Origin of the sequence: Arthrobacter sp. LjRoot78 (assembly GCF_964254335.1) — a bacterium.
Taxonomy (GTDB): Bacteria; Actinomycetota; Actinomycetes; order Actinomycetales; family Micrococcaceae; genus Arthrobacter.
Map to the genome: position 1 here is coordinate 3460185 of NZ_CAXUTG020000001.1, position 112616 is coordinate 3572800.

Annotated in this window: 110 protein-coding genes and 2 pseudogenes (2 of these 112 cut by a window edge); 52 read left to right on the forward strand and 60 right to left on the reverse strand. The window is 63.6% G+C overall.

Features of this window, described 5'->3' with window-relative positions; translation table 11 throughout:
• Positions 1 to 2827: the 5' portion of a peroxidase family protein gene (locus ACSQ1X_RS16065; RefSeq protein ID WP_436058369.1), read on the reverse strand. Its footprint begins 2321 nt before the window's first position; 2827 of the gene's 5148 nt are visible here — the first part of the coding sequence; its start codon is at positions 2825 to 2827; its stop codon lies off the left edge, out of view.
• 424 nt (positions 2828 to 3251) lie between these two features.
• On the opposite strand from ACSQ1X_RS16065, the gene ACSQ1X_RS16070 reads away from it, so the two are divergent.
• Positions 3252 to 4481, forward strand: coding sequence for a BTAD domain-containing putative transcriptional regulator (locus tag ACSQ1X_RS16070; RefSeq protein ID WP_436058370.1), 1230 nt, complete (start codon positions 3252 to 3254; stop codon positions 4479 to 4481).
• Entirely contained in the window at positions 4465 to 5814 is a 1350-nt protein-coding gene (locus ACSQ1X_RS16075; protein ID WP_436058371.1) for a sensor histidine kinase, read from the forward strand. The genes ACSQ1X_RS16070 and ACSQ1X_RS16075 overlap by 17 nt, the downstream gene beginning before the upstream one ends.
• A gap of 46 nt (positions 5815 to 5860) precedes the next feature.
• Here ACSQ1X_RS16075 and ACSQ1X_RS16080 read toward each other — a convergent pair whose 3' ends face one another.
• Positions 5861 to 7201 carry a DUF2079 domain-containing protein gene (locus ACSQ1X_RS16080; protein ID WP_436058372.1) on the reverse strand — a complete coding sequence of 447 codons (1341 nt, stop codon included), beginning with the start codon at positions 7199 to 7201 and terminating at the stop codon, positions 5861 to 5863.
• Positions 7202 to 7412: 211 nt separating this feature from the next.
• Between ACSQ1X_RS16080 and ACSQ1X_RS16085 the strand changes: the two genes are divergently transcribed.
• Both ACSQ1X_RS16085 and ACSQ1X_RS16090 read left to right on the forward strand, forming a co-directional pair.
• Entirely contained in the window at positions 7413 to 8153 is a 741-nt protein-coding gene (locus ACSQ1X_RS16085; protein WP_436058373.1) for a GAF and ANTAR domain-containing protein, read from the forward strand.
• A 30-nt stretch (positions 8154 to 8183) separates the two neighbouring features.
• On the forward strand, positions 8184 to 8939 hold the full coding sequence (locus ACSQ1X_RS16090) for an SDR family oxidoreductase (protein WP_436058374.1): 756 nt from the start codon (positions 8184 to 8186) through the stop codon (positions 8937 to 8939).
• Between the two features lie 10 nt (positions 8940 to 8949).
• On the opposite strand, the gene ACSQ1X_RS16095 is transcribed toward ACSQ1X_RS16090, so the two are convergent.
• Complete coding sequence (locus ACSQ1X_RS16095; RefSeq protein ID WP_436058375.1) at positions 8950 to 10314, reverse strand: MinD/ParA family ATP-binding protein; 1365 nt, start codon at positions 10312 to 10314, stop codon at positions 8950 to 8952.
• 169 nt (positions 10315 to 10483) lie between these two features.
• Between ACSQ1X_RS16095 and ACSQ1X_RS16100 the strand changes: the two genes are divergently transcribed.
• Positions 10484 to 11218: a GAF and ANTAR domain-containing protein gene (locus ACSQ1X_RS16100; RefSeq protein ID WP_436058376.1), complete on the forward strand. Its 735-nt coding sequence runs from the start codon at positions 10484 to 10486 to the stop codon at positions 11216 to 11218.
• Between the two features lie 19 nt (positions 11219 to 11237).
• Here the strand turns inward: ACSQ1X_RS16100 and ACSQ1X_RS16105 are convergent, their stop codons facing one another.
• Positions 11238 to 11933, reverse strand: a complete 696-nt coding sequence (locus tag ACSQ1X_RS16105) for a TetR/AcrR family transcriptional regulator C-terminal domain-containing protein (protein WP_436058377.1) — start codon at positions 11931 to 11933, stop codon at positions 11238 to 11240.
• Positions 11934 to 12188: 255 nt separating this feature from the next.
• On the opposite strand from ACSQ1X_RS16105, the gene ACSQ1X_RS16110 reads away from it, so the two are divergent.
• Positions 12189 to 12446 carry a hypothetical protein gene (locus tag ACSQ1X_RS16110; protein ID WP_436058378.1) on the forward strand — a complete coding sequence of 86 codons (258 nt, stop codon included), beginning with the start codon at positions 12189 to 12191 and terminating at the stop codon, positions 12444 to 12446.
• 89 nt (positions 12447 to 12535) lie between these two features.
• Here the strand turns inward: ACSQ1X_RS16110 and ACSQ1X_RS16115 are convergent, their stop codons facing one another.
• Positions 12536 to 12766, reverse strand: coding sequence for a zinc-ribbon domain-containing protein (locus ACSQ1X_RS16115; protein ID WP_436058379.1), 231 nt, complete (start codon positions 12764 to 12766; stop codon positions 12536 to 12538).
• Positions 12767 to 12979: 213 nt separating this feature from the next.
• On the opposite strand from ACSQ1X_RS16115, the gene ACSQ1X_RS16120 reads away from it, so the two are divergent.
• From ACSQ1X_RS16120 to ACSQ1X_RS16135, 4 genes are all read left to right on the forward strand, one after another.
• A complete protein-coding gene (locus ACSQ1X_RS16120) occupies positions 12980 to 13396 on the forward strand; it encodes a MarR family winged helix-turn-helix transcriptional regulator (protein ID WP_436058380.1) in 417 nt (138 codons plus the stop codon).
• Positions 13397 to 13671: 275 nt separating this feature from the next.
• Positions 13672 to 14220 carry a hypothetical protein gene (locus ACSQ1X_RS16125; protein WP_436058381.1) on the forward strand — a complete coding sequence of 183 codons (549 nt, stop codon included), beginning with the start codon at positions 13672 to 13674 and terminating at the stop codon, positions 14218 to 14220.
• Between the two features lie 219 nt (positions 14221 to 14439).
• A complete protein-coding gene (locus ACSQ1X_RS16130) occupies positions 14440 to 14913 on the forward strand; it encodes a hypothetical protein (RefSeq protein WP_436058382.1) in 474 nt (157 codons plus the stop codon).
• 98 nt (positions 14914 to 15011) lie between these two features.
• Entirely contained in the window at positions 15012 to 16430 is a 1419-nt protein-coding gene (locus ACSQ1X_RS16135; RefSeq protein WP_436058383.1) for a hypothetical protein, read from the forward strand.
• Positions 16431 to 16547: 117 nt separating this feature from the next.
• Here ACSQ1X_RS16135 and ACSQ1X_RS16140 read toward each other — a convergent pair whose 3' ends face one another.
• The 4 genes from ACSQ1X_RS16140 to ACSQ1X_RS16155 all read right to left on the reverse strand — a co-directional run bounded on the left by ACSQ1X_RS16140 (position 16548) and on the right by ACSQ1X_RS16155 (position 17986).
• A complete protein-coding gene (locus ACSQ1X_RS16140; RefSeq protein WP_436058384.1) occupies positions 16548 to 16949 on the reverse strand; it encodes a hypothetical protein in 402 nt (133 codons plus the stop codon).
• A 327-nt stretch (positions 16950 to 17276) separates the two neighbouring features.
• Positions 17277 to 17414, reverse strand: coding sequence for a hypothetical protein (locus ACSQ1X_RS16145; protein ID WP_156372455.1), 138 nt, complete (start codon positions 17412 to 17414; stop codon positions 17277 to 17279).
• A 206-nt stretch (positions 17415 to 17620) separates the two neighbouring features.
• The gene (locus ACSQ1X_RS16150) at positions 17621 to 17764 is read right to left on the reverse strand and encodes a hypothetical protein (RefSeq protein WP_156037135.1); all 144 of its coding nucleotides are present in this window, start codon (positions 17762 to 17764) and stop codon (positions 17621 to 17623) included.
• Between the two features lie 63 nt (positions 17765 to 17827).
• Entirely contained in the window at positions 17828 to 17986 is a 159-nt protein-coding gene (locus ACSQ1X_RS16155; protein ID WP_436058385.1) for a hypothetical protein, read from the reverse strand.
• Between the two features lie 380 nt (positions 17987 to 18366).
• Here ACSQ1X_RS16155 and ACSQ1X_RS16160 point away from each other — a divergent pair, with 380 nt between their 5' ends.
• A complete protein-coding gene (locus tag ACSQ1X_RS16160; RefSeq protein WP_436058386.1) occupies positions 18367 to 18909 on the forward strand; it encodes a hypothetical protein in 543 nt (180 codons plus the stop codon).
• A gap of 86 nt (positions 18910 to 18995) precedes the next feature.
• Here the strand turns inward: ACSQ1X_RS16160 and ACSQ1X_RS16165 are convergent, their stop codons facing one another.
• From ACSQ1X_RS16165 to ACSQ1X_RS16175, 3 genes are all read right to left on the reverse strand, one after another.
• Positions 18996 to 19565, reverse strand: coding sequence for a DUF6919 domain-containing protein (locus ACSQ1X_RS16165; RefSeq protein ID WP_436058387.1), 570 nt, complete (start codon positions 19563 to 19565; stop codon positions 18996 to 18998).
• Positions 19566 to 19669: 104 nt separating this feature from the next.
• A complete protein-coding gene (locus ACSQ1X_RS16170; protein ID WP_436058388.1) occupies positions 19670 to 22168 on the reverse strand; it encodes a S8 family serine peptidase in 2499 nt (832 codons plus the stop codon).
• A gap of 112 nt (positions 22169 to 22280) precedes the next feature.
• Positions 22281 to 22937, reverse strand: a complete 657-nt coding sequence (locus ACSQ1X_RS16175) for an SGNH/GDSL hydrolase family protein (RefSeq protein ID WP_436059352.1) — start codon at positions 22935 to 22937, stop codon at positions 22281 to 22283.
• On the opposite strand from ACSQ1X_RS16175, the gene ACSQ1X_RS16180 reads away from it, so the two are divergent.
• Entirely contained in the window at positions 22879 to 23052 is a 174-nt protein-coding gene (locus ACSQ1X_RS16180) for a hypothetical protein (RefSeq protein ID WP_436059385.1), read from the forward strand. The two genes, ACSQ1X_RS16175 and ACSQ1X_RS16180, sit on opposite strands and share 59 nt — an antisense overlap.
• A 109-nt stretch (positions 23053 to 23161) precedes the next feature.
• On the opposite strand, the gene ACSQ1X_RS16185 is transcribed toward ACSQ1X_RS16180, so the two are convergent.
• Positions 23162 to 23977: an MBL fold metallo-hydrolase gene (locus ACSQ1X_RS16185; protein ID WP_436058389.1), complete on the reverse strand. Its 816-nt coding sequence runs from the start codon at positions 23975 to 23977 to the stop codon at positions 23162 to 23164.
• 183 nt (positions 23978 to 24160) lie between these two features.
• On the opposite strand from ACSQ1X_RS16185, the gene ACSQ1X_RS16190 reads away from it, so the two are divergent.
• From ACSQ1X_RS16190 to ACSQ1X_RS16210, 5 genes and pseudogenes are all read left to right on the forward strand, one after another.
• Complete coding sequence (locus tag ACSQ1X_RS16190; protein WP_436058390.1) at positions 24161 to 24307, forward strand: TMEM175 family protein; 147 nt, start codon at positions 24161 to 24163, stop codon at positions 24305 to 24307.
• 164 nt (positions 24308 to 24471) lie between these two features.
• Positions 24472 to 25199: pseudogene (locus tag ACSQ1X_RS16195) on the forward strand (IS110 family transposase); the annotation flags it as partial.
• Positions 25200 to 25641: 442 nt separating this feature from the next.
• Positions 25642 to 25785 carry a hypothetical protein gene (locus ACSQ1X_RS16200; protein WP_436058391.1) on the forward strand — a complete coding sequence of 48 codons (144 nt, stop codon included), beginning with the start codon at positions 25642 to 25644 and terminating at the stop codon, positions 25783 to 25785.
• Positions 25786 to 26113: 328 nt separating this feature from the next.
• The gene (locus ACSQ1X_RS16205; RefSeq protein WP_436058392.1) at positions 26114 to 28144 is read left to right on the forward strand and encodes a glycosyl hydrolase family 28-related protein; all 2031 of its coding nucleotides are present in this window, start codon (positions 26114 to 26116) and stop codon (positions 28142 to 28144) included.
• A 438-nt stretch (positions 28145 to 28582) separates the two neighbouring features.
• Positions 28583 to 28795 (forward strand): tyrosine-type recombinase/integrase, encoded by a 213-nt coding sequence (locus ACSQ1X_RS16210; RefSeq protein ID WP_436059353.1) that lies wholly within the window; start codon positions 28583 to 28585, stop codon positions 28793 to 28795.
• A 261-nt stretch (positions 28796 to 29056) separates the two neighbouring features.
• Here ACSQ1X_RS16210 and ACSQ1X_RS16215 read toward each other — a convergent pair whose 3' ends face one another.
• Together ACSQ1X_RS16215 and ACSQ1X_RS16220 are read right to left on the reverse strand one after the other, a co-directional pair.
• On the reverse strand, positions 29057 to 29749 hold the full coding sequence (locus ACSQ1X_RS16215; protein WP_436058393.1) for an SGNH/GDSL hydrolase family protein: 693 nt from the start codon (positions 29747 to 29749) through the stop codon (positions 29057 to 29059).
• Between the two features lie 386 nt (positions 29750 to 30135).
• Positions 30136 to 30951 (reverse strand): MBL fold metallo-hydrolase, encoded by an 816-nt coding sequence (locus ACSQ1X_RS16220; protein ID WP_436058394.1) that lies wholly within the window; start codon positions 30949 to 30951, stop codon positions 30136 to 30138.
• 183 nt (positions 30952 to 31134) lie between these two features.
• Between ACSQ1X_RS16220 and ACSQ1X_RS16225 the strand changes: the two genes are divergently transcribed.
• Positions 31135 to 31461 carry a TMEM175 family protein gene (locus ACSQ1X_RS16225; RefSeq protein WP_436058395.1) on the forward strand — a complete coding sequence of 109 codons (327 nt, stop codon included), beginning with the start codon at positions 31135 to 31137 and terminating at the stop codon, positions 31459 to 31461.
• Between the two features lie 84 nt (positions 31462 to 31545).
• Complete coding sequence (locus tag ACSQ1X_RS16230) at positions 31546 to 31782, forward strand: hypothetical protein (protein ID WP_436058396.1); 237 nt, start codon at positions 31546 to 31548, stop codon at positions 31780 to 31782.
• Positions 31783 to 31858: 76 nt separating this feature from the next.
• Here ACSQ1X_RS16230 and ACSQ1X_RS16235 read toward each other — a convergent pair whose 3' ends face one another.
• Positions 31859 to 32182 (reverse strand): hypothetical protein, encoded by a 324-nt coding sequence (locus ACSQ1X_RS16235; protein ID WP_436058397.1) that lies wholly within the window; start codon positions 32180 to 32182, stop codon positions 31859 to 31861.
• Positions 32183 to 32350, reverse strand: a complete 168-nt coding sequence (locus ACSQ1X_RS16240; RefSeq protein WP_436058398.1) for a TetR/AcrR family transcriptional regulator — start codon at positions 32348 to 32350, stop codon at positions 32183 to 32185.
• A 23-nt stretch (positions 32351 to 32373) separates the two neighbouring features.
• Between ACSQ1X_RS16240 and ACSQ1X_RS16245 the strand changes: the two genes are divergently transcribed.
• Positions 32374 to 32556, forward strand: coding sequence for a hypothetical protein (locus ACSQ1X_RS16245; RefSeq protein ID WP_436058399.1), 183 nt, complete (start codon positions 32374 to 32376; stop codon positions 32554 to 32556).
• 396 nt (positions 32557 to 32952) lie between these two features.
• Positions 32953 to 33249, forward strand: a complete 297-nt coding sequence (locus tag ACSQ1X_RS16250) for a hypothetical protein (protein WP_436058400.1) — start codon at positions 32953 to 32955, stop codon at positions 33247 to 33249.
• Between the two features lie 303 nt (positions 33250 to 33552).
• On the opposite strand, the gene glmS is transcribed toward ACSQ1X_RS16250, so the two are convergent.
• The 5 genes from glmS to pdhA form a co-directional block, all read right to left on the reverse strand.
• Positions 33553 to 35445, reverse strand: a complete 1893-nt coding sequence (gene glmS, locus ACSQ1X_RS16255) for a glutamine--fructose-6-phosphate transaminase (isomerizing) (RefSeq protein ID WP_436058401.1) — start codon at positions 35443 to 35445, stop codon at positions 33553 to 33555.
• A gap of 93 nt (positions 35446 to 35538) precedes the next feature.
• Entirely contained in the window at positions 35539 to 36921 is a 1383-nt protein-coding gene (glmM, locus tag ACSQ1X_RS16260) for a phosphoglucosamine mutase (RefSeq protein WP_436058402.1), read from the reverse strand.
• 883 nt (positions 36922 to 37804) lie between these two features.
• Positions 37805 to 39304: a dihydrolipoamide acetyltransferase family protein gene (locus tag ACSQ1X_RS16265; RefSeq protein ID WP_436058403.1), complete on the reverse strand. Its 1500-nt coding sequence runs from the start codon at positions 39302 to 39304 to the stop codon at positions 37805 to 37807.
• 4 nt (positions 39305 to 39308) lie between these two features.
• Positions 39309 to 40421, reverse strand: a complete 1113-nt coding sequence (locus tag ACSQ1X_RS16270; protein ID WP_436058404.1) for an alpha-ketoacid dehydrogenase subunit beta — start codon at positions 40419 to 40421, stop codon at positions 39309 to 39311.
• On the reverse strand, positions 40418 to 41641 hold the full coding sequence (gene pdhA, locus ACSQ1X_RS16275; protein ID WP_436058405.1) for a pyruvate dehydrogenase (acetyl-transferring) E1 component subunit alpha: 1224 nt from the start codon (positions 41639 to 41641) through the stop codon (positions 40418 to 40420). The genes ACSQ1X_RS16270 and pdhA overlap by 4 nt, the downstream gene beginning before the upstream one ends.
• Before the next feature lie 159 nt (positions 41642 to 41800).
• Here pdhA and ACSQ1X_RS16280 point away from each other — a divergent pair, with 159 nt between their 5' ends.
• Positions 41801 to 42265 (forward strand): Lrp/AsnC family transcriptional regulator, encoded by a 465-nt coding sequence (locus tag ACSQ1X_RS16280; RefSeq protein WP_028271531.1) that lies wholly within the window; start codon positions 41801 to 41803, stop codon positions 42263 to 42265.
• A gap of 183 nt (positions 42266 to 42448) precedes the next feature.
• On the opposite strand, the gene ACSQ1X_RS16285 is transcribed toward ACSQ1X_RS16280, so the two are convergent.
• From ACSQ1X_RS16285 to ACSQ1X_RS16335, 11 genes and pseudogenes are all read right to left on the reverse strand, one after another.
• Positions 42449 to 43849 (reverse strand): O-antigen ligase family protein, encoded by a 1401-nt coding sequence (locus tag ACSQ1X_RS16285; RefSeq protein WP_436058406.1) that lies wholly within the window; start codon positions 43847 to 43849, stop codon positions 42449 to 42451.
• A 93-nt stretch (positions 43850 to 43942) separates the two neighbouring features.
• On the reverse strand, positions 43943 to 45271 hold the full coding sequence (locus ACSQ1X_RS16290) for an acyltransferase family protein (RefSeq protein WP_436058407.1): 1329 nt from the start codon (positions 45269 to 45271) through the stop codon (positions 43943 to 43945).
• A 286-nt stretch (positions 45272 to 45557) separates the two neighbouring features.
• Positions 45558 to 47081, reverse strand: coding sequence for a polysaccharide biosynthesis tyrosine autokinase (locus tag ACSQ1X_RS16295; protein WP_436058408.1), 1524 nt, complete (start codon positions 47079 to 47081; stop codon positions 45558 to 45560).
• A gap of 313 nt (positions 47082 to 47394) precedes the next feature.
• Positions 47395 to 48864 (reverse strand): oligosaccharide flippase family protein, encoded by a 1470-nt coding sequence (locus ACSQ1X_RS16300; protein WP_436058409.1) that lies wholly within the window; start codon positions 48862 to 48864, stop codon positions 47395 to 47397.
• Positions 48861 to 50054: a glycosyltransferase family 4 protein gene (locus ACSQ1X_RS16305; protein ID WP_436058410.1), complete on the reverse strand. Its 1194-nt coding sequence runs from the start codon at positions 50052 to 50054 to the stop codon at positions 48861 to 48863. Before ACSQ1X_RS16305 ends, ACSQ1X_RS16300 begins: the two co-directional genes overlap by 4 nt.
• Positions 50051 to 50551 (reverse strand): glycosyltransferase, encoded by a 501-nt coding sequence (locus ACSQ1X_RS16310; RefSeq protein WP_436059354.1) that lies wholly within the window; start codon positions 50549 to 50551, stop codon positions 50051 to 50053. Before ACSQ1X_RS16310 ends, ACSQ1X_RS16305 begins: the two co-directional genes overlap by 4 nt.
• 96 nt (positions 50552 to 50647) lie before the next feature.
• Positions 50648 to 51133, reverse strand: a pseudogene (locus ACSQ1X_RS16315) (glycosyltransferase family 4 protein); the annotation flags it as partial.
• Positions 51134 to 51345: 212 nt separating this feature from the next.
• Entirely contained in the window at positions 51346 to 52200 is an 855-nt protein-coding gene (locus tag ACSQ1X_RS16320; protein WP_436058411.1) for a glycosyltransferase family 2 protein, read from the reverse strand.
• Positions 52197 to 53321, reverse strand: a complete 1125-nt coding sequence (locus tag ACSQ1X_RS16325; RefSeq protein ID WP_436058412.1) for a glycosyltransferase family 4 protein — start codon at positions 53319 to 53321, stop codon at positions 52197 to 52199. The genes ACSQ1X_RS16320 and ACSQ1X_RS16325 overlap by 4 nt, the downstream gene beginning before the upstream one ends.
• Positions 53318 to 53767 carry an acyltransferase gene (locus ACSQ1X_RS16330; RefSeq protein ID WP_436058413.1) on the reverse strand — a complete coding sequence of 150 codons (450 nt, stop codon included), beginning with the start codon at positions 53765 to 53767 and terminating at the stop codon, positions 53318 to 53320. The genes ACSQ1X_RS16325 and ACSQ1X_RS16330 overlap by 4 nt, the downstream gene beginning before the upstream one ends.
• A 176-nt stretch (positions 53768 to 53943) precedes the next feature.
• Positions 53944 to 54678: a WecB/TagA/CpsF family glycosyltransferase gene (locus ACSQ1X_RS16335; protein ID WP_436058414.1), complete on the reverse strand. Its 735-nt coding sequence runs from the start codon at positions 54676 to 54678 to the stop codon at positions 53944 to 53946.
• Between the two features lie 306 nt (positions 54679 to 54984).
• Between ACSQ1X_RS16335 and gmd the strand changes: the two genes are divergently transcribed.
• The 7 genes from gmd (at position 54985) to ACSQ1X_RS16370 (ending at position 63252) form a co-directional block, all read left to right on the forward strand.
• Positions 54985 to 56013 carry a GDP-mannose 4,6-dehydratase gene (gene gmd, locus ACSQ1X_RS16340; RefSeq protein ID WP_436058415.1) on the forward strand — a complete coding sequence of 343 codons (1029 nt, stop codon included), beginning with the start codon at positions 54985 to 54987 and terminating at the stop codon, positions 56011 to 56013.
• Positions 56013 to 56987 carry a GDP-L-fucose synthase family protein gene (locus tag ACSQ1X_RS16345; RefSeq protein ID WP_436058416.1) on the forward strand — a complete coding sequence of 325 codons (975 nt, stop codon included), beginning with the start codon at positions 56013 to 56015 and terminating at the stop codon, positions 56985 to 56987. The genes gmd and ACSQ1X_RS16345 overlap by 1 nt, the downstream gene beginning before the upstream one ends.
• A gap of 59 nt (positions 56988 to 57046) precedes the next feature.
• The gene (locus tag ACSQ1X_RS16350) at positions 57047 to 58483 is read left to right on the forward strand and encodes a sugar transferase (RefSeq protein WP_436058417.1); all 1437 of its coding nucleotides are present in this window, start codon (positions 57047 to 57049) and stop codon (positions 58481 to 58483) included.
• A gap of 43 nt (positions 58484 to 58526) precedes the next feature.
• Positions 58527 to 59840, forward strand: coding sequence for a UDP-glucose dehydrogenase family protein (locus tag ACSQ1X_RS16355; RefSeq protein ID WP_436058418.1), 1314 nt, complete (start codon positions 58527 to 58529; stop codon positions 59838 to 59840).
• 11 nt (positions 59841 to 59851) lie between these two features.
• Positions 59852 to 61717 (forward strand): DUF4012 domain-containing protein, encoded by a 1866-nt coding sequence (locus tag ACSQ1X_RS16360; protein WP_436058419.1) that lies wholly within the window; start codon positions 59852 to 59854, stop codon positions 61715 to 61717.
• Between the two features lie 172 nt (positions 61718 to 61889).
• The gene (locus tag ACSQ1X_RS16365) at positions 61890 to 62489 is read left to right on the forward strand and encodes an LPXTG cell wall anchor domain-containing protein (RefSeq protein ID WP_436058420.1); all 600 of its coding nucleotides are present in this window, start codon (positions 61890 to 61892) and stop codon (positions 62487 to 62489) included.
• A 343-nt stretch (positions 62490 to 62832) separates the two neighbouring features.
• Positions 62833 to 63252, forward strand: a complete 420-nt coding sequence (locus ACSQ1X_RS16370) for a VanZ family protein (RefSeq protein ID WP_436058421.1) — start codon at positions 62833 to 62835, stop codon at positions 63250 to 63252.
• A 9-nt stretch (positions 63253 to 63261) separates the two neighbouring features.
• Here the strand turns inward: ACSQ1X_RS16370 and galU are convergent, their stop codons facing one another.
• On the reverse strand, positions 63262 to 64155 hold the full coding sequence (gene galU / locus ACSQ1X_RS16375; protein ID WP_347898788.1) for a UTP--glucose-1-phosphate uridylyltransferase GalU: 894 nt from the start codon (positions 64153 to 64155) through the stop codon (positions 63262 to 63264).
• A 281-nt stretch (positions 64156 to 64436) separates the two neighbouring features.
• On the opposite strand from galU, the gene ACSQ1X_RS16380 reads away from it, so the two are divergent.
• Positions 64437 to 65315 carry a hypothetical protein gene (locus ACSQ1X_RS16380; protein WP_436058422.1) on the forward strand — a complete coding sequence of 293 codons (879 nt, stop codon included), beginning with the start codon at positions 64437 to 64439 and terminating at the stop codon, positions 65313 to 65315.
• A gap of 2 nt (positions 65316 to 65317) precedes the next feature.
• Here ACSQ1X_RS16380 and ACSQ1X_RS16385 read toward each other — a convergent pair whose 3' ends face one another.
• The 6 genes from ACSQ1X_RS16385 to paaA are packed head-to-tail and all read right to left on the reverse strand — an operon-like array spanning position 65318 to position 70161.
• A complete protein-coding gene (locus ACSQ1X_RS16385) occupies positions 65318 to 66100 on the reverse strand; it encodes an enoyl-CoA hydratase/isomerase family protein (protein ID WP_436058423.1) in 783 nt (260 codons plus the stop codon).
• 41 nt (positions 66101 to 66141) lie between these two features.
• On the reverse strand, positions 66142 to 67368 hold the full coding sequence (gene paaE / locus ACSQ1X_RS16390; protein WP_436058424.1) for a 1,2-phenylacetyl-CoA epoxidase subunit PaaE: 1227 nt from the start codon (positions 67366 to 67368) through the stop codon (positions 66142 to 66144).
• Positions 67369 to 67383: 15 nt separating this feature from the next.
• Positions 67384 to 67935: a 1,2-phenylacetyl-CoA epoxidase subunit PaaD gene (gene paaD / locus ACSQ1X_RS16395; RefSeq protein ID WP_055804572.1), complete on the reverse strand. Its 552-nt coding sequence runs from the start codon at positions 67933 to 67935 to the stop codon at positions 67384 to 67386.
• Positions 67936 to 67937: 2 nt separating this feature from the next.
• A complete protein-coding gene (gene paaC, locus ACSQ1X_RS16400) occupies positions 67938 to 68858 on the reverse strand; it encodes a 1,2-phenylacetyl-CoA epoxidase subunit PaaC (protein WP_436058425.1) in 921 nt (306 codons plus the stop codon).
• Positions 68855 to 69157 (reverse strand): 1,2-phenylacetyl-CoA epoxidase subunit PaaB, encoded by a 303-nt coding sequence (gene paaB, locus ACSQ1X_RS16405; protein WP_436058426.1) that lies wholly within the window; start codon positions 69155 to 69157, stop codon positions 68855 to 68857. Before paaB ends, paaC begins: the two co-directional genes overlap by 4 nt.
• Positions 69154 to 70161, reverse strand: a complete 1008-nt coding sequence (gene paaA, locus ACSQ1X_RS16410) for a 1,2-phenylacetyl-CoA epoxidase subunit PaaA (RefSeq protein ID WP_055804578.1) — start codon at positions 70159 to 70161, stop codon at positions 69154 to 69156. The genes paaB and paaA overlap by 4 nt, the downstream gene beginning before the upstream one ends.
• Before the next feature lie 178 nt (positions 70162 to 70339).
• Between paaA and ACSQ1X_RS16415 the strand changes: the two genes are divergently transcribed.
• Positions 70340 to 70741, forward strand: a complete 402-nt coding sequence (locus ACSQ1X_RS16415; RefSeq protein ID WP_436058427.1) for a VOC family protein — start codon at positions 70340 to 70342, stop codon at positions 70739 to 70741.
• A 74-nt stretch (positions 70742 to 70815) separates the two neighbouring features.
• Positions 70816 to 71556: a signal peptidase I gene (gene lepB / locus ACSQ1X_RS16420; RefSeq protein ID WP_436058428.1), complete on the forward strand. Its 741-nt coding sequence runs from the start codon at positions 70816 to 70818 to the stop codon at positions 71554 to 71556.
• Here the strand turns inward: lepB and ACSQ1X_RS16425 are convergent.
• The 5 genes from ACSQ1X_RS16425 to ACSQ1X_RS16445 all read right to left on the reverse strand — a co-directional run bounded on the left by ACSQ1X_RS16425 (position 71498) and on the right by ACSQ1X_RS16445 (position 76119).
• Positions 71498 to 72442: a nucleotidyltransferase family protein gene (locus tag ACSQ1X_RS16425; protein WP_436058429.1), complete on the reverse strand. Its 945-nt coding sequence runs from the start codon at positions 72440 to 72442 to the stop codon at positions 71498 to 71500. The genes lepB and ACSQ1X_RS16425 overlap by 59 nt on opposite strands.
• Positions 72443 to 72465: 23 nt before the next feature.
• Positions 72466 to 74058, reverse strand: a complete 1593-nt coding sequence (locus ACSQ1X_RS16430; protein WP_436058430.1) for a polysaccharide biosynthesis tyrosine autokinase — start codon at positions 74056 to 74058, stop codon at positions 72466 to 72468.
• A 119-nt stretch (positions 74059 to 74177) separates the two neighbouring features.
• Positions 74178 to 75458 carry a hypothetical protein gene (locus tag ACSQ1X_RS16435; protein WP_436058431.1) on the reverse strand — a complete coding sequence of 427 codons (1281 nt, stop codon included), beginning with the start codon at positions 75456 to 75458 and terminating at the stop codon, positions 74178 to 74180.
• A 42-nt stretch (positions 75459 to 75500) separates the two neighbouring features.
• Positions 75501 to 75779, reverse strand: coding sequence for a PqqD family protein (locus ACSQ1X_RS16440; RefSeq protein WP_436058432.1), 279 nt, complete (start codon positions 75777 to 75779; stop codon positions 75501 to 75503).
• A 25-nt stretch (positions 75780 to 75804) separates the two neighbouring features.
• Positions 75805 to 76119 (reverse strand): hypothetical protein, encoded by a 315-nt coding sequence (locus ACSQ1X_RS16445; protein ID WP_436058433.1) that lies wholly within the window; start codon positions 76117 to 76119, stop codon positions 75805 to 75807.
• Positions 76120 to 76620: 501 nt separating this feature from the next.
• On the opposite strand from ACSQ1X_RS16445, the gene ACSQ1X_RS16450 reads away from it, so the two are divergent.
• Complete coding sequence (locus tag ACSQ1X_RS16450) at positions 76621 to 78444, forward strand: DUF222 domain-containing protein (RefSeq protein WP_436058434.1); 1824 nt, start codon at positions 76621 to 76623, stop codon at positions 78442 to 78444.
• 83 nt (positions 78445 to 78527) lie between these two features.
• On the opposite strand, the gene ACSQ1X_RS16455 is transcribed toward ACSQ1X_RS16450, so the two are convergent.
• Positions 78528 to 78797 (reverse strand): hypothetical protein, encoded by a 270-nt coding sequence (locus tag ACSQ1X_RS16455; protein ID WP_436058435.1) that lies wholly within the window; start codon positions 78795 to 78797, stop codon positions 78528 to 78530.
• A gap of 148 nt (positions 78798 to 78945) precedes the next feature.
• Positions 78946 to 79191 (reverse strand): hypothetical protein, encoded by a 246-nt coding sequence (locus ACSQ1X_RS16460; RefSeq protein WP_436058436.1) that lies wholly within the window; start codon positions 79189 to 79191, stop codon positions 78946 to 78948.
• A gap of 305 nt (positions 79192 to 79496) precedes the next feature.
• Between ACSQ1X_RS16460 and ACSQ1X_RS16465 the strand changes: the two genes are divergently transcribed.
• Together ACSQ1X_RS16465 and ACSQ1X_RS16470 are read left to right on the forward strand one after the other, a co-directional pair.
• On the forward strand, positions 79497 to 80123 hold the full coding sequence (locus tag ACSQ1X_RS16465; protein WP_436058437.1) for a low molecular weight phosphatase family protein: 627 nt from the start codon (positions 79497 to 79499) through the stop codon (positions 80121 to 80123).
• A gap of 51 nt (positions 80124 to 80174) precedes the next feature.
• Entirely contained in the window at positions 80175 to 81302 is a 1128-nt protein-coding gene (locus tag ACSQ1X_RS16470) for an LCP family protein (RefSeq protein ID WP_436058438.1), read from the forward strand.
• 193 nt (positions 81303 to 81495) lie between these two features.
• Here ACSQ1X_RS16470 and ACSQ1X_RS16475 read toward each other — a convergent pair whose 3' ends face one another.
• Positions 81496 to 81855 carry a hypothetical protein gene (locus ACSQ1X_RS16475; RefSeq protein ID WP_436058439.1) on the reverse strand — a complete coding sequence of 120 codons (360 nt, stop codon included), beginning with the start codon at positions 81853 to 81855 and terminating at the stop codon, positions 81496 to 81498.
• Between the two features lie 163 nt (positions 81856 to 82018).
• On the opposite strand from ACSQ1X_RS16475, the gene ACSQ1X_RS16480 reads away from it, so the two are divergent.
• Positions 82019 to 83077: an arsenic resistance protein gene (locus tag ACSQ1X_RS16480; protein ID WP_436058440.1), complete on the forward strand. Its 1059-nt coding sequence runs from the start codon at positions 82019 to 82021 to the stop codon at positions 83075 to 83077.
• Between the two features lie 70 nt (positions 83078 to 83147).
• Here ACSQ1X_RS16480 and ACSQ1X_RS16485 read toward each other — a convergent pair whose 3' ends face one another.
• Positions 83148 to 83711 (reverse strand): hypothetical protein, encoded by a 564-nt coding sequence (locus ACSQ1X_RS16485; protein ID WP_436058441.1) that lies wholly within the window; start codon positions 83709 to 83711, stop codon positions 83148 to 83150.
• 683 nt (positions 83712 to 84394) lie between these two features.
• On the opposite strand from ACSQ1X_RS16485, the gene ACSQ1X_RS16490 reads away from it, so the two are divergent.
• Positions 84395 to 86614 (forward strand): S9 family peptidase, encoded by a 2220-nt coding sequence (locus tag ACSQ1X_RS16490; protein ID WP_436058442.1) that lies wholly within the window; start codon positions 84395 to 84397, stop codon positions 86612 to 86614.
• An 88-nt stretch (positions 86615 to 86702) separates the two neighbouring features.
• On the opposite strand, the gene ACSQ1X_RS16495 is transcribed toward ACSQ1X_RS16490, so the two are convergent.
• Together ACSQ1X_RS16495 and ACSQ1X_RS16500 are read right to left on the reverse strand one after the other, a co-directional pair.
• Positions 86703 to 87158, reverse strand: coding sequence for an SRPBCC family protein (locus ACSQ1X_RS16495; RefSeq protein ID WP_436058443.1), 456 nt, complete (start codon positions 87156 to 87158; stop codon positions 86703 to 86705).
• A 219-nt stretch (positions 87159 to 87377) separates the two neighbouring features.
• On the reverse strand, positions 87378 to 88103 hold the full coding sequence (locus tag ACSQ1X_RS16500) for a hypothetical protein (RefSeq protein ID WP_436058444.1): 726 nt from the start codon (positions 88101 to 88103) through the stop codon (positions 87378 to 87380).
• Between the two features lie 331 nt (positions 88104 to 88434).
• On the opposite strand from ACSQ1X_RS16500, the gene ACSQ1X_RS16505 reads away from it, so the two are divergent.
• The gene (locus ACSQ1X_RS16505) at positions 88435 to 89037 is read left to right on the forward strand and encodes a dihydrofolate reductase family protein (protein ID WP_436058445.1); all 603 of its coding nucleotides are present in this window, start codon (positions 88435 to 88437) and stop codon (positions 89035 to 89037) included.
• 18 nt (positions 89038 to 89055) lie between these two features.
• Here ACSQ1X_RS16505 and ACSQ1X_RS16510 read toward each other — a convergent pair whose 3' ends face one another.
• Complete coding sequence (locus tag ACSQ1X_RS16510) at positions 89056 to 89619, reverse strand: GNAT family N-acetyltransferase (protein WP_055804625.1); 564 nt, start codon at positions 89617 to 89619, stop codon at positions 89056 to 89058.
• A gap of 89 nt (positions 89620 to 89708) precedes the next feature.
• Here ACSQ1X_RS16510 and ACSQ1X_RS16515 point away from each other — a divergent pair, with 89 nt between their 5' ends.
• Together ACSQ1X_RS16515 and ACSQ1X_RS16520 are read left to right on the forward strand one after the other, a co-directional pair.
• Positions 89709 to 90647, forward strand: a complete 939-nt coding sequence (locus ACSQ1X_RS16515; protein WP_436058446.1) for a helix-turn-helix transcriptional regulator — start codon at positions 89709 to 89711, stop codon at positions 90645 to 90647.
• A complete protein-coding gene (locus tag ACSQ1X_RS16520) occupies positions 90644 to 91531 on the forward strand; it encodes an SDR family oxidoreductase (RefSeq protein WP_436058447.1) in 888 nt (295 codons plus the stop codon). The genes ACSQ1X_RS16515 and ACSQ1X_RS16520 overlap by 4 nt, the downstream gene beginning before the upstream one ends.
• A 116-nt stretch (positions 91532 to 91647) precedes the next feature.
• On the opposite strand, the gene ACSQ1X_RS16525 is transcribed toward ACSQ1X_RS16520, so the two are convergent.
• On the reverse strand, positions 91648 to 92808 hold the full coding sequence (locus tag ACSQ1X_RS16525; RefSeq protein WP_436058448.1) for an acetate kinase: 1161 nt from the start codon (positions 92806 to 92808) through the stop codon (positions 91648 to 91650).
• Positions 92809 to 92931: 123 nt separating this feature from the next.
• Between ACSQ1X_RS16525 and ACSQ1X_RS16530 the strand changes: the two genes are divergently transcribed.
• Complete coding sequence (locus tag ACSQ1X_RS16530; protein WP_436058449.1) at positions 92932 to 93246, forward strand: hypothetical protein; 315 nt, start codon at positions 92932 to 92934, stop codon at positions 93244 to 93246.
• Positions 93247 to 93261: 15 nt separating this feature from the next.
• On the opposite strand, the gene pta is transcribed toward ACSQ1X_RS16530, so the two are convergent.
• Positions 93262 to 95373, reverse strand: coding sequence for a phosphate acetyltransferase (gene pta / locus ACSQ1X_RS16535; RefSeq protein WP_436058450.1), 2112 nt, complete (start codon positions 95371 to 95373; stop codon positions 93262 to 93264).
• A 54-nt stretch (positions 95374 to 95427) separates the two neighbouring features.
• Positions 95428 to 96378, reverse strand: coding sequence for a helix-turn-helix transcriptional regulator (locus ACSQ1X_RS16540; RefSeq protein WP_436058451.1), 951 nt, complete (start codon positions 96376 to 96378; stop codon positions 95428 to 95430).
• A gap of 133 nt (positions 96379 to 96511) precedes the next feature.
• On the opposite strand from ACSQ1X_RS16540, the gene ACSQ1X_RS16545 reads away from it, so the two are divergent.
• Positions 96512 to 97795, forward strand: a complete 1284-nt coding sequence (locus tag ACSQ1X_RS16545; RefSeq protein WP_436058452.1) for a multidrug effflux MFS transporter — start codon at positions 96512 to 96514, stop codon at positions 97793 to 97795.
• Here the strand turns inward: ACSQ1X_RS16545 and ACSQ1X_RS16550 are convergent.
• Positions 97770 to 98423, reverse strand: a complete 654-nt coding sequence (locus ACSQ1X_RS16550) for a PAS and ANTAR domain-containing protein (RefSeq protein ID WP_436058453.1) — start codon at positions 98421 to 98423, stop codon at positions 97770 to 97772. The genes ACSQ1X_RS16545 and ACSQ1X_RS16550 overlap by 26 nt on opposite strands.
• 317 nt (positions 98424 to 98740) lie before the next feature.
• Here ACSQ1X_RS16550 and ACSQ1X_RS16555 point away from each other — a divergent pair, with 317 nt between their 5' ends.
• The 5 genes from ACSQ1X_RS16555 (at position 98741) to ACSQ1X_RS16575 (ending at position 104092) form a co-directional block, all read left to right on the forward strand.
• Entirely contained in the window at positions 98741 to 99283 is a 543-nt protein-coding gene (locus ACSQ1X_RS16555) for a hotdog fold thioesterase (protein WP_436058454.1), read from the forward strand.
• A gap of 16 nt (positions 99284 to 99299) precedes the next feature.
• Positions 99300 to 100634, forward strand: a complete 1335-nt coding sequence (gene paaK, locus ACSQ1X_RS16560) for a phenylacetate--CoA ligase PaaK (protein WP_436058455.1) — start codon at positions 99300 to 99302, stop codon at positions 100632 to 100634.
• A 227-nt stretch (positions 100635 to 100861) separates the two neighbouring features.
• A complete protein-coding gene (locus tag ACSQ1X_RS16565; RefSeq protein WP_436058456.1) occupies positions 100862 to 102214 on the forward strand; it encodes an MFS transporter in 1353 nt (450 codons plus the stop codon).
• A 339-nt stretch (positions 102215 to 102553) separates the two neighbouring features.
• Positions 102554 to 103159 (forward strand): TetR/AcrR family transcriptional regulator, encoded by a 606-nt coding sequence (locus ACSQ1X_RS16570; RefSeq protein ID WP_436058457.1) that lies wholly within the window; start codon positions 102554 to 102556, stop codon positions 103157 to 103159.
• Positions 103160 to 103240: 81 nt separating this feature from the next.
• Positions 103241 to 104092 (forward strand): DUF427 domain-containing protein, encoded by an 852-nt coding sequence (locus ACSQ1X_RS16575; protein WP_436058458.1) that lies wholly within the window; start codon positions 103241 to 103243, stop codon positions 104090 to 104092.
• Positions 104093 to 104204: 112 nt separating this feature from the next.
• Here ACSQ1X_RS16575 and ACSQ1X_RS16580 read toward each other — a convergent pair whose 3' ends face one another.
• The gene (locus ACSQ1X_RS16580; protein WP_055804662.1) at positions 104205 to 104618 is read right to left on the reverse strand and encodes a VOC family protein; all 414 of its coding nucleotides are present in this window, start codon (positions 104616 to 104618) and stop codon (positions 104205 to 104207) included.
• A gap of 194 nt (positions 104619 to 104812) precedes the next feature.
• Positions 104813 to 106924 (reverse strand): phenylacetic acid degradation bifunctional protein PaaZ, encoded by a 2112-nt coding sequence (paaZ, locus tag ACSQ1X_RS16585; protein WP_436058459.1) that lies wholly within the window; start codon positions 106922 to 106924, stop codon positions 104813 to 104815.
• A 150-nt stretch (positions 106925 to 107074) separates the two neighbouring features.
• On the opposite strand from paaZ, the gene ACSQ1X_RS16590 reads away from it, so the two are divergent.
• The gene (locus tag ACSQ1X_RS16590) at positions 107075 to 107533 is read left to right on the forward strand and encodes a PaaI family thioesterase (RefSeq protein WP_436058460.1); all 459 of its coding nucleotides are present in this window, start codon (positions 107075 to 107077) and stop codon (positions 107531 to 107533) included.
• 88 nt (positions 107534 to 107621) lie between these two features.
• Positions 107622 to 108329, forward strand: coding sequence for a DUF4397 domain-containing protein (locus tag ACSQ1X_RS16595; protein ID WP_436058461.1), 708 nt, complete (start codon positions 107622 to 107624; stop codon positions 108327 to 108329).
• A gap of 78 nt (positions 108330 to 108407) precedes the next feature.
• On the opposite strand, the gene ACSQ1X_RS16600 is transcribed toward ACSQ1X_RS16595, so the two are convergent.
• Entirely contained in the window at positions 108408 to 108989 is a 582-nt protein-coding gene (locus ACSQ1X_RS16600; RefSeq protein ID WP_436058462.1) for a ferritin, read from the reverse strand.
• Positions 108990 to 109223: 234 nt separating this feature from the next.
• Between ACSQ1X_RS16600 and ACSQ1X_RS16605 the strand changes: the two genes are divergently transcribed.
• From ACSQ1X_RS16605 to ACSQ1X_RS16615, 3 genes are all read left to right on the forward strand, one after another.
• Positions 109224 to 109799, forward strand: coding sequence for an RNA polymerase sigma factor (locus ACSQ1X_RS16605; protein WP_436058463.1), 576 nt, complete (start codon positions 109224 to 109226; stop codon positions 109797 to 109799).
• Positions 109786 to 110658 (forward strand): anti-sigma factor, encoded by an 873-nt coding sequence (locus ACSQ1X_RS16610; RefSeq protein WP_436058464.1) that lies wholly within the window; start codon positions 109786 to 109788, stop codon positions 110656 to 110658. Before ACSQ1X_RS16605 ends, ACSQ1X_RS16610 begins: the two co-directional genes overlap by 14 nt.
• 147 nt (positions 110659 to 110805) lie before the next feature.
• A complete protein-coding gene (locus tag ACSQ1X_RS16615; RefSeq protein ID WP_436058465.1) occupies positions 110806 to 112026 on the forward strand; it encodes a globin domain-containing protein in 1221 nt (406 codons plus the stop codon).
• Between the two features lie 13 nt (positions 112027 to 112039).
• Here the strand turns inward: ACSQ1X_RS16615 and ACSQ1X_RS16620 are convergent, their stop codons facing one another.
• Positions 112040 to 112616, reverse strand: the 3' portion of a protein-coding gene (locus tag ACSQ1X_RS16620) for a trypsin-like serine protease (protein ID WP_436058466.1). Its footprint extends 1886 nt past the window's final position; 577 of the gene's 2463 nt are visible here — the last part of the coding sequence; its start codon lies off the right edge, out of view — the gene reads right to left on this strand; the stop codon is at positions 112040 to 112042.

A 112616-nucleotide genomic window follows, 5' to 3' on the forward strand; every position in this document is an offset into this window, starting at 1 on the left:
TGCCGTCGGGCATCCGGATCAGGAGCGCGGTTTCGTTGCATTCCGACGCCGGGTCATCGGCCACCGTGTTGCCGGAGGCCGTGAAGCCGTCGGTGGTGCCCGCCAGGTTCTTCAGCTCGAACTTGCAGTCCGCGGTGGCGAATGCATCGGCCTTCAGGGTGTGCACATTGGTGTTGCGCATCATCAGTTCGGCGAATGAGTTGCCTTCCAGCTGTGCCCGCAGGTTCATGCCCGGGGTGCGCGCGAGGTAGTACAGCCGGTCGCCGTTTTGGAGGTCGGTGAGCTGGCTTTCAAACACGAAGTTGAACGTGCTGCCAAGCAGGCCGCCGAACAGGTTGGTCCGCTCCGCGAGTCCGCCAACCCAGAGGTCCACGGTGTCGAGTCCGGTGATGGACCTCGTCCCGTCGTTCGCCCACGCACCGATGCTGTTCATGAACGCCGCGGCGTCACTCGGGCCGACTTCGCCGGCGAGGGTGTCTGGGCTGACGATCTTGCGGGCAGCCGTACGGCGTGATTCAAGGGTGGCCGGTCCGTCGTCGGCCGTCCCCAGTGTTGCATCGGGGCCGGCATCCGTGAGGATGGTCGGGTGCTGCCCGTAGGCTGCCACGAAGTTGATCAGCGACTCCGGGTGCTTGAGGTTCTCGCCGAAGTCGATCCAGTTGGTGTAAGGCTGCAGCTGGCCGTCGTTGGTCGAGGCGTGGAGCTCACGGCGGAGGTTGTTCAGCGTCGGGATGCCTTCGGACCGGGCCCTGGTCATGTTGATGGTTGGCAGGTCCAGCGGCAGGCCCAGCAGGTTGTTCCGGAGCGTGTCGGTGACGAACTCGTCGAGCTCGTTGCCCACCTGGTCCGACATGCCCATGATGATGCTGCCGGCTGCTTCCTCGGAGGTCAGCGAGCCGGCGGGGCCGCCGTCCGTGTAGGCCGGCGGGTTCAGGAACCCGTCCAGCAGCGAGATGTCGTTGTCGCTTCCTCGGATGTCATCGGAGGTGCCGAACACCGCGTCAGGACCGGCCTGGTCCTCGTTGCGGCGGGAGATCGTCTCCGTCAGCATCGAGTGGCCGAAACGGTACACGGCATGGGCGAATTCCGCCTTGATGGCCGGGTTGAGCTCGGTCTGGGTGAAGGCGAACGGCTGGAAGGGGTTGATCGCGGGCTGCACCTTGCGGGCAAACTCCTCGAAGACCAGGTGCTGGTACTCCATTTCCGTGATGAACCGTGCCGCCTGGAAGAGGCGCTCACCGTTCCAGCCCTCAGCACCCGCGGCCAGCTGCCACTCCTGGAGCGCAGCAGTGCCGCTCGCCGAGGTGTCGCCGGTCAGCACATTCTTGATGTCGCCTACCAGGCGGTCGTGCTCGGAGTGGAAGATCTGGTGGATGGCGGTCAGGCCGATGTTCTCATTCACGCGGCCGTCGCCGGCGATGAAGTGTGCGTTCAGCATTTCATCGTCGTACGTTCCCGCTGGCTGGTTGGCGAAGTCGGCGGAGGCGACGTTGTCGTCGTCCGGGACCGGGGCCACCGGCGGTGTATCCGGGTTGCGGTCGGTGTCCACCGGCGTGGGATCCGCGTTGTGCGCAATGTCCGTCAGGAACGGCGTGTCGAAGTGCAGCGCGTTGGCCGGAACCGGAACCGGGGAGGCGATGTTGCCTTCCACCAGGCCGGTGGCGGTCACGTACTGCGGCAGTCCGTTGGGGCCGGGAATGAACTTGCCGTAGGGGTCTGCGGCGATCATGGGGATGTTGGTCACGTCGGTGTCCACCAGCCGGAGGCCGAGCAATGCTGCTGCCTGCGTCTTGGTGGTGGCCCAGGTGGCCATGCCGCCGGCGGTGGGCCCTGCCGGGCCGCCCAGCAGCTTACCGGTGGACACCGGCTTGCCGTCGCTGTTGTTGACGTATTCGCGGAGGAATACCTGGTGTGACGGGTGCGAGGTGTAGGTCTGGCTCTGGTCAACCCAGGGCGAGTCCGTGTTGGTCGCATCCTGGATGTCGTCATCGGTACCCAGGATGCCGTCCGTCCCCGGCTGGTTCTGGCCGCGGGTCAGCACCATGAAGCGCAGGTTCGGGTCCAGGTCGTCGCCGTTGCCCAGGATGTGGTCGGGACCTGCGATGAGCGGATCGTCCGCCTTCAGCGGCACGAACACCGTGCCTCCGCCCTTGACGGTCTGATCCACCCCATGGTCGAAGAACTGGCCGAACAGCGTGAACATCGAGTTGTACGGTGGCGAAAGGCCCACGTCGGTGGTCACGTTGGGCATGAACAGGGTCTGGTGGGACGGAACGCAGCCGGCAGGTATGCCGGCAGCGTCCGGAGTGGGATCGGTGGTGCACGGCACCACGCCCTCGGCGCCCTGGGTCCTGACCGGGTTCCCTGCTGCGGCCACGGCGGCGGGGTTGGTGGAAGTCTGGTCAACCACGAGGTTGCTAATCACGCGGGGCTGGGAATCGAAAACGACGCCGGACTTCTGCTCGTAGCTGGTCGGCGCGGGCGGTCCGCCCAGCGATCCGGACTCAGCGGGGCGGAATGATTTGGAGCCCAGCCGCGGGAAGATCTCGTCGGCCGCGCCGAAGGTTTCCTGGCCGGGCACGAGGTTGTTGCAGGAACCGTCCACAGTGCGCAGCCCCTTGGAGACGAGGGGGCTGGCGATCTGGTTGGGGCCGGTGCCGATCATGGTGTCACACGGGTGCTCCGGCGACAACGTTGCCGCGTGCGCTTCGGCGATCTTGATCTGCTGCAGGATGAACGCCAGGTCGGCGGGGCTCACCGTGAACCCCTGGCCAATGGGGGCCGTGACGGCATTGGCGGCCACGGGCAGGCCCATGCCAACCGGCATGACTATGGCCGCGATGGCTGCGACCAGCCGGACCCGCGCCGACCTGACTCGTACCGGGTTGACTCGTGCCGAGCGGGGGGCCGCGTGCCGCCCGCGTCTGGCGTGGAAACTGCTGTCTTCAGGGTTTGGGGGCGCCGAGGCCTTACCGTCGGCCGGGCCCAGGGGCATCCAATTGAAGGGTCTCATGACATGCCTGCCGTTAGAGGGATGGAATGACGCCATGGTGAACCGGACACCTCGGAAAAACCTTGTTGAGACAGTCAGCGCACCGCGGCAAAAGGAGTGGCGGGCGGGTGCGAAAGAAGTGACACCGGGCGAATAAGTACATTCGAGGGGCGAAAGACCAGTAGGGGCCACTCGTGTTCCCGGGGCGGTAACTAGCGACGATGGACAAAAGCTTCCCGACTGAATCGCAGGTTTCTTGATGTCTTCAGTGGATATAGCCAAATCAGACCAGGCATTGCCGCCGGCCCTGACAGGGCCGGCAACGTGCCGTCTCGAGGCGAACATCATCGGCCCGCTCAGGATACGGCGCGGGGAAACAGTGCTCGGATGCCGGGAGCTCGGCGGCCCGAAGCCCCGGCAGATTCTCGAACTCCTGCTTCTGAATCTGGGCGCTCCCGTTTCCAAGGACCGCCTGATCGACATCCTCTGGGCCGGGCAGGCCCCGCCGGAGGCACTCCCTACCCTGGAGAGCTATGTGAGTGTGCTGCGTCGCCATCTGCAGCCCGGGATGGGAAAGGACGGTCCGCTGCGGACCGTGACCGGCGGCTACATGCTGGAACGGTCGCTGGTGGACCTGGATCTGGACCGCTTCGACGCCCTCATACGCGGCGCCGAAACCGCCGAGCCAGAGCGCGCGATTGGGCTGCTCCAGGAGGCTCTGGGCCTGGCGTCTGCTCCCTTGATGGGCGATGAACTGATGCCTTCCTGGGCAGAGGCGGAGCGGACACGCCACGCGGGGCGCGTTTTCCGTGCCCGGATACTGGCAGCGGAGTCGGCCCTTGCCCTCGGAAAAACCCAGCTCGCCGCTACCTGGGCCAGGGAAGCGGTGTCGGATGATCCCCTCAGCGAGCAGGCCTGGACGGCCTTGGTCCTTGGGCTCGAGAAAAATGGCCAGCCCACGGAGGCACTACGTGCCTTCAATCAGTGCCGGCGGATCATGGACCGGGAAATGGGCTGCGCTCCGGGTCCTGTGTTGCGGTCCATCCACGCCAGGCTCCTGGAGGCCACGGCCGACGTCACCCCGCCGGGGGTCGGTGGCGCCCCGGCCACGCGAAGAATCCGCGTCATGACCATCAACCGGCACCGGACGTTCACCGAGCTCCTCGCCGGCGCCCTGGACCGCGAACCGGACATGCTCAGCGTGGGTACCGCGGACTCGGCGCAAGCGGGTGTTGACCTGGTCCGCGAACTGGCCCCCGACGTCGTCATTCTTGACTACCGCCTGCGCGGCGAGGACGGCATAGCGGCGGCGGTGCAAATTCTTGCTGCCGCGCCCCACACGCACATTGTCATGCTGGTCGGGGCGCCGACTCCGGAGGCGCAACGGCAGGCAGCCGCAGCGGGAATCTGTGCATTCTTGCCCAAGGACGGTTCACTTTCCACGCTGCTGGATGCCCTCAGGCAGACAAGCAATGTCCAAGTACGCTGACTGGCGCCTCGGCGCACGGCCGCCGGATGACCACGGTTCAGCCGAGCATTCCGAAGTCAGCACGGCGGTGGTGAAGTTCCTCCTGATGGGTGTCCTTGCCCTGGTCCTGGTGGCACTCCCGGTAACGTTCTGGGTCCGCGCCGAGGCGGAAGACCATGCCCTGCAGGAGGCGATCCTTGTCACCCAGCGGCTGGCGGACCATACCGCCGGCCCGCTCGCCACCGAGAAACTCCTGGCCGGTGACCCCGCCGCGATTGCGGAACTGGACCAGAAGGTGGGGCCGTGGCTGGATAAGGAAGGTGTGCTGCGGATCAAGATTTGGACTCCCGACGGCAAGGTGGTGTATTCGGACCAGGGCTCCCTGATCGGCCAGGTTTTTGAACTACGGGCTCCGGAGCGCCAGCTGCTGGCGGGAGGCGACGCCACGGCCTCCCTCAGCCATCATCAGGAATTCGAGAATCAGTTCGAATCGGCCCGCGGGGAACTGGTTGAGGTATATGTCCGCTTCGCGGCCACCAACGGGACGCCGCTGGTCTTCGAGGCTTATTACGACGACGAACCTCTGCGCGAGGTGCAGGAAAAGGTTCTGCTCGGCATGGTTCCCCCGCTCCTGCTCGCCTTGCTCGCACTCCAGCTGGCGCAACTGCCCACCGCTATCCGGCTGGCTCGCAAGATCCAGGCGAACAGAACCGCCGGCCACCGCCTGCTCAAACACGCGGTGGAGGCGTCTGACCTGGAACGCAGGAGAATCGCCAGGGACCTCCACGACGACGTGATCCAGGACTTGTCCGGCCTGTGCTACGCCCTCGAGTCCGAGGAGCTGCATGGCCAGGGCAAGAACCAGTTGCTCACCGAGGCGCGCTCCATCCTGCAGCTCAACGTCAGAAAACTCCGGGAAATTACTACCGAGCTGTACCCGCCCGACCTGGACGAGTTTGGTTTACCGGCAGCGTTGGCGAGGCTTGCCGGTCCGGTGCAGGGCCGCGGCATCACGCTGCAGCTGGATCTCCCCTCGGACATCGACCTGGACCGCGACCAGTCCGCCATGCTGTACCGGGTGGCCCGGGAGTCCCTGGCCAACGTTGCCAAGCATTCGCACGCCACCAACGTCCGGGTCAGCTTGAAGAACGACCCCGGCGGGGCCGAGATTTCCGTCTCCGACGACGGCATCGGCTTTGACCAGGCCCACGGTTCCCCTGAAGGGCACAGCGGCCTGCGGATTCTGCGGGACACGTTCAAGGCGGCGGGCGGAACGCTGGAAGTCCGGACGGCGCCGGGGGCCGGCACCACCGTCAAAGCCCGACTGGAAAGCCCGACCGCTGCCCTCCTTTAGCCGCGGATGTAGCACCGCGTTTACCGGCATGTCTTGTGGGCGGTCGTTAACGGTCGATACGGCAGGCGAGTTCATAGCCGTCGACCTCGTGGGTGATGGTGTAGTCGGTGGATGGGTGCAATCGCTTAGCAATGCTTTTGAGGTTGCCCCATTCCTTGGGAATGCCTCCTGCGATCCGGTCCACGAGGATGCAGTCCGGGGCGGGGTTCGTGTTGCCGATCCAGTACACGTCGTGGTCATCGACCAGATAGTTCATCAGCCCGATGTCTGTCTCAACGCTCGCCCCGGCCGGCACGGGCGCGAGCACGGCCGCTACGGCATCAGCCCGGGCGGGCGTTGTCCAGGCTTTCGGGTCAGTGAGGGTGCGTAGCGGAAGACCGGGTTGAAGCACGACTGCTGCGGTGATCGCGATGGCGACACCATGGGAAGTGTAGGTGCGCAGCCAGGCCCAGCGGCTATCGGGTCCATGATCGATCGCGTCGAGGAGGGCGACGAATGCGATCGGCATGAGGACCGCACTGTAGTGCCAGGTAGGCCCCCAATGGCCGTCATTGGTGGACAGGAACCGCCATGCCAACGTGGGAACCAGCACGAGCGCAATGGGGGACCGCGCTATCAGCCCTCCGGTGACCACGATGAGCAGCAGCAGAGTCTCACCCTTGGACGGATTGAAGAGCGAAGCGGGATCGGACAGGACGGCCACCGGGTTCGCATTGGCTGCATATGCCCATGCCCCGTTCGGGTTCAGCCCAGGCAGGATGACCCGGGTGGCCAGCACGAACCAGCCGAACCCCCACGCGGCCAGCCAGAAGCCGACCGGTTTGCGGGCACGATAGGCGATGAGAAGGCCGACCGCGACCACAGTAAGCCCGAGGTCCTCTTTCACGAACACCAGGGGTGCCGCCCAGATCGCGGCCGCCCGCCACCGGCTCTCAAGAACGGCGACGAGACTGGCGGTGAGGAGGGGAACGGCGAGGGCAATTTCGTGAAACTGAGCTTCAGCGGCGTTTTGCAATCCCCAGCTGAGCCCGAATGCGATCCCAAGGAGGATGCCAGCCGCTGGGCCGAGGCGTCGTTGCGCTGCGCGGGCGAGGATGCCTGCGGCCGCGGCGAAGCACAGCGCCTGGATCACGAGGAGGGTGAAGGCGTGGGGGAAAGCAGCGTAGACCGGAGCGAAGATGGCCAGCAACGGGTGGAAGTGGTCACCCAGGAGGTTGAACCCGTCGCCCTTCACCGTCACAATCGGAACCCGCAGCGTTGCGTACCGGTCGAGGAGTTGGGCGAAAATGCTCAGATCCCACGACTTCACCGTGAACTGCGACCACTGCCACGCCGCGAACAGGACGTACGCCGCGGCGACGATAACTGCCACGACGACTGGTGCCATCCACAGAGCGTGAGCGTGGCGGGCCGGCTCTAGGCGAGAGGCGGGCTGCACAGCGGCCATATGCCCGACAAGATGTTCATCACGGAAACGACTCTAACCCGCAACTGGTCTCCCCGGTCCTCTCTCGTGCCGGCCCTTTGCGGACTACGATCAGAAGTATCGCGAAGTACACCTTCGCAGTCCCCTGGTTTAGGACGAATAAGGACGACACATGACATCGAAGTCCGCCAGCACGCGTGAACCGGTTGAACAGCCGCCTGCCGTCATTGGCGGGCTGGCCGGCCGGCTCAGTGACCTTGCCCGTGACCTGCAGCAGGAACAGGACACCGAAGCGATCCTGGCCACCATCGTCCACGCCGCGCTGGAACTGATCCCGCACGTCACCGATGCATCCATCAGCCTCGTTACCGGCCGCCGCGAGATTCAGTCCCGGGCTGCGTCGGGGGAACTTCCCCTCAAGGTGGACGCGCTGCAAAGCGAAAAAGGCCAGGGCCCCTGCCTCGACGCCGCCTATGACCAACGCGTCGTCCGCGTCCCTGACCTGAGCAAAGGCAAACGATGGCCGGATTTCGCTCAGGCGGCCTACGACATTGGCGCGCGGAGCATGCTCTCCATCCAGCTCTTTGTGGAGGGGGACAAACTCGGCGCCCTGAACCTTTACGGCGACGAGGTGAACGTCTTCGACGAGGAATCAGAACAGATCGCAATGCTCTTGGCCGCCCACGCCGCCATCGCTTTCTCCGACGCCAAGGAAATCGCGCAGCTGACCCAGGCACTGGACACCAGGGACCTGATCGGCCAGGCGAAAGGGATCCTGATGGAAAGATTCAAGATCACGTCCCAACAGGCCTTCCTGGTCCTGACCAAGGCCAGCTCCGAATCGAATATCAAGCTCAGGGACGTCGCCGAGCACCTTACCAGCAGCGGGGAAATCCCCACCCGCCGGAGATGACCCGGAGCTCTGCTCCATAGGAGGCACGTTATGAACATCGCCGTTGCCGGGGGAACCGGAACTGTCGGCCGCCATGTGGTCAGCGCCGCCAGGCGGCGGGGGCACCAGGTGGTGAGCCTGAGCCGCGCAGACGGCGTGGACCTGCTCACCGGCCGCGGCCTCGACGAGGCACTCCGGGGCGTGGATACGGTTATCGACGTTTCCGGCCCCCGGGCCGTGTCCACCAAGAAGGCCGTGGACTATTTCACGAACAGCACCCAGAACCTGCTCGCGGCAGAGAAGGAGGCGGGCGTGCGGCACCACCTTGCCCTCTCGATTGTGGGCATCGACAGGGCGGCGTCGGGGCTCTATGCGGGAAAACTGGTGCAGGAGGACGCCGTCCGCCACGGGGATGTGCCGTGGACCCTCTTGAGGTCCACGCAGTTCCACGAGTTTGTGCCGCTGACCGTCAGCGCCGCTTCACTGGGCCCGCTGGTGTTCGTTCCGCGGATGCGGACCCAGCCCGTGGCGGCGCGTGAAGTGGCCGAGGCCTTGGTGGACGCCGCCGAAGCAGGGCCCCAGGGCCGGGTGGCGGACCTCGGCGGGCCCCGCCCGGAGGACCTCGCCGCCCTGGTCCGCGCCTACCTGAAGAGAACCGGCAGGCGGAAGCGGGCGGTGAAAATCTCTGTCCCCGGCTCCATGGGCAAGGCCATGCGCAACGGCGACCTCATCCCGAAGCCGGGAGCCGCCGTCGGACGCCAGACGTTCCGGGAGTGGCTGGAGACGCAACCGTCCTCCCCCCGCTAGCAGCAGCCGCCTACACGTACCCGTCCACAATCGCCGCCGCGATTTCCTTGTACGCTCGCCGGGTCTCCGGCTTCAGCACGTCCAGGGTGACCAGGTCGCCGTCGGCCACTCCGCGGTCATGCGGGACGGCGATCAGCTGCCGGCAGATGCCGGAGAGGTGTTCCTCGATCGCGTCCTTGTCCACGCGGGAGGAGACCTCGTCCTTGTCCGTGATCACCACGATCGCGTTGCGGGCCAGGTCCTCGTAGCCGTGGCTCGCGAGCCACTGCAGGGTGCTGCGGGCACGCTTGGCGCCGCTCACCGCGTACCCGGCGGCGATCACCAGGTTGTCCGCGGACTGCAGGATGCCGCTCATGGCGTTGTGTGTGACGCCGGTGCCGCAGTCGGTCAGGGCCACGGAGTAGTAGCCGGAGATGAGCTTGCGAATGCGGAGGTATTCCTCGGCCGTGAGCGAGTCGGACACTTCCGGGTCCTGCTCCCCCGCGATCAGGTGCAGGCGGCCGGCGTGGTGCATGTAGCGGGCCAGCGCAGTGAGGGAGTCCACGGAGTCGATGTTCTTGAGCAGGTCCGTGATGGTGCGCGGGCTGGACTGCTGGTAGATGCCTTCGCCCAGGGCGCGCTCCACGAGGTCGCCCGAGTCCGGGTTGGCGTCGATGGCGCAGGGGGCGTCGCCGCGGAATTCGGCCAGGGTCAGGCCCACACCCACGGTGGTGGAGGTCTTGCCGATGCCGCCCTTGAGGCTGAGCACCGCGGTGTTGTAGCTCCCCTGCAGCTGGCGCGAGATCCGCCGGCCCAGTTCGTCCTCTTCGCGCTGGCGGGGACCGGGGCCCAGGTTGATGGCTCCGCCGGTCAGGGCGAACAGGGCGCCGCGGAAGCCGCCGCGGGGGCGCGGCTTCTGTTCGCGGACAAAGGAACCGGGTGAGGTGATGAAGTCGGAAACGGGCGCGTCCGCAGCCGCCAGTTTGGCGGCCTGGCGGGAAACGTTCGACGGCGGCGCGCTGGGTTCCGCGGGCACGCCGCCCCTGCGGGAGGTGGCGGGCTGCGCCTCAGGCTGCGAGGCGGGCTGGGCCGCCGGCTGGGCGGCGGGCTGGGCAGGAACAGCAGGAGCGGAAGCCTGCACCGGGGCCGCCGCGGAAACCTCGGCGCCACCTTCCGCTTCCACCTGCGCGTCCGCGACGGCTGCCGCTTCGGCCCAGGAACTCCGGCGGGTGGGAGCGGTGCGGCTGTTGTTCGGGGTGGCAGCGGCGGGCATGGTTCCTGTCCGGGCGTCCGGAGATGCACCTGCCGGGCGACGGAGGTCGCGGCGGCGGCGCGTCTGGGGCTGCCCTGCATTGTGTGCAGTGGCGCGTGCGTTCTTATCGGCCGATTCGGGCATGTTCGTCCCCCCAGGACATTCGGCAAAGCGTGCAACGGCTCTTTACGGCTTCGGTCAAGGAGCAATTCTAGGCGCAATAGGCCAAAAGTCCCCCATATGCTGGCCAGGTTCCGGCGGAAGAGAGGCACGGCACAGTTGCCCGGGCGGGGCGTGCGCTTTACATTGAGGCATGGCCAACTCTTCCGAGCACGAGCGCGTCCTGGAACTTCAGGACCTCATTGTCGGCACGCAGAATGTCGCCGAGTTCCTGCAGCGCCTGTCCGTCATGGCGGCGGGGGCTCTGAGCCGTGAAACGTCCGGCACCGTCGAGTGCGGTGTCACGCTGAAGCGGAGGCGCCGGACCTTCACCGTGGCCGGGAGCAGTCCGAAGGCGGTCCTCCTGGACGAGATCGAACAGCGCATCGGGGACGGCCCGTGCATCGAGGCGCTCCGGGTGAAGGCGCCGGTGCTGCTGGCCAACGTGGACACGGATCCGCGCTGGCCGGTCTACCGGGAAGCACTGGAGGTTGAGGGATGCCGTGCCACCCTGGGTGTGCCGCTGGAACTCGGTGAGGATGCGGCCGCCGCGCTGAACTTTTTCGCGTTCGAATCAGGTGTATTCACCCCGGCCGTCGTGCAGGAAGCCGTGGAATTCGCGGACCTTGCCGGCGGTGCCGTGCGGCTGGCTGTGAGGCTGGGCACCGCGCAGTCGCTGGCGGACGATCTCGCCGCCGCCATGCAGAGCCGCACGTCCATCGACCTGGCGTGCGGAGTGATCATGGGCCAGAACCGCTGCAGCCAGGCTGAGGCCATGGCCATCCTCACCAAGGTGTCCAGCCACCGCAACCAGAAACTTCGCGTAGTGGCCGAGGAGATGCTCGCCAATCTGGTGGGCGGAGGCGTCCACACGCACTTCGATCCCTAAGGATTGAGGCACCATAACGTCAGCTGGCCGGTGCGTCCTTGCCCGTCGTCAGCCTCTCGGCGAGTCCGGAGAGCAGGATGCTGATTCCTTCATCCAGCTCCGCCTCGCCGTCGTAGTCCGCCAGGACGGGCGCCAGCTCGCGCAGGTTGGGGAAGTCCCTGGCAGGGAGCCGGTGCAGGCCCAGCCGGAGCAGCGCTACGTTTTCTTCCGGATCCACGATGTATTCCTGAAGTTCGTTCAGGATGTGGCCGTAGAGGAAGCCGTAGTAGGCGCGGTAAACGTGGAGGGCGTCGTTCGGCGCAAAGCCCGCTTCGACCAGCAGTCCCAGGATCTGTTCCAGCGGGCGCAGCGTCCCCAGCGGACGGAGGCCCAGCGGTGTTGAGAGCGGGCGCGTCACCAGCAGCGGCACAACGTTCGGATGCCGGAGGGCCAGGAGCCGGAGGTCGTGCGCGATCCTGCGCAGCTGGGCCTGCCAGTCGGGGTCCGTCGGGAAGATCGCCAACTCGTTGAGGACCAGTTCGGTGATGCCGTCCAGCAGGTCAGCCCGGTTGGCGGCGTAACGGTAGAGGCCCATGGGGTCCCGGTCCAGCGCCTGGCCCAGCCGGCGCATGCTCAGCGCCTCGAGCCCCTCGGAGTCCACCAGCTCTAGCGCCGTCCGGAGGACTTCCTCCCGGTTCAGCCTTCTTCTGGAATCTGTTTCCTGCGGCGCTGACATGGCGGTGGGTCCTTACGTCGGTGTGGCCGGTGGGTGGAAAGCATGTGGCTGTCCACTCTTGCTTAACCCGTAGTCTACGCCTAGAGTCTACGGTGTAGATGCATTCGGCGGAGACTAATTCTTAGCCCTACGGATGCGGCTCGTCACTGCTGCTAATACAGGGCGTGGAACTCCTCAGGCCTAGTGCAGGGACCTGGGGTTCAGCTGCTGTAGCCGAATGGCGGCACTTGACGCACAGTACGGAAAGAGCCAACCATGGGCATTTCAAAAATTGATCGTTTTCTCACTGAAGCCACCGTTCCGGACCAGGAAGGCGACGCCTCCCTCAGGAAAGACCAGCTCTACGGGCTTTACACCAGCTGGTGCATGCTCAATCAGTTCATCCCGGCAACCGCCGGGGAATTCTGGTCGGAGATGAAGGCCCGCAGGATCAGGTCGTCGGACAGTCGCCTGCGCATGACCGGGGCAGCCGCCGCGGACTACATCCTGGCCACCCGCCCGGTTCTGGTCTAGCAGACAGCAGGCCCGGCAGAAGCACGACGACGAGAGGCCGGTTCGCGGTCAGCCTTGGGGGCTGACCGGGGAACCGGCCTTTTTCGCGCCTACCGGGCCAGCGCTTTCATCCCCCGCTTCGACAGCGACGAACGCTGCCCGCAGTTGGAGCAGGTGATGCGGTACGTGCGTGACATCGTGAAGATCGGGATGAAGAAGAGCGTGAACTTGTTTGCCCGTTCTTCGAGGTACTGCTCCGCGTACTGGCCGCAGGAGCGGCACAATGAAAGCCTCCCGGGCAGTGCCCGCTGGACGGTCTTGAGGCCAAAGAGTAGAAGCATCTCTGCCTTTCTGGGTTTTCTCGACCCGGGGTGGCGAAACACCCGGATTATCAGGGTGCTTACGGTCCAATAGTAATCATGCTTAGTATTAGGTGAGGTTTATCCAGCAGACCCATCACCGTGCCCCCAGCCGCGGTCTCCCGGAAGGCAGGCAACACGCACATGGCTTTGGCCCAGCAGAACAGACCGGCAGGATGGTCTACCCACCGCTTATTGTCGACGGCGGCGCGGCTGGACGAGCGCAGAATTAACCGCCGGCTGGTCGGGCTGGGGCTCACCAAGTCATCCTTCGACGCGCTGGACTGCGTGGAGGAGCTGGGCCCTGCCACGCAGAACTGCCTGGCCGACGAGCTTGGGATCACCGCCCAGAGCCTGGGCAAGATCCTGGACCGGCTGAGGGACCTGGGCCTCCTGACCAAGGAGCGCGGCGCGGGCGACGGCAGGAGCCGGAGCGTCCGGCTGACGCCCCGCGGGCGGTCCGTGCTGCGGACGGCCGAGGAACTGGTCCGCGGACTCCCCCGGCCCGAGCATGAGGTGGAGGTGGATTTGCGGCGGCATCTGGAACAGCACATCGCGCACCTCGCGGAGCCTCCGCAGGCCCCGTCACGGGATACCGAAGCTGAGGCCTAGGCCGTTTCCCCTAAAACGGCGGTATGGCGGCTGCTTGCAGTACTGCTCCGCCCGGTAGGTGAGTGCGACTTTGTCGTACCGGTGGCAAGGCCATGCCATTGTTTCTAAGTTTTTGAAGTTCCGTTCGACGACGTTGCGGCCTGTAGTCCTCCGACGCGCGCCTTTGCCTACCGAAGAGATTTCCAGGTCTAGTCGTAGGTATGAAGAAGCCCGTCGAAAGCGGCTGCTGGTGGTGCAGTTTCTTCGGGGATATCAGCCCCACCTAAGCTGATCCGATGAAAGCTTTCGGCCTGGCTAATTTCTTGGGCGCAACTTGGTTGTGGTGGATTGTCCTGATCACAGGGGCGGCTCTGGGCGCCTTCGTCACTTGCGCAGTTCGATTGGCAGTTGGAGAAGGTCCCAAAGCCCCCTGGGCCGAGTTGATCACGGCGTTCCTAGCAGGCCTCGCCTTCGTCATCGCTTTGGCCACGTACCGGTTCACTTGGATGAAGAGCCAGAATGACCTGTTCGGGGTGATGCACGACAGGCTTCTCTCGCCTGAGGTGCAGACGGCTCGTAAGTTCCTGAGCAACGCCACCAAGGAACAGGTAGGCGATCTCTTCCTACCCGGAAACCGTCAGCACGAGATCATCAATCACACACTTGCCTTGTATGAGACGTTCTCCATGTATGCGGAAAAGCGACTGGTGAACCCAGCGCTCTATGAGGAGATGTGGGGCCAGAACCTCCGCAGCCGGCGCCAGACGATCCTGTGGTTCCTGGAGTTCAGGAAAGCCAAGGATGGCTTCGAGTCGTGGCCCCACCTACGCAGATTCCTGAAGTGAGCCCATGGCGGACCGGGCGCTCTGCGCGGCCTGGGCATCAAAGCAGTCATCCAGGGGCAGGCTGTTACAGGAGTTACAGGAGTGACAGAAATAAAGTTGAGTTAATCTTGAGCCTTCCTTGGCGGCCACTTGAGTGTGCTCCCTGAGACTTTTTATATCGGAGCCGGACAGGCCTCGAAGGTCCGCGGATACGCCGCACAAGTTCAAGGGGCACTTCAAATGAGCAAAGTAGCTGGACGCAAGAAGCGCATCATCATCACCACTGCTGCCCTGGTGGCAATCGGCGGCGGCGCGGCCTTCGCCTACTGGACCGCCACGGGCACCGGAACCGGCCAGGCTTCCGCCGGCCAGACGGTGGCCTTCAAGGTCGCCAGCACTCCGGCCACCGGCGACGCCCTGACCCCGGGCGGCCCCACCCAGTCCGCGAGCTTCACGGTCAAGAACGAAAACACCGGCACACAGATTCTGGCCAATGTCACCGCCAAGGTGGCCAACGCGGACGGCTCCGCCTGGGTTGCGGTACCGGGTTGCTCCGCGGCCGACTTCGCCGTCGGCACCCCGGACATCACCAAGGGCCAGATTTCCGCCGGCACAACGGTTTCCGGCACGGTCTCCATCCAGATGGTCAACCGCGATGCCAACCAGAACGCATGCCAGAACGTCACGGTCCCGCTGTTCTTCGAAGCAAGCTGAAGGGGTAGCGTACTGACGCTCCTTCTCAACACCGCCACCTTCATTCCCCAATGGTGAATGTGGCACCCACCCCCTGAGCCAATGTCGAGAAGGTGCGAATGTCCGGCAGGCGCAACACCAGCTCCCCCGAAAGCCCCCGCGGCTTTCGGCGGGGGCTGGTGCTGTTTCAGCGCCTGTTCGGCCGCGGCTTCGTTGCAGGCATCGCCATGGTGGTGGTGGCCCTGATCGGCGCCACGGCAGCATCCGCTTACTGGCCGGGCTCCGGAACGGGACGTACGACGGCGGCGGTCGCCACCCTGGCACCGCCCACCAATGTGACGGTGCCCGGGAACAGCACCTCGAGCGTGCCGGTTGCCTGGACCGCTTCGGCCGGACCCACCGCGCCCACCGGCTACTACGTCACCCGCATCACCGGCGCCACATCCATGCCCGCCTGCGGCAGCAGCCCCGCTGCCCTCATCACCGGCACCAGCTGCACGGACTCCTCTGTCCCCGAAGGCACCCACAAGTACGTAGTCACCGCGGTCCACCGTTCCTGGACCGCCGTGAGCGCGGCCAGCGGAAGCGTCCTGGTGTGGAGCATGCAGAGCGCTGCGTTCACGGTTCAGCCGGCGAATGTTGTGGCTGGGCAGGCACTGCCCGGTGTCAAGGTGGCGGTTCGAACCGTGGACCTCCTGCCGGTAGCAGGGGCCGCGGTGACACTGGCCCTCAGCAACAACCCGGGCGGCGGCACGCTCTCCGGCACGCTGACGGCTACTACCAACAGCTTCGGTGAGGCCACGTTCAGCGGCCTGTCCATCAACAAGACCGGTTCCGGCTACACGCTCGCGGCGTCGAGCCCCGGAGTTGCCGGCGCCATCAGCGCCCCGTTCACCGTAACGGCGGCGGCCGCCGCCCAGCTTGTAGTCTCCGGGCCTCCCTCAGGCACGGCGTCCGCAACGGCAACGGTTGGACCGTTCTCCGTCCAGCGCCAGGATGCCTACGGCAATCCCGTGGCAACCGGCAGCACCGAGGTCACCCTCGCGTCCAGCTCCACCGGAACCAAGGTGTTCGCCGCAACGTCTGGCGGCGCAAGTGTCACGAAGGTGACCATTCCGGCAGGGTCCGCGTCGGCGTCGTTCTTCTACGGCGACACGAAGGCGGGATCGCCCTCCGTCACCGCAGCGGCAACGGGCCTGGGCCAGACCACTGCGCAGGTCAGCGTGACGGCGGCAGCTGCCGCCAAGCTGGTCTTCGGGCAGCAGCCCACCAACACTGCGAAGGCGCAGAGGATTACACCCGTGACGGTGCTGGTGATGGACCAGTTCGACAACCTTCAGACCACAAGCGTCGCCACAGTGACCATGGACAAAACGGTCAAGCAGGGAAACCTGGGCGGAACCGTGGTTCAGAATGCGGTGGGCGGCGTGGCCACGTTCAGCGACCTGACCATCAACCCGGCCGGCGTGCACACGCTGATCGCCACGAGCCCGAGCCTTGGAAGCGTCACCAGTGCGGAGTTCACCTCAGGCGGTTAGACCCGGGAGGTGCTGGCAATAGGGCGCGGCCAAACTCATGGGCCCCGATGCTTGTCCTTTGATCAGACAAGCCCACGGTCCCTGACCGTCTGGGCTCAATGCTGGCCCTTATGAAAGTCAGGCTCGGCCGATGCACTCGGTTCTGTCCGTTATGAGAACAGCGTCGCCATTTGCCAAAATTGTGAACTTTATAAAGGCGACAAAGTTCGGCGCTGAACCCTTGCTAATGAAGTGAAATTGATCCTGAACGAGTACGGTGCCATCGGCCTTGACGATGCTTGACGCATTCTCGTTGAGGACGTAGGCATTGCCTTCGTCGTCGCTGGCAGTGGCCTTGATCGTGACGTGGCCGCTCCAGGAGCCGTCGGCATTGGTGTGGATGACTTCCTGATAGGCGCCATCCACCCTGATAGTTCCGGTGGTGCAGTCCACGGTGATTACAGCCCCACCGCCGTAACCAATACGGATAACCGTGGCCGGAGCCGCGTTGGCTGCGGTGGCCGGAACAACGGCGGCCACGGCCAGGACGGCTCCTGCGAGGGATCGGCTAATAGCGCGCATGTAGAAGTCCTAACTAGGCGTATCCCACAAAGTGCGGGGTTCTAGCAAGTTAGTCATAACAGGGGGCCAGTGCGCGGGAGTGCCCGCTACCCGTCTTCAACACGCACGGGGCGAGTAGCCAAGGGGACTTACCCACCAAATGATCAGCGCCTCTCGCAGCCGTACGTCACCCCCGGAACAGCGCCGCTGCCACCACGCCCGCGGTGATCACCAGGAGGACGCCGAGCAGCAGGTAACCGCGCCACTTGGGGCCGGAGCGGTGCGGATTGATATCTACGTAGGGCATTACCGGCGGACCTTTACGGGAACGGGCTTGGCTGCGGCGCCGCGCTTGAGGCGGAGCAGCAGGTATAAAGCGGTGAACGGAATGAACAGGGTTCCCATCAATGCGCACAGCGCAAAGGCATAATCGGTCAGGGCCACTGAATTGCCTCCAGGATGCGTCGTTGCACTCGAGGCAGGCACGCTAGCAGAAAGCTCTTCGCGTCAACGGCCGGCAACGAACTGTGGGATCCCCCATGTCGGATCGTGGATCACTCTACAGGTGAGGCCGGTAATGTCCAAAGCAGTATAGGAGCGCCAAAAATCCTGTCAACCGAATGCCGGTTTTGGGCCGTGTGATTCCGGACTCAGCGCCCCAGCGCCATCCAAACTACGACGGCGGTGGCAGCGGCCAGCGCCGCCAGCCCCACGTTCGCCAGCACGCGGAAACGCCGCTTCCGCACCTCCCGCCGCCAATCCCTGGACGTCAGACCACTCGTATATTTCCCCATGACGGCGATAGTACCTGCACAATGTTTCAGGAAAACCAAGTCAAGCGGTTTAAGACGCAGGAATTAGTGCGAGAACCCGTTCGCATCCCGCAGCGGGAAAGTGTTCCGGGTTTCCGGGGGCATGTTCTGCTGGTCCAGCCAGGATCGGACGGGGTACGGATCATCAGCGACGATGTTCCTCGCCACGAAGCGGCGGAACGCTTCCTTGACGGCTCTAATCATGCACTTACGCTACGGGCAGGTAACTCCTCTAGACAGAGTGGTCTGTACTCGTCTTTTCGGGGCTTCACCACTCGTAAAAGGATGTAAACGGTACTTGTTTTTCCGGGAAAGCGGCAAAAGTGTTAGCGGGCATTTCAGCAATTCAATAACAGCGAAAACCCCTGCTTTTAAACATTCGCACCGCATCTAGCGCCGCTTCCCGGCGGAGGAGCATACTTTTAACGCCGCCCCAATCGATGGATATTCTCCACCCGGACGGCCCAACACCGGCCGTACCCATCGGGTCCGCCGGCATCCTGGCGAAGGCTGGGCATCCGGCCCCGTGCTTCGCGTCCCTTGCCGAACAATGAATCTCGGGTCTCAGAGGGTTGGAAGAAAAAATGAGGAATCGCACCAGAACAGGACTGATGTCCATGGTGGCCGCAGCGGTGCTGGCCGTGGGGCTCGCACCCGCAGCCGCCGTCGCGCATGAAGGGTCCGGGCGCGGCGGCGACTCGGACAAGAGCGACGACTGGAAGAAGAATTCGCAACAGCGCAGGCTGGTAAATACGCTGCGGGATGTCACTGACGATTACCGCTGGCTGGATAACGCAAAGAAGGACGGCTACAAGAAGATCACCGAATGCATCGAGAAGGACGGCGTCGGCGCGATGGGATTCCATTACGCCAAGGAATCTTTGATCGATGACAAGACCCAGGCCCGCAAGCCGGAGATTCTTGTGTACATGCCAAATGATCGCGGACGCATGAAGCTGGTGGCGGTGGAGTTCCTGTCCACGGCAAAGGACCGGCCGGAGATCGCAGGACTGGACTTCGATAACGGGCCGTTCCCGGGTTCTTTTGCCCTGCACGCCTGGGTGTGGAAGGACAATCCGGACGGCATGTTCGCCGCCTACAACCCTGACCACAAGTGCCCGAAGTAGCTGACTCCTAACAAAAGGTCACTCGTGAAGGGTGGCAGCGCCGCGGTCCTACCGGGGTGGCGCCACCCTTCACTGTTGCAGGGGCCTCAGCCCTTGGCGGTGATCAGTGCCTTCTGCAGGAGGGGTACCAGCTTGGAGTTCCGGCCCCAGACGGGGTCGAAGATTTGCAGTTCCCAGCACTCGGCCAGCGACTTGGCCAGGGTCTCGTTGGTCCAGTCCGTGTAGGTCTCGTGGGCGTAGGAGGGGCCGCCGGAGCTGCCCAACCAGGTGAACTCCCTGGCGCCGTCCAGCGTCACGCAGATCTGCCCGTTGCCGGATTCGCCCGGAGGGAACACCAGCACCACCAGGTCCGTTTCCACCAGGACTGCCGAGATGACGGCTGCCGACTGTTCGGTGCAGCGGCCGGTCACAAAGGCGCGCTGCCCGTGGCCGCTGGACATCTCCGCCCCGGGCTGTGAGTCGTCCGTGAGGAAGCCAAGCCGGTTGATCGCGGCCAGGGCTTCGCTCATGGGGCCGTTCTCGCCGGCGTACTGCGGCGCGGCATAACCGGGCACGTAGCTGAGGGAACCCTCAAGCCAGCGGGCGGTCAGTTCGCAAGCGCCTTCAAGCGTGGTGCAGTTGCGCCACGCGTCCTCGTCGGGGACACCTTCAAACATGCAACTATCTCCTTAAAGTTCCCCCAGTAGTCACAAGCAGAATGTATCACTGCTCACAGTGGTTACGCTTGGTCACTTGTGTAACACGACGTGGAGTTCAGTGACTAGCGGCGAGTGGCCACCGCCCCGTAGCGTGCCGTCCACGAAATGCGGCCGCCCTGGAAATCCTGCGCTGTGCCGCCGCCGAAGGCGTACTCGCCGGTTGTGGGGTAGCCCAGCCACCCGTTCTCCCACCCCTGGGACGCGTACAGCGCACGGATGGCACCGCGGTTGACCTGCGCGCCGGTATTCGGGGACCAGTAGATGGTGCCGCCTTGGAAGGACTGGTACGCCCCGCCGTCGCGCAGTCCCCGCACTTCATCTGTGGTGGGATACCCCAGGTTCCCGTTCTCCCATCCCTGAGCCGCGTATGCGGAACGGATGGCACCCGTGTTCACGTGTGCCCCCGTGGACGGGGACCAGTAGATCGTGCCACCTTGGAAGGACTGGTACGCGCCGCCGTCGCGCAGTCCGCGGACCTCATCTGTGGTGGGATACCCCAGGTACCCGTTCTCCCACCCCTGAGCCGCATATGCGGAACGGATAGCACCCGTGTTCACGTGTGCCCCCGTGGACGGGGACCAATAGATCGTGCCGCCCTGGAAGGACTGGTACGCCCCGCCGTCGCGCAGTCCGCGGACCTCATCAGTCGTCGGGTAGCCGAGGAAGCCGTTCTCCCACCCCTGCGCAGCGTAAACAGCCCGGATGCCGCCGGTATTGATGTGCGCCCCCGTGCCCGGGGACCAGTAGATGGTGCCCCGTTCGTAGTCACGGTAGATGCCGTTGTCCCGGCCGTTGCCCACCTCGGGACCCTTGGGCAGCCCGAGGACCGCGGCCCCGCCGGCTGCCTGGTACTTCGTGTCGATGGGGTTCGCTGCGGTGACGGGGGCCGAGGTATAGGAGACGCTGTTGCCGAAGAAGCGGCTGGCGGTCACTGCCACGGTCAGCGCTGCGCCGAGGTCCGCCGACTGCAGCTGGTAGCTCGCGGCCTGCGCTCCCGGGATGGCGGTGCCGTTCCGATGCCACTGGTAGGAAAAGTTGACGTCGCTCGGTGTCCAGTTGCCGGCGACGGCGGTGACGGAGTTTCCCACGACGGCCTCACCGGCAATCGACGGGGTGCTTCCGGTGATTTGCCGGTCGGGCTGGAAGCTGAGCGCGGCTGTTGCGTCCAGCACGCCGCTTCCGCAGGTCTTGGTGACACACGCCCAGGTGTACTTTTTTGACGTCGCCTCCATCCTGGCTTCCACGTTGGCCGGTGTGGCCAGGTTCCCCAGCCGGGACATTAGCAGGGCCGCCAGTCCGGAGGCGTGCGGGGCGGCCATGGAGGTTCCTTCGGAGATGGCATAGGTTTCCGCTCCGGGACCCTGCGTGCCCGAGTTCCCTGCCACCGCGATTCCGTCCGCGCTGGTCTGGGTCATGTCGCCGCCCGGGGCCGCGACGTCCACGGCGGTCCCGTAGTTGGAGTATGGCGCCAGGAGGCCGGTGCGGGCCACAGCGGCAACGGAGATCACGTTCTGGCAGTTGGAAGGGGTGGAGTCCGAGGCCTGCATATTCTGGTTGCCGGCCGCCGCCACCACGGCCGATCCTGAGTTGAAGGCGAAGTCCACTGCGTTCTGCAGCGTTGGCGAGCATGGCTGAATGGCACCGAGGCTCAGGTTGATCACCCGGGCGGGGGTGGGGTTTGAGGGCAGTCCGGCGATGCTTCCGCCGGCCGCCCAGATGACGCTGTCCGCGATGTCGGACAGGTATCCGCCGCACGGGCCCAGGGCGCGGACCGGGAGGATCTTGGCTTCGGGCGCCACTCCCGTGAGGCCTTTGCCGTTGTTGGCGATGCTGGCGATGATGCCCGCAACCCGGGTGCCGTGCCAGGAGGACGGGCTGGCCGGGGCACCGTCCCCGCACAGGCCGGCGGCGGTCCAGTCGCCCTCGTCCCGGGGGTTGGCGTCCCGGCCGTCGGAGTCCCGGGAATAGGAGGGGTCGGACATCATGTCGTAGCCGGGCAGCACGTTGGCGCTCAGGTCCGAGTGGCTGGTTATCCCGGTGTCCACCACGGCCACCACTACTCCGGCGCCTTTGCTGGCTGCCCAGGCCCCCTCCAGCCGCATCGCTCCGGCGGAATTCAGGAGCGACCACTGCTCTGGGTACAGGGGATCGTTCGGGGCTGCCGCAGCGTGCATCCGAGTGTCCGGTTCGGCGTATTCGACGGCGGGATCCGCCTTGAGCGCTGCCAGCGCCTTGTCGGTTTCACCGGCTGTAAGCACGCGTGCGGCGCGCAGGACGCGTGCGCCTGCAGCAGTTCCGTGGACATCGTCCATAGCGATGCCAAGGCTTTCGGACGCCTTGGCCTTCGACTCCGCCCGGAGGGTTGAGCCGGCAGCTGCCGTGTCCTTGTATTTCACGATGAACTGGTCGGTTGCGGTGCCCGGGCTGGCAGCCGGTGCCGTCGGCGTTACAACCACCTGTGCCGCGGCAGCCGGAACTGCGGCTACCGAGCCGCACACCAGTGCCAGAACACCGGTCATGAGGAGATGGGCTGACAGACGTGTGCGCAGCGCAGGAAGCATCGGAAAGTCCTAGGGGCCAGGCGTCGACCCCCCAGGAGCCGGACCGCGGGAAATGGAGACCGCGGAATCCGCGTCAAGCATGAGTGTAATCCCTCGACAACTGGGGCAGCGTCTACTGGGTCAGCTCGCGCCAGTGGGAAATAAACCGCTCGGCAATGAGGTTGTGCCCCGCGGCGTTGACATGGGCGCCGTCGGTGTAGAAGGTGCCGCTGTTTTCCGCGTTAAACCACTGCTCGCCGGAGGCATCAATGAAGGGGACGCCGGTGGCGGTGGCCGCGGCACTCACCGCGGCGTTGGTTTGCTTGAGGGTAGAGGCCAGTGGCTCGGGGGCGGAGGGGCCCATGATCACGATATCAATCCCCGGCCATAGTTCCCGCGCCTCAGAGACGGTGGCCTCCACGGCCGCGGTCACCCGGGCATCATCCCGGAGCAACGCGTCGTTCTGGCCGCCTTGCAGGACAAGAACGTCCGGCGTAAATGTCTGCTCGGCCGCGATCGACCGGAGCCGGACGGAGAACTGCTCCCCCCGCTCATTGCTGGCTCCGCCGCCCCAGGCGAATCCGGTGCCCGGAATGCCGTCAATCATGATGGCCGGACTCATGAGCGATCCCGCGACGTGCGCCCATCCTTCGCTTTCTGTTTCTGCTCCCCAGCCTGCAGTGTAAGAGTCACCCACAATCAGAACCCTTGGATTCTCCGGCAAGTCGAACTTGGGCGTTGCCGGTGCGGTTGACGTCGGGGACGCCGACGGCGACGGCGTCGGGTCCACGGTTAAGGCGGCCGCACCCGACGGCGCGGGGAAGGCGATTTCCGGTGGCCGCGGGGTCAAAGCCAACGCCGCCACCCACACTGCCGCCACAGCCAAAACCGCCAAGCCGGCGTAGGCTGCCCACTCAGGCCTGCCGTTCGGGGCCCGTCCCCCGCGATTCTTCTTCACCGAAGTTCTCCCCTATTTCACCGGACGAACCCTACACATGGGGCTACGGGACACCCTTAGTGGTGCGCCTGGGTTTCCTGCAGTCGCTTGATGAACCAGCGGGACTGCTCCGGTCCGTACGGCAGCACCGGGATCGCCTTGGTGGCATCGCTTGGGGTATCGCGGATGGACTGGATGGCCTGGCGGACGGCGGTGGACATGGTGTTGGCCATGGTTTTCACGAACTGGTCGCTGCAGGGTTCACCGTGGCCCGGGATGAGGAATTCGTAGCGGTGCCGCAGGGCGGAGATGTGCCGCAGGGCGTCGGCCCATTCCTCCGGGAAGGCGTCCTCGAAGGACGGGTGCGAGCCCTGCTCCACGAGGTCACCGGCATACAGGGTGGTGGACGTGCCCACAAGCAGGTCGCCGTCGGTGTGGCCGCGGCCCAGGTAAAAAAGGGTGACGGTCTGGCCGCCGAGGTCCACCAGCACGGGCTGGTCCTTCACGATCGCGTTCGGGACCACGAGCTCGGCGTCGGCTCCTTCGCCTGCTGCCATTTCCGGCTCCAGGCCGGCGACCATGCGGCGCTGCCGGTCACCGTTTTCCTCGATCTCGCGTGCACAGTTCTCGTGGGCATAGAACTCGGTCACGCCCTCGTCCGCGAAGACAGCGTTGCCGAAGAAGTGGTCGTAGTGGGCGTGAGTGTTCACCACCACCAACGGCAGCTGGGTCTTTTCGCGCACAGCAGCCAGGATTTCCCGGCCCTGCCGGGGTCCCCCGCCGGTGTCGATCACCATGGCGCGTTCGGCGCCGACTATGAGTCCGGTATTGAGCTTCGAGCCTTCGGTGGCCAGCACATAGTTGCCTTGGCCGACCTCCATCCATCGCGACATTCTGTTCTCCGTATTCATGCGTTCCGGCGATCTTAGGCCTCGATTCTACCCACGCCTTGCTGGTGGAAGCCTGAGGAAATGCGGGCGGCGGCGGACCAAAACAGCGGTCATCGCCATGTCCGGCGCGGGCGAGAAACCTGTACGGTACTTCAGTTGCCCGGCCCAGGATGCGGAGACGCCGGCATGGAATCCGGAACGTCCCTGGAGCGGATGGTGTTCTTCAGCGACGCCGTCTTTCCCATCGCCCTGACCCTGCTGGCCCTGAACCTGAAACTGCCCGAAGGCACCGCGGCCGCACAGCTGGACGGCGCCCCGTTACCTTTTTCGTAGCCCGTTCCTGTTGCAAGATGAGCGTGTGCTGGCCTGCCGGCCCCGGCATGATTGCCGCCCCCCAGTAGTCAATGATCCGGGGGTGTTGTCACCGGGGTCCGGCAGGTGCCGGAGAGACCGCTAATAGAGGCAGGACAGTTTTGGGATCGTCGTGCGTAACGTGGATGCCGGGCTCGGACACCGAGGACAGTCCAGCACAGGTATCAGCTGCTGCGACTGGGAGTTACAGGTGATCGGAAACCACGAAAGCATTGATGTCTTCATCGGCCTGGACGTCGGCAAGGGCGAGCACCACGCCGCCGTTGCCGCGGACCGGGCCGGAAAGAAGCTCTTCAACAAGGCGTTACCCAACGACGAGCTCAGGCTGCGCGAGATCCTCAACTCCCTAAAAGCGCGGCCGCGTTCTGCTGGTCGTTGACCAGCCAGCCACGATCGGTGCACTCCCCGTCGCGGTCGCCCAGACCGCCGGTGTCACCGTCGGATACCTTCCCGGGCTGGCGATGCGCCGGATCGCGGACCAGCACCCCGGCGAAGCGAAAACCGACGCCCGGGACGCGTTCATCATCGCCGAAGCGGCCCGGACCGTGCCCCACACACTGCGGTCCATCCAGATCGCCGACGAACAACTCGCCGAACTGACCATGCTCTGCGGCTTCGACGACGACCCGGCCAAACATGCCACCGCGACATCGAACCGGATCCCAGGCCTGCCGACCCAGATCCACCCGGCACTGGAGCGTGTCCTCGGCCCGCGCCTGGACCACTCTGCCGTGCTGGATCTGCTGCGGACCTGGCCGACCCCCGAAGCCCTCCGCCATGCCGACCTGCCAGGATCGGGAACCGGCTCAAGAAGCTCGCACCCAGAATGGGTGAACGCCTTGCCGGGGCGCTTTGCGTGCCATTAGTGCCCCGGCCGCAGCTTTGAAGCCAATGGCAGGGAACAGCACAACGGCGGCAACAACCGACAGGACGATCCAGCCAAAATCCTCTGGGCTGAGTCCTGTGGGGCGCTCCGGGCGCGAATTCCGCCACCGCCCGTCATGCATCAGTGTGATCATGGCTCAAGGCTATGTACTGGACGCCCGCCTGCACCTCAGTAGCCAGTACTTGTCTTTAGCCTCACGCGACACTTGCTTGTACTGAGCAGCGATACGCTAACTGATCGCACGGCCACCCAGCGCAGGACGGTTGGCCGCTCATACATGAGCTTCAGGGCCGCCTCTTAGCTCCGCAGCGATTCCTGCGGGGGCCCTCAGGTTTGGGGCGGCCCAATCCGCACTCCAGCCAAGCACCTTCACATTCTTGCCCGCATCTCCTCCACGGCCGGAACCGGCGTGGAGCGGCTCCTCATCGGAAGGATTCTGAACTCGAACTGGCACCCCGTATTCGTCAACGGCACGCCGCGCAGCTACGGGCAGCTCGACGCAAGTGATGGCAGCTACCTCATGGAGGCTACCTCGTCGCCGCGTTCCACTTAGGCCCAGGGCGCGACTGCCTCGGCGATATCCAGGCCGCCGGAGCGTGCCGTCGCTGAACTAGAAGGCATTCCTGTCGTTGTGCGCGGCCAGCACTGACTATTTCACATTCGCCACTCTGGGCACTCTCGACCCTCCACTCTCTCTGAGTAGCCATGTGCCTCACCCAGGTACTTGCTACCCAAAAAGACACGTAACTTGCACGGTGTTTTAAGCCATTTCGAGGAAATAGCTTCTAGCCATGGCTATCGAGATTGGCAAAGAAGATCAGCCGGTGCCCAAAACGGGTACCGGCGTAAGGCGCCGTGGGCTTCTCAGCTTCGGAACCCTAATGGCTGCAGTCACTGGCGCTTCCGCCGTGGCAGCTCTCAGTGCGAGCAGCGCCGAAGCCGGCCCGGGCGATAAGACGCCGTCCACCGCGTACATTCCCACATCCGAGAAGGGCAGCCCTTCGGGGGTGGCAGCTTTGGACGGTGGGGCGAAGATCCTACCTTCGCAGCTTCCTGACCTTTCTGCCACTTATGGCCCTCTGCGCACCTTCGATGTGCAGCGCTACGGAGCTGTCGGAGATGGTACGACCGACGACACGGCAGCAGTGCAGTCAGCTTCCACTGCTGCTGCTGCGATGGCGACCCTCGGGGGCCGCGCACAGGTCAAATTCCCGGCAGGCCACTACAAGATCACGTCACCGATCACTGGCATTGTGTCGGGAATGACCATAGCCGGCGACGGGAAGCTGACCACCCGTGTCAGCTACACCGGCACCGGAGTGCTTTTCGACCTCGGCACATTCACTACGAACCCCGCGAACGTGTGGCAGGGGAAGGTCAGCTGGGTGACCATAGAAAAAATGTGGATCGACGTTCCGGGAACTTCCTTCGCAAACGAAGGCACCCGTGCGGGAGCGGCTATCCGCGACAACGGCGGCGGCTCCCATAAGCTTCACCAGATCAAAGCCTCCGGTTTCGCCGTAGGCTTCAACGCATCCTACGGGTCCGATTTCACCGTCATCGAAGAGTGCGACTTCTGCTACAACGACATTGGCGTTTACATGGGCCCCGGCTCACAGCAGGTGACCATGAGCAAGACCCAGTTCTACGGGAACCGGGAAGGACTTGTGATTGAGCGGTCCATCCAGGGTGCCGTGCGGGACTGCCAGTTCATCGACTCGAAGAGTTCGGATATCACGGCAGTCTTCACCTCCACTGGTACCCGGTTTGGACTCACTGCGCTCTCCGGGTACAGCCACTACGCATGGAATGTTGAGGACTGCTGGTTTGAGTCGGACGCCAATGGAACGGGCGCCCGCATTGTGCCGCAGCACATCCTCACCTCAGGGGACGGTGGGAGCACGTACCCGCAGTACTTCCGGGTAATCCGGCCGTACCTGGTATCCGGCGGAACGCAGTCGGCAACCACCTCGTTCTGGCGTGTAGAAGCGGGCACCAGGTTCGAGATGGATGGGCTCACGGTTAACGGTCAGCAGATCAAGTACGCCGTTGACATAGCCTCCGGACAGTTCCCGAAATTCACTCAGCGCAATACCCGGCAAGTGGATGGCTACACAGGCCTTGTCCTCTGGAACGGCGGCATATCAGCGGACACTACGTATGCGGAGCCAGTAGCGAACGGTCCACGGCAGGGCCGTTCTGCGGGCTACCAGATCGATAAGGTGCGGGTCATTGGGGACACTCAGGACCGCTGGCAAATGTATGGCGACGGCAAGCAGGCGTGGGGTTCCGGCACGGCGTCGTCTGACGTGTTCCTCTATCGGAACGGCGTAGGGGTTCTTCAGACTGACGGCGCATTCAAGGCCGGCGCCATCGTGTCGGCCAACCAGCTGGCAAGTGGCGAAGCCGTTCTTGACCGTTTCGTCGGAGCGCACGACAACACGCCCACGATTGGCTCCGGCTTTATGCTGATGACCTATTTCACGGCTCAGAAGACGGAATCCATCACTCAAGTCAAGGCTGCAACAGGCAATACGGCCTACGCCGCGACCCCAACCTTATGCAGGTATGGCATCTTCAGTGTCGCGGGAGACGGCAGCTTGACACTGCTAGCCTCCACACCCAGCGACACCACGATGTTCGCGGCGGCCAACACCACCTACACCCGGACACTCACCAGCACCTTCAGTAAGGTGGCCGGCGTCCGGTATGCCGTGGGCGTTCTCGTGGTTACAACGGCGGCGACAGGGACGTTCCAGGGGTACAGTGCGCTAAGCAATGCCACGTCAGACTTCGCCCTTGGTCCGCAATTGAGCGCCGCCGTGTCCGGGCAAACGGACCTGCCATCAACAGTTACAGCAGGGAACGCCCAAGTCACAACGCGAGTCCCTCAGTTCTTGCTCCTCCCGTAACGGGTGGATTACGGTGCACTATGACGGGCATCCCGTAGCAGCGGCCTTTCGTGAGTTGGTCGTTCGTGCGGAAGCCGGCGACGGCCTCAAGTAGTTTCCCACGGCCCAAGTGTTGGGCTCCATAGGACCGGTTATGTCCGTGGAAAAGTAAGGACGAAGCCAAGACGTTCGAGCTGGACCGGCTGGAGCTCGGCTCCCTCATACAGACGGCACGGGCACCCTCGCCCACCGACGCGGCCCTCATACCCCTCATGGGCATGCTCGGGCTCCCAGTCTCCAAGGCTAACGCGGTTCGGATCGAGGACTACCAGCAGGTGGAGCGCGGCCACGGTTGTCACCGCCTGATCGGCAAGAGAGGCAAGCCCGCCACAATCCCGATCCCGGTGCCCGTACTGCGAGCCCTCGACGCGGCCGCGGGGAGCGGACGACGGGCCACTGCTGCTCCGACTCAAGAGCGCGGAGCCCATGAACCGCATAGCCGCAGCGCTCGCCGTGGCCCGCCTCTGCAAGGGCGCCGGCATCACCAAGACCTTCACCCCGCACGGGCTCGGTCACAGCTTGGACACGGCCTGCCTCGACGCTGGCGTGCCGCTCCGCGACGTCCCAGATCGCCGCCCGACCCAGCGACCCACGGATCACTGCGCGGTATGATCGCCTGCGACACAATCTGGACCGGCACGCAGCGCACCGCAGCGTTCCTCGCTGGAGGAGGGTAAATGGGCGCCCGTTTTGGTGACCATTTTGGTGGCATATACACCAAACAGACCCGCGCCCATACGCGCCTAGGCCGACCTCGAAACCCGGGAAATAAGCGGAATTTCCCCTTAGTGACCTTGCGATGCCAGTCGACGGCGCGCACCCGACGCCCGCGGGCTCAATCGTTTGGACTGGGACTGTGCAAGCGGTCCTGGTCTAGCGGCCGAGCAACCAAGTGCCGATCCCGTAGATCGGCTGGCGGAAGCGGAACCTCACAAGTTCCAGCCTCCGCCAATTGGCAAAATCCGAACGGGCAGGTGCGTGGCCGAAGGTGTCAACGGCGGGGAGGTTCAGCGCTGCAAGAGCCGCCTGCCCCATCGCCAGATGCCCGGTGCTTGTCGGGTGCACACCGTCAACCCAAATCCGGTCACCGTCAAGGGCAGGCGGCTGGATCAGGGTAGCGCCCGACTCGGCAGCGACACGTGCGGCAATAGCCTGCGCGGCGCGGACGCGGCGGCGAAGGAACGGCCCGTACGGGGCCAGCGTTCCAGCGCGGCCCAAGGTGTCCGGGTACTGCATGACGGCCACCCGGTCGGCGCGATCAGCCATCCGTTTGACGATGTTCCGTAGGTCCGCCTCAAGGTCGTCGCGCCGCCACCATCGCCACGAGATGATGTTATTCACGCCCACGTAAACCAGCCCCAGCCTGTAGCGCTCGGCATTGTCAGGCAGAAGATCATGCACCGCGGCGGAAGCGGCACCGGGGCGGGCGTGGACGGTCAGCGGCTCACCCGCGGCACTGGCAACCCACTCCACCCATGAACGGGCTGGCACACCATCAAGCACCAGATCAGCACTGCAAGCGTTCGTGATGCTGTCGCCAACCGCGACAATTCCCCCAGAAGTCATGACTCGATTCTAAAGGCAAGTAAGACCGGATTTGATTCCCTAAATTAGGCTCTAATCAGAACTTTCGGAGCTAGAGGTGGGGCGAACCCGTCAGACTTCCCTATTCGCGACCGCGGAACTACTTGCCGAACCAACACTTGTTTGGGATTCAGGTCATTGCAAATAGCAAAGTTGTCTGAAGGTTGCCGTCTTGCTCGCAGCGACAACCCGGCAGCACCCGTTTTGCCCCAGGTGTTGGCAGCCTTACCGGTCTTGTCAAAAGACGTCAGACCGGTCTTTCGCGCGCTATAATCCCTCCTCTTGCCCGATGAACTATTGCCCCAAACAGGGCACCCTTCCCGCGTGCCGTGGAAGGGGACGATCGGGAGCACAGCGGCAGCGAAATCCTAGTGGTGCGCGCGCGTCTCCTGCAGTCGCTTGATGAACCAGCGGGACTGCTCCGGTCCGTACGGCAGCACCGGGATCGCCTTGGTGGCATCGCTTGGGGTATCGCGGATGGACTGGATGGCCTGGCGGACGGCGGTGGACATGGTGTTGGCCATGGTTTTCACGAACTGGTCGCTGCAGGGTTCACCGTGGCCCGGGATGAGGAATTCGTAGCGGTGCCGCAGGGCGGAGATGTGCCGCAGGGCGTCGGCCCATTCCTCCGGGAAGGCGTCCTCGAAGGACGGGTGCGAGCCCTGCTCCACGAGGTCACCGGCATACAGGGTGGTGGACGTGCCCACAAGCAGGTCGCCGTCGGTGTGGCCGCGGCCCAGGTAAAAAAGGGTGACGGTCTGGCCGCCGAGGTCCACCAGCACGGGCTGGTCCTTCACGATCGCGTTCGGGACCACGAGCTCGGCGTCGGCTCCTTCGCCTGCTGCCATTTCCGGCTCCAGGCCGGCGACCATGCGGCGCTGCCGGTCACCGTTTTCCTCGATCTCGCGTGCACAGTTCTCGTGGGCATAGAACTCGGTCACGCCCTCGTCCGCGAAGACAGCGTTGCCGAAGAAGTGGTCGTAGTGGGCGTGAGTGTTCACCACCACCAACGGCAGCTGGGTCTTTTCGCGCACAGCAGCCAGGATTTCCCGGCCCTGCCGGGGTCCCCCGCCGGTGTCGATCACCATGGCGCGTTCGGCGCCGACTATGAGTCCGGTATTGAGCTTCGAGCCTTCGGTGGCCAGCACATAGTTGCCTTGGCCGACCTCCATCCATCGCGACATTCTGTTCTCCGTATTCATGCGTTCCGGCGATCTTAGGCCTCGATTCTACCCACGCCTTGCTGGTGGAAGCCTGAGGAAATGCGGGCGGCGGCGGACCAAAACAGCGGTCATCGCCATGTCCGGCGCGGGCGAGAAACCTGTACGGTACTTCAGTTGCCCGGCCCAGGATGCGGAGACGCCGGCATGGAATCCGGAACGTCCCTGGAGCGGATGGTGTTCTTCAGCGACGCCGTCTTTCCCATCGCCCTGACCCTGCTGGCCCTGAACCTGAAACTGCCCGAAGGCACCGCGGCCGCACAGCTGGACGGCGCCCTGTTTGGCGCCCTTCCGGAGCTCTTCGCCTATGCGTTGTCGTTTGTGATCATCGCCAAGGCATGGCTGTCCCACCATTCGGTTTTTGCCCTGGCCCGCCGTTTCAATCCGACGCTGGCCTGGCTGAATCTGCCCTGCTGTTCGTCATCGCCATGCTCCCGGCGCCCACGTCTGTCCTCAGCAAATACGGGGACGTAGCCACCCCATGGCCCAGCATTCTGCACGCCGCCAACATCGCCGCGATCTACCTGCTGATGGCCGTGATCTGGAGCTACGCCCGGCATGCGAACCTCTGGATACGGGATGGCCGCGCACGTGCACCGGCGGGTGCTTAGCGCCCGCTTGACCGTGTCGGTGGTGTTCCTGCTGAGCATTTCAGCGGCATTCATTCTGAACGTGTACGCGCCGCTGCTGTGGCTGCTGCTCCTGCCGGCATCGTGGCTGTCACGCCGGCTGTCCGCCCGGTCCGAGCCCCGGTCGCAGCCCGGCACTCAGCCCCGGCCGCAGGGCGACGGCTAACGCGGGCCGTCGGCGTCGATCCCGGCGAGCAGCTGTTTCAGGGTCCGCTCGTAGCGTTCTTCGCTACCGTAGCGGTTCATGGGACGGCCACCGCCGCGGTGAGCTGAAACTCCGGCGCCGCCGGCGGCAGCTGCACTGCTCCCCCGCCGCTGGCGGCGTCGGCTGCCTCGCGGGCCAGACGAAGGAGGACCAGCCGTAGTTCAGAGCTACTATTCCGCTGAAGGCCGCGACGGTAGCGTCCCCGGTGATGCCTGCACGCTGCAGGATGCGCAGCGCGGCTTTCGCCGATGGGCATGGCGAGCGCTCCCGGATAGGGGTGTCCGATCAGCGGGGTGACAGCCCACGGGTTGTCGCGCAGCATCCGGCGGTGGTTCCGCGCGAACGCCGCCAGGTCCTCCACTCACCTGGAAGTTTCCGGTGGAGCCGTGAACCGCCCCAGGACCTGGTTGAGCAGTGCGTCCACCAGTTCGTCCTTGGTCGCGAAGTAGCGGTAGAGGGACATGGGGGCAACTTCTAGCGCGACCGCGACGGCCCGGACGGTCAGCGACTCGAATCCGGCGTCCGCCACTGGCAGGCCTCATCGCCGGGGCCGTGATCGGTGGAGCACAATGGCTGGCGCTGGGACGTGCCGCCGGCCGGCGCTGGCTCACCGCCACCGCCCTCGACATGGGTGCCGGCAGCGTCCTTGCCGCCGTCGCCACCCGGGCGGGAACCACGATGCCGGCACTCGTCTTGTCAGGGCTGGTCACCCGCGCGGTGGTCGGCACAGCCTAGGGGGTCGCTCTGGGCAGAGGCGTGCGCATCACGGCAGCATGGGCAGCATGGGCAGCATGGGCAGCAACCGTCAGTATGAGCTGGGCCGCCGGCTGGCTGGTCACCACGAATGTGATCGTCGACGCCGAGAACGGGTATGTCGCGTTCGGTTCCAGTGGCGCCTTGATGGCCACGACTGTTACCGGGCTGGTGCTGCGGCGTATCTTCGGCCCTCAATGCTCATGGCAAGCGTCCTGGAAGGCGCCGATCCCCTGCTGCTCAGCCGGGGCTCAACAGTCTGCGTCTTGGCGGCACTCGTCCAGTTCCTCGGCCTGATCCGCTGGCCGTTCCTAGTGCCGTATCTTGTCCGGGTGGCGCGAGAGCCGGACGCCTCCGACGCGCGGAAGGAGGCGGTGGATGTCGTCTTCCAGTCGTTCAACCGGTATCTTGGCGTGGCTGTGGGCGAGCATCTCGGGTACCTCTCGACGGCGCGTGGAGCGTCCTGGTGGGGGCCGCGATCCTGCAGAGCAACGACGTGCGGTTTGGCTGGGGCTGGTGGGCATTGTGGTGGGCGCGGTGCTGGTGCTCTGCTCGCTGGAGTTCGTCGGACCTTTCGAGAGCGACGGCTGGAAAGTGGCCGCCGCCCTGACTCCGGTCACATACATTGCCTGGTCGCTGCGGCTCGTGACGACGGTCGTGGCAATGTTGGTGTGACCTGGGAGCACGCCTTTTGTTCCACAGCGGTAACCCCCGGGAAACTCAAACCTGCTTATTATCTGGCTATGGCTACCAAACAGCACAAGACTTTCTGCGCCCCTTGTGGCGCCACGACGAACCACGTCACGTCCTACGGATCACCCGACGGCGGAAGTGGCATCTCGGTGATTAGCGTCAGGTGTGCCGAGCACTCTGAGCTGCGTTTGTGATCTGCGATGTCCCACACGCCACTCAAGGCACAATCCCTTGCAACGGTAATGCCCATCCCATCGAAAATTCCATTGGCCCGAATCGGTGTGGCTATTCTACGGTCACGCTCTTGGCCAGGTTGCGCGGCTGGTCCACGTCATAACCCTTGGCGGAGGCGAGTGCGAGGGCGAAGATCTGGAACGGCACGGTAGCCAGCAGGGGTGCCAGGAGCGTGGGCGTCTCCGGGATGTAGAAGACGTGCTCGGCGTAGGCCTTGACCGCTTCGTCGCCTTCCTCGGCGATGACGAGGGTCTTTGCGCCGCGGGCCCGGACTTCCTGGATGTTGGAGACCACCTTGGCGTGCAGCGAGTTCCGGCCGCGCGGGGACGGGACCACCACGAAGACCGGCTGGCCTTCCTCGATCAGCGCGATCGGGCCGTGCTTCAGCTCGCCGGCGGCAAAGCCTTCAGCGTGGATGTAGGCCAGTTCCTTGAGCTTGAGCGCGCCTTCCATGGCCACCGGGAAGCCGACGTGGCGGCCCAGGAACAGCACCGACTTGGCGTCGGCCATAGCCTTGCCGAGTTCCTTGATCTGGCCCTCGTTGTCAAGGATCTGCTGGATCTTGGCCGGGATCTTGCCCAGGTCGGCCAGGATGTCCTTGATCTCGCCCTGGAACTTGTTGCCGCGCAGCTGTGACAGATAAAGGCCCAGCAGGTAGGCGGCGGTGATCTGCGCCAGGAAGGCCTTGGTGGAGGCCACCGCGATCTCCGGTCCGGCGTGCGTGTACAGCACGGCATCGGACTCACGCGGAATGGTGGACCCGTTGGTGTTGCAGATCGAGATCGTCTTGGCACCCTGTTCCTTGGCGTACCGGACGGCCATCAGGGTGTCCATGGTCTCGCCGGACTGCGATATGGAAACGATCAGGGTGTTCTCGTCCACGATCGGGTCGCGGTAGCGGAATTCGTGGGAGAGCTCCACCTCGGTGGGGATCCGGCACCAGTGCTCGATCGCGTACTTCGCAACCTGCCCGGCGTAGGCGGACGTGCCGCAGGCCAGCACGATGATCTTGTCGACGCTCTTGAGCAGCGCGAGATCGATCCGGAGCTCATCGAGGGTCAGCTTGCCGTCAAGGTCCGAACGGCCCAGCAGCGTGTTGGCGACGGCCTCGGGCTGGTCGTGGATTTCCTTCTCCATGAAGGACGGATAGCCGCCCTTCTCGGCCGAGGCCGGATCCCAGTCAACGTGGTATTCCTTGCCTTCCGCGGGAGTACCGTAGAAGTCGGTGATCTCCACGGAGTCGGCGGTGATGGTGACGATCTGGTCCTGGCCCAGTTCCACGGCGCGGCGGGTGTAGTCGATGAAGCCGGAGACGTCCGAGCCGAGGAAGTTCTCACTCTCGCCCAGGCCCACCACGAGGGGCGAGTTGCGCCGGGCAGCGACCACGACGTCGGGCTGCTCCGCGTGCACGGCCAGAAGGGTGAAGGCGCCCTCGAGGCGCTGGCAGGCAAGCTGCATGGCCTTGGTCAGGCCACCCTTGGAGATGTCGCCGTTGAGCTGCTTCCGGTAGATGTCGCCCAGCAGGGCGGCTGCTACTTCGGTGTCGGTTGCGGAAAGGAACGTGACGCCTTTACGTACGAGGTCAAGTTTAAGTTCGGCAAAGTTTTCGATGATGCCGTTGTGGATCAGCGCCAGCTTCCCGTCGTCGGCCAGGTGCGGGTGCGCGTTCTGGTCCGTCGGTCCCCCGTGGGTTGCCCATCGGGTGTGGCCAATGCCGGTCAGGGACTCCGGCAGGGGTCTGACCTCCAGGTCGGCAATCAGGTTGCTCAGTTTTCCTGACTTCTTGCGGGACGAAATGGTTCCGTCCGACACAACCGCGATCCCCGCGGAGTCGTAACCCCGGTACTCCAGGCGGCGAAGCCCCTCCAGTACAACGTCCAAAGCGTTGTGCCCACCATTTACCCGGCCCGATGAATGGCCCACATATCCTACGATTCCACACATTCTTGAAACGGTACAGGCTCAAAGGGCATCGGCGAATCTTAGGCAATGTGAAGCCACTCACACTTTCCCCGCTTACATCCTACCGAAATGGCATTACGGCTGGACGCCAGCTGCCATCACAGCCGATTCGTCCGCACTGGCATGGAGTAGCACCGCGTCAGCAATAGTGGACGCAATCCTTTGTGCCACCTCCATTTCGGTGGCTTCAACCATGATCCTCATGACAGGTTCCGTACCTGACGGACGGAGCAGTACACGTCCCTTGCCTTCCAGGTCGTTCGTCGCCTGTTGCACCATGTCCTGAATAATCGGATGCGTTGACGCTATTGTCTTGTCCACACCTTTTACGTTGATTAATACTTGCGGCAAGCGCACCATTACGGCGGCCAACTCTGCCAGCGTCCGCCCGGAGCGAGCTACTTCTGCGGCAAGGTGCAGGCCGGTCAAGATTCCGTCCCCTGTGGTGGCAAAGTCGGCCAAGATGACGTGCCCGGACTGTTCTCCGCCCAGCGTGTAACCGCCCTCTCGCATGCTCTCCAGTACATAGCGGTCACCGACCGCCGTCTCCATGACCGTGATGCCAGCCTGGCCTAGGGCGATCTTCAATCCAAGATTGCTCATGACTGTCGCGACAATTGTTCTGTCCCTGAGTTTTCCTGCGGCGTCCAGTGCCGTCGCCAAGATTGCCATGATCTGGTCCCCGTCTACCACGTGGCCGAGGTTGTCCACTGCCATGCAACGGTCTGCGTCACCATCGTGGGCAATGCCCAGATCAGCTTTGTGGGCGATGACGGCAGCTTGGAGGGTGCCCATATGAGTGGAGCCGTAGCCATCATTGATATTGAGCCCGTCCGGATCAGCGCCGATCACAATTACGCGGGCCCCTGCGTCTTCGAACACCCGCGGAGAACAGGCACTCGCTGCGCCGTGCGCGCAGTCGAGGACAACGGTCAGACCATCCAACCTGTGCTGAAGTGAGGATAGGAGGTGGGCGACGTATCGATCTTCGGCGTCCGCAAATCGATGAATGCGCCCAATGCCGGCCCCTATAGGACGGGGACTGGGCCGCGTGAGCTCCTCCTCGATGGCGTTCTCAAGGTCGTCCGTGAGTTTGAGTCCGCCGAAAGCTAAAAACTTGATTCCGTTGTCATGAGCCGGATTGTGGGAAGCAGAAATCATTACGCCGAAGTCCGCCCCAAGATCAGCCGCAAGATAAGCGGCCGCGGGCGTCGGGATAATAACTGAGTCAAACACGTCAACACCGGCACTAGCCAGACCTGCCGCCATGGCAGCCGCTATATAGTCACCGCTTATTCGTGGATCGCGTGCGATCACAGCAGCAGGACGCAACCCGGTCCGGGGTCCTGTGTTCCCCAAGACCACAGCCGCAGCCTGCGCCAGCTTCATCGAGAGCTCTGCGGTAATCAAGCCGTTGGCCAGACCGCGTACACCATCAGTTCCAAACAATGAGCTCATGGAGACTGATAATAGCGTTGCTTTGTAGACAGGTGATTCACACGGCGCTCGGTAATCCATCGTTCCGCTTGGAAAGAGTTCATCTAATCCGCCTATCGCGGTCCAGGGGTTGTCAACCGCGTCTGCTACGAAGCGCAGGAATTCGCTATCCCGGTTTCGGGGCCCAGTGCCAAAATCGGCTCGGTGACCTTCCGGACAGCGAGATGCAAGTGAACACCCAAGTCTGTTGAATACAGGTATTGTTCCGGAAGAACGCGACGCTGCCCAGGTCCGATTGCGTTACATTGCCGTTACGCACGAGGCGATCAAGAAGCCTTCGTCTTGTGCTGATTTGGTCTCAAAACCACACCGCAGGCAGCGCCAAAGATCGCAAGTTCGTAGTGCGGCACGTCATGCGCCGGTTGCAACCCGGCGGCTGGCCGTACATCCAACCAGCTGGAAAAGACCTCGGCCACCCACCCGGCCTTGGGCGCCACGGCACGTTGAACGCACCTTGGCGTTACGCCTTTAATGAACCCGTATGTAATCCCATGTTTCCCAACAGGCCCGTGAGCAGAATTCGGCCGGGGGTCCTACGCCGGAGCGAAACTCTACAGAACCGGCACTTTGGGCCCAGCCTGACTAATCGGAGCAGCATTGAAAACATGAATCCACGTTACGCATGAGACACACGTCAACGAACGAGTGTCGAGCACCCGTCTTTGAAGCACGATTGCTCGCTGATACTCATCCGCTATGGGGTCCGTTTTTAATTGCTCCACCACCATTAGTCGGCCAGGCCATGGGTGGATGACCGTCGTCCATTGCCAAGGAGCGCGGCCCCGTCAAAAAGACTCGACAGCTGACCGGCTCGTCAGTCGAGCATAAGTCGTTCTGGAGCCGCTCACATGTCGGCCAGAACGGACCCCGGACTCTCAATCGCGTCAGCCACATAGCGCAGGAACCCACCGGCCGTTCCGCCGTCGCATACGCGGTGGTCAAAGGTGAGGGTCAGTTCGGTAACTTTGCGTACGGTCAACTCTCCATTGACGACCCACGGCTTGTCGATGATCCGGCCAACACCGAGAATTCCCACCTCCGGGTGGTTGATAATCGCGGCGGATCCGTCCACTCCGAAGACCCCGTAGTTGTTCAGCGTGAAGGTACCGCTTCCCAACTCCGAGGGTGTCGCCTTGCCTTCTCGCACTACGGCGGTAAGCCGGCGAATTTCGGCATCCAACTGGCGGGCACTCATCTTGTCCGCGTTGCGCACTGATGGCACCATCAGTCCGCGGTCCGTCTGTGCTGCGAAGCCGAGGTTGACGCCGTCGAATGCAACGATCTCCTGGCTCTCCCCGCCCGCGGCGTCCTCCGTGGTGACAATCCTGGTGTTCAGCTCCGGATACTTCTTCAATCCAGCGGTGACAAACCGTGCGATGAAAGCCAGCAAGCCTGGTGTGTTATGCGGGTCCGCCTTCTTCAACGCAGCACGCATTTCCACAAGAGCTGTAGCGTCCACGTCGACCCATACCGTCGCCTCCGGAATCTCGGAGCGGCTGCGGGACATGTTCGCGGCAACGGCCTTGCGAACGCCCCGGACCGGCGTCCGGGCTGTGATGCCGAGGCCGGTGCGGGAGTCGGTTTCACCGCGGCGGGTTTCGTCAGGTGCAATGACGGATCGCCTGGTTTCGACAGGCTCAACCAACGACGGACGTGCCACCGCAGGGGCGGGAGCGATTGCTGCCTCGACATCCTTACGCATGATCAGCCCACTGGCTCCCGACCCCTGCAGCCCTCCCAAATCAACTCCGTGGTCGCGGGCCATCCGGCGGACCAGCGGCGAAATCACCGCACCGAGTTTCCCTGGTACGCGGGTGCGCAGGAGCAGGAGATCGTCGGCGGTTTTCTCCGCACTCGTGATTTCGACAGGCTCAATCACCGGGGTACGAGTTGCGACAGCACCGGTCTCGACAGGCTCGACCACCGGCTGCTTCCGTGCGCGCGTGCGACGGGCTACACCGTGTCCGCCTGGTGTTCCGTAGCCGATGAGGACGTTGCCGGAGCCGGCTTTTTCCTCTTCCCTGTAGGTTTCAGCCGCGGTTTCGAGAGGCTCAACCACCGGCGCGCTGGTATCGACAGGCTCGCCCAACGACTTAGCACCAATGGGTGTGACCGATATAAGAGGCTTGCCGACGTCGAGCGTCTGGCCCGGCTCCCCGTGAAGCACGGCGACGGTGCCGGCGTACGGGGACGGGACCTCTACCATGGACTTCGCTGTCTCAACCTCGGCGATGGGCTGGTCGACCCGAATTTCGTCGCCCACGGCCACGAGCCAGTTCACCAGTTCGGCTTCTGTGAGGCCTTCGCCGAGGTCCGGCAGCAGGAATACTTTCGTTTCGCTCATCTGATCAGTCTTCCCACTGGAGGTCGTCAACGGCGTCGAGGATGCGGTCCACGCCGGGCAGGTAGTAATGCTCAAGTTTCGGCGCCGGGTACGGCACGTCGAAACCGGTGACGCGGCGGATAGGGGCGGCCAGGTAGTGGAAACAGCGCTCCTGCACGCGCGCCACGATCTCCGAGGACACCGACGCGAAACCATGGGCCTCGGCAATGACCACGGCACGGCCGGTCTTGCGGACGGAGGCACAGACAGTCTCGTCGTCGAACGGCACGATGGAGCGGACGTCGATCACTTCCAGCGAGCGCCCTTCATCGGCCGCGGCTGCCGCGGCAGCCAGCGCGGTGGGCACGGACGGGCCGTAGGCGATCAGCGTGGCATCCGTGCCGGGACGTGCAACGGCGGCGCGGCCTTCCGAGGAAGTCCCCCGCTCGGTGTTGGCGGCGTGCTCGGCGCGGAGGCCTTCCAGGTCCACCAGGTCCTTGGACCAGTAGAGCTTCTTGGGCTCCATGAACATCACCGGGTCGTCGGAGTCGATGGCTTCGCGAAGCATGCGGTAGCCGTCGGCCACGGTGGCCGGGGTGAAGACCTTCAGGCCGGCGGTGTGGGCGTAGTAGGACTCGGAGGAATCGCAGTGGTGTTCCACTCCCCCGATGCCGCCGGCATAGGGAACCCGGATGACGATGGGCAGCTTGACCGCGCCCTTGGTCCGGTTGTGCATCTTGGCCACGTGGCTGACGATCTGCTCGAAGGCCGGGTAGGCGAAGGCGTCGAACTGCATTTCTATTACCGGGCGCATGCCGTTCATGGCCATTCCCACGGCCATGCCGACGATGCCGGATTCGGCCAGCGGGGTGTCGAAGCAGCGGGATTCGCCGAAGGTCTTGGTGAGGCCGTCGGTGATCCGGAAGACGCCGCCGAGCAGGCCGACGTCCTCGCCGAAGACCAGCACGGAGGAGTCTGCGTGCATGGCGTCGGCCATGGCGGTGTTCAGTGCCTTGGCCAGGGTGATGGTCTGCGGGCCGGTTGATTCAGCCGAGGCTGCCGCCTTGGCGGCGGCGCGCGCTGTGGCGGCACTGACGTTGCCGTTGACCTCGGAGGAGGTGGTAACGGTGGGGCTCATTTTGTGGCCTCGTCCCGGGAGATTTCGTCAGCGAGCATGGCGGACTGTTCCTTCAGCTGCGGAGTGGGAGTGGAAAAGACGTACCGGAACAGGTCCTGCGGGTCGACAGGGACGTCCTCGCCCAGGCCTTCGCGGAGCTGCGTGGCAACTGCCTCCGCCTTCTCCGCTATCCGGGCGGCGCCCTTGTCGTCGAGCAGTCCGCGGTCCGTCAGGTAGGTCTGCATCCGCTTCAGCGGATCCTTGGCCACCCACTGGGCCACTTCGCTGTCCTGGCGGTATCGCGTGGCGTCATCGGCGTTGGTGTGCGCCTGCATGCGGTACGTGTGGGCCTCCACCAGGAGCGGGCCCGAGCCTTCGCGGGCCAGTTTGACCGCGCGGCCCAGCACGGCAAGGAGGGCGACGACGTCGTTGCCGTCCACGCGTTCGCCGGCCATGCCGTAGCCCACGGCCTTGTGCGCCAGCGACGGCGCCACGGACTGGTGGGCCAGCGGCACCGAGATGGCGTACTGGTTGTTCTGCACAAAGAAGACGACGGGCAGATGGAAGACGGCCGCGAAGTTCAGCGCCTCGTGGAAGTCGCCTTCACTGGTGGCGCCGTCGCCGCACATGGCGAGGACCACGGTGTCTTCGCCTCGGAGTTTGGCGGCATGAGCAACGCCGACCGCGTGGAGCAGCTGGGTGGTCAGCGGCGTGCACTGGATTCCCACCTTGTGTTTGGTGGGGTCGTAGCCGCTGTGCCAGTCGCCGCGGAAGAGGGTCATGGTCTGGACGGGGTCCACGCCGCGTGCCATAACGGCTACGGAGTCGCGGTACGTGGGGAAGATCCAGTCGCCGTCGGCAAGGCAGAGGGCGGCTGCCACCTGGCAGGCCTCCTGGCCGTGGCTGGACGGGTAGACAGCCATGCGGCCCTGACGGACCAGGGCGGAGTTCTGGTCATTGACGCGGCGGCCGACAACGAGCTGCTCGTACGCGGCCAGCAGCTCGGCGTCGCCGGGCAGCGCGTACTCGTGGCCGGGCTGGGCGCCCTGCTCGGTGTGGGGGTTCAGGGTGCCGTTCTGGTCCACCATCTGGATCTGGTGGCGGGCCGGCAGCATGTAGTCCTCCACCGTGATGCCGAATTTGCGCACAGCCTCGGCTGCGGCGCCCTCGCTCACGTGGTTCCCGGCCGGCTGTTCCGGTGCGTCCTGCCCGATGGCGGTGTGGTCCGCGGAGATCGTCATTGGTCCGTCCTTCTGTAGCCACTATTCGCTTCAAGTATCGCCCTGAAAGAACTTTCGTATCCAGTCATAGGCGGGATCGTGGAGAAGTATGAGATTCTGGCCTCATCTGAAAGACGAATCGTAAGTGTGAGCTGCGTTACCGGCGGGAGTTGTGGACAAATGGCTGAGACCGAAGCAGACCAGGTGGCGGTACCACTGGACGACGTGGACCGGAACATCATCGCGGAGCTGACCCGGGACGGGCGGATGTCCGTCACCCAGGTGGCGGAGAATGTGCATATCTCACGGGCGCATGCCTATACGCGGATTGCGAGGCTGACGGGTGAGGGCGTGCTGACCAAGTTCACGGCGCTAGTTGACCCTATTAAGGCGGGGCTCAAATCGTCCGCCTACGTGACCCTCAAGGTGAGGCAGCATTCGTGGCGAGAGCTGCGTGAGCTGCTGCGAGCCATCCCGGAGGTCCATCATATTGCACTGGTGGGCGGGGACTTTGACGTCATACTGCTTGTACGGGCCGTGGACAACGTGGACCTGCGCCGGGTGATCTTCGATCAGCTGCAGTCCATGCCTGGCGTGCTGGATACGCAGACGTTCCTCGTGTTTGAGGATGTTGATACGCGCTAGATCCTCGGCCGCTACGACCCCGTGTCCAAGGCCTACTAAATCCGAAACGAGGGTAGAAACCGGAATGCCGTTGCTCCGACGCCATCCACCTGATGCGCGGAAACCGGACACGCGGCGGGGAAAAGGTTCCCCGGAAGCTTGACTAGAGACCCAGGAACACACACCCACCGCCGGTGCCGGGGATCATGGCGAAGGTGAGTCATGTCGTCGCGCAGATTGCAAGCGCCGCTCCAGTCCCCTAGCCCGCACTTTTGAGAAAGTTGCATGCGGACGTCCTTGGTAGTTCTTGCGCGCTGTTTGCGGATCCGATTCTCCTGCTCCTAACAGAGGGCCTCTGTCCGACGCAGCTAGAGTGCAAAGAGTCACGACAAGCATCAACGTCATTATGTTGAAGCCGGACGGACGCAACGGCGTCTCGGTTACGCAGCGGACTACGAGAAATAGCACCATGGCCATGGAAAGTCCACTCGTAGCGACTCGGGACCGTACTGCGTAAACCAGCATCACAGTAGTCAAAATCATGAGGGAAAATAACCCTACGAGCCCCTCGCCGCCCAGCGTCTGAATCCATTGGTTGTGGGCTTGGGCTGCAGCGTCAAAGTTCGGCAGGTACATGCTTCGATATTCATCGCCCAACAGAGTCGGACCATAGCCCCAGATCGGGCTCTGCTGGAATCCGTATAGTGCAGCGGCCCAGATATCGGTGCGTCCCGTCAGGGTGGAAGCCTTCTCGGGCAGCAATTGAGAAAGGAAGCCATTTCCACCAAATGCGGCCAGAGAAAGGAGCGCGACGCCGGCAATGTAAAGGGAAAACCGCAGGAACTTGCCAAGAACGGTGTGCATGACCAACAACCCGGTCACTATCGCAATGTAAGCCGTCGTCGATTGCGCGAGGACGATAGCCAAAGTGAAAAGGATGCGCCAGGCAATCTTAGATCGGGAATGAAGTTCCAAGAGAAACCCGAATCCAGCTATGGCAGAAAAGCCGTTGGGATGTGCAACAATTCCTTGCATTCGGTGGAAGCCAAAAACAGTACGGGCTTCTTCAATATTGAATGCAGTCTCCGGCGCAACGAACAGCATCGCGAAGCTCAAGATCACTATTACTCGCACTGCGATCCGGGCCATTCTAAGTAGCCACTCCAAGGAGTATCTCTGATTGAAAAGGAACGCAAAAACCACAAGGGGGGTTGTCCAATAGACTTCCGGAAACGCCGGAATTATTCCGCCAATACTCGACATAAACAAAGCGGCGTAGAACAACACAACGGAGACTAAAAGTCCTGTAGCCTTTCGCGAGGGAGTTCTGACGGCGCCCAGAATGGCAGCAACAGACAATGCGATGGCAACATAGGCCAGGGCACGGTTGAATACTGTGAACAGGCTGGAAGCTCCTCCCGTGAGCGGGTACATCGCCACGGCAAGGGTACTGAGTGGGCCGCAGATAAAAATGAGCCCTTCTAGCATCCAGTTCCCTCCGCGCCGTTCTGCGGCCGGAGCCCACTTTCCAAGAACAAAAATGAACCACACGCCCAAGCAAAGCGCAATGGAGCACGGAATAGCATATTGAAGAAGAGTCTCCACGGACTTCAACCCTAATCTCTGCATAAATACTGGGGCGCCTCGCAGCAGTCATATTAGGTTGGACCGCGGGACGTGATGACTAATACAAATAGATCAAGTGATCCGGTTACCCAGATGTTCAGCACTGACGTCCACGGTTGCCTCCGTCAGCGTTACTTCCGCATCGGACGCAGTATCGAGTGGAATGGTGCTTTTCGCACCGTCTCTCGACAGCCTCAACTCCGGCTTCGCTTTCAGGACACCACGCTTGGACACTGTTCCCGCGACTTCGGGCGCGGCGGTTCCTGTACCGCCGACTCGCATCGATGGACGCTCGACGAACTTGTAGACGATGTGAGATACCAGAAGACTCAGGCAAGTGCCCAGAACAATCGTTGCCGCGACTTCCACTACACGAGGCAGGTCAAGCCTTCCAATAACTGACCAAACAACGAGAGCTATTGGAAAATGCACTGCGTACAAGCTGTAGGAGCGGGCTCCGAGCCATTGAAAGCTCGGCCGTGTTGGAAGATTCCAGGAACCTGGCGGAACTCGCACGAGCCCTACAGTGAGGGCAGAGAAACCTACCATCCAGATACCTTCTCCAACAAGCCCCGAGAGTTGGGGCAAACGCAAGAGTCCTACCGCGATGCAGGACGCAGCAATCGAGATAAGAGCGATGTTAGATATTTCCCGCCTTCGCGCGACAAAGGCAAGAATCGCACCAAGAAGAAACCAGTGGGCTAGGGAAAAAACAGGAGAATCTATGAGTTTGTTCATTAACAGAACACCGCTCAGCATGATAATCGCAGAAAAATAGATATTGACTCGTCGTTTCAATGCCAGCAGCAGAGGGAATATCACATAGAGCTGCGCTTCAACAGATATCGACCATAGTGGCGGGTTGATCTGATACATCCATTCCGGGCTCAGATTTTGCAGCAGAAATATGTGCGATGCCAAGCCTGCTGGTGTCACAGGGCCAAAGGTTCGCAGACTCGGCGAAGGGGCCAGGAGCCAATCGGATAAGCCCACTACGACGAGTAATCCGAGCGCTACAGAAACATAGTACGTCGGCAGGATTCTCCACGCCCGCCTTCTGAGATATGTGCGGAGTGTTGTTTGCGTTCGCCCGGTCAGTGTCCGGTTCTCCTCACTCCAAAACAGAGCAAATCCGCTCAGGAGAATAAACAACCAGACCATCTGCTTCCCGAAGAGCCAGGGCCAGAGAACTAAATGCTCTAGATCCGCCGTCCATATCGGACCAACCGGATGATCCGGCCCCAGCATTCCCCAAGTGTGGCCTACTGCCACAATAATTGCGGCCAGCCCTCGCAGTCCGTCGATAAACGGCAAACGTTGCGCCGGAGTAGACCGCTTCCTGCGCCTACCTTTTTCATCGGTTGTCCGAGCTCTCCGGCTCCATATTCTAATCCCCACCACCGAAGAGTAGCAGCGACCGCGCCCCGCCGTTAAATATTGAGGTTCCGCTAATCAACCGCGCACAGAAGGCAAAACACGCCTACCGGCCACACATGGCAGGATTCGGCCCACCCATGAACTCACACCGACAACATCTGCCTCCTAGGGTACCCTCAATCTTGCCCGAAGAGTCGATACAAGACACCTAATGTCCCGTTGAGTCTCAAGATCGTGGGGCTCGTCGCCTCTACAATTTCGAGGTTGGTAACCCTCGCCGCACCAGAGCTATCTCCGACATTCGCGTGCGTTATCGCCATTGACTATCTATTGATCCAGCAGGAAAAACACGAGGAGGTCGCTGATCTGCGTAAATTTGGCCCTCTTCACGCTCGACGGAGTTCCGCAGGCCTGTCTTTGACGCGGAGACAGCATGATCAACTGTGGAGTTGCGCTTCGCCTTTCCCGTCTTTGCTGTTGAATCATCCTGCCGCGTGTAGTACGTGTATGCATACGAATCGGGACCCTTAGTCGGCAGCCGGTTCAGGACTACTCCGAGCAATTCTGCATCTACCAATTCAAGGGCGTTAACAGATTTCTCGAGGTCCTGCCGTTTCACTTTTTCAGAGCCAACTACCAGGACAACGCCGCCGACGTGTTGGGACAAAACAGCCGCGTCTGTAACCGGCAGCAACGGCGGTGCATCAATGATGACTGTGTCAAAAGTCTCCTCCAGCCGTTTGATCAAATGATGCATCGATGTTGAGCCAAGGAGCTCACTCGGGTTGGGCGGGATTTGCCCGGATGCCAAGACGAACAGGTTGTCGTCGCCCCAAGGTTGCAGAAGTTCCGTGACGTCTATGTCGCTTACCAACGCAGTCGTGAGGCCAACATTACGATCCAAACCAAGATATTCGTTAATTGTCGGCCGCCGCAGGTCGGCATCAACGAGGCATACTGACTGTCCAGCCTGAGCCAGGGCTATCGCCAAGTTTGTCGCTGTTGTGCTTTTTCCCTCACCAGGCAACGACGACGTGATTAGAATCGTCCTTGCTCGGCCCGAGACGTTTGCAAATTGCAGGTTCGTCCTAAGTTGCCTAAAAGATTCGGCTCGGGCACTTTGGGGAGCCGTCTGGGTTAGGAGAGGGCTCCGGGCTGCATCTTGATCGAAGGAAATTCCGCCCAGCAGCGGGGCCCCAGTTACATGTCTGACATCAGCCTCGCCCCGAATGCGGCTGTCTAGTGTGGACCGCAGAAATGCCGTTCCTACGCCGAGAGCCAGTCCCGTCAATAAGCCAAGCAATAGATTGAGGCGTGTATTTGGGGTAGTGGGCGCGGACGGCGCTGTCGCCGGTTTAATAATTGAGAGGCTGACTGGTGACGCACCACCCTGAGTCGGCTTCTCCAGAGCATCTACAGCCTTCACAAGGCTGTCGGCCACAGCCTGCGCTATGGCGGCGGCTTGAACCGGCGAGTCATCCACCACGGAAATGTTGATAAGCACTGTGTTCAGGTCAGCACTAGCCTGAACACGGGATGCCAGCTCAGCTGATGAAATGTCCAGGCCCAGCGCGTCAATGGCGGGCTGGAGTACTAGGGGGGAACCCACAGTCTTCACATAGGACTGGACGCGGGCCTGTCCGAAAGTATTACCTTGCTGGAGTTCTTGGACTGATCCAGAACCTTGGATCGCGACAAATAGCTCCGTGTCGGAAGAATAGGTCGGGGTAGTCAGAACGGACGTGGCTCCCCCGATTAGCAAGCCCGCAAGAGCTGTACTGACTATCAAAATCCAATTGCGGCGCACCAGACGCGCGTACTCACGTATATCCAAACCGGGTCCCCTTGTGTCGGTTCCTGGAAGCACCCAGGCGGCTACTCCTAGCACGGCGGAGTTCATAATGTCGTAGCAATCATACCCGGCCACCGCCGGCGACATATGCCGCCCCCGACAGCGTGAGCACCGAACGCCGCTGAATGCACAACCTGGGGCCCGGCACCTCATGCTGATGTGAGCCGGTGATCGATGGCAGGATGTTCTCACCCCTGCCTGTGCCTGTCACTGGCGATAGAGCACCTTGCCGCAAATTCGCTAGAATTACGTCGAGGTGTACAAACGTCTTGCTGGCTTCGGACATGATCAACATTCAGACGTTGACAGAGCGAAATAGCCGAGGCAATCTAAAGCCCCGCCGAACGAGCATGGCACTGGTCGTATGCCATCTAAAAGTGAAAAGCCAAACGACCCCCGAGGTAACCGCAGCAACAGCTAGCTGAATGATTTCTGCGCTAATCGATGCTTGAACATTTCTCGACACAACGGCGCCTACGAGCATTCCGCTCAGCCCAATTACCGCCGCCCACGCGATCTGCTGGACGAATCCTTGTATCAAACGTCTACTTACACGTGGATTTTGCCAGTTGACGACGGCGATCAGGCATATTAGCGCTCCTCCTTGCGAGATGGCTAGTGCCCAACTGGCCCATAGCACGTCTCGAGTAGTGATCATCGCAAGTATGGGGGGCAACATCGCCCCGGCCATGCACCATTGAGCGGTGCGAGCGGGCCCAAAATCGCCCCTCATCTCGAAACTACCAGCCATCAACGTGAATGGGATCGAAAATGCAAACCCTACAGCGAGCATAGAGGTCATGGAACCCGCCAACTCCCACCCAGGTCCCAACCATAAGTTGACCAGTGTCGATCCGTTAACTGACAGTATCGCGAACCCGGGAAACGCCACGCCGGCTGAAAGCAATGCCGCGTCACAAACGGCCTCTTGAAACGACGATCGTCCTCGTATATTCCTCCAGTGAGGTTGTGCGATTCTGCTCTGTATAGCTGTCAGGGCTGTGGCAGGCATTTGCGCCAGCGCCACGCCTTTTGTGAAGTGTCCGAGGGCCGCGGCCCCTAGTGTCGTGCTGACAAGCCATCCGGGGGCCTGTTGAAGGACCATAAAGCCCATGTTCTGCGTTGTAATCTTGCGCCCAAACGTGAATAGAGCTCGCTTGTTCAGCGAAGATCCAGCCAAGTAGACCTCATGCTGAAGGCAACAGGCGGATATGGCCAAGACAATTGGCGTGATCGCCAAGGGAACGCCGAGAACCCACGCCTGCCTCAACCACACGGCGAGCAGGAGTCCTGCCCCGTTGGCGGCCACAAATGTCACGAGGACAGTCACCGCGTCGCGCTTCAAATTTGTCTCTCGTCGCAGTAGCGCTGACTCAACAGCTCCGGTTGGGCCGAAGGCCTGTGCCACGGCCATCGTCAGAATAAATTGGCCGCCTTCGGGGGCTTGGAGCAGAACTAGCCAAAGGGGCGCAATGAGGACGTAGGCGGTGGCTGTCAAGCCACCAGTGAGGATCGCGATTCTACGGATACTACGGATGTGATTAGAAGACAGCCTGTGTTCCTTTAGAAGGAACGACGGTAGGCCAGTAGTGGTCAGCAGCGTCAGTAAGCCCATTAGGCTTAGCGCAGCGGCAAAGCCTCCGAAGTCCGCTGGCAGGAATATTCGAGAAGTGACCCCTGACACGACAAACTGGGCGAGGCTAACAAATATCTGACAACCCACCGCCCATTTCGCTCCAGCAGCTGCCCTCTTGACGCTGCTCACGAATGTGCGATCTGCCGACGCTCGAAGGTGGCAATCGCCTTCTCGTAGGAGCCCAGATATGCGGTAGCGATGGCAGGTGCCGAGTACCTCTCGGCCACCAAGTACTGACCTCGCCGGATTAGAGAAGAACGCACCTCCGGATCATCATGGAGTTGCAGCATTCCCCGAAGAATTTCTTCACTGCTTTTGACATCGACAAGGAGGCCAGCCTTGCCGCCGTCAAGAGTCCAGGCGACACCGCCAGAATCGCGTCCACCAATAATGGGAACGGAGTGGGACATGGCCTCAAGAAAGCACATCCCCTGGCTCTCTTCGAGCGACGCGTGACACAGCATCGTGGACTCACTCAAGTGGTGAGATACCCCCGCGCGTGACTGCCGCCCGAGAAATTGGACCCCACGTGACAACCCAGATAGGCGCGCCCAGCCCGCTAATTCGTCCTCGTTACCCAACCCAGTGCCTATGAGTCTCAGCTCTGCCCCGGGGGTGAGGTCCCTGAACCCTTTGAACGCTTGCAGCAGAGTGCGCACATTCTTGAGTGGAGTAGCGTCGGCGATGTCCAAAACGACTGGCGCCCTCCCCTGCATCAGTGAAGGGCGCTCGATGACGCTAAATTCTGGTGAGATATTAGGGACAACTCGCACCTGTCCGCGGAAGCGCATTTGGCGTTTCCATTTGGCCGCCAAATCTGGGGAAACTGCCGTCACATCCGATGCGTAAAAACGAACTCCAAACGCTAAAGCAGTTCTCAGGGCTCTGTAGGCATCAGGCATCCGCCTCAGAATTGTCAGGGGTGCGTCATGGACAGTAAGTACATTTGGGATACCCGAAGTCACGCCCACCCAGCCGAATTCGTAACTCCAGTGCGCGTGGACAACGTCAACCTGGACCCTCATAAGTTCGTTGGCCATAATCCTTCGTTCCCGTCGGAATAGATCCAACGCACGGTCGCGCGCCCGTTCTCGATATGGTACGACTGAAACGAAGAGGTTTTCCCCCTCGAAACGCTTCACACTGCCTATCTCGGGGGAAGCAGTAATCAGATGCACAGTATGGCCCGAACTCAAGAGCGACCTGACCAGGCTGTTGACTGGCGTCCCACCCAATCCTTGCGGCAAATTCTCAGGCTCGAGGCTCAGGCAGCCCGCAAATTCGCGCGGGCTACATGGGCCAACAACTGCGATTCTCACTTGGTCATACTCACTTCAGATTGGCGGTCTTGGCCGAAATTGCCGGTAAGGCTGCGGTAAAGGTGGGCATATTCTGCGGCTCCTCGCCCCGGAGAAAGATTCGGGGCGGGCCTGGTCCCGCTCACTGGAACATACCCGGATTCTGGCAAGGCAGACGCCCAACCGTCGCGATCCTCTAAGGAAATATGCTGAACGCCATCGATTCCTTTTGCCCAAGATAGCCCTGTGGAATCAGCTACCAAACAGGGTGCTCCGGCTGCGATTGCTTCCGCGAGAGCTACGCTCATCCCTTCGTGCAGTGAAGACAGCACGAAGACACCAGCACTCTTAAGCGACGCGAGTGGAGCGCCCGTGCCACGGTAGCGGAGTTTACCGGACTCGGCTAGCTCATCCAGCATCCGGATTTCCTGCAGCGAAGCTTGCGACTCGTTACCGTGGTGGGCAACAGAATAACCACTGGCAATCAACTGACGGAGAGCCATTTCATGGTTTTTCACATGAGCACAGTTACCTACAAGCGCGGCGAGTCGTGAATCTCTTGTCCGATGGGAACCGGCTTTACCGGCGTCTATGTAATCTGACGAAACCCAGTTATATATCAACTGGGAAGTGCGTCCCCATTTCGACTCGTTTGCAGCGACATCAGGCGAAGGAGAAACGAATCGTGCCACCAACTTGTCCGCCAGATATCCCTGTATTCGTCGGCTAATTAATGCCCTTCCACGTGGCCGAAAAACACTATGGAACGTCCGCACAATGGGAGCTCTACTCGCCAGGCGTGAACTCAGCGCCGCAGGGAGGAAAGCTGATTCCGTGTGAATGTGGACAACGTCTGGGCGCTCCATCCGAAGAACTCGTGCGAGCGCGCGGCAGCCAGACAGCGACCGCAGTGTGGGGATCACATGAACTTCGTACCCCGCCTCGACTAAGACGGAGTGAAAGGGATGTTCCGGCCCTTGGCCAATTATTACACCCCTAATACCCTCATTTGTAAACTCATCAGCAGCGGAAGCCAACATGCGCTCCATCCCGCTAGGGTACAGCGCCCCCAAGAGATGCACGACCTTAAGCGCGCCCATTTGATTTCCTTTCCCACACCGTTATCACCACGGCGTCTATGATTTGGTCCCCGCAAGCGGGATCAATCAACACCGTCTCAAGATCGGTTGCTTAAGATACTTTGCTATTTCCAATAAAGGACGGATATAGACTGACCCCCACAACCAGTAGCTAGTTGCCCCCATTTAGCTCCAGTCAGGAAATGCTGAGATTTATACTAATATATGGTTCTCTACTTAGCTGTGATCTGAGACTTGAATCTTCTCTGAACTTCCCGCATCCACCACAGAACGTAGGTGGCAGAAATGTACAAAATCCAGGAATTTCTATTCCCTTTGCGGAGGATTCGCCGAAGGGAACCAAAGTTTCCACCGCCTTTGGGCCCGGTAAAACGAGCCCACTCGCGAAGAAGAGTCGTGGAACTGGGAGGGGAGTTCCTGGGGCAAGAGCCGTAAGTACCTGGCGCTTGCACAACTCGGATACCGGCTCTAATGCATCTGAGACCGTAATCTATATCAGCCAGGCCGTGTGAGAAGTCTCCGTCAATTCCACCCAAGAGCAGAGCGACAGGGCCTGGTACCAGCACCAGGTTGCCGTTGAAAGTTTCGACGTCCTGAACCGCGTCGGAGGGACCCACTCGATCGAATCGCAGCGGATGCGCTCCGCTGCGTCGCAGTCCGGAATATGAGACTATTCCTGAATCCGGGTCTCTCATAGCCCCAATCACAACAGAGCCAGGATTGCCCAAAGCGCAAGTGGCGAGCCGATTGATGGCATCCATATCAAGTACAACATCGTCGTTCAGCCAAAGCACGTGATCCAAATCGCTCAGGAGCGTGCTGTTCATCAACGCCTCTTCCGCTGTAGCCATGCTACGAGCCCAGAAGGCGGATCCGTCGCCTCGGATCAAACTGACATCAAACGGCAGGTCAGATACGATCGCGGCAGTACCGTCGGTAGATCCGTCATCATAGACGGTGAACGAGATATCGATGCCAGCCGCCTGCGCGGAGCGCCACGCGCCATTCAGGCTTTGAACTGTCAATTGCACGCGATTGTGACAGGCAACAAGTACATGCAAGTTCATTTCCTGAGCATCTCCAATGCGCTGATGACTCCGTTGAGGAAGTTAGAAACCATGGTATCCAAGGTGTACTTTTCCCTCGCTTCTGCACAGCCATCGCGGAGCGAGGCCATTAACTTCTCATTCTGCAGAGTCTCCACAAGTCCACGAGCGTAGGCATCCACAGCGTCCTCCGTGATCACCGCATTTGTGTACGGCTCAAGGTACTCAAATTCCACAGAGTGCCATTTCCACTGCGTTGTAACGATCGGCGTCAGACCGGTGAAGCTATCCACCGCCACCAAACCAACACGACCGGGCATGGCGATGACTTGAGATGCCGCGATTGCCAGAGCCTTGTCAGAGCCAAAAACCGGCCCCAGGTAGCGGACATTCGGATTGGCGGCGGCTGCCAACTCTGCCAACTCTTGATCATCCCCTGAACCGGCCACGAGGAGTCTGAAGTCCGGATCCAATCTGGCTGCCTCAGTCGCTGCCTCAAACAGGAACGGCAGTCGCTTGCTGCGGTCAAGGCCTCCCACAAACAGCGCCGTCTTGCCTCGGAGATCGTGCTTCATCTTGAAAGACGCCAGACTGTCCCTATCGACATTGCTCAGATCTTCGCGGAGGGTCCTCGTATCGATTGAATTCTGCACAACCGTGATTTTCTCCCGCGCCATACCCGAGTTGGCCATGGCTTCCGCCCCTACGGGCGTGTACGCAAAGAACCAGCTCCCACGTCGAGTTAGCCACTGCTTGAACCAATCCTGCAGCCGACTTACCTTCTTTGTGTAAGTCTTGCCATGTCCCCAGAATGCTAGTGGCTCGCGTCTCATGAGGAGTTCGTATGTTTCGAGATTGCGGACCGCCTGCTCAACGATAATCAAATCATTTTGACCAGCTCTCTCGACAGCCGCCAAATCTTTACGGTTGAAAGATCTGCCTCCATTAACCGATATGAAATGGGTTTCAAGTTTTGTAAAGCCGGCGGCCGACATGGTGTCCCGTCGTTCCTGCCACTCGGGCGGCGTCTCACCGTAGAATACGTTGATCTCCACACCCTTATCGCGGCCCTGAGCTATCAGTTGCCGAAAAAAACCGACACGATACTGTGGAAGCCACGGATGAATGATCGCGACTCTCATTTGAGCCAACGATCATTCATCACCAGGCGACGATGACCACTCATTGTAAGCCGCAGCCAGTGCTCTCGAAAATCGCTAGGTGAAAAGCGTTGGCCGATCACAGTTGCGGGATTGCCTGCAACTATCGAGTTTTCAGGAACATCGCGCGTCACGACGGAGCCAGCCGCCACGATAGAACTATCGCCCACGGAAACTCCAGAGAGCACAATTGCCCCATACCCTATCCACACATCCGAACCTATGACAGTATTAGCGCTCAGATCCTGCGGAAAATTTCCGACCCATCGACTTCTGCGAATACTCGTTCCCAAATCATGAATATCGTGATCCTTGCGTCCGACAATTCCGGCGAGATTCGCTATCAGAACTCCGTCCCCTATTTCGCCGTCAACCTCGATCGTGACGTTTTTCCCTACGTAGACCTCGTCGCCGATTTCTAGACTCAATGGAGCCCAGATTACAGATCCAGGACCAGCATGAAAGTCTCTTCCCACGCTGACGTTCTTCCTGACAGCTAGACTCCTGAGCACTGCCGATTTTACTCGTTGGACCAACATCTCATTCTCTCCTGCTATGTCGCCGCTCTGTTGACCCCATCCGAGACCACCATCGTGACAGTTGGTCAGATTACACCTTTACGCGTGGCTGCACGCAGAAAGACTAAATTGCCGACGAGATATCGACGCCATAGCCTCTTGGGCTCAGTAGCGAACCTGAATAGCCATTCGAGCCCGACCTTCGAAAGCCACGCCGGCGCCTCGACTTTAGTGCCGGCGGAGAAATCAAACGCCGCACCGATTGCCACTGCGTTCAGACCGGCAGCCGCGAGCCGCGCCGCTTCAAAATCCTGCTTCGGCGTTCCCAAACCCACCCATACGATCTGAGCACCCGACTCTTTGATCTGTTGATCTTGATCGATCTGCTCGGCCGGCGACATCTGCCGGAACGGAGGGCTGAAGCTTCCCACAATCTCGATACCCGGATAGCGATTCTCGAGATTCGTCTGAAGCTTTTCGAGTGTTTTCGGTGTTGATCCAAGAAGGTAGTGCCGAATTCGGAATTCTCGTCCGAAGTCCATAACACTCTCGAAAAATCCGGGGCCGCGGACTTGGACCAGCCGACCAGAGCGAAGTCTGTTTAGGACCGAAATGGGCTTCCCGTCGGGAAAGTTGTAGGCAGAATCGAGAAGACACTTGCGGTAGTCAGCATCCGACTCTGAGAGCGCAATGCTGTACGCGTTTAAGAAGTGAACATCGAGACCAGCCCCGGCGCGACCCACAACATCAACAATGAATTTGACCGCCTCGACGGGTGTTGAAATACAAAACGGAATTCCTGCAAACTTGCTTTTGTCCATGATGACCCCCTCCTCATATATAGACAAAGTATTCTCCTGGTTGGATGCCGTTGGCACTTGATATCTAAGTTAGCTCCATCGCCCGCGGCATCGACTACGGCACAGACTTGACCAAGGATATCAATCTCGCGACCAATCGCTGTCACTGCGTCAATGAGGCTTCGGCTTCATTTTGCGTCATCATAGTTTCCGAGTCTCGAGGGTGGTCTTCCACTCCCGGCTCGGGGACTATGATTGGGGCGTTACGAGTCTTAACATCGTCGCGCGGCCCCATAGGTTGCGCGATTATTCTTTCACGGGGGCACTATGACCAAGCGCGCGCTAATCACCGGCATTACTGGGCAGGACGGTTCCTACCTCGCAGAACTCCTGCTGAGTAAGGGCTACGAGGTGCACGGACTTATACGTCGGGCATCGACATTCAACACAGCACGAGTCGACCATCTTTACGTCGATCCTCATGACCCGAGCGCAAAGCTCTTTTTGCACTACGGCGACCTCAGCGACGGTGCCCGGCTGGTCACATTGCTGGCTGAGATAAATCCCGACGAGGTCTACAACTTGGCGGCTCAGTCGCATGTGCGCGTATCGTTCGACGAGCCGGAACACACGGCCGACACCACCGGAGTCGGAACCATCCGGCTCCTCGAAGCTGTACGGATGTCCGGCATCAACACCAGGTTCTACCAAGCCTCCTCTTCGGAAATGTTTGGAGCGACTCCGCCTCCACAGAACGAAGACACTCCGTTCTATCCGCGGTCGCCGTATGGGGCAGCAAAGGTCTACAGCTACTGGATTACCAAGAACTACCGCGAGGCGTACGGAATGTTCGCAGTAAACGGTATTCTTTTCAACCACGAATCACCCCGCCGCGGCGAGACGTTTGTAACCCGCAAAATTACCCGCGCCGTGGCCGCCATCAAAGCGGGCAAACAGGAACTGCTTTACATGGGCAACCTCGATGCGGTCCGCGACTGGGGCTACGCCGCAGAATACGTCGAAGGTATGTGGCGAATGCTCCAAGCCGACGAACCTGATGACTTCGTGTTGGCTACAGGCGGAAACTACACTGTTCGTGACTTCCTTCAGATCTCCTTTGAACACGCAGGTCTAAACTGGGAAAACCATGTGAGATTCGACGAACGTTACCTACGCCCGACTGAAGTAGATGCTTTGGTGGGCGATGCATCCAAAGCCCAGGAAAAGCTTGGTTGGAAAGCCTCAGTTCACACGCCAGAACTAGCCCGGATCATGGTCGATGCCGACATCGAGGCTTTGAAGCACGCTGGCAATGCTTGGATTGACACTGTAAATCTCGACAGCTGGAAGAACTAGTGAATTCAGAGCTCGATTTTGTTCCAGGCAAGCTGGACCGATCATTACCTTTTTATGTCGCTGGACACCGTGGACTTGTCGGCTCGGCTATCTGGCGAAAGTTGGAAGGCGAGGGCTTCAATAATCTGATCGGACGTACTTCGGACGCACTGGACTTGAAGGACCGCAATGCGGTCTTCGATTTCTTCGCCGAGACGAGACCGCGTTATGTAGCGCTTGCCGCCGCAAAAGTCGGAGGCATCCTTGCCAATAATACGTACCCAGTGGATTTCCTCAGCGATAACTTGCGCATCCAGGTGAACGTGCTGGACGCTGCCGTCGAACACGGCGTGGATCGGCTGTTGTTCCTCGGCTCGTCTTGCATCTATCCGAAGTTCGCGCAACAGCCGATTCGGGAGGAGGCGCTCCTGACCGGACATTTGGAGCCAACAAACGACGCTTACGCCATTGCCAAGATAGCCGGGATCATGCAAATACAGGCCATAAGAAGGCAGTATGGCCTGCCTTGGATCTCAGCAATGCCTACGAACTTGTATGGGCCGGGTGATAATTTCTCCCCCGAAGGCTCGCACGTCCTGCCGTCGCTTATACGGCGATACGACGAAGCGGCCCTGTCTGGGGCGCAAAGTGTGCGCAACTGGGGAACTGGCTCGCCACGCCGTGAGTTTCTTCATGTCGACGACATGGCCGCCGCGTGCTTGCACTTGATGGAGAACTACGATGGACCCTCCCAAGTAAATGTGGGAACCGGCACCGATGTCACCATTAAGGAACTTGCGGGCCTTGTTGCCGAAGCGGTTGGCTATAAAGGGGACATCCAGTGGGACACATCAATGCCTGATGGCACTCCTCGTAAGCTGCTCGATGTCTCCAAGCTGACTTCAGCTGGCTGGTCAGCTTCAATTGGCCTAAGCGACGGCATTCGGTCAACAGTCGCGTGGTATCGCGAAAATGCTGCATCTATCCGAACCTAGATCACGCCGTCAGTGACGGAACAATGTCATTTGCGTCTAACTAAAGTGGGGGAAATCTGATGCCTGCGGGCACTGACTGGAGGCTCCGATCTTCCCGCCTCTTGCGGGGTGTTGATGCGTTTGTCGTAGTCTGGGCCGTGGTGGGAGCCTTCATTATCCGCTTCGGCATCGAACCAGACTTCGTAATCGTCGGTCAGGAATTCACCTATGCCTGGCTCTCCGTCGCGCTGGCCGTCGTTTGGTGGGTAATGCTCGGAGCCTGGAATAGCAGACAGCCTCGAGTCCTTGGTGCCGGCCCAGACGAATACAAGCGCGTCGCAGCGGCCTCACTTTGGCTATTCGGACTGGTGGCTATTGTGTCCTACGTGTTCCGAGTTGACACCGCACGAGGGTATGTCGGCGTCGCGCTTCCGGCAGGGCTGATTGGCCTGCTCCTCGGCCGGTGGCTCATTAGACAGCACCTGAGCGTCAACCGTCAGCGCGGTCTCAGCATGTCGCGGCTACTGCTTCTCGGGGGCCCCAGCGCCATCGCACATCTGGCGGCCTCCCTCGAGGGAGCCAAACATGCTGGTTATCTACCTGTCGCTGCCTACACACCCGGAACGCACGAGGGGCCCGGTTTCGAGGCGGAGTCGGGCCTTCCTGTACTGGGATTCAAGCCAGATGCGCGTTCAATTGTTGATGCAATAGACGCATGCGGAGCGGACGCCGTGGCTGTATCAGCCGGCGTACAACTACACCCCCAGACGCTGCGTCATCTAGGGTGGGAGCTCGCCTCACGCAATATCGGGCTTATCATGGCTCCCGCTCTCACTGACATAGCGGGTCCGCGCATCCACACACAGCAGGTCGCGGGACTCCCGCTAATCCACGTGACAACACCTACGCTGGAGGGTGGTCAGCGAGTGGCGAAGAGACTATTTGACGTCGTAGTGTCCGGTCTTCTGATAATGATATCGGCGCCCATCATGGTTGTCGTGGCGTTGACCATTGCGGCCGACAGCCGCGGACCCGTGCTGTTCCGACAGGACCGGGTTGGAATCGAAGGTAGCCATTTCCAGATGTTGAAGTTCCGTTCCATGGTGGTCGACGCAGAACAGCGCTTAGCAACGCTGGTCCGCCACAACGAAGGTAGCGGCGTCCTCTTCAAGATGAAGAATGATCCCAGGATCACACGAGTCGGCCGGTTTCTGAGAAAGTTTAGCTTGGACGAACTGCCGCAACTCTTCAACATATTTGCAGGCTCCATGAGTCTGGTTGGACCACGCCCTCCACTCCCATCCGAGGTTGCGGCTTACGAGCACGATGTCCGACGCCGACTGTTGGTCAAACCCGGACTGACTGGGCTCTGGCAGGTCAGTGGGCGCTCCAACCTCTCATGGCAGGACTCTGTCCGGCTCGACCTTTACTACGTGGAGAACTGGTCGCTCGCTGGCGATCTCATTATCCTCTTACGGACATTCCGCGCTGTATTCCGTGGAGCCGGCGCCTACTAACCCATTTCTTTTGATAAACCCTTGCTGGGGAAGGAACAAACCTATGCGAATCTCTGTCATCGGCTGCGGCTATCTTGGGGCCGTCCATGCTGCATGCATGGCAAAGCTTGGACATCAGGTAATTGGAATTGATGTGGACGAGGCTAAAATTGCCGCCCTTTCGAATTCGAAAGCACCTTTTTACGAGCCTGGACTCGACGAGCTCCTAGAGGAAGTCCAGGCTTCTGGACGGCTGTCATTCACCACAGATATGGCAGAAGCGGCCGCCAGTAGCGTCCATTTCATCTGCGTAGGCACCCCTCAAAAAAAGGGAGAAAACGGTGCCGACATGACTTTCGTCGACGCGGCAGCTAGCGATCTTCTGGAACACTTAGGACCGGGCGATCTGGTTGTCGGAAAATCGACAGTCCCGGTTGGGACAGCTTCTCGCCTTTCCGACGTAATACGAGCGCAGGAGCCTGATGCTCACTTGGTTTGGAACCCTGAATTTCTTAGGGAGGGCCACGCTGTTGCGGACACGCTTAGTCCTGATCGATTCGTGTACGGAGTTTCGGACGGCTCTGAAGATCACCCGGCAGTCAGTGTCCTCGACGAGGTGTACTCTGCTCCGCTCGCCGGTGGAACGCCACGTCTCGTCACAGATCACCCAACTGCAGAGTTGGTCAAGACCGCCGCGAACTCATTCCTAGCCACCAAAATCTCTTTTATCAATGCAATGGCTGAGCTCTGCGAAGCTGCCGGGGCGGACGTTACACAGTTGGCTGACGCTATAGGCATGGACGACCGCATCGGACGCAAATTTCTGAACGCAGGTATTGGTTTCGGTGGCGGTTGCTTGCCCAAGGACATCCGGGCATTCATGGCTCGAGCAGGCGAATTGGGTGCGGACCAAGCCCTTACATTCCTGCGGGAAGTCGACTCCATTAACATGCGGCGGCGGACGCGAGTGGTCGAACTAACTCGCGAACTGTGCGGCGGCACCCTGCTGGGCAAGCGTATTACAGTTCTTGGCGCAGCATTCAAGCCGGAAAGTGACGATGTTCGCGACTCCCCTGCGCTCAGTATTGCTGCGCAACTCCAACTGCAAGGTGCCGTTGTGACGGTAACGGATCCCAAGGCTCTAGCAAACGCTGCCAAGCGATTCCCGGAACTACACTACGAACCCGAGACGCACGTTTCAGTCGAAAAGGCTGACGCCCTGCTCCTGCTTACGGAGTGGCAGGAATACCAGAATCTGGACCCATACGAACTTGGCAGACGTGTAGAATCTCCCCGAATTCTTGATGGACGCAATGTCTTGGATTCGGAGAAGTGGCGAGCCGCTGGTTGGACCTATCGCGGGTTAGGACGACCCTAACGATGACTCACATGGACGACGAGCAAAACCATGCCTTCACCAGCCCTAGCCGCCCCCAAGGCAGCACCAAACGCAAGCGGCGCCGTGCCCTTCTCACTTCGGCGGTTGTGCTTGGAGCGGTGGGACTGCTGCTGCTGGCTGCTGGAGCTTGGTTGGCTACAAGAGCGACCATCGTCAAGAACGAGCTGGAGGCGGCTGCCCAGTTAATACCTGTGCTGAAAGCGAATATCTCGGAAAACAAGCCGGAAGATGCCACAACTACAGTTGATCAGATTCAATCCCATACTCGAGCGGCGCGTGATGCTGTTGGAGACCCAATCTGGACTTTAGCCTCGGTCGCCCCAGGGCTGGGTCCCAACTTCAGTGCCGTCGCTGAAGTTGCGCGTTCATCTGACGACGTCTCCACTCTGGGCGTCGCACCGCTGGTCAAGGTCTTCGAATCCTTGAATTGGGACAGCCTGATGCCGAGCAGCGCCGGAACCAATCTGAACCCCCTCCAAAAAGCATCCCCGAACGTCGTGTCTGCAGCCCATGCCGTCCGAGTAACTGCAGATCGTCTCGAGCGAATTGATACCAGCAATCTCTTGCCTCAAGTGGCTGAACCATTAGCGCGAGCACGCGAGCAACTCAAGGCAGTGACCGGAGCGTTGGACGCTTCGGCCGATGCCTCAAAAATTGGCCCTAAGATGTTGGGCGCCCAAGGCCCGCGCAACTACTTGCTCGTCATCCAGAACAATGCGGAAGCCCGCGCCTCCGGCGGCATTCCGGGAGCTCTTGCAGTATTAACACTCGATCAAGGGAAACTCTCGCTCGGCGCGCAGAGCAGCGCCGGAGATGTTGGCATCATGCAACCAACTTTGCCCGTCGATGCCGAACAGCAACAGATCTACTCGGGACGCCTCGGCAAGTACATGCAAGACGTCAACCTCACCCCTGATTTTCCCACCACCGCCAGCACTGCCCAGGCAATGTGGGAGAAAAAAACAGGACAACGAGTCGACGGAGTGATCTCGATGGACCCTGTAGCGCTGGGTTACATTTTGGACGCCACTGGCCCGATCAAAATCAGCAAACCAGAGCTAATAGCTTTGGGCCGTGGGTTGCCAACAGAGTTGACCGGCAAAAATGTTGTGCAGACCTTGCTGTCCGACGTGTATGCCAAGATCGAACAGCCGAAATTGCAGGATGCATACTTTGCTGGTGTGGCACAAGAAATCTTCGCGGCACTGTCCAGCGGCAAAGGTGACGCCAAGGCACTCGTCGACGGAATGACTCGGGGAACCGCAGAGGGACGAGTTTTACTGTGGTCCGGCAATACTGATGAACAGTCCAATATCGCCAAGTATCCCCTGAGCGGCTCAATCGTGGGGCCCAGCGTCTCTCCCGCCCAGTTCGGCGTCTACTTCAACGATGGCACTGGCGCGAAAATGGATTACTACGTTAAGCGGACGGTTCAACTCGTTGCAGAGTGCACAGGTGATGACTATAGGCAAGTGAAAGTCCGGATTACAAGCACTAACACCGCCCCCGCGGACGCCGCAAAGTCCCTACCTGCTTACGTGACTGGCGACGGCGTCTTTGGAATACCTCCAGGGACAGTTCAGACAAATGTTATTGCCTACGGTCCTGCCCAAGCCAACATCGAAACCGCAATGGTTGACGACAAGAAGACAGATTTCGCGGCACACAGACACAGCAACCGGCCCGTCGGATCCGTGACCGTTACTTTGGCGCCCGGACAAAGCAGCACTGTGGAATTGACGTTCGGAAAAATTGTCCAACACACGGAACCCACCTTGGTTGTCACGCCGACCGTCCAGCCTGTCAGAGATGTGGTCCGCCCCACGAAACATGCCGAATGCGCGCCGGAAAAGTAGACATCGCGTTAACAATATGTAAAGCGACTGGATTCACTTTGGTAACACACGTCACGGGATGCTAACGTCTACTTGGGCACAGCAAATGAGATTTCAACCTACGGTCACTCGACGGTCTCGGAAATCTCCACCAATCACGTGACACATCGTATTTACGGTCTCAGGGGGACTCATGAAGAAATCACTTGCAGCAATCGCACTTGCAGGTTCCATCGCACTTATCGGCGCCGTTCCGGCCGTCGCAGCACAGTACCCGGCACCGGCTGCTGTAGTAGCAGTAAGCAACGCCTCACCGGGTCCGGGCGAGACGTTCACCTTCCGTGGCCGCGCAGCGGCCTTCTTCAACAACGAGCCGTTGTCCATCACGGTTACGCCGACGGGCGCCCCCGGCGCTGCCGGTAGCGTCTCCAACGGCAGCCGCACGGTCTCCGGCAAGATCACCCTTCCGTTGGCACCGCAGACGTTCTCCACCACGGCGGCTTCTGACGGCAGCTTCGCTTTCCCGCTGAGCATCAACGAAACTGGCACCTTCACGCTGACCGCGACGGGTCTGACCTCCGGAAAGAGCGAATCAGCAACGGTCACCGTTGAAGGCGCCGGCCTGGCAAACACCGGCGGTGCCCCGCTGGCAAACACCGGAACCGGCCTTGCCAACACCGGTGCAGACGCCAGCCTGGTTCTCTGGTCCCTGGTGGGCGCAGGCGCACTGGCTGCCGGTGCAACCTCGGTTGTCGTCGTTCGCCGCCGCGCCAAGGCTGAGGCCGCAGCGTAAGGCTGAACCAACAAGCACCAAAGAGGGTGGGTGGGCTCCGGGAAGCCGGAGAACCACCCACCCTCTGCTTTTAAGGTTTCGACAAGCTCAACCACCGACGTTGAAATTACTCAACCACCAAGTGTGGTACTTATTAGTGGCATGGGGAGACATTGGCGCAGGCCACGCTGGCAATTCGATATCGCAATACCGCTTCCCCCTCCACAAGCACTCCCCCATATCCTCTTGGGACTCCTAGCCATCGCTTCACTGGTAGTGGCAGCCCTGGCGCTTCTCCGGACGTCCTGAGGCCTGCTTGAAGCGCCTCGAGCAGCCTCAGCTTTGGCGGGGATGCCTCGTAGCCATGATGGTGCCGCTGGCTCTGGTAGCCTTCTGGCCCAGCCCCGTAGACAAACCCGTCCAGGGCGAGCTTGCGGGATTTCTTTTCCTCATCCACGCCCTGGGAATTCCCGGCTGGGTAAATTACTCGTTCATCGAAGCCACGGCCAACGTGGTGCTATTCGTGCCGCTCGGAGCAGTGGCTTCACACGCATTACCGAGAAAACGGCTTTGGCAGCTTGGCGCCTTCGGTCTGATGGTCTCCGGCTGCATGGAGCTGGGGCAGCAGCTCTTTCTTCATGATCGTTCCGCGAGCCCGCTGGACCTTGTCACAAATACGGCCGGCTGTGTCATCGGGGCCTTGGCGGTTCGGGCTGGAATGCGGGCGTTTAAAGACCGACAGGCTCAACGCCAGGTGGCGTTGAGCCTGTCGGGAAGCGATTGATGAACCGACTTACTCGTTCACGAATTCCTTCATCCACGTCTTCAATTCTTCACCGAAGTCCACGCGCTCCGAGGCAATCGAGATAACAGCCTTGATGTAGCTGAGCTTGTCTCCGGTGTCGTAGCGGCGCCCGCGGAAGACCACGCCGTACACGCCGCCGCCCTCGCCCTCGGTGGTGGCCAGAGTCTGCAGGGCATCCGTCAGCTGGATCTCTCCGCCACGGCCCGGCTCAGTTTCTTCGAGGACGTCAAACACAGCGGGGTGCAGCACGTAACGGCCGATAACGGCGAGGTTAGACGGAGCCTCATCCACTGACGGCTTCTCAACCAGCCGGTTCACCTGGAAGTAGTTCTCGCCGTCCACAGGAGTAATGTCCGCGCAGCCGTAGGCACTGATCTGCGACGGGTCCACTTCGATCAGGGCGATCACGGAACCGCCGGTCTTGGCCTGGACATCGATCATGATGCTCAGGAGGTCCTCCTGGGCATCAATGAGGTCGTCGCCCAGCAGGACTGCAAACGGCTCGTTCCCGACGTGCTGGCGGGCGCACAGCACCGCGTGGCCCAGGCCCTTCGGGTCTCCCTGCCGCAGGTAGTGCAGCGGCGCGAGGCTGGACGCGTGCTGAACGGCCTCCAGCCGCTCCAGGTCGCCTTTCAGCTCCAAGGTGCGCTCCAGAGCCGGGGCCCGGTCAAAGTGGTCTTCCAGAGCGCGCTTCGAGCGGCCCGTGATCATCAGGAGATCATCCAAGCCAGCTTTAACGGCTTCTTCCACCACGTACTGGATTGCGGGCTGGTCGACAACCGGCAACATTTCCTTCGGCATCGCCTTGGTTGCGGGCAGGAAGCGAGTTCCCAAACCGGCAGCAGGAATGACGGCTTTTCTTACTGATTTCCCCAAAGTCATAGCTGAACCATACAAATCGATTGTGGAAACTGGCAATTCGCTGCTGAGATTACGACGGTCGGTTTGGACGATTTCGACGAGCTCAATCACCGGCGGTTTCGCTCCCCACCGACTCCCCAACTTCGCAAGCTCAGCCGAGGACCCCCGTCAGCGTGGGCCCGGCTCAACCACCGATGGGTACACCTGCCCATCGCAGGGATTTCCCTTACAAGGACATACTTCTGGTTGCACCATTTACAAATATATTGGGGGACATTTTGAATATCGACCAGCAGCCTGGCATGCCGCAGCAGCCGGTGCACAACGGATGGCAGCAGCCCGGCCAACAGAACCAGCCCGGCTACCCAGACCAGCAGGCCCATGGCCAGCCGCCGTACCCCCCGCGCGCGGACCAGTACAACTTCAACCAGCCTCCCTACGGCCCGCCTCCGCCCAAGGGCGGTTTCCCCGTCTGGGGTTGGGTGGCCAGCGGCGTCGGTGTGGTGGCAGTCCTGGCAGTCGCCGGCGTGATGGCCCTCGGCGGCCTCGGTTCAGCTAAAGAGCGGGAACCGGCCCCTGCACCCACGGAGAGCACCGGCAGTTCTGCATCTGCCGAAGCAACCGAGGAAGCCACTACCGACGAGTCCTCGGCCGCAGCCTCCGGCGACGAAGACCTGTACATCTTCCAGGACGCCGACTTCACCTCGCCGCCCGTCTGGTCTGTCCAGCTGCCCGCCGGGTGGACTATGTCCGACGCCAAGGACGGCACCACCCAGTACCGCAGCAGCGACAACCCCTGCCTCTTCACCACCCACCAGGCGGTCCTGCCGCCCAGCGGTGCCGTCACGGATGAGGAGGCAACGAAAGCCTCCATGCAGGCGGAAATTGAGGGCGTCAAAAAAGCAGCCGCCTCCCCGGTCACCGTAGTGACCGACGCTGAGTCGCTCTACACCAAACTGCGGAATGCGGACGGCCGCGTGATCGAGCTGCAGGAAGCCGAGCTGCGGTTCAAGAACAAGATCGACGTGGACCTGGTGGTCCGGCTCGCCGTGCGCGCCATGCCGTCCGGAACCGGACTGATGGAACTCGACCTCGCCTGCCCTGCCAACATGCCGACAGAATCAGACGTGTGGACGGAACTGACGGGCAGCGTCACCATGGTTGACGATCCGGCGGTTTAGTTTCACCGGTTCTTGAAGACCGGGGTCCGCTTCTCCTGGAACGCCTTGAAGCCCTCTGCGTAGTCCTCGGACTTGCACAGCCGGGCCTGCTCCGCGTTTTCTTCCTCCATGGCCTCCCAGAGGCCAAGGCGCTGGTCGCGGATGTGGGCCACCAGGTCCTTGCTGGCGTTGAAGGCACCCGTGGCTCCCGTGGCAACCTTCGCCACGATGCCGCGGGTGTTTTCCAGCAGCTCCCCCTTGGGCATGGCACGGCTGAACATGCCCTGCGCCACGGCCTCGGCGCCACTCATCAGCTCGGCCGTGTAGATCAGGTCCAGCGTGCGGTGCATGCCCAGCCGCTCGGTGAAGTACCAGTGCCCGCCGGAATCCAGCGTGGCGCCCAGCTTGGCGAACGGCGAACCGAACTTGGCGTCCTCCGCCACGTACACCACGTCCGTGGCCAGCAGCAGGCCCAGCCCCACACCCAGGCAAGCGCCCTGCGCCGCCGCAAACGTGGGAGCCGGGAATGCTGTCATCTTCTGCAGCAGAGGCTGCAGAAGCCCGCCCAGGTAGCCCTGGACGTCGTCCGTCTCCGGCGTCACGCCGGCAATGTCCCGGCCGGCGCAGAAGGCGCGTCCCTCTCCCCTGAGTAGCAGCGCCCGCACCTCACCGCGCGAGGCGGCGGCAGCGGCGTCGTCGTACGCCTGGGTTAAATCCTTCAGCGCCTGCTCGTCCAGTGAGTTCAGCTTGTGCGGGGCGTTCAGCACAACCTCGGCGATGCCGTCGGCGATGGAGAGGGAGATCATGGGGCTCCTGTTCGTGGCCGTGACAGCCGGGTTGGAAAGGCTTAGACGTCGAAGTCGACCGTGACGTCCGGGGTGGTGGGGTGGGACTGGCAGGTGAGCACGTAGCCCTTGTCCAGCTCATCCTGCTCCAGGGCGTAGTTCTCGTCCATCGTGACGGCACCCGTGACCACCTTGGCGCGGCACGTGCCGCACACTCCCCCGGCGCACGCGAACGGCACGTCCGGGCGCACGCGCAGGGCGGCGTTGAGGATGGATTCGCGTGCATGGGTGGGGCTCTCCACCTTGCCCTCGAGGCCGTCCAGCTTGAACGTGATCTTGTACGTCGCCTTGGACTCGTCCGCGATCACCGGGCGGCCGATGTTGCCCTCGGGGCGGTCCGGCTTGCCGGAAGTGAACAGCTCGAAGCGCACATGCTCCGGCTGCACGCCGCGGGCTGCCAGGGTGTCGCGGCACAGCTGCACCAGCTCGAACGGCCCGCACAGGAACCACTCGTCCACGTCGTCCGCGTGGATGGCGGTGCCCAGCAGCGCCTGGAGCTTCTCGGCGTCGATCCTTCCGCTCAGCAGCGGCGCGATGCGCTGCTCGCGGGACAGCACGTGGTGCAGGGCCAGTCGGCTCGGGTATTTGTCCTTCAGGTCCGCCAGTTCCTCCAGGAACATCACGTCCATGGCGGCCTTGTTGGCGTAGATCAGGTCGAAGCGGGTTTCCGGGTTGGCCGCCAGCAGCGTGCGGGCAATGGCGATCACCGGGGTGATGCCGGAACCGGCGGCGATGGCCACGAAGCTGCCGGGCTCCCCCGCCAGGTCCTCCGGGTGGTTCATGGAGTTCATGACGTTCTGCTCAACGGTCTTGCCGTCGCGGCCGTGCTTGGAGACGAACGCGCCCATGGGGCTCATCACGTCCAGCTGGTCGCCGGCCTTCAGTTCAGCGTTCGCCCACGTGGAGAACAGCCCGCCCAGGTCCTTCTTGATGGCCACGCGGATTTCGCTGGTGCCGTCTGCGAAGCTGCGCGGCTCGGCGCAGATGGAGTAGCTGCGGCGCACCTCGTGCGGCTGGCCGTTCTCATCCGGCATGGTGGTGCGCAGGGCCACGTACTGGCCCGGCAGGTAGTCGTACTGGCCGGCAAGCTCCGCCGGAACCCCGAACGTCACTTCGATGGCATCATCTGTGAGCCGGCGGACTTCCGCCACCGTCAGCGTGTGGAAGGACGCACGACGGCGGCCGGTGGCCGTGGCCTGTTCGGCGGCAGTCTGGCGGACAACAGTCATGGGAGCACCTGTTCCTTACAAAACTTTGAAGTAGTCGAACGGTTCCTTGCAGTCCTGGCAGACGTACAGCGCCTTGCAGGAGGTGGAACCGAAGCGGGTGAGTTCCTTGGTGTTCAACGATGAACACTGCGGGCATTTGACGGCCAGGCTCAGGCGGACGGGCCCGGCGTGGCGAACTGCATTGCTGTGGCCGCTGGGCGGCGCGATGCCGTACTCCTGCAGCTTGGCCTTGCCGGACTCGGTCATCCAGTCCGTGGTCCACGCCGGGCTGAGCACCAGCTCCACGTGCACGTTGGGGTAGCCCTCCTTGGCGAACACCGCGTTGAGGTCATCGCGGATGGCGTCCATGGCCGGGCAGCCCGAGTACGTGGGCGTGATGGTGACCTGGACGGCGGGCACCATGCCGCCGTCGTCGAACAGCTTCACATCGCGCAGGATGCCCAGATCCGCAATGGTGAGCACCGGGATCTCGGGATCGCACACCGTGGCGGCGAGGTCCCAGGCCTTCTGCTCCGGAGTCTTCGCTTCCTTGCGGTCGCTCTCCGCGGTGGGGTGGCTGACGTACATGGCTACCAGCTCGCTCCGGGGTGCTGGCGGGCCAGCACCTGCATCTCGGCCAGCATGTAGCCCAGGTGTTCGGAGTGCTTGCCGCGGCGTCCGCCGCCGAGGGCGGCCGGAACCTGCGGGACGTCCAACTCGGCCTCGGCCAGGACCTCGCCGGTGAGCCGGTCAAAGTCAGCGCGGAGGCTGGAAGGCTCGACGGCGGCACCCGCCGCCGCGAGGCGGGCGGTGAGTTCGTCGTCGGCAAACAGTTCGTCAACGTACGGCCAGATGACCTTGAAGCCGTGGATCATCTTGCGGCGCGATTCGTCCGTGCCGAGGGCCAGGCGCAGCACCCACTGGGCGCTGTGGTCCCGGTGGTAGTCCACTTCCTTCACTGCCTTGGCGGCGATGCCGGCCAGGGTGGCGTCCGTGGAGTGCGTCAGCCGGCTGTAGAGCTCGAACTGGTAGTAGCTCACCACGAACTGCCGGGCGATGGTGACGGCGAAGTCCCCGTTGGGCTGCTCGAAGAGTTCCACGGAGCGGAACTCGTCCTCGGAGCGGAAGTAGGCGAGGTCGTCCTCGCTCTTGCCGTTGAGTCCGCCGGCGTAGCTGAGGAAGGAGCGGGCGTGGCCCAGCTGGTCCAGGGCGATGTTGCCCAGGGCGATGTCCTCCTCCAGCTCGGGGGCGCGGGAGATCCAGTGGCCCAGGCGCTGGGCCAGGATCAGTGCGTCGTCGCCCAGGCGTAGCGCGAACTCGGCCACGTCCTCGGTGGGCTTGGCGGTGCCGCGGCTGACGGCGAGCGCGATGTCCTCCGGGCGGAGCGCGTTGCCCGGCGTGATGCGGGTGGCGCTGGCGGTGGCGTCTCCGCTGGTGCCGGCGGTGGCGACGCCCACGGAGATGTCCCCGTGGCCGCCTGTTTCTTCAGTGGTTGCCGGTGAGGTGCTCACAGGTGCTTCACGCCCTCGCTCTTGGTGTAATACGTCGCGTGCCGGTAGTCCTTGCCCTGCGGCGATTCGAAGAAGGCGCCCTTGGCATCCGGATCGCTGGAAGCGATGGCGTCCGCGGGGACAACCCAGATGGACACGCCCTCGTTGCGGCGGGTGTACAGGTCACGGGCGTTGCGCAGCGCCATCGCTGCGTCCGGCGCGTGCAAGGACCCGGCGTGTACGTGGGACAGGCCGCGGCTGGAGCGTACAAAGACTTCCCAGATAGGCCAGACGTTGCCGGCGGGAGTTTGGGGATTCATGCTGCGGATTCCTTCTCTGCTTGCTTGCGGGCGTACGCTGCGGCGGCTTCGCGCACCCAGGTACCGTTCTCGTGTGCTTCGCGGCGACGTTCCAAACGCTGGGCGTTGCAGGGGCCGCGGCCCTTCAGGACCTCGTGGAACTCGTCCCAGTCCAGCGGGCCGTGCTCCCATTTCTTGGTTTCTTCATTGAAACGGATGTCCTTGTCCGGAAGGGTGAGGTCCAGGACCTTGACCTGCTCCATCATCATGCCGACGAAGCGGTTGCGGAGCTCGTCGTTGCTGAAGCGCTTGATGTTCCAGGCCATGGACTGCTTGGAGTTGGGTGAATCGTCATCCGGCGGGCCGAACATCATCAGGGCCGGGGCGTACCAGCGGTTCACGGCCTCCTGGGCCATCTGCTTCTGCTCGGGGGTGCCGTGCGAGAGTTCCAGCAGGATCTCGAAGCCCTGGCGCTGGTGGAAGGATTCTTCCTTGCAGACACGGACCATGGCCCGGCCGTAGGGGCCGAAGGATGCGCGGCACAGCGGAACCTGGTTGGCGATCGCGGCGCCGTCCACCATCCAGCCGATGGCTCCCATGTCCGCCCAGGTGCGTGCGGGGTAGTTGAAGATGGAGGAGTACTTGGCCTTGCCGTCCATCAGGTCCTGCATCATTTGGTCGCGCGGCTGGCCCAGGGTCTCGGCGGCGGAGTACAGGTACAGGCCGTGGCCGGCCTCGTCCTGGACCTTGGCCATGAGGATGGCCTTGCGCTTCAGGCTGGGGGCGCGGGAAATCCAGTTGGCTTCCGGCTGCATGCCGATGATCTCCGAGTGCGCGTGCTGCGAGATCTGCCGGATGAGGGTTTTGCGGTAGGCAGCCGGCATCCAGTCGCGGGGTTCGATGCGCGAATCCTCCGCCATGACGCGGTCAAAGTACGCCTGACCTTCAGCCTCGTGCCGGGCTGCCTCTTCCAGCTGTTCAGGTGTCAGCTCAGCGGGCACTGACTGCAGGGTCTGCGTTGCCATGGTTGCTCCTATGCATATCCGATAAATAATTACCGACCGTTCGTTCAGGATATGCGGAAGCCGTGAGATGCGTCAAGCACCGGGTGCTCTTGGTGGGGTTGATTTTGTGCCTGACGCGGCAGTGCGAATGGTTGCCAGCGGGCACTGATGACTAAATCCGCGTGTGTAGGCTGTGGGCATGACGGCACCGCAGATCTATGTCAGTTTCCCCGGCACGGCGCGCGAAGCACTCACCTTTTACCAAGACGTCTTCGGTGGAGAGCTATCCCTCTACACCAAGGCGGACTTCGGTAGCAGCGACGGCCCGCCGGATCACATCGCCCACGGAGTCCTCAGCGGCACCGTGGCCCTGGCGGGATCGGATGCGCCAGCCGACGGGAAGACGGTCCGGTTCGAAGGCCTCATGCTCTCGTTGCTGGGGACCGCCGAACCCGAGACCCTCCACGAGTGGTTCGACAAGCTCGCCGTTGGCGGCCACGTGGTGGATCCCCTGGCCCCCAAGCCTTGGGGTGCATCCGATGGCCAGGTGATCGACCGCCACGGACTCCACTGGCTCATCGGGTACGAACCCGCCCCCTGAGCAGTGCCGCTGCTCGAACAGTTGCCCACTGACCGCATCAGAGCCCCACGGGCGTTGTGGGGTAGTTTTGGGGCGTGAACGCAGCCGCCCGCAGGAAGCTCCCCCTCTGGGCTTTGCTCGCCCTCAATATGCTGGTTGCCCTCCTCGCCATCGCCTTGGTCCAGGCGTTCCTGGTCAAGGTGTACCGGGTGCCGTCCGGCTCCATGGAACAGACGCTGCAGGGCTCGCAGGGCGGCGGCGACCGGATCCTGGTGAACCGACTGGCTTACGCGGGCAGCTCACCGCAGCGGGGGGACGTGGTGGTGTTCACTCGTCCGGCCTCCTGGCAACATGAAACAGCAGCGCCCGACGGCGGCGGGCTGGTCTCCGTGGCACGCGCCTTCGGCGACCTTACGGGGATCGGCGTTTCCAACGAGCAGTTCATGGTGAAGCGCGTCATCGCCGTGGGCGGCCAGACCGTCAGCTGCTGCGGCACCGATGGCCGGGTAAGCGTGGATGGCCAGCCGCTGGACGAGCCCTACATCTACCAGGACTTCCCTTTTCAGCCCGGGGTTTTAGACTGTGCCTCGGTTCCCAGCTCGGCGCGCTGCTTCCCGTCATTCACTGTTCCCGAGGGCCAGCTGGTGATGCTGGGCGACCACCGCTCCGGCTCGGCGGACTCGGTGGTGGACTGCCGGACGCAAGCCGGGAACCCGGCGTCGGCGTTTTCGAATGGCGCGTCGCCGGGGTGCGTCCGGACGGTGGGGACTTCCGAGGTTATCGGTGAAGTGGCCCTGCGGATTTGGCCGCTGGATCACGCCGGCGGAGTTGGCTGAGGTCCTTGACGATCTTCGGGACCGCGCGCAGGAAGCGGGCCCACCGGGCCTGATGCTGCCGGAGGCGGCCTTTGAAGGTCATGTCGGCGTAGATGTTCCCTGTGAGGAAGACCTCTGTGGGCGGGAAGACCGCGCGGAAGAGCATCTTCGGCTTGTCCCGCAGCGGGGCCTGGGCAATGGCGATGATCCGGGCGCTGCCCGGCTCCTTCGCTAGCAGGCGGTTGCGCCATTCCGTGGACGCCTCCGGCCATTCTTCTGGCTTCGGCTGGGAGACCAGGTCCTCGAGGAAGGGGCGCATGGCAGCAAGCGAACCGGTGGCCGTGGCGATTTCCAGGATTTCCGCCGCGTGCGACTCCCGCTCGGTGAGCTCCGCAAGGAACACGAGCTCCTGGCTGCACGCCGGAAGATGGGGCGAGCGGAGGGCATGCAGGGCAAGGATGAGGATTCCCAACGCCTTTGACGGGACCCGCACCACCTGCCCTGCAAGTTCAAGGTCCTCCGTGTGCGCCCACATCACATCGAAGCACGCGTTGGGGTCGCCTTCCATTCCCGGGAAGCGGAAGTGGACGTCGATGCAGCAGGGCCAGGACGGGTGATCGACGGTCACGGAATGCTTAGGGAACGTCTTGCCGTCCGGGTCCACGGGGCGCTCCCGCCAGCCACGCTGCTGCAGGCCGACCAGCAACGGTTCGAGGTCCGCCGGGGGCACAAAGACGTCCACGTCCACTGACATCTTGGGCAGCCGTAGCCCCTGGACCACGCTGGCCGGACCCTTGATGAAGAACGCCCGGATCCCCAGGCTGTCCGCCACCCGCTGCACCAGGGCATGGCCCAGGAGCACGGCTTCGGGAATGCTCAGCAGCGTTTTGTCGCTTGGGTCCTGCATGGCTGGGTTCGGCACGGCTGGACCTAGCCCCGTGCCCGGCGGCCGGCGGTGGCGGGTTCCAGGACGTCTTCTGCGTCCCACCGGGGTTCGTGCGCCGTGGCGTCAGGGTGCACGAACTCAAGTGCTTCCTGCGTCTCAGGCGCGGAGGTGTACGTGCCGTAGTAGGAGTATGCGTCCGTGCCCTTGGTGGGCACGTAGTTGAGAACGGCGCCCAGGATGCGGCCCTTCACCTTTTCCAGGTTGCCCAGGGACTGCCCCAGCTGTTCCTGGGTGGTCCGGCCAGTGCGGATCACCACGATGGCGCCGTCCGCGACGCGGGACAGGACGGCAGCATCCGTGACCGGCAGCAGCGGCGGGGCATCAATCAGGACGATGGCATTCTCCGCCAGGGCATTGAGCATGTTCTTCATGGCCTTGGACCCGAGCAGCTCGCTGGGGTTCGGCGGAATGCGGCCCGAGCCGAGGACGGACAAGTTGGGCAGCGCACCCCAGGGCTGCAGGACGTCCTCCAGCTCGGCGGTGCCGGTAAGCACATCGGTGACCCCGACTCCCGGAACCAGGTTGAAAACGTCCACCAGCGTGGGGCGGCGGAGGTCGCCGTCGACCACCACAACGTTCTCACCGGCGGCCGCCATGGTGACCGCCAGATTGGCCGTCACGGTCGACTTGCCTTCGGCCTGCATGGAGCTGGTGACCACGATGATCCGCGGCGGCTGGTCCACGTCCAGGAAGCTGATGTTGGTGCGGAGTTCCCGGAGGGCCTCGGCCATCGCCCCGCCGCCGTCGTGGAGCTGCGCGGCGGCCCCGGCGTCCAGGATGGTGCTTTTTTCGTCCAGGCGGTGATCAACGGGGAGGGTGCCGATGACCGGGACGTCGAAGAGCCGCTCGATCTCCGCGGCGTTGCGGATTCTACGGTCCAGGTGCCGGCGGACCAGCGCATAGGCCACGCCCAGGGCCAGGCCGATCAGCGCGCCGAGCGCCAGGGTGAGCTTGACGTTCGGGGACACGGGGCTGGTGGGAAGGACGGCCTTGCCCAGCGGGAGGATCCGGACGGCAGAGGCCGTGGCCGCTGGTGCAGCGGCCGGTGAGGTGCCGGCGTCGGGCGTGGTTGTTTCTGTTGTGGCTGTTTCCGGGGTGGCGGTCTCGATGGCTTCCACCTGGGCGGCGAGGCCGTTCACCCAGGCATCGGCCACCCGCTGGGCGGTTGCCGGATCCGGCGACTGGGCCGTCACCCGGATCTCCGCGGTGTCCAGCGGAACCTTCACGCTGATGGTGCCGAGCAGCGCATCGGCCGTGGTCTTGAGCTCCAGGGAGGCGATGACCCGGTCCGCTACCAGCCGGGACTTGGCCACGGACTCGTAGTTCTTGACCTTCGCCTTGGCCAGGCTGTCCCCGGCGAGGGAAAGGCTCACGTTGTCCGAGCCCGGGGTGACCACAATGCCGCTGGAATCGGACGAGTAGATCTTCGGTTGCAGGACGGTCCAGCCGAAGGCCGTCAACGTGGCCAGCAGGGTGAAGGCGACGATTGCCTTCCAGTACACCCGCACCACGCGCAGGTAGTCGGCCAGGTCCAGGCCGGCGGGAGTTTCGCCCGCGGGCACAGTGTTGACGCTCATGGTGGTTCCTTCCAAGTTTGTATGTTTCCCTGCCCGGTCTTCGTTGCCGGGGTGTTGCGTCGTGCGGTGCCCCGCGCGGCTGGCGGCTAGTCGCCGCCCTGCGCATTCGGTGCCTTGCGTTATTCGCTGCCCTGTTCCAAAACTGATTTGGCGATCAGCTGCCCGGCGGCTGCAGCGACGGCGGCCTTGTAGCCCTCCGGCCTGCCGTGCACTTTTGCGATTTCTTCGGCCAACTCGTCCAGCGTTACTGCGTTTGCGGTGGCTTCCCAGATCGCCGGCCCGATCCCGCTCAGCCGCACGATCTCCGCTTCCAGCATCACCAGCAGGTCGCCGTCGACAGCTACGGCGTCCTTCGGTTCAACCCGGCGGATCCAGCCGTCCGGGACGGGGGTCGTGTCGTCGGGCTCGGCTTCTTCTGCGCGCGCTGGGCGGCTGCGGGCCTCCCAGACGGGCTTCGAACGGCGCTGCTTGCGGAAGAGCGGCTCCAAGGCTGCCGGCAGGTCCTCGGCCTCCGAATAGGTCACCTGCCAGACTCCCCCGACGCGGTCGATCAGCCGGCACAGCGACTGCAGCGGCTCGTCGATTTCGGCCTGCGAGGACGAATCCGGGATGAGGGCCAGCAGCCCGTCAGCCAACGGGAGCTGGCGGAGGGTTGGCTCCTGGTGTGCTTCCTGGTGTGCTTCTTGGTCCGGTTCAATCCGGTTGAGCAGCACAATGGACTGGATGAAGGGCTTGGCCGGTGCCGGCAGGAGCCCGAGCTCGTCGGGACCCACCTGGCGTTTGGGTGCGCCCGGCCCCTGCTTCACGGACAGCGGCTTGGGGTACGGAAGCACCGATCCGTCCGGTCCGATGGCTACCGTTTCGTCCGTGACATACCCGTACGTCCCGGCCAGTACCGAGGCAGCCGTGGTTTTTCCCGTGCCGGACTTGGCCACGAGAGCCACCACGGCGCCGGTCTCCGGAGAGGCAACGCCGCAGGCGTGGAGCATCATTAATTCGCCAGCGTTCTCCAGGATCGCGGCGACCGTGAGCCGGGAGGTGAGGTTCTCAGCCAGCTCCGCAAAGGAGGCGGCCTGCAGGGGGAACGTGCCGCCGTCGTACGTTTGGGACAAGTAGGAGACGGAAGCGGAGAACGGCAGGGATTCCGTGGGTTCCTTGGCGAGCGGCGGGACCATCGGTGCCCCGGCACCGGCACAGCGCGACCAGGCCGAGCGCATGCTGTGCTGCTGCTCGGGGGTGACCGAACGGCCCCAGCGGATGGCGAACTGGGTGCCGAGGACGTCGACGCTCAGCAGTTCCCCGCCGCCGCGCAGATCTTCAAAGAGCCGGGCGTCCCAGCCGCTGGAGAAGTCCCAGTCGAGCTGCGAATCTACGCCATGCTTTTTGTCCTCGCCGCTCATGACTCCCCCTTTCCGTCCAGCCGGTTGCTGCTTTGGTTTCTACTAACCCGGGATGCCAGCAGCTTCGATGAGCCGCTGGGCTTCCAGGCTGGCCAGGAAATCTTCCACTTGGTGCGCCAGCTGGCCGGCCGCGTCCTCGAAGGTGGCTTCCAGTTCGGCGATGACGTCCGCCTGGTCGCGGCGGCCGTCGATCAGGTCCCAGATGGCCGCCGCGGTGCCGTCGAGGACTACGGGCTGGGTTGCGTCCAGGTGAAGCAGGGCAACCCGGCTTGTTGACTCGGTGCGGACTTCTGCGACCAGGGTGCCTCGGCGGTAGATCACAGTCTCTGCCTCTATCGATCTAGGGTCACGGGAAGGTGACCGTGGGGTTGGTGGCCGTCGGCGTGAGCGAGAGCGACCCGCCACCGTTTGCAGTCACGACCACGCTAGTAGTCATGACGTAGGCATACGTGACGTTGCTGGGCTTCGGATTGATGGTCTCGTAATGAAAGCGGATGGGGAAGTCGGTCGTCGCACCGCTCGCGATCGTCGCGGAGTAGGAAAACGATGCCGCGGACTTGTGCTGCGTAAACACACTCGCTGACGACACAGTGGCCGGGAGGAGCGACTCAACGCCGATTCCCACGAGCACAGTCCCCACCGGTGCGAGATCAATCGTCACGGTGATGGTGCCGGTGAAGGACGAGGTGCCTGTGTTTTTGACACTCAGACTTGCGGGCCCAGTCCCATTGAATTTGGTTCCACCCCCGCCGATCTTGAAGTATTGGGGCGTTGCTCCGTAAAGCCAAGTCGCGGTCGCGCTGACCGTACCACCCGATGCCGACGCTGCCGGAGCCGCAATAGCGGCCGCAATAACGGGCACGGACCAAGCCGCCCCCTTAACGATCCTGCGACGGCTGAGACCGCCCTCTTCGCTGCTCGTGACCTCTGCGTTCAGAACCTCAGACAATTTCGCCCCCACATATTTTTCGGCTGGGGCCAGCCCTGATTGGACCGGCCGTGTGCTTTCACCGCGTTTTCGCCGGCTGCGACCACTCTTCCCAACGACGCGAAAGGTTCACGCAACCGTTTTGCAAGATTCGGTCAAGGTTTCCTATCTGTGCAGAATTGAGGATTTCGGGTTGTCCCCTTAAATGTCAGTGCCCGCTGGCAGAGTTATCCCATGGAAGCCGTTGGAGAACTCGCCCCGAACCAGGCCGGGCGCCTGGGCGGGTTTTCCGATGTGCCGTCCCTGGTAGTCGCGCCAACGCGGAGCCTTCGCGCGGTGCCCGCAGGCGCCCTCGCCGGCTCCCACTTTCGCGTGCCGGCGTCCGACGGCGGTGGTTCCGATGATCTGGTCCGGAGCCTTGAGCTGCTCAAACGTGCCGCGTCCACGGCGGTCGAGTATGCCGGGCGGCTCGGTTTCCGGGAGGCTGCTGGCTTCGCAGCCAACGTCGAGGACGTCTCCCGGACCCTCGAATATCTGCAGATCGTCGCGGCCGGAGCTGTCGACCGGACGCGGCGCGAGGCTTCTGCGGCCGCGCGGGCGGGCACCGGCTCGGGCTCAAGTTCGGGCGCAGCGGTTGGCTGGACCACGGGTTGGGGCACCGACGCGGTGGCCGCCCAAGGGCCGGTCGGCTGGGCGCCCCGGGCCGGTGGCTGGGTCACCGGCCCCGGACCAGCGGCAGCGGATCCCGGCTCGCTGGAACCCGAACCGATGAATACCGGATCCATGCCCGCAGGCCCGGTGCCGGATCCGGCCGATGACGGGTGCCGGAACGCCGCCGAGTTCCTCCGCACCAGCTTGCGGATCAGCATTGCCGAAGCCCGGCGGCGCCTCAGCTTGGCTGACGCGGTGCTGCCGAGGACCGGGATTACCGGGCACACCGAGCCTCCGGTACATCGCGAACTCGCGGCCGCCGTCGCCGCCGGAACCGTTGCGTCCCGCTCAGCGACCATCGTCACCCTGGCCCTGGAGCGGGTCCGGCACCACGCCCCCGAAGACACCATGGCCCGGATGGAACTTGACCTGACCCGCCACGCGGCCGGGAGCGACCCGGATTTCGTGTCCCGGATCGCGAAGCGTTGGATCGAGGGGCTCGACCAGGACGGGTCCGAACCGTCCGAAGAAGAGCTCCGCCGCCGGCAGGGCGTGTTCCTCCGCCAGCCCCGCCGCGGGCTGTACCATGTGGAATTTTTCGCCACCGCCGACCAATACGAACCCCTCCTGACCGCCATGAACACGGCCACCAACCCCCGCACCCGCACAGGCGCCGACACCGGCGACGGTAGCGGCGGCGGCAGCGACAGCGACACCACCGGCACCGGCGACGCAGAGCAGGACCTGGAACTGGAACTGGATCAGCGGACCCGTCCGCAGCAGCTCCTCGATGGCCTCGTCGGCGCCTGCAAAGCAGGCTTGGCCGCCGGGGCGCTCCCGGCCGCGGGCGGGCTCCGGCCCCAGGTCATGGTCACCATCGACTACCGCGACCTGCTCGACCAGTTGGAGAACCTCGACCGCACTACCGCGGCATCTGGCACCGGCCAGAGCAACGACACCACACGCAGCACCGGCACCGGCATCCCGGGCACGGGCTCGTTTACGTTCACCGGCCCCGTCACCGCGGCCACCGTCCGGAAGATCGCCTGCGACGCGGACATCATCCCCGTCCTCCTGGGCAGCCAGGGCAGGATCCTGGACATCGGCCGCACCACCCGGGTCTTCCCGCCGCACATCCGCAAAGCCCTCACTGCCCGCGACCAGGGCTGCGCGTTCCCGGGCTGCACCATCCCCGCGCCCTGGTGCGAAGCCCACCACATCACCTACTGGTCACGCGGTGGAACCACCAGCACAGACAACGGCGCCCTGCTCTGCAGCCATCACCACCACCTGATCCACAAGGAACAGTGGCAGATCCACGTCAAAACCGGGATCCCCTGGTTCATCCCGCCACCCCACATCGACCCACGACAAGAACCCCGACGAAACACCTACTTCAGGTGCTGAAAGTTCAGGCACTGAACAGCGGGCTGGGCACTGCCGCCCTGCAAAGCGGCCGGCGCCCCACCTCATGAGTGGATGGCCCCACCTCAGAGGTGGATGACGGAGGTGCACGCCAGAATTGTCGGCGCCTGCTTGCCATGCTCGTGGACGGTGACTTCTGCGGTCACCTCGAAGTCGCAGCGGTCGCTATTCCTGCCACGTCGGCCATAACCGTCCATCGCGAAGTCCAGCTCCGTTGAACCTGCGGCCATATCGTAGATGAAGGCGGCCGTGAACGTGGCACCCTTGAGCGTTAGCGTCGGCAAGACGCATGCCGCACCCACGCTGATGAAGGAAAACGACAGGCTGCCAGGCACCGGCACCTGCCCACCAACGCGCAAAGCCGATGAGACGGGAGCTACCGGATTTATAGTGATTCGAACGCTCACCTTTCCGGAAACGGCGCCAAGACCCCGCAGGGTGAGCTCGACCGGCACCTTGACGGCGGGCCGAAGGTGTCCGGCCTCATTGGGATGCGTGGTCGAAGGAATGGCCCGAATTCCCGAGACGAGCACTGCTGAAGCTGACCCGGTCGAAGCTGGCGCCGCCGCGGCCGGCATAACTGAGGCTGGCGTAGCTGAAGCCGTCGTAGCTGAAGCCGGCGTAACTGAAGCCGCCGTGACCGGTGCCGCCGTGACCAAAGCTGGCGCCGTCGCGGACTGAGAGACGGGGGCAGCGGTCGTTTCCGGAGCTGGCCGCAGGCCGCCCCACACCGCCCTGCGGCGCGTGGCTCCGGCATGGTCCTTGATGCGATAAGCAAGCTCTGACATCTACGTCCCCCGTAGCAATCGGTTGGGCCTCCCGGCCGGGCCGCCCAGCTGCTGTGACCGTGTTCTTCACCGGTTGACCCCACTGTGCCTGTTGTGCCTTCAGGTTCACGCAACCGAACGGCAAGATTCGATCAAGATCTGCCCGTTCCTCCGGGCGGTTTGCCCCCGGACAGGAACTGCCTGCGTGTTAAGTTGAAGATCAGGGATCGCACCGATCTGACAGCCACTCCGGAAAGAGCCCTCACCGTGGAATCGCCAACGCCCGTACGGATCCTCACAGTCTGCACGGGAAACATCTGCCGCTCCCCCGTGGCCGAACGCCTGCTGCAGGCCGGCCTGGACCAGGTCCTGCCCGGCGGCTTCGAGGTGCGGAGCGCCGGCACCCGCGCCATGGTGGGCAGCCCCATCCAGCCGCTCTCCGCCGAGATCGTGAACATGTACGGCGGCACGGACAAGGGCTTCGCGGCCCGGCAGCTGACCCCCAAAATCCTCCGCGACACGGACATCGTGCTGACCATGACTTCCAAGCACCGCGGCGAGGTGCTGCAGCTGGACGCCTCCCTGCTCAAGCGCACCTTCACCATCCGGGAATTCGCGCGGATGCTGGAAGCCCTCGAGGAACGTGACGCCGCCGCGGGTGAAGCCAGCCGCAATGAAGGCAATAACAAAGCGCCCGACGCCGGCACGCTCTGGCGCGGCCTGCCGGCCCGCCTCGCCTCGGTCCGGCACCTTGCCCTGGCCGCGGACAGCACGGACAACGAAGTGATCGACCCCTACAAACGCGGCCCCGAGGTCTACCGGCAGATGGAAGACGAACTGGCTCCCGCCATCCTCACCATCCTTCGCTACGCCCGGCTCAACACGCCCACATAACAGGACTTTCGGCGTCGCCCTTTTCCGCATCAGCGGTGGTAGCGTCCGGTTATGGACAACCAGTCTGATCCGGAAGGAGCGGCTGAAAGCAAGCCGCCGCAAGGAAATTTCGCGTGGCTTCCCGTCTGGCTGCGCGGGCAGCCCACTTGGCTCAAAGCCGTCCTGGCCATGGTCCTGGTGATCGCCCTGGGCAGCACCGCGTACGCGTTCTCGCAGGTGGGCCGCGGCGGTCCGCCCGCTCCCACCGCCAGCGGGGCGGCGACGGCGGAAGGAGCCACCTCGACGCCGTCACCTACCGAACCTGCACCGGCCCCGGCCCCGCCACCGGCACCTGAACCGCCGCCCGTGGCCATGAACATCCTGATCATCGGCAGCGACAGCCGCGGGGACTCTCGGGCAGAAGAAGCCCAGGCAGCTGCCGGAACACCGGCCGATCAACGCGCCGACGTCCTGATGCTGGTCCACGTGCCGGCCGACCGCCAAAAGATCTATGGCATCTCGATCATGCGCGACATGTGGGTGAACATCCCCGGCCGCGGCGAAGCGAAGATCAACGCCGGGCTGGAACTCGGCGGCATTCCGCTCATGGTTCAGACCGTGGAAGGGCTTTTCAACACCCACATCGACCACACCGTCATGACTGACTTTGCCGGTTTCAAAAGGGCCACCGACGCTCTGGGCGGCGTGGAAGTCAACGTCACCGTTCCGTTCACATCCACCCATGACTCCGGCCACACCTTCACCCCGGGCATCAACCGGCTCACCGGCGACCAGGCCTTGGAGTTCGTCCGCGAGCGCTACGCATTCGCCGACGGCGACTTCCAGCGCATCCGCAACCAGCAGACGTTCCTCAAGGCCCTGGTGGCCCAGTTCATGAGTGCCGGCACGCTCACCAACCCTGACAAGGTGGTGGGTGTGGTGCAGGCAGTTCGGCCGCACCTGATCTTGGACCAGGACTTCACCTTGGACAACCTGTGGCGGCTGGGCTACAGCTTGCGTGACGTGGGCCCCGAAGACGCCATCTTCTTCCGGCTACCCGACGGCGGCTTCGGCTTCAGCACCACCGGGCAGTCGATCGTCTTCCAGAACCCCGGCGCGATAGGCGCCGTGTCAGCAGCACTCGCCAACGGCACCCTGGCGGACTACGTGGCGGCCAACGGCTTCGAGGGCGGGAACTGAGGGGTCGGGACTTGAGGGCTCGAGACCACCATGCCAAAGGGCCATCTGCAGGCGATTATGGGCCTACACAGGTGGCTGTTGAAGCATGGTGATGTTTTTCGGTGAGATGAGTTACCGGCGACGGCGGCCGCTTAAGCGAGGCCGCCGTCGTGCGTTCCGGTGAGGCGAGTTGCGGTGAGCTGCGTTCCGCCGCTTAGGCGGCGAGGCTCATGGCCCGGCTCCTTCGTCGGGTTGTCGTCTCCGTACCCCGGTGCGCGGTAACCCGCGGTGCGGGAGCCAGGACGCTGATGTTGCATTCCGACTGGAGCGGATCAATGGACGCCGGCAGGTGGTGCGATTCCGAACATGCCTGCAGATGCTCCATTGCAGCCGGCTCAACATGTGCGTGGCTCACATCCACCACCAGGTGGAGTCCTTCCTTCAGATGATTTGCCCTCTTCACAACCACATACAGGGCCTGGAGGCTTTTCGCCGTCACATGGCCTTGGGCGGCAACTTCAGCCTGTCCGCAATCGAGATCGAGCCGTACTAAAACCTTGAGTTTGTCGTTCAAGTGTTTCCCCTATTCACTGCATGGCCGCGACGCTGCGACCTCCATCAGACTAGGGAGCGAATGTGACGTACGCAACACTGAGCGTCACATGCGGAAAGAGTGGCGTTATGAACGGCGGGGGGTGTTGTGGCCGGCTGCGGCGTGGGGTAATGACTCGCCTACGATGGAGCCCGTGAAGACCCGGACGTTTGTGGCATGGATGGAACGCCGCCAGATCGGCCTGTATCTTGCCGCGATTGTGGCCGGTGCCGCAGCGGGTTTGTTGGCGCCGGACTCGGCCGCCGTGCTGGAGCTGGCCATCAATCCGGTACTGGGGCTGCTGCTCTACGCGACATTCCTGGGGATCCCGTTCGCGGCACTGGGACGGGCCCTACGCGACGTGCCCTTCATGGCGACGGTGCTGGTGCTCAACTTCGCCGTGGTGCCCCTGGTGGTGTTCGGGCTGAGCCGTTTCGTCGCCGGCGATCAGGCGCTCCTGGTGGGCTTACTGCTGGTACTCCTCACGCCGTGCATCGACTACGTGATCGTGTTCACCGGTCTGGCCGGCGGGGCCGCCGACCGGCTGCTCGCCGCGGCACCGGTACTGATGCTCGCCCAGATGCTCCTGCTGCCGGTGTACTTGCTGATGTTCGTGGGGCCGGAGCTGGTGTCGGCGATTGATCCGGCACCGTTTATGCAAGCACTAGTGGGGCTGATCATCGTTCCGCTGGGTTTGGCGGCGCTGACGCAGTGGCTTGCCGGACGGTCCTTGCCGGGCGGGGAAGGTGACCTTCCCGCCGTCGGGCGTTCCGTCGTCGGACTTTCCGTTATCGGTTCCGCACCGGGGCACAAAGTCATGGCGGCCATGCAAGCGCTGATGGTCCCGCTCATGATGGCGACGCTGGCCGTGGTGGTGGGTTCGCAGATCGCGGGCGTGCGCCAGGAACTGGGTTCGCTGCTGGCCGTGGTGCCGCTGTATGCCGCGTTCCTGCTGGTGATGGTGCCGCTGGGCCTGCTCGCGGCCCGGACCGCCCGGCTGGATGCCCCGGCGAGCCTGGCCGTGGTGTTCAGCGGCGCGACCCGCAATTCGCTGGTGGTGCTTCCGCTGGCACTGGCGCTTCCCGAACCGCTGGCCCTCGCCGCGCTGGTGGTCGTGACGCAGACCCTGGTGGAACTCGTCGGCATGGTGGCCTATGTGCGCTTCCTGCCGGGGTTGGTGCCTGCGGGCGCTTCGGCGCATTAACGGAGCCAGGCTCCAGACCTGCCTCTGAGGAGGCCGTGCCTGGAGCCTGGCCGTGAACCGCGGAATCAAATTACGCGGAACAGGCGAGCGATACCGTCCCCTTCAATCCATTGGAGTCGGACTTCGAGCAGCTGAAGATGATCGTTCCCACTGGCTGCTCGATAACGAGGGAAATACTCGTCACCGTGATCACCGGGTTGACGCCGGTCCAGTTGGGATTGGGGCATCCAGCTTCGGCCCCGGTTACTGTGGTCGGCGCCGTCAGGACCGCCGGATTCGTGACGAGCGTGAGGTTACCGTTCTTGATTGCACTGCCGGAAATGTCAGTTGGCGCGACGGCCGGACCAATGACGACCTTGTTCTGTCCAGGTGCAGTGTTTCCGCCGCCGTTCTGGCACTGGTACACCGCAGCTCCGCTAACCGTTACGGTGGCACGGAGATCCTCGCCGCCAAGTCCGGTGATGACCGCCCTACATGTTGTTGTCGCGGTGGACCCGCTAATGCTCACGGTGCAGACCGGCGAGCCGCCCTTCTTGAAATGCGGACTAGCCGCCTGGGCTGCCGACACCCCTGCCGTGAAAACAAACAGGACAACTGCGAAAAGCATGATGAGTCGTTTGACGATTCTGTTCATGGGATTGACCTCTGGGAAGGCGCTGGCTTAGACCAGCACGTAGTGGCACATCCACCCGGACACTGGCTATACCGTTGTCCGAGAACAGTCCGTGGCCCCCCAGTAATACGGGCCAAAATCCGACGCGACATACAGGATGCGCGTCCTCAAGAACCGTTGCAACGGCCCTGGGCCTCGCCAGGAACCGCGTGAAACTGTGCTACGTGTCAGGAGTTCTACTGTGGGAATCCCGACCCACCAAGGGGACACCCTGCGCGCCACCATGACAAGGGCCTTTTGTATCTATTTCTGGAGTTCTTTTGTGGAGCTCTCGCAACGGTGGCGGAAGTAACGCGGGACAATGTCAGCGCGCAGGCTAATTCACGTGAGCTAAGGGCCGGCGGTGCCTGGGGAAGCCTCGGTCTCAGAAGGCTTATCACCGCCGGCCCAGCTCAACGTGATCCGGAACGTTGTCCGGGCCAAGCATCGGACTGGCGGGAGTTCCCAGGGGGACCAGGTCCTCCGCCGACCGACTCCTACAGACTATTTACCGCCAACATCCTGTGCGTGAGTGGCCACTACTTGTCTTTAAGTTGCAGAAGTGACGCGGTGTGCAGGGCGCTACGCACGAAGAAAGCGGACCACTCTATCCCCCGGTAGCGAACGCGGGTGCCCGGAGCGGAATAGCTTTATATATTGAGTCAATGACCCAGACTCCAGTGCAGCACCCTGCCGACCACACTCCTGCGTCCGCCGCCCCCGTTGCCCGGAAGATCCCGAAGGAACGGACCCACCACGGCGACACCTTCGTGGACAACTACGAATGGCTGCGGGCCAAGGACTCCGAGGACGTGGTGGAGCACCTCAAGGCCGAAAACGCCTACCAGGAAAGCGTCACCGCCCATCAGGAACCGCTCCGGGAAGCGATCTTCCAGGAAATCAAGGGACGCACGCAGGAGACAGACTTGTCTGTCCCGAACCGCAAGGACGGCTGGTGGTACTACACCCGCTCCGTGGAGGGCAAGGAGTATGGCATCCAGTGCCGGGTCAAGGCCCGGAACACCGGGGACCCGGTCGCCGACTGGACGCCCCCGGCGGTGGAGGCCGGCGTCGAACTTCCCGGCGAAGAAGTCCTGCTGGACTGCAACGTGGAAGCCGAAGGCAAGCCGTTCTTCGCGGTGGGCGGCACCGCCGTGACTGTGGACGGCAACCTCTACGCCTACGCCGTGGACAACGCCGGCGACGAACGCTTCACGCTGCGCTTCAAGGACCTGCGCACCGGCGAAATGCTTCCGGACGTCATCGAGAACATCTTCTATGGCGTCTCCTTCTCCCCCGACGGCACGCGCCTGTTCTACACCGTGGTGGACGACGCCTGGCGCCCCTACCAGGTGAAGTCCCACGTGCTGGGCACGCCGGTCACCGACTATGAGGTGATTTACCAGGAGGACGACGTCGCCATGTGGCTGGGCTTCGACCTCTCCTCCGACAGGCGTCACCTCGTGCTGAGCATCGGCTGCTCCGAGTACAGCGAGACGCGGCTGCTCCGCTTTGACGATTACGACGCCGGACTCAGCACCGTGATTTCCCGCGACGAACGCGTCCTCTACGAGGCCGAGCCGTTCCTGCTGGATGGTGCCGAACGGATTCTGGTCACGCACAACCGGAACGCCATCAACTCCATGGTGTCGCTGGTGGACCCGGCCGAGCTCGCCAAGCCGCTGGCCGAGCAGGAGTGGACCACCGTCGTCGAACATTCCGACCAGGTGCGCGTCAACGGCGCGGGCGTCACGTCCACGCACGTGATTGTGTCCGTCCGCAAGGACACCATTGAGCGCGTCCAGGTGCTGGCGCAGGCCGGCCTGGGCACGCCCGCGCAGGGCGATCCGGTGGAGCCCGCGTTCGACGAGGAGCTGTACACCGCCGGCGTGGCGGGCTCCGACTATGAGGCGCCAGTGATCCGGATGGGCTACACGTCCTACTTCACGCCGTCGCGCGTGTACGACTTCGTGCTGCCCACCGCTTCCCAGCCCGCGGGCGAGCTGCTGCTGCGCAAGGAGAGCCCGGTGCTGGGCGGCTACTCGCCGTCCGACTACGTGGCCACCCGGGAATGGGCGACGGCGGCCGACGGCACCCGCGTTCCCCTGTCGGTGCTGCGGCACGCCTCGGTTTCCCGCGATTCCTCCGCGGCCGGGCTGGTGTACGGGTACGGCTCCTACGAACTGAGCATGGACCCCGGCTTCGGCATCCCGCGGCTGTCGCTGCTGGACCGCGGGATCGTGTTCGTGATTGCGCACATCCGTGGCGGCGGCGAGCTGGGCCGGCACTGGTACGAGGACGGCAAGAAGCTCCACAAGAAGAACACGTTCACGGACTTCATCGCGGCCACGGACTGGCTGGCTGGTTCCGGATGGGTCGCGCCTGACCGCATTGCCGCGATGGGCGGGTCCGCGGGCGGCCTGCTGATGGGCGCCGTGGCCAACCTGGCACCGGAAAAGTACGCCGCCATTGTGGCCGCCGTGCCGTTCGTGGATGCGCTGACCACCATCCTCGATCCGGAGCTGCCGCTCTCCGCCCTCGAGTGGGAGGAATGGGGCAACCCGATCACGGACCCTGACGTGTACGCGTACATGAAGTCCTACACGCCGTACGAGAACGTTGGTGCCCTGCCCTATCCGAAGATCGCCGCAGTGACCTCGTTCAACGACACGCGCGTCCTGTACGTGGAGCCGGCCAAGTGGGTGCAGGCCCTGCGTGCGGTTTCCACCGGGTCTGAGCCGATCGTCATGAAGATCGAGATGGACGGCGGCCACGGCGGGGCCTCCGGCCGGTATGTCCAGTGGCGCGAGCGGGCCTGGGACTACGCCTTCGTGGCCGACTCCGTGGGCGCCGTGGAGCTGCTGCCGGGGGCCGGGCTGAAGTAGGGTTCAACTCCCCATCGATTGCTCCGTAACGGCCGTTCTGAGCCCCCAAAACGGCAGTTACGGAGCAATCGATGGGGTATGTGGCGGGCTATCCGCCGTCGTGGTGTTCTGCCAATAAGTCCGCGAGGGTCTCGAGGTTCGCGCGGACCGTCCGGGTATGGGCCTTCTGCACGAACGGGTCGGCCAGTTTGCCGAAGACCCCGCCGAGCCCGGTGCCTGCATCGATGCGGTGGGTGAGGCGGGTCCCGTCGCCCTCGGACTCAAGGGTGTCTGTGATGGTGAAGTCGAACTTGCCTTCAACGGAACGGATCACCGTCTTGTTGGGCGGATCGAAATGGGTGTTTTCGCTGACCCAGTCGAAGTGCCGGCCCAATACCTTGCTGCTGCCTTTGGTCCGCGTGCCCACCCCAACGGGACCGTCGCCTACCTGTTCTGCCTGGACAACGGATGAATCCCAGACGGGGATGTTCTCGCTCTTGATCAGGAACTCGAAGACCTCCTGGGGCGGGCGGGCTATGAAGACACTTTCTTCGATCACGGGCATGGCTGGTACTCCTCGGACACTCCTGCTGACGGCACGGCTCGGCCGCCAGGTAGGTTTAGCGCCAGTGTGGTCCGGCCCCGGCTGTGGTGTCAACGCTGCGGCGACCCGGCGGAAGGGCCCTTAGAACCCGACGATAATCCCATGGTTGAGCCTGTCGAGACCCGGGTCCCGACAGGCTCCATCGCTGGTGGTTGGCTCGAACTATGCGGTGACCTCGAACTATGCGGTGACTGGACCCGTCGGTGCCGCGGCGCCGGCGGCCTGTCCGCGGCGGCCGCTGGGCCACATTTGCACAGCCATGATGAACGCCCAGGCGGCCATGAGCACCAGCGCCACCAACCGGGGCGCCGAATCGAACAGGCCAACATAGGAAACCATCAGGCCGTGGATGATCCATGCGATTCCAGAAGCGGCGGCCAGCCATCCCGGCCAGCGGGCGAACGCGTAGCCGTACGCGATAGCCAGCCCATAGAAAATCAGCGCGAGTCCGAGCAGGATGTTGGAATAGCTCTGCAGCGCGTACTCAGTCCATCTCAACCCCATGGCTGCCGAAAGCGCTGACGACTCCTGATCGGCGGGAGCCACCGCCCAGGCATCCACCGCCCATTTGAGCGCCACACCATCCACCGCCTGGAGCATGGTGATGGCCGCCGCGGTCAGCACCACCGCGACCAGGCCGAACCGCGCCAGCGGTTTTGGCCCCTCCTTCTTGGCGGTCATGGCAAAGTACAGGGCCACGAGCCCGCCGAAGAACATCAGGGCGGCGAGCCACTGCGTGAAGTGGATGGCAATCCAGCCATCGGTCTGCGCGTACTCCCTAAAGACTGCAGTGTGGTTCATGGGGTCTTCCCTGGACGGGTGCACCGCCGTCGCGGCCACCAGCAGGATGACGCCGAGGGGAAGCGCAATCGCACCGATCCTCCCCCAGAATGCTCTTGGTTCCACGTCCGTTTCCATCGCCTTCTCCTCTCCAAGCCGGCTGCTTCCCAACGGTGCCCCTGATCCCCTGCGGGAGGCATGGCCAGGCTTTCCATTGCTTCAATGTGGCTGGAGCGGGCGAGATTAACTTCGCCCGTAGCAACAGATTAGGAGCATGAAGCTAGAAGAGGTAGCCCTTCTCGAAGAGCGCATCCTGGCCGCTTCAGAACACTGGGGGCCATAGACACTGCCACCGCATCTGCAGCCTGCGTACCGTGGTGGATGTGGACGAAGTGAGCTACTCCAGAACCGATGCTGAACCCCTACGGAGAGGTAACACACCATGAGACTGACGCTGATGCAGTTCTTAACCTTGGACGGCGTGTCGCAGGGTCCCGGCTCCCCGGATGAGGACACAAGCGACGGCTTCACCCAAGGAGGGTGGTTTGTCCCGCACTTGGATGAGGAGTTCGTGCAACAGGCTGTGGACTGGCTGGGCCAGGCGGACGCTTTGCTATTCGGCCGTCGCACCTACGACAACTTTTCTCGCGACTGGCCCCAGATTACGGACCCCGATGATCCGTTCTCCGAAAAGATGAACGGCCTCCCGAAGTACGTGGCCTCCCAGAGCTTGAAGCAGGCCACGTGGGCACCGACGACCATCCTCTCCGGGGACGTCGCCGCACAGGTCGCCGAATTGAAGCGGCAGCCCGGAAGGGAGCTGCAGATCCACGGGAGTTCCAGGCTGGCGCAGTCCCTGCTGGCCGCCGGGCTGATTGACGATGTGAGGCTGGTGATCGCCCCGGTGGTGGTCGGGAACGGGCGGCGGCTGTTTCCGGTGGGAGGCGCCCCGGCGGGCCTGCGTCTGGTCAGCAGCAGTACGACGCCGGGCGGACTCGCCAATCTTGTCTATGAGTCGGCAGGGCTTCCGGAGTACGGGACGTACGGGGCCGGCGCCTAGTTCCAGGCAGCTGGCGCGTCAGCTGCCCGCTTTCCGTGCTGTCCATTCGTCGCGCAGCATGGCGTAGACAACTTCCGTGGCCCACACGCCCTTGTACCGCCACTTGTCCACGTGCTTGCCCTCCAAGCGCATGCCCAGCCGCTCGCAGATCGAGGCCGACGCCGTGTTCAGCGCGTCCAGTTTGGCGTCGATCCGGTGGAAGTCCAGGCCCTCGAACCCTAGCTTCAGCATCGCCTCCGCAGCTTCGGTGGCGTAGCCCTTGCCGCGCGCTCCCGGGGCCAGGCTCCAGCCCACCTCCGCTTGGCCGAGGCCCGGCAGCCATTTCAGCACCACTTCGCCGATCAAGCCCGGCGAATCCGCGGCCTCAATGGCCAGCGCCACCCAGTCGCCTTCCTTTTTGAAAACAAAGTTGGCGTAGTTGCCCACCCGTTCCATGCACTGCGTGTAGCTCTTGGCTTCGCCCGGCAGGAACCGTGCGGTTGCGGGCAGCGAGTGGTAGGCGTAGAAGGCGTCGAGGTCGGCGGCCTCGAAACGGCGGAGGACCAGGCGGTCGGTGCGGATGGGCAGTCTGATGTCCGGCATGGTTTGAGCGTACCCTCCGCCGCTTCAGCACACTGGGGGTGTCCGATAGACACTGCCACCGGATCTGCGGCCTGCGTACCGTGGTGGATGTGGACAGAAAAGACGAAATCCGTGAGTTCCTGATGTCGCGTCGCGCGAAGATCAGCCCGGAGCAGGCCGGCATCCCGAACTACGGGGAGCTGCGGCGGGTGCCGGGCCTGCGCCGTGAGGAAGTGGCGCAGCTCGCCGGGGTAAGCACGGACTACTACACGCGGCTGGAACGCGGCAGCATCCGCGGCGTCTCTGACTCGGTGCTTGAGGCCGTGGCCTCGGCTCTTCAACTGGATGACGCCGAGCGGACTCATCTGATGGATCTGGCGCGGACGGCCAACTCTCCCTCGCGTGTGGAGTCGCGCAAGGCACCGCGCCGGCCGCCGCAGCAACGGGTCCGTCCCGGTGTGCTGCGCCTGCTGGACGGTATGACCGGAGTGGTGGCCATGGTGCAGAACGGCCGGTCCGACGTGCTGGCAGCCAACCTGCTGGGCCGCGCGCTGTACTCGGAGGTGTTCGACTCCCCCGCATCATCCGGTCCGGACACTCCCGGCCGGCCGCCGAACCAGGCGCGCTACCTCTTCCTCGATCCGCGCGCGGCTGACCTGTACCCAGATTGGCGGGCGATCGCGGCCACCACAGTCGCGATGCTCCGGCTGGAAACGGGGCGGAACCCCCACGACCGGGCGCTGAACGAGCTAGTCGGTGAGCTGACCACCCGCAGCGGACTGTTCGCCGCGTTGTGGGCAGGGCACGACGTGCGGATCCACACCACCGGAACCAAGCGCTTCCACCACCCGGTGGCCGGGGAACTGTCCCTGCAGTTCGAAACGCTGCACCTCCCCGGCGACGAGGGACAGACCCTGTTCACCTTCACCGCGGAGCCGGGCTCCGCTTCCGAAAACGCGCTGGCATTCCTCGCCAGCTGGGCGGCACCGCCCGCCGACACAACCACCAAACCCGAAACATCCACACGGAAAGACAGCACAACACAATGACTGAACAGCACGACACCATCACCGCGAACACCACCGCCGCGAATACCGCCGCCGGGAAAAAGGTCTGGTTCATCACCGGCGCCGGCCGAGGCATGGGCACCGACATCGCAAAGGCGGCCCTCGCCGCAGGCCACGCCGTGGTCGCCACCAGCCGCAACCCCGAAAAGGTCACCCAGGCCGTCGGCGAAAACGAGCACCTCCTCGCCGTCAAGCTCGACGTCACCGACCCCGCCGACGCCGTGGCCGCAATCCAGGCAGCCGTGGACCACTTCGGCCGGATCGACGTCCTTGTGAACAACGCCGGCAATTTCTACGCCGGGTTCTTCGAGGAAATCACCCCGAAGGACTTCCGGGCACAGATCGAAACCACCATGTTCGGGCCCATGAACGTCACCCGCGCGGCCCTGCCGGTGATGCGGGCGCAGCGCTCGGGCCTGGTGGTCACCATCTCGTCGACGGCAGGCATCGCGGGCGGGGAGTTCCTGTCCGCATACGCTGCCTCGAAGTTCGGCGTCGAGGGCTGGGCGGAGTCCCTGGCGCCTGAGGTGGCGCCGTTCGGCATCCGCACCATGATCGTGGAACCCGGGTTCTTCCGCACCGAACTGCTCACCCCGGAATCGACAAGCTACGCCGAATCCACCATTGGGGACTACGCCGAGCGCACCGAACAGACCGTGGCCGCGTGGAAGGGCATGAACGGGCTGCAGGGCGGCGATCCGGCCAAGCTCGCCGACGCCCTGATCGAACTGGCCGAACAGGATGAACCGCCGCTGCGCTTCGCGGCGGGAGCCGACGCCGTCGGCGTGTTCGAGGCCCGGGCCAAAGCTCTCCAGGACCAGGCCGACGCCCACCGCGAACTGTCCAGCAACCTCGCCCACGCGTAGGAAGTGAGAGAGCGTCTGGGGAAAGGCGACCAGAAGTGAGAGAGGGTCCGGGGAAAGGCGACCAGAAGTGAGAGAGCGTCCCGGGAAAGGCGACCAAAAGTGAGAGAGCGTCCCGGTTAGGAAGCGGAATGCACGACGGCGGCGGTCGCCTCCGCGATGGCGCGCTCCTCGTCGGTGGGAACCACCAGGACGGGGATCAGCGACTCTGGCGTGGAAATCACGCGGGGTTCCTTGGACCGCTCACTGTTCAGCCCGGCGTCGAGCTCTATGCCCAGCGCCCCCAGCTTGTCCCCCACCAGCGTGCGGAACTGGTGCGAGTTCTCGCCGATGCCGGCGGTGAACACCAGCGCCTTCGCCCCGCCCACGGCCACGTGGTACCCGCCGATGTATTTGGCAAGCCGGTAGGACGCGACGGCAAGCGCCGTGGTTGCGCGGGCATCGCCGCCTTCGGAGGCTTCCACCACGGAGCGCATGTCGTTGTTTCCCGCGAGGCCCTTCAGCCCGGATTCGCGGTTGAGCAGGGAGTCGATGTCCTCCGTGGACCAGCCGGCCCGGCCCAGGAACACGAGGATGGACGGGTCCAGGTCGCCCGAGCGTGTGCCCATCACCAGGCCCTCCAGCGGGGTGAAGCCCATGGAGGTGTCCACGGACTTGCCGCCGCGGATGGCCGTGACGGAGGCGCCGTTCCCCAGGTGGGCGATCACGCCGTCGAACTCTTCGACTGGAAGGTCCAGCAGCGCCGCCGCCTGGTGCGAGACGTACTCGTGCGAGGTGCCGTGGAAGCCGTAGCGGCGGATTCCGTGGTTGGTGTACAGCGAGTCCGGCACCGCGTAGCGCCACGCGTGCTCGGGCAGGGTGCGGTGGAAGGCGGTGTCGAACACGGCAACCTGCGGCATGTCCGGCCATTTCTTGGCGATGGCGCGGATGCCCAGGACGTTGGCCGGGTTGTGGAGCGGAGCCAGCGGGTTGAGCCGCTCGATGGCGCGGGTGATCTCGTTGTCGATCAGCACCGGCTCGCCGAACCGCTCACCGCCGTGCACCACGCGGTGGCCGACGGCGTCCAGCTTCCGGTCCCCCAGCACCTCGTGGATGGCGGCGTCCACCTGCTCCAGCGCCTCGGCATGGTCCCGCGGGCCCTCGATCTCGCCGTCGCCTTCACCGCCGTTGCCCATCCCGATCTTTTCGATCAGCCCCTCGGTCAGGACGCTGTGGGATGCCACGTCCCGCACCTGGTACTTGAGCGAGGACGAACCGGAGTTGATGACGAGGACGAGCACTGGGCCTCCTAAGCCGTAGCTGCTGCGGTGGTCGGTGGAAGTTCGATCGTAGCGCCATTGCGTCAGCCGCGGCGGGCGCTTAGAGTCGGCGGACCAATGGGACAACGCACGGAGGGCTTTTCCATGACTGACAGCACCACCCAGCCGGACAGCACCGGGGACAGCACCACACCGGAGAGCGCGGGACCTGCGGGCACTGCGCCGGACACCGGGGACAGCACCGCGCCGGACACCGGGTCAAAAAAGAAGGATCCCACGGGCATTGAGGGCGCGAACCCGGCCCTGGACGATACCGGGAACGTCAAGGCCGCCGAGGTGGGCGAGTCCCCCGAGCCGCCCGAGAACGTGGAGGACCTGGACCTCACTCCCGCCGGCTTGGCCGATGAGCCGGCCAAGCAGGAAGACCCGGACAGCCCGGCGGAACCGGAGAACAGCTGACCGGAAAACAGCTAGCTACGCGTGGGCGGCCGCGGCTGCCGGTTCGGCCGCCGGTTCCACCGACTGCGCCTGCACGGCCGTGATGGCCACCGTGTTCACGATGTCCTCCACTGTGCAGCCGCGGGAGAGGTCGTTCACCGGCTTGCGGAGCCCCTGCAGGACGGGCCCGACGGCGACCGCCCCCGAGGACTGCTGAACCGCCTTGTAGGTGTTGTTGCCGGTGTTGAGGTCCGGGAAGATGAACACTGTGGCCTGCCCGGCGACGGATGAGCCCGGCATCTTGGACTGCGCGATCGCGGCGTCCACGGCGGCGTCGTACTGGATGGGGCCTTCGACGGCGAGGTCCGGGCTGCGCGCCTTCACCGCTTCGGTGGCCTGCCGGACTTTGTCCACCGCCTCGCCGGTCCCCGATCCGCCGGTGGAGTAGGACAGCATGGCCACGCGCGGTTCCACGCCGAACTGCGTGGCGGTCTCGGCTGAGGCCAGCGCGATGTCCGCGAGCTGTTCGGCGTTCGGGTCCGGGTTGACGGCACAGTCGCCGTACACCAGCACCCGGTCCGGCATCAGCATCAGGAAAACCGAGGAGACGATCTTCACGCCGTCGCGGGTCTTCACGAACTCGAGCGCCGGGCGGATGGTGTGGGCGGTGGTGTGCGCGGCGCCGGACACCATGCCGTCCACCACGCCCAGCTGGACCATCATGGTGCCGAAGTAGCTGCCGTCCAGCATGACCTCCAGTGCCCGGGCCAGGTCCACGCCCTTGTGCGCACGCAGCTCCGCGTATTTCTCGGCAAACTGCTGGCGCAGCTCGGAGGTGGCGGGATCCACGATCTTCATGCCCGACAGGTCGATGCCCTGCGTGGAAGCCAGTTCGCGGACGTCCGACTCGTTGCCCAGGATGGTGAGGTCGCAGACGTCCCGCCGGTGCAGGATTTCCGCGGCGCGCAGGATCCGCACGTCGTTCCCCTCGGGCAGCACGATGTGCCGGCGCTGCAGCCGTGCCCGTTCGATCAGGTCGTGCAGGAACCGCAGCGGCGTCATCCGCTCCAGCCGCGGCAGGTGCAGGCGCTCCACCAGCTCGGCCTCGTCCACACGCTTCGCCCACAGCCCGACGGCGGAGGCCACCTTGCGGCGGTGCCCCGACCAGATTTCGCTGCGGACCTCGGACACGCGTTTGGCCGTGGTGTAGGTATCGTCCGGGCTGGCGAACACGGGGAACGGCGCCTGAGCCAGCAGTGAGTAAATGTTGGGGTCCGGGGCCAGGCCGCCGGTGAGGATCAGCGCAGACGGCACCGGGAATTCGGGCGAGAACGACGACGCCAGGCACGCGACCATCACGTCCGCACGGTCACCCGGGACGATCACCAGGGCGCCGTCGTCGAGCACGTGCAAAAAGTTGGCCACACTCATGGCCGCCACCTTGATGGAATGGACGTCGCGTTCCATGTCCTGCCGCCCGGCCACCTGGCGGATCCCCAGGGCGGTGGCCACCTCGCCGGTGGTGGGCCGGGCAATGTCCTCCAGCTCCGGGAAAACGTACACGGGCCGGCCGGACGCACCGGGCTTCACGGCGGCAACGATCCCGTCCACGTCCTCCGGGTCGGCACGGTTCACCATGATGGCCAGCAGGCTGCAGCGTTCCGCCGCCAGTTCCTTGCGGGCAACCTCGACGGCGTCGGCCGCCTCCGCGACGGTGCGCCCCTTCGCGCCCACCACGGCCACGATCGAGGCGGCCAGGTTGTTGGCGAGGCGTGCGTTGAGGTCGAATTCGACGGCGGCATCCTGGCCGGTGAGGTCGGTGCCCTCCACGATCACCACGTCGCAGTGGCGGGACATGTCGGCGAAGATCTCCACGCAGCGGGCGTCGATCTCCGCCCGGTTTCCTTCGGCCAGGAGGGCGCGGACCTCGGCGAACGTCAGGCCGCCGCGGCAGCGGTCGTCGTCGAGGTCGAACCGGGCTTTCATCAGGGCCACCATGGGGTCCGAGTCGGCGTCAGCGCCGTGGACCACGGGTTTGAAGAAGCCGATGCGGTCCGCGTGCCGGTGCAGCGTGTCCGCAAGCCCCAGCGCTATCAGCGACTTACCGGATCCCGGTGTGGTCGCGCTGACGTAAATCCCCTTGGCCATGATCCGCCCTTAGGTAGTGACGTGGTGGTGCTCCGTCCCTCCATACTTCCACGGTCAGGACCGCTGGACATCCCTGCTGTGGGGTTGCGGCTCGGAGGCCGTGCGGCCCGGCGCCCCGGGCTGCCCCTGGGCCGGCCCGACGGCGAGCTCCCGGATGTGTTCGGTGGCGGCCCAGCTGGCCAGCAGCCGCAGCCGTTCATCCGACGGCGATCCCGGCACCGCCGGGTAGACGGTCAGCCTGAAACCGGGGTCCTCGGCGAGATCCATGGCTTCGTACGTGAGCTCGAGCTCCCCCACGACCGGGTGGTGGAACATCTTGGTGCCGGCGTAGTGGCGGCGGACGTTGTGGGCTGCCCAGCGGGTGCGGAATTCTTCGCTGCGCGTGGACAGTTCCCCTACGAGGTCCGCCAGGCGTTTGTCGAAGGGGTTCTGGCCGCTGTAGGTCCGCAGAAGGGCCACGTTGGTGTTGGCGGCCAGTTCCCAGTTGGGGTAGAAGTCCCGGGCTTTGGGATCAAGGAAGATGAACCGGGAGTGGTTGGCAGGCCGGGCGGGACTGCGGTACATCTCGGAGTACAGGGCATAGCCGAGCTGGTTGGCCGCCACGATGTCCATGTGCTGGTTGCCGATGAAGGCCGGCGCTGCCGTGATGGCGTCCAGCATGAATTGAAGGGGCGGGCGAACGGTCCCGCTCTGGAGGGGCCGCTGCTTGGTCCTGCCGGACGCGTTGGAAGCCCTGGCAAGGTTGTAAAGGTGGTCACGTTCCGCTTCGTCCAGCTTCAGGGCCCTGGCGATGGCGTCGAGGACACTTTCGGATGTGCCGGACAGGTTTCCGCGCTCGAGCTTCGTGTAATAGTCCACGCTGACCCCGGCGAGCATGGCGACTTCTTCGCGGCGCAAGCCGGGAACCCGGCGTCGTCCGCCAAAAAGCGTGAGTCCGGCCATTTCCGGAGAGATCTTGGCGCGTCTTGAGGCGAGGAACTCCCTCACCGCCATCCTGTTATCCACTCGTTCACGCTACACCGGGGCGGCGGGTCCTAGGGAGGTACTGCCAGAACCCGGATAGGGAGAGCCGTGGCTAGGAAGGGCGGGGCCGGGTTGAATGGGAAACCAAGCCCATCACCACTGGAACGGAGCCAGCATGACCGCCACCGGCGCCCCTGCACACGCCACTGCACCCGGACCTGCTCCCGCACCCAGACAGGCCGTCGGCCGGCCGCTTGCGGTGGTACTCGGGCTGTTGACAATCTTCGGTCCGATTTCCATGGACCTCTACCTGCCGGTCCTCCCGGCCCTCACCGCGGAGCTCCGCAGCACAACGTCCGTGGCGCAGCTGACCATCACCGCGTGCCTGCTCGGCCTGGCCATCGGGCAGGTGGTGGCCGGGCCCATGTCGGACCGCTTCGGCCGCCGGAAGCCACTGATCATCGGAGTGATCGCCTACACGGTCACCTCGGTGGTGTGCGCGCTCAGCCCCACGGTCGAAACCCTCATCCTCGCCCGGTTCGTCCAGGGCCTCGCCGGCGCTGTGGGCATTGTTATCGCGCAGGCCGCCGGCCGGGACGTCTACTCGGGCGGGAAGCTGATCCGCTACTACGGCCGCCTCACCGTCCTCGGCGGGCTGGCCGCCATCATCGGCCCCGTGATCGGCGGCCAGCTCGCGGCCGTCACGGACTGGCGCGGAGTGTTCCTTTTCCTCGCCGCAGTAGGTGTGGCCATCCTCATCGCGTCCCTGCTGATCTTCCGGGAGACCCTCCCGCAGGACCGGCGCATCACCGGCGGCCTTTCCCACACCCTCAATGACTTCCGCCGGCTCCTGGCGGACCGGATGTTCGTCGGCGCCGTCCTGATCACGGGCTTCACCTACTCGGCGATCTTCGCCTACCTGAGCGGGGCAACGTACATCCTCCAGGGCATGTACGGGCTCTCCCCGCAGGGGTACTCGTTCGCCTTCGGACTGAACTCCCTGGGCTTCGTGATCTTCGGGTTCATCTCCGGTCGGCTGGCCGAGCACTGGTCCGAACGGGGAACCCTCGCCGTGGGCCTGGCCATGGCCCTCGCCGGCGCCCTGGGCCTGCTGGCCACGGCGCTCCTGCACCTGCCGCTGATCGCGATCATCCTGTCCCTGTTCACCATGGTCAGCGGAGTGGCCGTGACCAGCCCGCCGGCCACGTCGCTTGCGCTCAAGGAGTACCCCGACATCGCCGGCACGGCGTCCTCGCTCCTGGGCCTGGCCCGGTTTTCCTTCGGCGGCCTGGCGGCACCCCTGGTAGGCATCGGCGGGGCCAACGATCCGGTGCCTTTCGGCATCGTCGCGGCTGCCGCCGCCGCAGCGGCCGCACTCTGCCTGGGACTGGTCCGCCGCCGTCGAACGGTCAGCGGGGCGGGCGTCAGTTCGGTCAGCGGGGCGGGCGGGCTCGGCTGAGCTGCTGGATGAAGCGCCCCAGCGCGGTGACCTCCGCAGGGTTGTCAGCAAGTGCCACGAGGCCGCATGCAACACTGGCGAGTTTGATATTGCTGCTGTTGCTGTAGGCGGTCAGCAGTTGGAAGGCCTCATCCGATCCGATCCCGAGCCGGCCCATGAGGATGCCCTCGGCTTTCGCGATGGTGCTCCGGGTAGCCACTGCGCCGCGGACGGCTTCGCGCGCGGCCAGCTCCGTCTCCCGTTGGATTGTTGACGTCAGGTCCAGCATGACTCCCGAGATCGTCGACACCTTGCCGGCCTCGTCCAGCGCTGCCTCCCCCGCCGTCAGCACTTTGCGCTCGCGGGACGCGGCATCGATCAGGCGATGATAGATGGCAACATGACCGCCATGTGCGAACAGTTCGTTGCTGACCTCCTGGATTCGCGGCAGGTCATCAGGGTGCTTGTGCGCCATCGTCAGCTCCATTGTTGGAACGACGTCACCGCGGCGGTAGCCGTGGATCCTGTAAACCTCGTCCGACCACGTCATGGCCCGGGATTTGGCATCAAAAACAAACGTCCCGGCCAACAAGTTTGACGCCCCCAAAGCACTCGAGTACGTCCGCGCCTGCCCCAAAATTCCGCTCATGGCGTCCCCTGTCATGGGTCGGCTTCCCCCGCCTCCGATCGTACGCCGATCGCGCCTGATTCCTAAGGTTCAGCCCTCACCGGCGGAAAACTGATATTCCCATTCCAGTTCGGGATCAGCGATTCTTCGCCTTTGTCGGCGGGATGTTCGTGTTCACGTCCTTGACCGGTTCCGAGATGTGGGGCAGCTAGCCGGACCGGGAAGCACCCACAAACGCCCTCGCACGACCGCCGGAGAAACCAGCGGCTCTTGACAGCATGCCCCAAAATGGGATTACCTAATGAACATTCGGTAAATAAAGCTGGAGGCAATGACGCATGGCTGAAGCAACGCTCTCCGGGGCCACCCACCCCATCCTTGAAAACGACTATGCCTCTGAATGGATGGGCATCGAAGTCCTCAAAGTGGACGACGGTCACGCCACCATCCGCATGACCCTCCGGCAGGAAATGCTCAACGGCTTCGGCATGGCCCACGGCGGAATGATCTTCGCCTTCGGCGATACCGCATTTGCCCTGGCCTGCAACCCGGCGGGCTCGCCTGCCGGCACGGCGGGAGGCGACGGCGACACAATCACCGTGGCGTCCGGCGTCGACATCAATTTCCTCAAGCCGGCCTTCACCGGCCAGGTGATCACTGCCGTCGCCAACCGACGCGCCCATGCCGGCCGCAGCGGACTCTACGACGTCCAGATTTACGCCGCAGACCCCCACACCGCCGCAGGCACCAACACAGGCACCAACACCGACGCCCCCGCAGGCACGAACGCCGGCACTGCCGCCGGCAGCGCTAATGATGAAACCCCGGGCGAGCTCATCGCCGAGTTCCGCGGCCGCAGCCGCACCATCTCCAAGAAATAGAAACAGGGACCCCCAGATGACCCTCCACGCCACTGAACCAGCAGCTGCCACCGACGCCGTGCTGGACCGCGAAGAAACGATATCCCGCGACGAGCTGGAGGCATTGCAGCTGAGCCGCCTCCAGCACACGGTCGCCTACGCCTATGACCGCGTGCCACTGTACAAGCGCAAGTTCGACGAGGCCGGCGTCCACCCCACCGACCTCCGCGAACTGGCCGACCTGGGCAAGTTCCCCTTCACCACCAAGGAAGACCTCCGCCTGGAGTACCCCTTCGGCATGTTCGCCGTGCCGCAGCACGAGGTGGCCCGCATCCACGCCAGCTCCGGCACCACCGGCCGCGCCACGGTGGTGGGCTACACCAAGAAGGACCTCGCCGACTGGGCCAAGCTGGTGGCACGTTCCCTCCGCGCTTCCGGCGTCCGGCCTGGCATGAAGGTCCACAACGCCTACGGCTACGGCCTGTTCACCGGCGGCATGGGCGCCCACGCCGGCGCCGAGGCCCTGGGCTGCACGGTCATCCCGATCTCAGGCGGCCAGACCGAACGCCAGATCACCCTGATCCAGGACTTCAAGCCCGACGCGATCCTGGCCACCCCCACCTACCTGCTGACCATCGCCGACGCGATGATGAAGCAGGGCATCGACCCGGCCTCCACCTCACTCAAGTACGCCGTATTGGGTGCCGAGCCGTGGACCGAGGAAATGCGCCACGAGCTCGAAACCACCATGAACCTCAAGGCCTGCGACATCTACGGCCTGTCCGAGGTCATGGGCCCCGGCGTGGCCGGTGAAGCCGTGGAAACCCAGGACGGCAGCCACATCTGGGAGGACCACTTCCGCCCCGAGATCATCGACGCATTCGACCCCACGAAGGTCCTGGGCGACGGCGAACACGGCGAACTGGTGTTCACCTCGCTCACCAAGGAAGCGCTGCCCATCATCCGGTACCGCACCAAGGACCTCACCCGCCTGCTCCCCGGCACCGCCCGCCCCGCGCACCGCCGCATGGGCCGCATCACCGGCCGCAGCGACGACATGATCATCCTGCGGGGCGTGAACCTGTTCCCCTCGCAGATCGAGGAAATCGCGCTGCGCATCCCCGAGCTCAGCCCGCACTTCCAGCTGGAACTGACCCGGCCCGAGGGGCAGCGGATGGACCAGCTCACGGTGAAGATCGAACGCCGGGAATCCGTCTCGGTAGAGGGAGTGGCCTCGGCCGCCAAGGTCCTGCAGCAGCAGATCAAGATCCACGTCGGGTCCTCCTGCACCGTGAACGTCGTCGAGCCCGGGTCGCTGGAGCGCTCAAACGGCAAACTCCGCCGGATCTACGACCTGCGCCCGAAGGCATAGCGCGAACGTACACTTGCGGCCCCACCGGGCAGCAGCCACGAAGGGTCCGGGTCCCCCCCGGACCCTTTTGGCGTGCCTGGTATTCCACGCGGGCCGTCCGCAGGTTCGCCATTTTCGGCACATGTTGCCGCAACTTAGGCAATCGGTTGCCAAATGCGGCTTTCAACCCCTAGTCTGGAAAGCGCGCCCACGCAGTGGTGGGTGCTTTCTCCAGAACAGGAACAGCAATGACGCATACTCCCTTGCCTACGGGAACCCCGCCACATGGCGCCCTCCACCCGGTCGCCGTCAATAAGACCGAGCTCCGCCGCGCCGGCTGGGCAGGGTTCATCGGAACCGTTCTGGAAAACTACGACATGGTTGTCTACGGCGTGGGCACCGCCATCATCTTCAACACCCTGTTCTTCCCCAACGTCTCCCCCGCAGTCGGCTTCATCGCCAGCTTCGGCGCGTACGCCGTCGGCTTCATTGCCCGGCCCATGGGCGGACTGTTCTTCTCCCGTTACGGCGACAAAATCGGCCGGAAGTTCGTGCTCGTGGCCACCCTGGCCCTGATGGGCACCGCAACCTTTGCCATGGGCCTGCTGCCCACCTACGAATCCGTGGGCATCCTGGCCCCGATCCTCCTGACCGTGCTGCGGTTCATCCAGGGCTTCGGCGCCGGCGCGGAAATGGCCAGCGCGGTGGTGCTGCTGGCAGAGTTCGCCCCCAAGGGCAGGCGCGGCGCAATGACTTCGCTGGTATGGGCCGGTGCCGCCGTCGGCTCCGTCTTCGGCTCCGGCGCCTGGATCCTGGTGCAGCTGCTGCCGCGCGAAGACCTCGAATCGTGGGGCTGGCGCCTGGTGTTCCTTTCCAGCGCCCTCGTGACCGTGGCCGCATACCTGATCCGCCGCAACATGAAGGAATCACCGGTCTTCGCCGAACTCAAGAAGGAGCACGTCGAGGCAGCCTCGCCGGTCTCGGAGGTGCTCAAGAAGGGCCGCCGCCCGCTCCGCCAGGTCTTCCTCATCAACATGGGCACCCACGCCCATTCCTACATTTACCAGGCGTTCCTGGGCACCTTCCTGATCTCCGTGGTCAACATCGACAAGGCACTCATCCCCCAGATGCTGGCCATGGGCGGCCTCTTCGCCATTCCCGCCGCGCTGATCGCCGGACGCGCCACCGACCGCTGGGGCCGCAAACCGGTGAACGTCTTCATCCTCGCCTTCCTCTTCCTGTTCTCCTTCCCCGCGTTCTGGCTCAGCAGCACCGGCAACGTCTGGCTGATCGCCCTCGTCTACGCAGTCGGCTTCACCTTCGCCGTGGAAGGCGGCATCGCGGCACAGTCGGCCATGTACGCCGAGCTGTTCGGCTCCAAGTACCGGTATGCCGGCGTGGCTATTGCCCGCGAGTTTTCGGCCATCTTCGGCGGCGGCATCGCGCCCATCATCTGCTCGGGGCTGCTCGCCTGGGCCACCGGCTCCTACTGGCCCATCGCCGTGTACATGATGGTCATCGTCGGCATCTCGCTGTTCCAGGCGATCAAGGCCCCGGAGACAAAGGACCGCGACCTCACCCTGGAGGAGAACGCCAGCTAGGGCGGTGCCCACCCTTCATAAAGGGCCGACGTCGGAAGGTCACCGACATGGGGAAGGTCCCCGGCTGCTGCAGCCGGGGACCATCCTTTTACGGGAGGCATTCAGTGCACTACTGCCAATGCGCGACAGCGCTGTGACGTGCCGATGGCTAACCGCCAGCCGGGCAGCCCAACGTGCCTGATCCCGTCCCGATCCTTGAAACTTTTGAGTTAGAACCGGCTCCGTGCCGATAGTTCCTCTACAAGCTTTCTAGCACCGGGGCACGGCGCAGGCAAGGGATTTCTGGTCCATGACACCGATTGCGCCTAATAACCGAACGTTCATGAGAAAATAGCCGGTATGTCCACAACTGATGCACCCACCAAGCGCGGCCGCCCCGGATACGACCAGCAGTCGGTGCTGCAGATCGCCGTCGAGGTCTTCAACCGACACGGCTACGACGCCACATCCATGGGCATCCTCGCCGAAAACCTTGGTATTTCCAAGTCGGCCATCTACCATCACGTCCCGTCCAAGGGCGACCTCCTCAAGCTCGCCCTTGAAGAGGCGCTGGGCGGACTGGAGGCCATCCTCGAGCAGCCGCAGGCCCAGACCGGAACGGCCGAGGCCCGGCTGGAGTTCGTACTCAGGCAGACGATCTCCGTGCTGGTGGAACGGCTTCCGTTCGTCACGCTGCTGCTGCGCCTGCGCGGCAACACGGACATCGAGCGTGACGCCATGGAACGCCGCCGCACCTTCGACCACAAGGTGGCTGCCCTGATCTCCGCCGCCCGCGATGAAGGTTCCCTCCGCGCGGACATCGATCCCCGTACGGTTACGCGCCTCCTGTTCGGCACCATCAACTCGATCGTCGAATGGTACAAGCCCGGCGGCTCGCTCTCCCCCGAAAAGCTGGCCGACGACGTCATCACAATGGCATTCAACGGGCTCCACGCGGCACGCTAAGTCCGTTCTTCCCGCACGTCCGCCGGAGGGCTCTCCGGGGCACTCATTGACGGCGGGATAAGTGGCGCCCACCCTGTAGTCATGGCCACGAAATTATCCGAAGTCCTCTTCGGCACGTTCCCCCATTTGCGGTACCAGCCCACTCCCAAACGGGTCCGGGCCATGGTGGACGGGACCGCCGTCGTCGACACTTTGTATGCGCTCCTGGTGTGGGAGCCCAAGCGCGTTACTCCCATCTATGCCGTGCCCGAGGTGGACCTTCAAGCCGAACTCGCGCCACCGAAGCAGCAGCCGGGCCAGATTGCGGAACACGGTTTCAGGCTCGGCCTGGACGGACCGCATGCATTGGATCCGCGCACGGGTTTCGGCCGGCACACAGCGGACGGCGAGGAGTTCGACGTCGTGACTTCCGGGGCGAGGCTGCCCCGCGCGGCCTTCCGGCCGGCCGACCCCGACCTCGCCGGCCACGTGGTGCTGGATTTCAACGCCTTCGACTGGCTGGAGGACGACGAGGAGATCATCGGCCACCCCCGTGATCCGTTCCACCGCGTAGACATCCGGGCGTCGTCCCTCACCGTTGAAGTGAGGCTCGACGACGTCACGCTGGCCACCACGAACGCCGCCCAATTGCTCTACGAGACCATGCTGCCGGTGCGCTACTACATCCCGCCCGCGGACGTCCTGCTGGACATCATGGAGCCCAGCCCCAAGAAGACGGTGTGTCCGTACAAGGGGACGGCGAGCTACTGGACCTACCCGCACTCCGAAACCGGGCGGAACATCGCGTGGATGTACGACCAGCGGTTCCGCGATGCGGCCCAGATCCACGGGCTGGTGAGTTTCTTCAACGAACGGGTGGACGTGACGGTGGACGGCGTCAGGCAGGAGCGGCCGGTCACACCGTGGTCCGCGACGCCGCCGGAATCGCCGTGAGGCCGAGTGGTCCTTGATCACCCTGAAGCAGGCAAAAAGATAGGGCGTCCCGCTGAGCCGGGACGCCCGTCCTCTTCGCCTGGCCGGCCTGGTCACCGGCAGGGCCACAGGGCTAGAGCTGGTACTCCGCCTGCTGAATGCCGAGGGTTTCGTGAACGCAGAGAATATTGTTCTCGGTGTCCATGAACCATGCGCATTTTTCGGAATCGGTAGTACAAATGTGGTGTTCGCCAGTCTTCAGATCAGGGCGATCGTAATCCTGGAACCGGACGCCGCGGGCTTCCATTTCATCAACGGTCCGCTCGATGTCCCTGACCTCAAAGCTCAGCGTGGTGTGCTCGGAGTGCCTGCCATCCTTCACTGGCATCAGCTGCAGCATGGGGCCGTCGCCGCTGCCAAACAATTCGCTTCCGTCATCTGCCACGCCGCGATGAGGCAGTCCGAGTGTTTCCGCGTAAAAACGACGGGCGCGCTCTTTGTCATCCACGGGCAGGACGGTTGTGGCTGTGTTCAATACTAGGGTCATTTCGCCACCTCCTACGCAAAAAATTCTACGCCGGGGCAGGGCGGAAAGATCTTACGAAACCCTCTCTCACATCCTGCCGCCCAAACCCCGACGCTCTCTCACCGGTGAACTGGTCCACCGGGGTGAGAGAGCGTCGGCGGAAAGGGCGCAAGAAGTGAGAGAGCGTCCGGGGTGGGGGCTACTTTCCGAAGCTGTTACTTTTCGACGAGGGTGAGGACGTCGTAGGTGGCTACGATTTCGTCGTTCTGGTTGGTGAGGACGGCGTCCCAGGCCACCTCGCCGTACTCGTCGGTCTCGCGGGGGGTGATCTTCTTGGCGGTCAGGGTGACGCGGATCGAGTCGCCGGCGGCCACCGGAGTGATGAAGCGCAGGTTCTCCAGGCCGTAGTTTGCCAGCACCGGGCCCGGAGCAGGCTCCACGAACAGCCCGGCGCCCCAGGCCAGCAGCAGGTAGCCGTGCGCCACGATGCCCGGGAAGAACGGGTTGGCCTCCGCAGCCTCCTGGTTGGTGTGGGCGTAGAAAGTGTCGCCGGTGGAGTTGGCGAACTTGGTGATCTCCTCGAGGGTGACCTCCCGCAGCCCGGAGCGGACCGCGTCGCCGATGTGCAGCGTGCTCAGGTGCTTCCGGAACGGGTGCTGGCCTTCGGTCTCCAGCGTGAAGTTGCGGTCCGCGCCGGTGTGCCAGAGGCCCGTGACGGCGGTGAGCATGTTGGGCGAGCCCTGGATGGCGGTGCGCTGCATGTGGTGCATCACCGAACGGATGCCGCCCAGTTCCTCGCCGCCGCCGGCGCGGCCCGGGCCGCCGTGGACCAGGTGCGGCACCGGCGAACCGTGGCCGGTGGAGCTGCGGGCGTCCTCGCGGTTGAGCATCAGGACGCGGCCGTGGTGGGCGGCTATCCCGGTGACCAGTTCGCGGGCAACCTCGGGATCGTTGGTGCACACCGAGGCCACCAGCGAGCCGCCACCGCGGGCGGCGAGGCGCACGGCGTCGGCCAGGTCGGTGTAGCCGATCACCGACGAAACAGGACCGAAGGCCTCCAGCGAGTGGACTTCCTCAGCTTCGGCGTCCGCCCAGCTGAGCAGCACCGGGGACATAAAGGCACCGTCTTCGACGACGGCCACTCCCCCGTCCGCTTTGGTCACCTTGGGCGAATCGAGCGTGCCGTACGCGAGCTCGCCGCCGGCGTCGAGCATTGCCTGGACAGCGGCCCGGACATTGGCCAGCTGCTCAAGGGAGGCGAGCGCACCCATGGTGACGCCCTCGGCGCGGGGATCACCCAGCACCACGCGTTCCTCAATGCGGGCACCCACGGCGGCAACGACGTCGGACACCAGTTCGCGGGGCACGATGGTGCGGCGGATGGACGTGCACTTCTGGCCGGCTTTGACGGTCATTTCGGTAACCACGGACTTGATGAAGGCGTCGAACTCCGGCGTTCCCTTGAACGCGTCCGGTCCCAGGATGGCGGCGTTGAGGGAGTCGGTCTCCGAGGTGAAGCGGACGCCGCCCTTCACCACGTTCGGGTGCGACTTCAGCGAGTTGGCGGTGGAGGCGGACCCGGTGAAGGCGACGAGATCGCGGTAGTCGAGGTGGTCCAGGAGCGTGCGGGCCGATCCGGAGATGAGCTGCAGGGAGCCCTTGGGCAGGATGTTGGACTCCACGATGGCCTTGACCACGGCCGCAGCCACGTAGCCCGTGGGAGTCGCCGGCTTGACGATGGTGGGGACGCCGGCGATGAACGCGGGCGCAAACTTCTCCAGCATGCCCCACACCGGGAAGTTGAAGGCGTTAATCTGGACGGCGACGCCGGGGATGCGGGTGAAGATGTGCTCACCGGCAAAGGAACCGTCCCGGGACAGCACCTCCATGGGACCGTCCACCACCACCTGCGAGTTGGGCAGCTCGCGGCGGCCCTTGGAGCTGAAGGTGAAGAGCACGCCGATGCCGCCGTCGATGTCCACCATGGAGTCGATCTTGGTGGCGCCGGTCTGGGCGGACAGCTCGTAGAAGTGCTCGCGGCGGGCGTTCAGGTACTGGGCCAGTTCCTTGAGCTTCAGGGCGCGCTGGTGGAAGGTCAGCGTGCCGAGTTCCGTCTGGCCGGTGGTGCGTCCGTAGTCCACGACGTCGGCAAGGTCCAGTCCCTCGGTGCTCACCTTGGCGAGGAGCTCGCCGGTGCTGGCGTCCAGGACGGGGACTGCGGAAGCCGCGGCGGCGGCGTCGGGCGTCCACCAGGCGTCCCGGACGAAACTGGGAACGGTCTCCACAGTGTCCAGTGAGGATTTCGGAGCAGTTGCAGTGGTGGTCATCGTTGACGGGTCCTTCCAGCGGGGGCAAGATCATCACGGCCAGTGCATTACTGACCGTCCGTTCGGTAATATGTCTACAGTACATGAATGTGCCGTGCTGCACACTAGCCTGTTGCACACTGGGAAGACCCGACGAAAGAGAAGTGGCCCATGCAGCCCGAAACCGGCAGCGCCGAACTGTGGAAGATCACGCTTGGCGAACTCGACGAGAAGATGGGCGTGAAAATCGTCGAGGAATCCGTGGAGCGCGTTGTTGCCACGATGCCCGTCGAGGGCAACCGACAGTCGTTCGGGCTGCTGCACGGCGGCGCCTCACTGGCCGTGGGCGAGGCCGTGGGGTCCTGGGCCGCCGTGATCCACGCCAGCACCCTGGGCAAGACCGCCGTGGGGGTGGACGTGTCCGCAACGCACCACAAATCAGCGCGCGAAGGCCAGATCACCATCACGGCCACGCCCATCCACCTGGGCGGAACGCTGACCACGCACGAAGTCCTGCTCACCAACGAGGCCGGCCAGCGCCTGTGCACCCTCCGAATCACGAACCTGCTGCTGGACCGTAAGGGCCGCGCAGGGGCGGACCGGAAGGGCCGCGCGGAAAAAACTTCATGACTTTGCATCCAAAGAGGGGCTCCCGCCGGTAGTAAAGGCGTAAGCACAAACACAGCCCGACACCGGGCGTCCCTCTGAGGAGTTTGAAATGCGCAAAACAACCTACGCCGCCGGAGCACTGTCGCTCCTGGCTGCACTGACCTTCGCGACCCCCGCCCAGGCCGGCGGCTGGAACCACGACGATGCCCCCGCGAAGCTCTCGGTCCTGCACGGCGTGCCCGGCCTGACCGTGGACGTGTGGGTGGACGGGAACCTCACCCTGGATGACTTCACTCCAGGAACCCTCGCGGGACCACTGGAGCTCGCGGCCGGCGACTACGAAATCGCGGTCACCGCCTCGGACGCCACCAGCGCCGACAACCCCGTGATCGGGCCGGTGGACGTTGAACTCGACAGCGGCGGCAACTACACCGCGGTGGCCCACCTCGATGCCGACGGCGGCCCCACGGCCACGCTGTTCACCAACGACACCAAGGCTCCCCGCAACGACAACAAGGGCAAACTGACGGTGAGGCACGTAGCCGCGGCGCCCGCCGTCGACGTCCTGGCCGGCGGAACGGCAGTGATCGAGGAACTCAGCAATCCGGACGAGGCAACCCTGAAGCTCGAGGCCGGCACCGTTTCGGCGTTGGTTGCCGCGGCCGGGACCACCGATCCGGTGATCGGGCCGGCTGACGTGACCGTCGAGGCCGGCAAGAACACAATCGTCTACGCCTGGGGAAGCCTGGCCGACGGCACCCTGGACGTGGCCGTCCAGGTCGTTGACTCCGAGGACCGTGGCTGCGGCCGCGGCTGACGCATCCCCGAGTAGCAACGCATCGCTAATATCCATCACCGGCGGGGCCGCCTGAACGGGCGGCCCCGCCCGTGTGCTTCAGAGCGCTCCGCGCGCCGCTTCCGGCGTTCCGGCGTCATGGCCTGCGCCGCCATGGCCGCCGCCGTGCCCGTGGTGGCCGCCGCCCCCGCCGCCGGCGTCCCCTACCCGCTCACGGGCCAGGAACATCTCGACGTCGAACATGTTGTCCGCCCGGCGAGCGACGTTCAGGAGCGTGGACATGGATGCGACCTCTTCCACCTGTTCCTTGAGGAACCAGAGCATGAACTGTTCGCCCAGGGGGTCGTTTTCCGCCCGGGCCGCCGCGAAGAGTTCCTTGATGCGGTCCGTGACTTCAATTTCCTGGGCCAGGGCAAGGACCAGGGGTTCTTCCGCCGAGGTGAAATCGTTCCGGACCGGCTCAACGCCCGGAATCGAGATCCTGATGCCGCGGTCCAGAATGTACCGGACCATCATCATCGCGTGGTTCCGTTCCTCGAGCGACTGCCGGTAGAAGTGCTTCGCAAGCCTGGGCAAGTCCTGCCCGTCAAACCACGCGGCGATCGCGATGTACTGCTGGGATGCCGCGAACTCGTTGCCCACCTGTTTGGCGAGCAGGTCATTGAATGTTGTGGTGCTCATGGGGCTCTCCTGGAATCGGGTTTCAGGGCTGAGGACCTGCGGCACGGAGGCTCTGCTGGGCCCGGGGTTGCCGGAGGGCCTTCTTTGAGCTTGCTCCGCTGCGGCGGCGGCGGTCAAGGCCCCGCTCTCCGGCGGCCTCCCCGGCGGAGCCTCCGGCCGACTCTCTGGCGGACCGTCAGCGGGCACGGCATAATGTGGTTCCACAGGTCTCACTGCCGCTCGAAGGAGCCATCCATGACGCCTGCCGGCCCGCATGATTGGGACGCTGCTCTCGATCATGCGTTCGCGTCCGGCCAGGAAGCGGCCCTCGCCGAGGCTTACCGGCGCCTGAGTCCGCTGGTGTACACCCTGGCGCTGAGGTCGCTGGGGGAACGCTCAGCGGCCGACGACGTCACGCAGGAAGTCTTTATCCGCGCCTGGAAATCACGCGCCAGTTACCGGCCGGAAGCCGCCCGCCTGCCTGCCTGGCTGGTGGGGATCACCCGCAACGCGATTTCCGACGCATTGTCCGCGCGGATGCGCCGGCAGGAGCTGGAACATGCCGCAGTGCAGTTCGTGGGTGACGACCGGGTGGCCGTGCCGCCGGCAGCCGACGTGGAAGCCGTGGCCGACCGCATAACCTTGGAGGAAGAGCTGGACCGGTTGGGCGATCCACAGAAGGCGATCATGAAGCTGGCGTTCTACGAGGACCTCACGCACGACCAGATTTCGTCGCGTCTTCAACTGCCCCTCGGTACGGTCAAGAGCCACATCCGGCGCAGCCTCTCCCGGATGCGGACCCGCCTGGAGGTGGGCCATGAAGCATCTTGACGACGAGCAGCTGAGCCTGATGGCCCTGGGCGAACCCGCCCTGACCCCCGCCGAGGCGGACCACCTCGCGTTCTGCAGTGAATGTTCCGGCACCCTCGCGGCCCTGGAACGCACCGTGCGCGCCGCCACGGTGGATCCCGCCCGGGTGGAACTGGCCACGCCCGGGCCGCGCAACTGGGCAGCCATCCATCAGGCACTGGGCCTCTCCCCCGATCAGGCGGAGGACCCGTTGAGCCGGCAGGGCGCCGCGGGCAGCACGACGACGACGGCGGGCTCCGCGACGCCGGTCACCCCTCCGACGCCGCTCCGTCCGCGGACCGAGGGCACGGCGGCAGGTTCCGCAGGAGAGGCTGGTTCGGCAGGATCCGGGTCCCCTCGGACCGGCGCGGGTGCCCGGCGCTGGGTGGCGATGGCGGCCGCCGCAGGGATCGTAGTGGGCGCGGCCGCAGTGTGGGCCGGCTACAACGTCCTCGGTCAGGGCCCGCAAGCGGGTCCCTCACCCTCGCCCACCGCTCCCCAGCCCGTGGTCATCGCCCAGGCTCCGCTGCAGCCGCTGGCGTCCTACACGTCCACCGGCAAGGCCCTGGTGGAGGAGCTTCCGGACGGCACGCGACAGCTGGTGGTCCAGCTCTCCGACGGCCAGATCAGCGGGTTCCGGGAGGTTTGGGTGATTTCGCCGGATCTGTCCAAGCTCGTCAGCCTTGGCGTGCTGGACGGTGAGCCCGGCGTTTTCGCCCTCCCCGCAGGACTCGACCTTGCGGAATATCCCATCGTAGATGTGTCCAACGAGCCGTTCGACGGCAACCCCGCGCATTCTTCGGACAGCATCGCCCGTGGTGAACTGGCCGCTGAAAACTGAGCCGTACGCCGTCGTGCCTTACACCCGTTTTCCCGTGCAATGAAGGGCCGATCGGCCCGGAAGTGGAACGGCCGGGACTGCTACGTTTGCTGTGCCGAGCGACGAAACACCGCCTTCACTAACCGGCAAGACCGGAAGGGAACAACCATGCTCTCAGACACTGCATCTCCTGTCATCAAGGCAACGCTGCCTGTAGTTGGCGAGCACATCGAGGAGATTGCCAAGCGGTTCTACAAGCACATGTTCGAGGCGCGTCCGGACCTCCAGGACGGCCTTTTCAACCGGGGGAACCAGGCGGACGGCCGGCAGCAGCAGGCGTTGGCGGGGTCCATTGCCGCGTTCGCCGGGTTCCTGGTGGACAAACCCGATCAGCTTCCGGACCATCTGCTGTCCCGGATCGCCCACAAGCACGTCTCGCTGGGCCTGGCCCCGGACCAGTACCAGGTGGTCCACGACCATCTGATGTGGTCCATTGTGGACGTGCTCGGAGATGCCGTGACTCCCGACGTTGCCGCCGCCTGGGATGAGGTCTACTGGCTCATGGCCAACATGCTCATCAACAAGGAACGCGGCCTCTACAACGCCGTGCACCTCTCGCCCGAGACGATCTGGCGGACCTGGCGCGTAGCCCGGCGGATCCAGGAAACCGACGACGTGGTCACGTTCATCGTGGAACGGACCGACGAGCGGGACGTCAAACCCTCCCTGCCGGGGCAGTACGTCACCATCAAGATGCTGATGCACGACGGCGTGCACCAGCCGAGGCAGTACAGCCTCACGAAGGCCGACGACGGCCACCACCGGCAGTTCGCGGTGAAGCGCGTCCATGGATTGCCGACACCCGACGGCGAGATGTCCAACCTGCTCCACAACGAGATCCACGAGGGTGACGAGGTGGTCCTCTCGGCACCGTTCGGTGACGTGGTCCTCGAATACACGGACCGGCCGGTGGTCCTGGCCAGCGCTGGCATCGGCATCACCCCGATGGCCGGCATGTTGTCCCATCTGGTGAAGTCCGGCTCCCAGCGCCAGGTCGTGCTCCTTCACGCGGATGACACGCCGTCGTCGTTCCCGCTGCGGGCCCAGGTCACCGAGGACCTGGCGAAGCTAACGGACGGGTCGTTGAACACCTGGTTCCTCGAGCCCGGTGATTCATCCGCCGCTTCCGGAACCGAAAGTGCGCCGGCGTTCAAGGGGTTCATGGATGTCAACGCGGTGGAACTGCCGGACGACGCCGAGTATTACCTCTGCGGCCCCCTGCCCTTCCTGAAGTCCGTCCGGAGTGCGCTGGTTGCCCGGGGTGTCCCGGCCAAGGACATCCAGTACGAAGTCTTCGGTCCGGACCTCTGGCTGGCCGACTTCCAATAGCCTGGAGGACGGCTCAGCGGCGGGAGCGCCGCCTGGCAAGGACCAGCGCGGCGCCGCCGAGGAGCAGTACGCCCGCCCCGATGCCGGCCGCAGTGAGCAGGCCGTCGGCGCCGGTGGCCGGCAGCTGACCCGAAACGCCCGCCGGGGTGATCGCGGCGGGAACAATCACGGGCGCCGGGTCAACCACGAAGGTGAGGTTCACCGGCGCCGAGGCAACGCCGTCGACCGTCTGGCTGACTGCAAGCGTGTGGGCTCCGGCCCCGAGCCCAGCCGGAACCGGCGAGCTCCATGTGCCATCCGCAGTCTGCACTGCTGCGGCGCCGTCCACTGTGACGGTAACCGCCGCGCCCTTCAGCGCTGAACCGGTGATCCGCTGGGGAACCGCGTCGTGGGCGAAATGCTGGCCGTTCTGGATGTTCGCAACCGCGGGCGACGGCGGTACTACCGTGAACGTCCGGTTTGCCGCCGGGCTGTCGGCGGCGCCGCCGGCGGTCTGCACTGCCGTGACGGTGAACGAGCCGAACCTTGCGGGACCGGTGACGGGTACAGCCCAGGTGCCGTCGGGCCCCACCACCGCCTGCCCGGTGGCG

Bases quoted from the DNA above. Each gene is read 5' to 3' on its own strand.
- ACSQ1X_RS16545 (WP_436058452.1), top strand. From the start codon at position 96,512: ATGACCGCCACCGGCGCCCCTGCACACGCCACTGCACCCGGACCTGCT.
- ACSQ1X_RS16165 (WP_436058387.1), bottom strand. From the start codon at position 19,565: ATGTTTGAAGGTGTCCCCGACGAGGACGCGTGGCGCAACTGCACCACG.
- ACSQ1X_RS16580 (WP_055804662.1), bottom strand. From the start codon at position 104,618: ATGACCCTAGTATTGAACACAGCCACAACCGTCCTGCCCGTGGATGAC.
- ACSQ1X_RS16565 (WP_436058456.1), top strand. From the start codon at position 100,862: ATGACGCATACTCCCTTGCCTACGGGAACCCCGCCACATGGCGCCCTC.
- ACSQ1X_RS16575 (WP_436058458.1), top strand. From the start codon at position 103,241: ATGGCCACGAAATTATCCGAAGTCCTCTTCGGCACGTTCCCCCATTTG.
- ACSQ1X_RS16230 (WP_436058396.1), top strand. From the start codon at position 31,546: ATGCGAACCTCTGGATACGGGATGGCCGCGCACGTGCACCGGCGGGTG.
- ACSQ1X_RS16435 (WP_436058431.1), bottom strand. From the start codon at position 75,458: ATGAGCGGCGAGGACAAAAAGCATGGCGTAGATTCGCAGCTCGACTGG.
- ACSQ1X_RS16220 (WP_436058394.1), bottom strand. From the start codon at position 30,951: ATGTCGCGATGGATGGAGGTCGGCCAAGGCAACTATGTGCTGGCCACC.
- ACSQ1X_RS16155 (WP_436058385.1), bottom strand. From the start codon at position 17,986: ATGATTAGAGCCGTCAAGGAAGCGTTCCGCCGCTTCGTGGCGAGGAAC.
- ACSQ1X_RS16615 (WP_436058465.1), top strand. From the start codon at position 110,806: ATGCTCTCAGACACTGCATCTCCTGTCATCAAGGCAACGCTGCCTGTA.
- ACSQ1X_RS16365 (WP_436058420.1), top strand. From the start codon at position 61,890: ATGAAGAAATCACTTGCAGCAATCGCACTTGCAGGTTCCATCGCACTT.
- gmd (WP_436058415.1), top strand. From the start codon at position 54,985: ATGACCAAGCGCGCGCTAATCACCGGCATTACTGGGCAGGACGGTTCC.
- ACSQ1X_RS16595 (WP_436058461.1), top strand. From the start codon at position 107,622: ATGCGCAAAACAACCTACGCCGCCGGAGCACTGTCGCTCCTGGCTGCA.
- ACSQ1X_RS16150 (WP_156037135.1), bottom strand. From the start codon at position 17,764: ATGGGGAAATATACGAGTGGTCTGACGTCCAGGGATTGGCGGCGGGAG.
- ACSQ1X_RS16095 (WP_436058375.1), bottom strand. From the start codon at position 10,314: ATGCCCGAATCGGCCGATAAGAACGCACGCGCCACTGCACACAATGCA.
- ACSQ1X_RS16605 (WP_436058463.1), top strand. From the start codon at position 109,224: ATGACGCCTGCCGGCCCGCATGATTGGGACGCTGCTCTCGATCATGCG.
- ACSQ1X_RS16130 (WP_436058382.1), top strand. From the start codon at position 14,440: ATGAGCAAAGTAGCTGGACGCAAGAAGCGCATCATCATCACCACTGCT.
- ACSQ1X_RS16385 (WP_436058423.1), bottom strand. From the start codon at position 66,100: ATGATCTCCCTCTCCATCGCCGACGGCATCGCCGAGGTTGTGCTGAAC.
- ACSQ1X_RS16100 (WP_436058376.1), top strand. From the start codon at position 10,484: ATGGCCAACTCTTCCGAGCACGAGCGCGTCCTGGAACTTCAGGACCTC.
- ACSQ1X_RS16520 (WP_436058447.1), top strand. From the start codon at position 90,644: ATGACTGAACAGCACGACACCATCACCGCGAACACCACCGCCGCGAAT.
- ACSQ1X_RS16320 (WP_436058411.1), bottom strand. From the start codon at position 52,200: ATGAACTTGCATGTACTTGTTGCCTGTCACAATCGCGTGCAATTGACA.
- ACSQ1X_RS16505 (WP_436058445.1), top strand. From the start codon at position 88,435: ATGCAGTTCTTAACCTTGGACGGCGTGTCGCAGGGTCCCGGCTCCCCG.
- ACSQ1X_RS16250 (WP_436058400.1), top strand. From the start codon at position 32,953: ATGTCGTCTTCCAGTCGTTCAACCGGTATCTTGGCGTGGCTGTGGGCG.
- ACSQ1X_RS16225 (WP_436058395.1), top strand. From the start codon at position 31,135: ATGGAATCCGGAACGTCCCTGGAGCGGATGGTGTTCTTCAGCGACGCC.
- ACSQ1X_RS16470 (WP_436058438.1), top strand. From the start codon at position 80,175: ATGGACAACCAGTCTGATCCGGAAGGAGCGGCTGAAAGCAAGCCGCCG.
- ACSQ1X_RS16075 (WP_436058371.1), top strand. From the start codon at position 4,465: ATGTCCAAGTACGCTGACTGGCGCCTCGGCGCACGGCCGCCGGATGAC.
- ACSQ1X_RS16085 (WP_436058373.1), top strand. From the start codon at position 7,413: ATGACATCGAAGTCCGCCAGCACGCGTGAACCGGTTGAACAGCCGCCT.
- pdhA (WP_436058405.1), bottom strand. From the start codon at position 41,641: ATGACGATCTCCGCGGACCACACCGCCATCGGGCAGGACGCACCGGAA.
- ACSQ1X_RS16555 (WP_436058454.1), top strand. From the start codon at position 98,741: ATGGCTGAAGCAACGCTCTCCGGGGCCACCCACCCCATCCTTGAAAAC.
- paaE (WP_436058424.1), bottom strand. From the start codon at position 67,368: ATGACTGTTGTCCGCCAGACTGCCGCCGAACAGGCCACGGCCACCGGC.
- ACSQ1X_RS16370 (WP_436058421.1), top strand. From the start codon at position 62,833: ATGATGGTGCCGCTGGCTCTGGTAGCCTTCTGGCCCAGCCCCGTAGAC.
- paaA (WP_055804578.1), bottom strand. From the start codon at position 70,161: ATGGCAACGCAGACCCTGCAGTCAGTGCCCGCTGAGCTGACACCTGAA.
- ACSQ1X_RS16425 (WP_436058429.1), bottom strand. From the start codon at position 72,442: ATGCAGGACCCAAGCGACAAAACGCTGCTGAGCATTCCCGAAGCCGTG.
- galU (WP_347898788.1), bottom strand. From the start codon at position 64,155: ATGACTTTGGGGAAATCAGTAAGAAAAGCCGTCATTCCTGCTGCCGGT.
- ACSQ1X_RS16380 (WP_436058422.1), top strand. From the start codon at position 64,437: ATGCCGCAGCAGCCGGTGCACAACGGATGGCAGCAGCCCGGCCAACAG.
- ACSQ1X_RS16350 (WP_436058417.1), top strand. From the start codon at position 57,047: ATGCCTGCGGGCACTGACTGGAGGCTCCGATCTTCCCGCCTCTTGCGG.
- ACSQ1X_RS16335 (WP_436058414.1), bottom strand. From the start codon at position 54,678: ATGGACAAAAGCAAGTTTGCAGGAATTCCGTTTTGTATTTCAACACCC.
- ACSQ1X_RS16110 (WP_436058378.1), top strand. From the start codon at position 12,189: ATGGGCATTTCAAAAATTGATCGTTTTCTCACTGAAGCCACCGTTCCG.
- ACSQ1X_RS16610 (WP_436058464.1), top strand. From the start codon at position 109,786: ATGAAGCATCTTGACGACGAGCAGCTGAGCCTGATGGCCCTGGGCGAA.
- glmS (WP_436058401.1), bottom strand. From the start codon at position 35,445: ATGTGTGGAATCGTAGGATATGTGGGCCATTCATCGGGCCGGGTAAAT.
- pta (WP_436058450.1), bottom strand. From the start codon at position 95,373: ATGGCCAAGGGGATTTACGTCAGCGCGACCACACCGGGATCCGGTAAG.
- ACSQ1X_RS16190 (WP_436058390.1), top strand. From the start codon at position 24,161: ATGGAATCCGGAACGTCCCTGGAGCGGATGGTGTTCTTCAGCGACGCC.
- ACSQ1X_RS16325 (WP_436058412.1), bottom strand. From the start codon at position 53,321: ATGAGAGTCGCGATCATTCATCCGTGGCTTCCACAGTATCGTGTCGGT.
- ACSQ1X_RS16450 (WP_436058434.1), top strand. From the start codon at position 76,621: ATGGAAGCCGTTGGAGAACTCGCCCCGAACCAGGCCGGGCGCCTGGGC.
- ACSQ1X_RS16205 (WP_436058392.1), top strand. From the start codon at position 26,114: ATGGCTGCAGTCACTGGCGCTTCCGCCGTGGCAGCTCTCAGTGCGAGC.
- ACSQ1X_RS16090 (WP_436058374.1), top strand. From the start codon at position 8,184: ATGAACATCGCCGTTGCCGGGGGAACCGGAACTGTCGGCCGCCATGTG.
- ACSQ1X_RS16170 (WP_436058388.1), bottom strand. From the start codon at position 22,168: ATGCTTCCTGCGCTGCGCACACGTCTGTCAGCCCATCTCCTCATGACC.
- ACSQ1X_RS16265 (WP_436058403.1), bottom strand. From the start codon at position 39,304: ATGAGCGAAACGAAAGTATTCCTGCTGCCGGACCTCGGCGAAGGCCTC.
- ACSQ1X_RS16115 (WP_436058379.1), bottom strand. From the start codon at position 12,766: ATGCTTCTACTCTTTGGCCTCAAGACCGTCCAGCGGGCACTGCCCGGG.
- paaK (WP_436058455.1), top strand. From the start codon at position 99,300: ATGACCCTCCACGCCACTGAACCAGCAGCTGCCACCGACGCCGTGCTG.
- paaD (WP_055804572.1), bottom strand. From the start codon at position 67,935: ATGTACGTCAGCCACCCCACCGCGGAGAGCGACCGCAAGGAAGCGAAG.
- glmM (WP_436058402.1), bottom strand. From the start codon at position 36,921: ATGAGCTCATTGTTTGGAACTGATGGTGTACGCGGTCTGGCCAACGGC.
- ACSQ1X_RS16490 (WP_436058442.1), top strand. From the start codon at position 84,395: ATGACCCAGACTCCAGTGCAGCACCCTGCCGACCACACTCCTGCGTCC.
- ACSQ1X_RS16510 (WP_055804625.1), bottom strand. From the start codon at position 89,619: ATGCCGGACATCAGACTGCCCATCCGCACCGACCGCCTGGTCCTCCGC.
- ACSQ1X_RS16480 (WP_436058440.1), top strand. From the start codon at position 82,019: ATGGAGCCCGTGAAGACCCGGACGTTTGTGGCATGGATGGAACGCCGC.
- paaB (WP_436058426.1), bottom strand. From the start codon at position 69,157: ATGAATCCCCAAACTCCCGCCGGCAACGTCTGGCCTATCTGGGAAGTC.
- ACSQ1X_RS16430 (WP_436058430.1), bottom strand. From the start codon at position 74,058: ATGAGCGTCAACACTGTGCCCGCGGGCGAAACTCCCGCCGGCCTGGAC.
- ACSQ1X_RS16080 (WP_436058372.1), bottom strand. From the start codon at position 7,201: ATGGCACCAGTCGTCGTGGCAGTTATCGTCGCCGCGGCGTACGTCCTG.
- ACSQ1X_RS16530 (WP_436058449.1), top strand. From the start codon at position 92,932: ATGACTGACAGCACCACCCAGCCGGACAGCACCGGGGACAGCACCACA.
- ACSQ1X_RS16215 (WP_436058393.1), bottom strand. From the start codon at position 29,749: ATGACTTCTGGGGGAATTGTCGCGGTTGGCGACAGCATCACGAACGCT.
- ACSQ1X_RS16570 (WP_436058457.1), top strand. From the start codon at position 102,554: ATGTCCACAACTGATGCACCCACCAAGCGCGGCCGCCCCGGATACGAC.
- ACSQ1X_RS16415 (WP_436058427.1), top strand. From the start codon at position 70,340: ATGACGGCACCGCAGATCTATGTCAGTTTCCCCGGCACGGCGCGCGAA.
- ACSQ1X_RS16185 (WP_436058389.1), bottom strand. From the start codon at position 23,977: ATGTCGCGATGGATGGAGGTCGGCCAAGGCAACTATGTGCTGGCCACC.
- ACSQ1X_RS16600 (WP_436058462.1), bottom strand. From the start codon at position 108,989: ATGAGCACCACAACATTCAATGACCTGCTCGCCAAACAGGTGGGCAAC.
- ACSQ1X_RS16550 (WP_436058453.1), bottom strand. From the start codon at position 98,423: ATGAGCGGAATTTTGGGGCAGGCGCGGACGTACTCGAGTGCTTTGGGG.
- ACSQ1X_RS16160 (WP_436058386.1), top strand. From the start codon at position 18,367: ATGAGGAATCGCACCAGAACAGGACTGATGTCCATGGTGGCCGCAGCG.
- ACSQ1X_RS16135 (WP_436058383.1), top strand. From the start codon at position 15,012: ATGTCCGGCAGGCGCAACACCAGCTCCCCCGAAAGCCCCCGCGGCTTT.
- ACSQ1X_RS16125 (WP_436058381.1), top strand. From the start codon at position 13,672: ATGAAAGCTTTCGGCCTGGCTAATTTCTTGGGCGCAACTTGGTTGTGG.
- ACSQ1X_RS16485 (WP_436058441.1), bottom strand. From the start codon at position 83,711: ATGAACAGAATCGTCAAACGACTCATCATGCTTTTCGCAGTTGTCCTG.
- ACSQ1X_RS16280 (WP_028271531.1), top strand. From the start codon at position 41,801: ATGGCTGAGACCGAAGCAGACCAGGTGGCGGTACCACTGGACGACGTG.
- ACSQ1X_RS16360 (WP_436058419.1), top strand. From the start codon at position 59,852: ATGGACGACGAGCAAAACCATGCCTTCACCAGCCCTAGCCGCCCCCAA.
- paaZ (WP_436058459.1), bottom strand. From the start codon at position 106,924: ATGACCACCACTGCAACTGCTCCGAAATCCTCACTGGACACTGTGGAG.
- ACSQ1X_RS16355 (WP_436058418.1), top strand. From the start codon at position 58,527: ATGCGAATCTCTGTCATCGGCTGCGGCTATCTTGGGGCCGTCCATGCT.
- ACSQ1X_RS16105 (WP_436058377.1), bottom strand. From the start codon at position 11,933: ATGTCAGCGCCGCAGGAAACAGATTCCAGAAGAAGGCTGAACCGGGAG.
- ACSQ1X_RS16270 (WP_436058404.1), bottom strand. From the start codon at position 40,421: ATGAGCCCCACCGTTACCACCTCCTCCGAGGTCAACGGCAACGTCAGT.
- ACSQ1X_RS16590 (WP_436058460.1), top strand. From the start codon at position 107,075: ATGCAGCCCGAAACCGGCAGCGCCGAACTGTGGAAGATCACGCTTGGC.
- ACSQ1X_RS16495 (WP_436058443.1), bottom strand. From the start codon at position 87,158: ATGCCCGTGATCGAAGAAAGTGTCTTCATAGCCCGCCCGCCCCAGGAG.
- ACSQ1X_RS16070 (WP_436058370.1), top strand. From the start codon at position 3,252: ATGTCTTCAGTGGATATAGCCAAATCAGACCAGGCATTGCCGCCGGCC.